We start from the raw sequence: 107,599 nt of genomic DNA on the forward strand, positions 1-107,599 counted from the left end.
ATCAGGCGGTCGGTCTGTTGCAAGACCTCGCGCGCCTTGCCAATAGACACACCGGGATAGAGCGATGGCATATAGAGAAAATCGCCCTCGTTGAGTTCGGGCATGAATTCGGTTCCGATGCGCTGAAGCGGCCACATCATCGAGGCGACCAACAGCCCAGCCAGCAGCGTTGTGGCCCATGGCCACGCCACGGCGGCATCCAGAAACGGGCGGTAGATCCAGATCACCAGCCGGTTCAAAGGGTTCTTTCTTTCGGGAATGATACGGCCCCGAATGAAGTACCCAATCAGCACGGGAACCAATGTGATCGAAAGGATAGCCGCTGCTGCCATTGCGTAGGTCTTGGTAAAGGCAAGCGGCTTGAAGAGCCGCCCCTCCTGACTTTCGAGAACGAACACCAGCAGAAAGCTGACCGTGATGATCGCCAGCGAGTAGAATAGTGCGGGCCCGACCTCTGAGGCGCATTCACTGACGATGCGCCAACGGTTTTCGTTGGTCAGTTTCTCCTTTTCGATCCGCCGGTGCATCGCTTCGATCATGACGATCGCGGCGTCCGCCATTGCCCCGATGGCAATGGCGATGCCGCTCAGCGACATGATATTGGCGTTCACGCCTTGCAGCTTCATGATGATGAAGGCCGCGAAGATGCCAAGCGGAAGCGATAGCAGGATCACCACGCCGCCGACGGCGTCACCCTCGCCGTTGAACTCGCCCACACCCCGTCGCATCTCGGGGCCAAGGCGGATGTCGGCCACATCGGCCAAGGTGATCGCGGCCCCTCGGTCGTTGACCATCAGCGGTGCTTTGGCCAGGTCCGCCAGTTCATCGACGTAGCCCGTGGAGCGGACCATGAATTCAGCCTCGCCCGTCTCGATCACGCTACCGCCTGTCTCGCGGTTCGCGCCCTGAATGGCGTTGCGGATCTGGGCAAGCGTTACACCATAAGCGCGCAACTTGTTGGGATCGACGACGACTTGGTATTGTTTGACCATGCCACCGATGGTGGCGACCTCGGACACACCATCGACGGTCTGCAACTCATACTTCAGGAACCAGTCCTGAAGCGTGCGCAATTCGGCCAGATCATGGCCGCCGGTGCGGTCGATGAGCGCATACTGATAGATCCAGCCCACGCCAGTTGCGTCTGGTCCAAGCTGTCTGTTGGGCCAAAACCTCAATGTTGCGCGCAAGCACACCTTCGGCCTCGATCCGGGCGATTTGATCGTCCGACATGCCGTGGCTGCGCAGCTTGCTGCGCGCGGCGTCAACGATGCGGCGGTCCCCTGCTTCGATAGCGCGTAGCAGGTCACTTGTTGACGCGCCAATGATCGGCGAGAACATTTCGAACAGGACGTCCCCCTTGCGTACCAGGTCACCAACAGCGCGGACATTCAACGCCTCGATCCAGCGATCAACACGGGTATGGACGTGGCTGGTCAGGTGCTCGTCATAACCGACAAAACCCACCGTCTCGATCCGGTGTGAGATCTCGGACATCTGCGCCACTGCGGTGCGCACACCGATGGCATTGATTTCGGCTGCTGACAGCGTCACTTCGGCTGGATCACCCGATGGTTCGTCCCCTGCATAGACCGGTACCAAATCCATTCCCATGGGGGATTTACCCGGACCCGGTTGCCGGAAATTGGCATCCATCGGAGCAACCCAATACAGGATTTCCGGCCCTGTCGATCCGGCCATGTCAGATGGGTTTAGATACAGTCTTTCCAAATAGATGCCGCCAGCGACCCCGGCGGCAAGCGCCAGAATGCTCAGGGCCGAATATCGTCCACGCATTGTTGCCTCGACCCCAGTTCCGAAGTCGGAACCGTTTCCAATCAATTGCTGTCACGCAGTCGCAAATTGCGACCACAGTTTGGAAATCAATCAGACGTGTTTTGGGGGACGTTCTTGCGTAGAGCCAACGCCAGAGGGCGTGAGTTTGCCGAGGTCCAAAAGTTGCCCAATCGGCAAAAGCGCACCGACACCCACAAGCGCAGTGAACTGAAGGGTAAGATGCGCGCAGCACAATGAAAGCACGCAGTGTGCGCAATTTTCTGGCATCGCGTCAGACCCAGAAGCAGTTTCTGGTGATGTCCGCAGACTTGGCAAAGTGCACCGGACAATCACTTGCCATGTGTGACATATCTTTGTGGTGTGCATGACCACCCAACGAAAAAATCGCTGCATTTGCAGCAGGCGCCATCAGTTGGAAAACAAACACCAGGATTAGGACCAAAAGCCCAATAGGTCGCAAAAGCGATCCAGTCCTGAAGGTGTTGTTCTTGGTTGGCATACAGATGTCTTCCAGCCTTAACCCCAAAAATGCAAGTCAGATCAGCGTGATCTTTTTGCTTTTGCTTCGGGGCCGCGCTGTTATTTTCGCTGCTGGCATGCATGGCGGGTCGCATCACATGGCCATGACTTCGCCAACTGCCTGAAGTGAATAGGCGCATTGCTCAATGCAATGCGGCCATGTCACCAAGATAATGGCGCAATTGGTGATCCGGTTTTTCTGCATTGCCATTGGCAAATCGGCGATGGTTGTGCGGACAAGATGTTCGGTCGACTTGGACACGTCCACACACACATCAACAGGGCTTTGGGCCGGCAGGCCTTTGTCCATAAGCTGTTTTGAGATGCGGCCGGCATGGCGCGCAGACATGTAGAATGCCGTCGTTGTTCCGGGGCCGGTCAAACGCGTGCACTCCGGTTCGGGGTTGTCTGCGCATCCTGATCCGGTTGCGATGACAAATGTATCGGCGACACCACGTTCGGTCAGGCTTTGACCAAGTGCCGCGCCCGCGGCGGATGCAGAGGTCACACCAGGAACGAGTTCGACTGGAATGCCGGCCTCTTGGGCGGCGGTCAGCTCTTCGCTGGCACGGCCAAAAATGCCGGGGTCGCCTGATTTCAAGCGGACAACCGATCTGCCCTTCAATGCCTCTGCCACGATAGCCTGTGTGATCTTGTGCTGCGGCCAGGCATGTGCGCCAACCTCCTTGCCCACATAGACGCGCTCTGCCTCGCGGTGCGCCAGGTCCAAGACGTCGGGATCGACGAGCCTGTCATAGAAAACCACGTCTGCCGCTTGCAATCGCTCCACGGCACGCAGGGTCAACAGGTCACGTGCGCCGGGGCCTGCTCCCACCAAGACAATTTTTCCCTTTTTGGATCTTGGCAGTGGACTGCTTGCAGGAATCGCTGGTGTGATTGCGCGGTGCAAACGGCGCGGGGCGCTTGGGCCCGCACCGCCTGCGCGCGCAACAATCGCACCGGGCGCCATCGGCAGCACCTCTGTTAGCCAGGTTGCGAGGGTTCGGATCAGAACTTGGACCGCGCCTACGAGACCGGTGTCCGCGCCGGTCGGTTCACGATCGCGCATGACAGGGGTGATCCTGTCAGACAGGTCTGACGGGGTGTCCTCCCGCAGCGAATATCCTGACGGTGCCGCGCCGTCGAATGCGGGGCAGACTGTGCGGGGGAAGCGCATCGATATGGCTTTCATGGAGTGTCCCTTTCTCAGGCAGCGGTTTGCGGGGCGTGCTCAGGCGCAGAACCCGCACCCAAGCTGTCAAAAGCGGCGGCTGCCGTGCCCGCAATCACCGCGCATTCAAAGGCGTCCGGGGTCTGTGCGGCCCATCTTGGGCAGGGTGTGTCGCCCATAGGTTCTGACAGGCGCCGTATGTCGGGCAACAGCGCCGGAAAGCTGTTTTCCCAAGAACAACTGCCCCGCAGGCCAAAGGCCACGATGGCTTTGGCGGGGTGACGCTCAAACTCGCCACCGCCACCCTTGATCACGGTCAGAGCCTTCCAGCCTAACAGCGCTGCTGCATCCGCCTGCAACAACCGGTAAGAGGGATGAAACACGCCTTGCACACTGGTGTTTGCCCCGGCGGGGTTGAGCATCCTGCACACCGTGTTGATGCAGGATCGCAGCCCCAAAACATCGCGCAACGTCAACAAACGAAACAATGCCGGATGAAACGCTTCCAGCGGCAAATAGGCAATCCTGTCCCGGTCCAACAAAACTGCGGCCTGATCAGGATTGGTTGCGATGCGGATACCGGCGTCCCCCAGACCTGCGCGTACTTTTGGGTCTGTCCCGTTCCAGCCATGCAACAGGACGCGATGACCCGCGTGTGCCACCTGCTTGGCGGCACAGAGGAACCACGGCGCCCCGCGGGTGCGGCCCGCTGCGTAACTTGGCCAGTCAAGATCGGCCTTTGGCAAATCCGGCAGCGCCCCCTGCGCGGCATGGGCGAAGCCAGCGATTTCTTCGGCGGTTTCGCCCTTCATGCGCAGCAACATCAACAAGGCCCCTACCGCCTCTGGAGCCGCATCGCCGCGCAACATCAGACGCATTGCGTCTGATGCCTCGTCTTGGGTCAAAGAACGCGACCGGCCCGGCCCCCGACCCAGTATCTGGACATGCGAGGACAAACTCATTCGGCCGCCTCAGGCACACATACGCGGGCCAACAGGTCCGACAGTTCCGGGCGGCACGAGCCGCAATTCGTCCCTGCGTTCAGAACTGCACCAATCTGGTCAACCGACATCAGACCTTGTGTTTCAATAGCGGTCACGATGGTGTTGACGCCGATTTCGAAACACGCGCAGAGCACAGGCCCCGGATCAGTCACATCCGAGGGCGTCCGCCCCGAGATCGCGCCCGCGCCGGTGGTTCCCGGAAGGGTTGCAAGATAGTCGCGCATGACCGCAACCGGCGTCGCTGCCACAAAAAGCGCCCCGATAAGTATGCCCGCGTGGTGCAAAACAATCCGCGCGTTGCCCCCCTTGGTGTCAATCATGCTGACCAGAGTGGCGTCGGGCGCTGCAAACATGCGGCGGGCTTCGACCTCCCAATCGTGGATCGCTGTGAGGCCTGCCAATTCGGCCCGGAACCCCGTAGACGTGCGCGCCACGGCCCAGTAATCGCTGGCCAGCGCCATCGGGTCGCGCGCCACGGCAAAGCCATACCACGCAGCGTCAAACCGAGTGAGCGCGACCACACTCGCCTTGCTTTCCGGCTGACCCGACACCGGGTCGCAGGCGGCTTTGACCAGCGCATCAATGCGTGCAGACGGTGCGGTTTCACCGGTCCAGTGCATCGGTGCAAAGATCTGACCGCTCTGGACCGCATCGGTTATCCGGGCGCGCAAGATCGCACAGCCATGGGGGCTATTCAGGCGGACCAGATCCGAAGGTGCAATGCCCAACCTGTCTGCATCTTGCGGATGGATGTCCACGAACGGTTCAGCCAGATGTGCAGACAGGCGCGGGCTGAGGGCGGTGCGTGTCATGGTGTGCCACTGATCCCGCAGCCGTCCCGTGTTCAGGCGAAAGGGATAGCGTGGCTCTGTCTTGGAGGCAGGGGGCCGCCATGACAGTGGCAACAACCGCGCTTTGCCATCGGGCGTAAAGAACTGTCCATCGGCAAAGAAACGCCCTCCGCTGCGCGCCGGGGTCACGGGCCAACGCGTTGGCGCAAGATCGTCATAGTCAGCATCCGTCAATGCCGAAAGCCCCGAGATATCAAAATCGCGCCCCATTTGACCGGCAAGCCCCGATAAGGCAGCGTATTGGCGGAAGATCTCGGCTTCGTTGGCGAAATCAAAGGCCTTTTCAAAACCCATTCGGCGGCCCACCTCGGCCAGAATGTCCCAATCAGGTCGCGCCTGCCCCGGCGCAGGCAAAACGCGGCGCTGGCGGCTGATGGTGCGATCCGAATTCGTGACGGTGCCGTCTTTTTCGGCCCACGCGGTTGCAGGCAACAGCACATCGGCCAGCCGCGCCGTATCGGTTTGGTCGGTGATGTCGCTGACCACCGTAAAGGGACATGCGGCAATAGCATCACGCACGGCATCCGCTTCGGGCATCGACACCGCCGGGTTGGTGTGAATGATCCAAAGAGCCTTGATCTGTCCCGCGCCCACCGCCCGGAACAAGTCAACGGCCTTCAGGCCCGGTGCCTCGGGCAACGGTCCTGACCCCCAGAAACCGCGCACCACGGACCGATGATCAGCATTTTCTAGATCCAGGTGACAGGCCAGCATATTGGCCAGCCCACCAACTTCGCGTCCGCCCATGGCATTTGGCTGACCAGTTACGGATAGCGGGCCGCAACCGGGTTTGCCGATGCGACCTGTGGCCAGATGGCAATTGAGAATGGCGTTCACCTTGTCCGAGCCGGAGGTCGATTGATTGACCCCCTGAGAAAAGACGGTGACCACCTTTTCAGTGCGCATCCACAGATCGCAAAAGGCAGCGATGTCTGCTTCGGGCAGTCCAATGGGCGCTGTCGAGTCGTTCTGCGCGGCATGTAGCGCGGCATCAAAGCCGGTTGTATGTGCGAGGAACGCCTTGTCCAGCGCGCCACCTTCGTAAAGCGTGGTGAACAAACGGTTGAACAGCGCCACATCGGACCCGGGCTGGAGCGCGAGGTGCAAATCGGCTTTGTCACAGCTTGCCGTGCGGCGTGGATCGATCACGACGATTTTGGTGCCGCGCTGTTTGCGGGCCGCAATAAGGCGCTGGTACAGCACCGGGTGGCACCAAGCGAGGTTTGATCCCACCAGGACCACAAGGTCCGCCTCGTCCAGGTCCGCGTAGGTTCCGGGAACCGTATCGCTGCCAAAGGCACGTTTGTGTCCGGCAACCGACGACGCCATGCACAGCCGCGAATTTGTGTCGATATTGGCCGAGCCGATGAAGCCTTTCATCAGCTTGTTGGCGATGTAGTAATCTTCGGTCAGAAGCTGCCCGGAGACGTAAAACGCCGTGCTGTTCGGCCCATGTTCAGCGATGGTCTGCGCGAACGTGTCGGCGACCAATTGCAGCGCGCTGTCCCAATCCACGTCTACCCCGGACACGCGAGGGGCCAGCAGCCGGTGATCCAAGCCCACCGTCTCGCCCAGAGCCGACCCTTTGGAGCAAAGCCGCCCATAGTTTGCAGGGTGCGCGGGATCGCCGCGCACATCCAACCCACCGTGCCCGTCAGGACGCAAAAGCACGCCGCATCCCACCCCGCAATAGGGGCAGGTCGACCGGGTTTCTGGCAAACTGCTGCCGTCCATCACGCGGCGCTCCGCGCAGCAAGGCTGGCGCCGTCGATCCAAACCCGGCCATCGCGGACCTGGGCGGGGAAAGTGCTGATCGCACCGTCTTCGCCTTTGGCCTGACCAGTGTTGAGATCAAAGACCCAGTTGTGCAACGGACAGGTCACCGATTGGCCATGAACGATCCCTTCGGACAGCGGCCCACCCTTATGCGGGCAGCTGTCGGTGGCGGCAAAGACTTCGTCGGTCCCGGTGCGAAAAACCGCAACGCAGCCCAGCGCTGTTTTGATCTTGCGCGCCCCGCGCAGCGGGATATCGCTGACGGCCCCAATATCGATCCAGCTCATTCCGCGGCCTCCAATGTCAGGTCCGCAAGCGGTTGATAGGCCGCGGTTTCTTTGGCGTGTTCGGCCCAAGGGTCCTTGCGATAGATCGTCTGCGACAGCTCAAAGGCTGCGATGAGGCGCGCGCGTTCGTCCAGATCGTCAACGACGCGCCCCTTGACCCAGTCGAGCCCAACCTTGGCTACCCATTTATATGGACGGTCCAGATATTTGGCGTTCTCACGATACAGCTGAACAAACGCGACCGTAACATCTATGGCTTCGGCTTCTGTCGGCACGTCACACAGACGTTCGGTTTCCTTGAGATCCATACCAGCCGCGCCAGCCACCCCGACCTGATAGCCGCTGTCGACGCAGATGATGCCCACGTCCTTGCAGGTCGCCTCTGCGCAATTGCGCGGGCAGCCCGAGACTGCCAGCTTGACCTTGTGGGGCGTCCACGATCCCCAGAGGGTCTGCTCCAGCTTGATACCCAGCCCGGTGCTGTCTTGCGTGCCAAAGCGGCAATGATCGGTGCCGACACAGGTTTTGACCGTCCGCAGACCCTTTGAATAAGCGTGGCCGGATACCAGACCGGCCCTGTTCAGATCGGCCCACACAAACGGGAGGTCTTCGCCCTTGACGCCCAGCAGGTCGATCCGCTGCCCGCCTGTTACCTTGACAGTGGGCACATTGTATTTGTCTGCCACATCGGCAATTGCGCGCAACTCAGCAGCGTTGGTGATTCCACCCCACATCCGCGGCACGACGGAAAACGTACCATCTTTTTGGATATTGGCGTGCTTGCGTTCGTTCACGAACCGGCTTTGCGGATCGTCCCGATATTCGAGCGGCCAATCTGCCAAAAGATAGAAGTTCACCGCCGGGCGGCACACATGACACCCGTTGCGGGTCTTCCAGCCAAGCTCTTGCCAGACCGCTTCTTGCGATTTCAGTTCTTGGGATTTGATAAGACGCCGCACGTCCTCATGCGTCAGATCACAGCAGCCACAGATGGGCTGCGAGGCGGGCATTTGAAAGTCATCCCCAAGCGTGACCAGCAAAAGCTGTTCCACCAGTCCGGTGCAAGTCCCGCACGAGGCGCTGGCTTTGGTTGTGGCGCGGACTGCGCCCAGATCAGTTGCACCGCCTTCGATGGCCTCTACGATGGTGCCTTTGCAAATGCCGTTGCAGCCGCAAATCTCCGCGTCACGCGGCAATGCTGCAACGGCTGAGAGAGGGTCCACAGAGGCCCCCCCTTGATAGGCCGGACCAAAGATCAGCGTCTCGCGCATCTCCGAGATGTCTTCGCCCGACTGGATCAGGCCAAAGAACCATGTGCTGTCTGCGGTGTCGCCATACATGACAGATCCGACAAGCCGGGTGCCCTCAATCACCAGGCGCTTGTAGACGCCGCGCGCAGGGTCACGGAAAACGATGTCTTCGCGCCCCTCCCCGTCAGCGAAATCTCCGGCGGAAAACAGATCGCAGCCTGTGACCTTGAGTTTCGTGGACAGTGTCTTCTGCTTGAAAACTGCCGTCTCGCCCAACAGCGTCCGGGCGGCAACCTTGGCCTGATCATAAAGCGGTGCAACCAGCCCAAAAAGGGCGCCGCCATGCTCTACACATTCGCCAACAGCGAGAACATCTTCGTCCGAGGTGATCATCTGGTCATCGACATGGATGCCCTTGCCCACCGCAAGCCCTGCGTTTTGCGCGAGGACCACGTTGGGACGGATGCCCACAGCCATGACCAAAAGATCACAGGCGAGTTCCGTGCCATCGTCCAGCAACAGGGCGCGCACCTTGCCATTCTCACCAAGGATAGCCTTTGAATTGGCCTGTAGCCTGACGGTGATGCCTTTGACTTCGAGTGAAGATTTCAACAGGTAGCCCGCCGCTTCGTCGAGCTGCCGTTCCATCAGGTGCCCCATGATATGCACCACCGTGACATCGACGCCGCGCGCGGCCATTCCAGCGGCGGCCTCCAACCCCAACAAGCCGCCACCGATCACAACCACCTTGTTACCGGACCCCATGGCCATCATGGCCTCGGTGTCCTCAAGATCGCGGTAGGCGATGACGCCCTGCAAATCATGCCCCGGCAGCGGGATCATGAACGGGTTTGACCCGGTGCCAAACACCAGTTTGTCATAGCTCAGCACGTCGCCATTTGCCGCAGTCACTGTCTTGGCAGCCCGGTCAATCCCCCTCACCGCCTCACCAAAGCGACAGGTGATACCGCGTGCGGCATACCACGCATCATCATGCGTGATGATTTCTTCATAGGTCTTGTCGCCGGCAAGCACCGGGCTGAGCATGATCCGGTTGTAATTTCCCCGCGGTTCGGCATTGAACAGCGTGATCTCAAAGGTATCCGGTGCGGCATCGGTCAGATGCTCCAGCATCCGGCCTGTCGCCATGCCTGCGCCCACCACGATTAGCTTTTGTCTGGTCATGATCCTACTCCGCCGCAACGGCCTTGGGGGCCGTGCGTTTTGTCTTTGGTTTTGCGCCGTGTTCGTATTCTTCGAGAAAATCCAACACCTCCTGGCGGTAGGTGTAATAGTCAGGATGTTCGAGCAGGGCCTTGCGGGTGCGTGGTCGGGGCAGATCGACATGTGTGATCCGGCCGATGGTGGCCTGCGGACCATTGGTCATCATGACCACCCGGTCGGCCAGCAAGATCGCTTCGTCCACGTCATGGGTCACGCAAATCGCTGTCACCTTGGTCCTGCTCCAGACCTCCATCAGCACTTCTTGCAATTCCCAGCGGGTGAGGCTGTCCAGCATGCCAAAGGGTTCATCCAAGAGCAGCAGCTTTGGTGACAGGGCAAAAGCGCGTGCGATCCCCACCCGTTGCTGCATGCCGTTCGACATATCGCTGGCTGGCTTGTCCATGTCATCAGCCAGACCTACACGTTCGAGGTAGTATTCCACCACGTCCTGCCGCTCGGCCTGAGACGCTTTCGGGTACACTTTGTCGACCCCAATGGCGCAGTTCTCGCGGGCGGACAGCCAGGGAAACAGGTTTGGCGACTGGAACACGACAGCGCGTTCCGGGTCTGCCCCTTCGACGTGACGGCCATCAAGCTTGATCGCTCCTTGCGAGATCGGGTTAAGACCTGCGGCCATGGTCAGCACCGTGGATTTGCCGCAACCGGAATGGCCGATCAGCGAAATAAACTCGCCCTTGTCGATCTTCAGATCGAAATCCTCCACCACCGTCAGTGGTCCCTTGGGTGTCGGATAAACCTTGTGCAACTGCGAGAAGTCCAGAAACCGGCTTTCGATCAGACCCAGCTGGGCCTCTTTGACCGCCGCTGGCACACCGTGGATCGGAGTCACATTGGGCAGTTGCCGTGTGCCTTCGACCTTGGCCTCGATCCCGACATCCATAAGGTACTTGGTCACATCAGCGCGCAGGCGCTTGAAGATGTCGTTGGTGTTCATGCGGACCCGGTCGCGGGGGCGCGGGATGCTGACCGAGAATTCCTTGCCCAGCGTGCCATCCGGGTTCAAAGCGATAATCCGGTCGGCCAGGATGATCGCCTCATCCACATCATTGGTGATCAGAATGCAGGTCTTTTTGTCGGCCTCCCAGATGCGCTCGATTTCGTCTGCAAGATTGGCGCGGGTCAACGCATCCAAGGCGCTCAGAGGTTCGTCCAGCAGCAGCATTTCCGGATTCATCGCCAGCGCGCGCGCGACGTTCACCCGCTGGCGCATCCCACCCGATAACTCTGCCGGACGGCGTGTGGCGGCGTGGCTTAATCCTACCATCTGCACATAATGCGCAACCTTATTAGCCTTTTCAGCCTTCGAAAGGTCTGGGAACACCGTGTCCACCGCCAGCCCAACATTGCCGTTCACCGTCAGCCACGGAATGAGCGAATAGCTTTGAAAGATCACGCCGCGTTCAGGGCTAGGTTCCGTGATCGGCGCACCCTTGAAGGTGACGCTTCCTTTCGTTGGCTGCTCCAGCCCCGCCATCAGATTGATCAGCGTGGTCTTGCCGGTCCCGGAGAAGCCCAAAAGAACAAGAAACTCCCCTTCGTGCACATCCAGATTGATGTCCTTGAGCACATGGGTGGCATGGGTGCCCGAGCCAAAGCTCTGGCTGACGTTTTCGAGTGACAGAATTCCCATGACGCTCACCGGTTGTTCGTGAAGGTAAAGAGCGATTGCAGCGCGTACATCACCCGGTCCAGCAGGAAGCCGATGATGCCGATGGTCAGTACCGCGACCATGATCTTTGCAAGGCTTGAGCTTGAGCCGTTCTGGAATTCGTCCCAGACGAATTTCCCAAGGCCCGGGTTCTGCGCAAGCATTTCCGCCGCGATCAGTACCATCCAACCGACGCCAAGCGACAGACGCAATCCGGTGAAGATCAACGGCAGCGCCGAGGGCAAGACAAGCTTGGTTATCTTGGTCCAGGTGTTCATTTTGAGCACCTTGGAGACATTAACCAGGTCCTTGTCGATGCTGGCCACGCCAAGGGCCGTGTTGATCAAGGTCGGCCAGAGCGAACACAGGGTCACCGTCACTGCCGAAATAACAAAGCTTTTCGGAAAAAGCCCGTCGTTGGATGCGGCGAGAGCCGAGACAATCATCGTCACGATGGGAAGCCATGCCAGTGGCGAGACTGGTTTGAAAATCTGGATCAGCGGGTTGAGCGCTGCATTGGCAATCGGCGACAGGCCGGATGCAATGCCCAAAGGAACAGCGACAACTGTGGCGATCAGGAAGCCAAAAAACACCGTCTGGATCGAGGTCCAGATTTGCTGGTAATAGGTCGGTGCCCCAGTATAGGCGCGGGCAACCGGGTCTTTGCCCTGTTCGATACGGCGATCGTTCAGCTGTGCGACCTGCGCGTCGAACTTGGCCTTGCTTTCTGCCTTGGCCTTTGCGTCCGCGTGCAAGTTGACGGCCTCGGTCCAGACTTGTGCAGGTCCGGGCACCGCACCAAGCGAGGTCTGGACTTTGGGTGCCAGCGCCCCCCAGAGCATCAGGAACGCGATGATAGCAATGAGCGGGACGGCCAGAAGACGCCAGATTTCTTTCATCTGCGCTGCCGGGTTGTCGCCAGCACCGGCCCGCAGAACAGGGGTCAGCCAGGACAAGCCCAGAATCTGGAACCATTTATCAGCCGCATTGATGCGTGTGAAAAGCCTTGCGCGGCGCGCTTCGCGGTCAGCTGTTTCAGCGAAATTGGGATCGACAGTTGTCATGTCTCGGATGTCCTCATCGGCCGGAAGGAAAGACCCCCGGGTCAAACCCGGGGTGTTGAAAATGCGGCACCGGACCGGAGCCCGGACCGCTGTGGGTCAGCCCTTGACCTCGTTGCCGACGATCATCTGTTCACCCTTCAGACCAATGGGCAGGCTTTCGAGATAGGCATTGGGCGCACGGCCGTCATATGGGATGCCGTCGATGATATCGGCCGCCGGTGTCGGTGCTTTGTAGCCATCGCTGTCCCAGGGGAAGTCCGCCTCGTTGGCAAGGCCTTCGTCGACCAAAAGGCGGGCTGCCTCTAGGTAGATTTCCGGCTTGTAGACCGATTTGGCGACCTCGTCGTACCAGCTGTCAGGCTTGGCCTCGTCAATCTGACCCCAGCGGCGCATTTGTGTGAGGTACCATATGGCGTCCGAGTAAAATGGATAGGTCGCGTTATACCGGAAGAAGACGTTGAAATCGGGGATGTCGCGCTTGTCGCCTTTCTCGAATTCAAAAAAGCCGGTCATCGAGTTGGCGATAACTTCATAATCAGCGCCGACATATTCAGGCCGGCTTAGGATCTCGACCGCTTCGGGACGGTTGGCGTTGTCGTTCTCGTCGAGCCACATCGCCGCGCGGATCAACGCCTTGGTGATGGCCAGGGTCGTGTTCGGATTTTCCTCGGTGAAGCCCTTGGTCAAGCCAAAGACTTTTTCCGGGTTGTTCTTCCAGAGCTGGTAATCGGTGATGACCGGCACGCCGATGCCTTTGAACACCGCCTGCTGGTTCCACGGCTCGCCCACGCTGTAGCCGTGGATCGTGCCCGCTTCGAGCGTTGCTGGCATCTGAGGCGGCGGTGTCACCGACAGGAACACATCCGCCACAATCTGGCCCGAGATGTTTTCCGGGCTGTAAAAGCCGGGGGTGATGCCGCCCGCGCCAACCAGTAACGCAGTTCATAATTGTGCGTCGAGACCGGGAACACCATGCCCATGTTGAATGGTTCGCCCTTGGCGTTGAAATGCTCGATCACGGGCACCAGCGCTTCGGCGGAAATCGGGTGCTGGGGGCGGCCATCTTCCATCGACGGAATATGCGGGCGCATCAAATCCCACACCTCGTTCGACACGGTGATACCGTTGCCATTCAAATCCATGGAAAAGGGCGTAACGATATGCGCCTCGGTGCCATAGCCGATTGTGGCCGCAAGCGGCTGACCGGCCAACATATGCGCACCGTCCAACTGGCCGCCAATCACGCCATCCAAAAGCACCTTCCAATTGGCCTGCGCTTCCAGAGTGACGAACAAACCTTCGTCAAGGAAATAGCCTTGCTCATAGGCGATCGCGAGCGGCGCCATGTCTGTCAGCTTGATAAAGCCAAACGTCAGTTCGTCTTTTTCAAGGTCAAGCAATTCAGCGAACGTGGGGCTGGCCAAGGCCGTTGTTGCGGCAAGGCTCAGGAGAAGCTTTCTCATGGTGTTTCCTTTCGAAGCGCCCGTTCCGACAAGGAGAAAAAAGACCGGGCAGAAATAGAAAAAGGGCCGACACTAACCACCGGACGAAACCGGCGGAGAGTGAGCGACCCTGCTCATGTTCCCAATGGTGGGAGGAATTCGTTCTGCTCACCCCGTTGTGAGCACGAGACGACCATGCCGCGATGCAGCGAGACATTCCAACATATTGTTCACGGGACATTCAGGTTTAGTGCCGATTTATCACGGCGCACAAAAAACGTGCTTTCAATCCGGTGGAAAGTCGAAAACCTGTGCGTTGAAAAAGTGATTTGGCAGAAGTGTCAACGTGCCAGCAGCCGATGCCACCGGTGTTGCATGCAGAATCGCCCCTTCGACTTTCTCGGATGCTCCGGGCATGTCGCACCCGGTTGCCCCCATATGCATCCGGTACAGCTCCGCGCGGTACACTTTGGAAATGGCATCCATATCAGTCGCGCTGCCAATGCCGTGGTATTGGGCAAGATGCTGACCGATCCATTTCGCCTGGCTGCGCCAAGGAAAATTCGCGGCCCCCTCGTGAAACAACAAAAATCCATCGACTTTTCGCTGCTCGCCGCGGTCCGATACCAAGAGATGACCCGAAAGCGCGCGATCAATCAGCTCGGGCGGCACATCGAGGTAGGACTTGCGCGACAGCAAGGTCGCCGCTGCCAATCGGGCATCAGGATCGGCGAGCCAACGCCCCGCCCGCCACAGCGCGCGCATCAGCCGCCCCGTCAGGTCCGGCTCAGTCTCGGCCCATTCGGTGCGTACGGCCAGCACCTTTTCGGGCGCAAAGCTCCAGATCGAAGTGCCGGGCAACAGCAGCGCGCCAGAGCCCTGTTCAACTGCAACAGAGCCCCAAGGTTCACCAACGCAAAACGCATCGATATCCCCAACAGCCAAGGCGCTTGCCATAAGCGGCGGGGGCACCGTGCGGATCACGATGCCATTGGGCCCAAGATCAGTTGCGGCGCTCCAATACCGCAGAAGTTCCACATGCATCGAAAACGGGAACGGAACGCCAAAGATGATGGGTCCACCCCGAACCTTGGCCAACGCGCGGGCGGCCTTCACCGGGTCAACGAAGTCAAACTCGAAGCCAATGGCACGCAGTTTCTCTTCAAGCGGTTTACCGACGCCGATCACGTTGCCGTTGACCGACAATACCGACACCGCGCTCATTGCTGTTGCGACGCCGCCAAGACCCATGGCCATGGCCACCGGCACAGGTGATAGCATATGCGCTGCATCGACCCGTCCAAAGGCCAACATATCGCGGACCGAGGACCAGGACGGCGCGGCAATGAGATCAAGCGCAATGCCTTCGGCATCCGCAAACCCCATTTCCTGTGCAACAATCAAAGGGGCCGCATCGACAAGTGGCATATAGGCGACCGGAATTGTGACCCGCTTCATCCCAACAGCCCCGCCGCCGTCACAAGCGCTTCTGCGACATCTGCGACGCGACGCCCCTGATCCATCGCAGTCTTGCGCAAGAGCGCATAGGCGGCGTCTTCGTCAATGCCTTTCGCCTTCATCAGCAGACCCTTGGCGCGATCGATAACCTTGCGCTCTTCCAACGCGCGGCGTGTCTCGGCCAGTTCATTGCGCATCTGGCGCACCATGGCAAAGCGGGCAATCGCAGTATCCATGACGGGTTTGATGCGTTCAGGTGCAAGACCGTCAACCACATAAGCTGACACGCCCGCGACAATCGCCGCTTCCGCCAACCCATCGGAATTGCCCGACACAAACATGGCTACGGGCCGGTCCAGCGGCCCTGACGCAAGGGTCAATTCCTCCAGCATGTCGCGGGTCGGATTGTCGATATCAATCAGAACGATATCTGGGCCGTACCCAGCAATCTTGCGCTCCAGTCCGCTGGAATCGCCAACAACCAGGACGTCGCACGCACAAGCGTCCTTGAGAGCATCGACGATGGATATGGCTCTGTCGCGGTCCTGTTCGACGACGACAATTCGGATCGGGCTTCGCATACAGCGCAGATGCAATCTTTCGTTTGAAACTTGCAATTGCAGACCATCGGTACGCCATCTTTGCGCTGCATATTTTGCGCACAGGGATCAAGTCTGCTCACAAAATGGGCGAACATCCTTCTTTTGCCGCCTCTCAGCGGGTGCGCGTAGCCGCTTATCTTCACATTTGTTCTTTCAATGCACAGGCCCCGTGATTACTGACGCAGCCGCCGCCACATACCCGACCCCAAGCGCAAGCACACGAACAACGGCATGCTGTCGCCCGGTGCCTTCGAAATCAGACAGCAGAAACTGAGCGAGGCAGGCGTCTAGCAAATTAAGGGCACCTCACCGAACCTTTGTCGCACCGCCGTTTGGGCGCTTGGAAGGCTGAGGCTGGTTTTTGGCGGAACCCTCTGTCAAGGGGCCTTGGTGCATCGTGTTAACCGGGAAATCGGTCATGAACTTGCGTTTCACAACGTGAGCGCGCGGTGTGGGGCTGCGTTTGAACGCACGATAAGTCTTCCGCGCAACCTGAGTAGGCTAACGCGGACGCGGGTCCGATTGGCCACCTTGTCCCGCACCAAAATAAAAAAAGTGTCAAACCCAAGAGACTGATTTAGATATGATTTATAGGAATTATCTCAGCCCACAGTCTAAAGTTGTTTACCTCAAGTCCCGCTACCGTTCTTCGTGATATTTAGCCGGGTCAAGGCACCAGAACAAGGCACAGCACCATGGACAACACACCAGCGCTGTTTTTCGACGCTGTCGGCCTGGCAGGCGTCGTGTTCTACATCACCGCATATGGCGCGCTTCAGGGTGGGTTCCTGCGGGGCAACGGCTATGTCTACACAACCATGAACCTGATTGCTGCGGTGCTGGTTCTTGTGTCCCTGACCAACAATTTCAACCTGTCATCGGCGCTCATCCAGATCATGTGGATCGCGATCAGCGTGTTTGGCCTCGCACGCTATTTCATCCTGCACCATTCAACCAGATTGACCCCAGAAGAAGCCGCCTTTGCGCGCTCAAAGCTTCCCGATATTGCAAAGCCGCTGGTGCGAACGTTCTTTCTGGCGGGGCGTTGGTCAAACCTGCCTCCGGGCACGGTGATCGCCACCGAAGGCGAAGAGCTGAGCGCGCTGGTCTATCTGCTGTTGGGCGAGGCCGAGGTCAGGCATAGGGGCAAAAACGTGGGCCAACTCAAATCCGACATGTTTGTCGGAGAATTGACCTGCTTTGATGGTGGACGTGCGACCGCCACCGTTGCCTTGACCAGCCCTGCCCGTGTCTTTCGGATCGCGTCCAAGGACCTTGTCAAACTGGGTCAGCGCACGCCCGAATTGCGCGCGGCCATCGAACAAGCCATTCGGCGCGACACCGGGTTGAAACTCGTCGCCGCGAACACGAAATTGAGCAGCCCAACATCATGGGTTGAAGCATAACCCAACAACCGCCGTGGCGGGGAGACAGACCAGTCGATGTCGGATACATTCACAGACCTGTCTGATTTTCTGGCACGGATCGACCTGCTCCAGCTGCGGGATCGGCTGGTGGCTGAAGATATAGATTTGACCGTGTTGCCACTGTTGGATGACGCCGACCTGCGGGAACTGGGCCTCAGCCTTGGACAGCGCAAAAAGCTTCTCAAGGGCCTTAAGGCGTCTGACAGCACCACTGCCGCCCGCCCCCCCGAGGCGGACCAAGACAAGCAGACTCCCGTGCAGCTGCGCAGGCTCAGCGTTCTGTTCTGTGACATGGTCGGATCAACCGAATTGGGGGAACAGCTTAGAATAGACGAGATGCAGGTGGTCTTTCAGCACTACCGCGACATCGCCACGATCGTTGCAGAGCGCCACCACGGTCACATGGCGGCATCCCAAGGCGATGGTCTGGTGATCCTGTTCGGCTATCCGCGGGTTCTTGACGGGTTTGCAGAACGCTGCCTTCTTGCAGCGCAGGATTTGCAAAACACCCTGTCCCAAAGGCCGGTTGTCCTTGATGGGCATGCCCCGATCCACATTGCCACGCGCGTCGGAATCGCGTCCGGGCAAGCCGCAGTTGGACACGCACGCAGCGACGTATCAGGCGATCACATGCACCTTGTCGGCCCCGTCGTGAACCGCGCCGCGCGGTTGCAAACCGTTGCCCACCCAAGCGCCTGCGCCGTGGACCGCAAGACACGCGATCTGACCAAAGCGGCCGTGCTTTATGCAGAGCCCGAGGCGCATGTGCTTAAAGGGCTGGCAGATCCAGTCGAGGTCTTTCATGTGCAGGGCTTGCGGCGCAGCGCCGACACACCGTGTAGTCCGATCACGTTGGTCGGACGCGCATTCGAGATCGCTTTCCTTTCCGATCTTTGGGGCAAAGCGCAGGTGGGCCAAACCCGCACCGCGACCATTTCGGGCAATGCGGGCATCGGCAAGTCGGCATTGGTCCAGAGCTTTCTTGCCACACATGCCGCCCCCCCGGTGCGCGTGCTTCACATGCGGTGCTTGGCGATGGCCGCGCAATCTCCGTTACACCCCGTGGCGCACGCGATGACCGCGCTGATCGGGGCACAAGATACCCCGAACGCGATCACGCAGCTTTTGAACCCACCCACGCCCGAGATGGCACAAAGAGCGGCACAGCTTCTTGATATGGTCGATACGCCGATGCGGGACACTGCAATTTCGGCAGACGACCGGACGGCCATTCTTGAGCTGCTGACCAGTTGGATGATCGGCAGCCATGAGCACCCAACAATTGTTGTGCTGGAAAATGCACAATGGGCGGATGACACGACCCGCGACCTGATGCTGCGCACCGCAGCCCACGCGCGGGATACTGGCGCGCCGTTGTTGATGCTGGCTGTCACCCGCGACACCAGCCACGGTTTCTGGGATGTGCAGACCGGGGATAGCACGCTTGCCTTGCCCCCGCTGGACAGAGCTGCGGCCAAGACACTTTTACACCGTTCTCTGCGCGGCAATCCAGTGCCACATTCGGTCAAGGACAACGTCCTGTATCACGCCGATGGCAACCCATTGATGCTTGAAACGCTGGGTCATGCGCAGGCGCAGCAACATCTGCCCGAAGTGACTGACACGGTCGAAGTGCCGCACACGATCTACGAATCCGTATCGCAACGTCTGGACAGTATTCGATCCGGGCGCGGCGTGATCGAAGCGCTTGCCGTGCTGGGCACAGCCGCCAGTTCCGATCTTTTGCGCGCCGTGGCACACACCGACACGCGCGACCTTGACCAAGCGCTTGAGGCGCTTCACCGCGACGGGCTGATCGACCAAGACACAGACCCTGACGGCATTCGAATCCGTCACAAGGTCTACCGGGATGTCATTTACGAACAGATCGACGGGCAATCGCGCCGCCAGTTGCACCTTGCCGTCTATCACGCCCTGCGCGACAGTTTAACCGTCCAGCCCGAGATCCTCGCTTCCCATGCGCAGGCGGCGCAGGACTGGCCCAACGCGTCAGCACACGCGCTTGAGGCAGGGGACGCGTTCCTGAAACGCTCGGCACTAGTCGAGGCGGGGCATTTCTTTGACATGGCCGATGGGGCCCTCGCCCGCCTGCCCGACAGCGCCGCCATCAACCGCAACCGTTTGCGCGCGATCACCGGGATGGCCTCGGTGGAGCGGTCGCGGTTCGGCATTTCAACGGACAAAAGCGCTGCTCTTGGTCAGCGTGCCGTGCAGCTTTCGCGCGAGATAGGTGACGTGAAATCCGAGTTGTTGGCGCTCAATGGGCTGTATTCGCATGCGCTTGTGCGGGCAGATTATCCCAAAGCACAGGACTACGCGCAGGCGCTTTTGACCGCTGCCGGAGAAAGCCAAAACAAGACATTCGTGATGATTGCCACCCGCGCCATCGGAGCTGTCGCCTTGCACCGGGGCGATCAGGTCACGGCCAAGCGCAATTTGCGCCTTGCCTTGGATCAATATGACACGGATGCGCATTTTCCTTTGGCGCACGCCCATGGCTATGACCATGCCGAGATCTGCGCAGCCCTGTTGTCCATGTCGCTGTGGATCAGCGGCGATCTGGCCGCGTCCCGGCACTTCAGCACGTTTTCCATCGAGCATTCTCGCAGTATTGGCCACGCGCATTCGCTGGCGCAGGCGATCTCGTTTCGGGTGATGCTGGGCGCGATCGCGCGGCACGGGTCCGAAATGACCGAGATCGGCAACGAAGGCATCGAAGTGGCCGAGGCCCATGGCATCCGCGTCATGCGGGCAGCGTCGCAGTTTTATCCGTTCGCCACACACTTGTGCCTGCGGTCCAACCCGCCAACCGAGGCCGAGCTGGTTGAACTGGGCGGGCGCACAGATGAGTGGTTGGCTGTAAACCCCTACAATTATGGACCGGCGATGGCCTCGATTCTGGCAGACGTGTATTTGCGTGCGGGCGATCTGTCCGCAGCAGACCGCATTATGGACCAAGGCACCAAGACAGAAACCGCCACCGGAGAGACCTGGACCTCGTCGGAGATGCTGCGCATGCGGGCGCGGATTGCCGAAGCGCGTGGAGATGCGGACGCGGCCTATCGATTGCGGGCTGATGCCTTGGAAACGGCCCACCGCACACAGGCCGCCACCATCGCCCTTCGCATCACCTGCGATATTGCCGAGGCCGATCCAAACCCGGCCACGATCCGGGTGGTGGCAGAGGCGATGTCAAAGATGATCTCGCATGATGACGGCTGGGACGTCCGGCGTGCAGAGGCTCTGCTTTAGCGCGCGGCCGCGACCTGAGCAAACGCACCGCCCAATACCAGGTGCTCCAGCACGTTGAACACATGAGGCATTGCGTGTTGACGCCCCAATCGGGTTGCCACCTCTTGCACTGGCGCGGGCGGACGGCAGGCCGCTGCGATATCAAGGGCTGTGACCGGGCCAAAGCCGGTGAACACGTCACCGCTGGCTGGAAGATCAATGGCCGGGGTCCAACGGATGCAATCACGGTCCAGCACCGGCGCGCGAGTTAGCGGATGGGCCAGCGTCACCGGTCCGGGCCCAAGCTGGGGAAGAACAATGCCAGTCTCAATTGGGTCAGGCTGCTGAAACCAGAATGCGCCATGGAACCGGCGTTGATCTTGGTACGCCCGCGCGGTGGCGGTGCGGGCGGCGGCAACGGCTTGAGTGTGTTTGTGGCGCACAAAGGCCATAGCCGCTTTGGTGTCACCTGTCGGATCAAGGATCGTGCGCACCGCCACTGCTGCCTGCACTGCGCTGCGCACGGCATGCACCAGCCCATGCGATGCGATGGGATCCCGGGCAAGCGCGGCATCACCAACAAGGATATGGCGCTGGCTGACGACCGGATCGTTGACCGCAGAAAGGCCCGCCGCCGCCGGTGTGCCAACGGTCAGCGATATGGCATGTGCGAAACTCGGGCTGTCGGACAGGCACGCCTGCGCGTAGGCCAAGCGCTGATCAGCAGTCTGACCCGACACACATCGCGCAGATTGAAACAGTGCGCCATGCACCATGCCCACATCGAGGCTGGACGCCCACAACCAGCCGTCCGGCATCGCCTCGAGCCACATGGTATGATTGGGTGCGTCGATCTGTGCGGTAAACGGCAATGCCACCAGATCGGACGCGGGCCGCTTCGTCGCATGTCGCCCGCGCGCATCAATGACCATCTGGCACGTCACCGTGCCTGCATCTGTTGTCACCTCTGCGCCAGTGTCACCTGTGATGATCTTGCGCACCCGCGCAGGTAAGAACCGCACATGCCGCAGAGCGTCGGACCTGAGCGCGGTGTGCAAGGCCATACGCGGCAACAGCAGCGGGCCATCCCCCTCGAACACACGGGTTTCAGGAGTGTCACGCCAGTGCATGACCATCTGTGCGGCGGGGCCTTCGCTGGCAGCGCAAAGCGCATCCAAAAGCCCAATATCTTCGGCCAAAGGCGCCCCGGATGCAGGGAAGCTTTCAATGGTGTGGCTGACACCGGACGTCACGGCATCAACCAGCAGCACATCCACCCCTGCCAGGCCAAGTTGGCGCGCGACGATGGCACCGGCCGGGCCTGCACCCAGAACCGCCACCTCGGCCTTATGACTGGGCATCGAACCAATCGGGGCGAAGGGCGGTTAACCGTGCATAGCTGCGCAGACCGTAGTCCAGCCATCCACGCACAAAATCACAGGCGGGGCGACCGGCGTGCAGCACCTCTTGATGACAGCCCCCACCGCAAAGTTTGCGCGCCCAACAGGTTTGACACGGGCTTTGCCGCTCGACCGTGCGGGCGTCCAGAAATGCAGTCCGCGCGGTGTCGTCTGGCCCTGTATCAAGGCTTCCCATCGCGCCAAGGGGGTCTTTTACAAAGCGGTGACAGGCCGAATAGTCCCCGGCTGCATCCACCGCTAGGTAGTCGCGCGCGGCCCCACAGCCGTGGCTGCGGGGTTGACCGCGATGCAATTCGCCCAGCACGGTGGCCAGATTGGCGAACGGGTGGTCCCGCCCGGACGCGACCGCATCCATCCAGACCTCTCCACACGCCGTCATGGCGTCCAGCAGGCGCGCGAAGTCCTGTCCAGCCAAGGCACCCTTTCCCGTTGGTGACGTAATCATCGGCGCCACACCCACGGACGCAAAGCCAAGCGCGCCAATGTCTTCAACCACTTGCAAAATATCGAGGTTAAGCGGGGTCACGGTGACGCGCGCGCCCAATTGGATACGGTTGCCGCGGTCCAAAAGCGGCGCGATCCGTTGCGCCACGCGGTCAAAGCTGCCCTTGCCCGCGCGATCGGGACGCAATCGGTCGTTCACGTCGCGCCCACCATCAAGGCTGACCGTGACAGCAAAGCGGTGCTGCGCAAAGAACTCTGCATCCTCGGGGGATATCAACGTCCCATTGGTGGTGAGCGAATACCCCACCTGCACCGCGCGCGCCGCGCCACGGGTGTTGGCATATTCCACCGATTTGCGGATGAGATCGCGCGCCACCATCGGCTCACCGCCCATGAACGCGATCTTGACGCCGCCTCCGGGCACCGTTGCGGTGATCAGCTGGTCAATGGCGCGCTTGGCCACCTCCCAGCCCATTCGTGTGTCCGCCCCGCCAAAGCTACCGCCTGCCGCATAGCAGTACCCGCAGGCAAGGTTGCAGGTCTGCGACACGGTCAGCGCGAGCGCGCGCACCGGGTGCACATCAACACTTGGCGGGCCTGCCTGCATTGGCGCGTCCAGGCCCAATCGCGCCAATTCGGCATGCGCGGTGTCGTCCCCGGCCAGCAACGCCGCGCGCATCCGGGCTGCTTCTGGCGTGGACAGACCAAAAATCGCGGCCGTGTCGGCCATCAGCAATATATCCCCCGCGACATGGGCCAGTGCACTTGAGCGCGTCTCTTGATCGGGCAAAACCAGCGTCATTCGAATGCCGCAAAGAAAGGCACGCCGATATTGTCGCGTGCCAGTGTCAGGGCAATGTCGTTGAGATCGTGCATCGCGTCACGGGCCTCTGTGATCTTGGCGTTCGCCGCTTGCATATCGCCCAGCGCCGCCTCGATGGCATACGCATCGGCAAGCGCCGCAAGTGCGTTCTTGATCTGCTGGACCGCAGGTTTGACCGCATCACAGCTTGGATCGCCTTGCGTGATCGGGCGCAGATACAGCGGTTCTTGGGCCGCGTATGGCGCTAAAAGCCGTTTGACATCACGGAACTTTTGATAGTGCTGCATGCCGTCGCTGTCGATCCGCACTGCGAGTTGATACAGCCCTTCGGGATAGGGATCCTTGGAGTCCCGCAAGAGGCCCACCAACTTGACATATTCGGTGTCAAGATGCCCGCCCGGACGTTCCACATCGACAAAGTTCTGCAACACGTCCTGCGTCGCGGGCCGCAATTGGCGCGGGCGCCGGACCTCAGTCTTCGTGTCGCTGGCGTCGGGTTCCCCGATGGTTTCAGCGGCCATCAGACAGGGCGTGTAGGGCCCAAGTTTCGGATAGGCCTTATGAACCAGCCAAAGCGTCTGGTTGACCCAACGCAGGTGGGTCATCTCACTTAGGGCGACCGACAGGATCAATTGCCGGGCGGCCCGCAGATCGTCGCGCAGACCCGGCCACGACGCCTCTTGTTCAGCGGTGACCTCACCCGGTTCGCGCAGGCTGAAATAGGCGTAAAGATATTCCATCGCCAGCGTCAGCTCCATCCCGGCAAGCTGTTCGCTCAGGTCGGCCACCATCTCTTCCAGGGTCTCGTAAGGGATCAGTTTGAGCAATGTCGGCACCTCGGGCGTGCCTTTGGTTTCCTGCCCCTGCAACACAAAGTCGAGCTGTTCCCAATGCAGGTTGATCTCGTAGGGGTCGTAGCGTTCCGAGCGGGCTTTGGGCAATGTCGTCAGGGCAGAGACATCCCGAAGCGGCTCGTGCCGTCGCCGCATCCAGTCAATGAAGGTCACAGCCTGTGCCGCGTCATCCGCGTCGGTGCGGTTTTCAAGCTGCTGCTGCGGGTCGTCCACCTCGCCCAACACCACATCGGGGTGGTTCGAGGCCCAGTAGTGGCAGGCACAATCGCGGAAATCATGGGTCCACGGACTGCACATCGACGATGTCAGTTCACCCGGATGATAGACCGGATCAATCATGCCCTCGTCATTCACAAAGATGCGCCTCCGCCCTGTCAGCAACACAGGAACACCCGAAGGCGACCCGTTTGGCCCGCGTTGCGTGAGGCCGATGGTCAGCGGTTTGTCGGGCTCGATCAGCCGGATGATCCACCACGCGGTTTCGCCTTCGTAGGGGATCAGGCCAACCCCGTTCTGGTAGAGCGAATAGTCGTAGAGCATGATCCGCTTGCCGTCCTGTTCGACGAAATGCAGATACCATGTGCCATCGCCCAGCGCCGCCCCTTCCGGCCCCGCGAATTGCCGTTTCAGATCTGTGATCCAGGACGGGCCATCAGCGGTAAAGTGATCGGCGATGATCGGATCGCCCGCCGGATCGGAATAGACCAACCGTGCGCCTTGTGTGCCGTCGGGACCAGCGGGTGTGATGCCAAGAAATTCAAACACCAGCCCCGGAAAGAACCGTACATCCAACTGGCGGACATCAAATTCCAGCCCCGGAAAGCAATTTCCGACACCGGACTCCATCAGGGTCGAGATCGGATTGCCCAGCACCGGTTCCGCATAGACAGGATTGCCATGCGGGTCTGGCCTGGGCGCATTGTTGAGCTGCCTTGGGCTCTGCGATTTCGGGCTCATGACTTGGCCTCCGTCTTGTGTCCATCAAGGTCCGGCTGGACAGTGTGTTTCCAGTCGTCTTCGAGTTTTTCAAGATAGGCCATCAGCAGATCATATTGCCGACGCGTGACTGACAGGGGCACCCCCATCGAATGGCGCATATAAGGCGGCATACGCATGTCGTACACCTGCCCGGTGATCGCGCGCGGATCGCGGTAGGTGATGTCATCGAGACCCGTCCTGTCGCCGAAATCGACTTTGGCATCCGGTTGAACACCGGGGATCTTGGGCAGCTCGGCCACATGGGCAAAAGGCGGGCGCACGATACGGCGCACGCGGTCAGGATCGCGCACAAGAAAGGCGCGCAGGATGGGGCTGTCACACATGCGGGCATGCACCTGTTGCACCACTTGCGTATAGGGCAGCCGGTCATTCGCACCCGAACGCGGTTCAATCGTGTCGCCCTGCCCCGGCGTATATTCCGGCGTCAGGCTCGCATAGGGCGCGTCGGCGTCGCGCATGGATTTCGGCCCCAGCCTTGGGGTCATTCCGGCGTCCCAATCGGGATCGTTCTCGTCGGGTTCGCTGAGCATTTGCGCGTTGCCGTCCAGCGCCCATGACCGTCTTTGGTCAAGATTCACAAGGCTTGCCGTCTCAAAAATCCGACGGAAAAGATCGAGAATTTCAACCGGAGTGCCATCAATATCCAACGCGGCAGGCGGCAGATCACGGTCGTCCAATTCATCCTTGATCGAATACATCGGCCGTTTATCCGGCGCAAAGTCGGGCGGGCCGGCCATCGACCGCGCCTGTGCCTTATGCGCGATCCCGTCCACGGCCAGTTCGGCGGTCAGCACCAGGTCACAGGTGTCGTCGATCACCCCCCAACTGTTGCCAGACCCGACCCGCGCCCCATCGTAGCTGTCCATGGGCGTGGGCCATTTCGGGGCATTGTCGGTGCGGAAATTATAGCCAGACCACGGCGTGTCCGAGCTTAGGATGCGGTTTTGCTTGCGTGTTATCTTGTGGATATTGCCGTATTCCGTAACCGCAGGCGCAAAGGCACCGGGCGGCAAGGGTGACGAAGGGGCCTTGGCCGCTTCGGGGGGGCCATAGGCATCGCCCTTTCCGGGGGTAAAACGAATGCGGACCTGATCCAGCCGTGTCTGACAATTCAGACCGTCCAAGTTTTCCACAAACGTCCGGATCGTGCCAAGCGGCAGCGGCGCGTCTTCGCGCACTAGCGGCACCTGATCTTCGGTATGCGGACTGATCGCATCCAGATGATGGGTCTTGTAGCTGTCGGCGGAAAACACTTTGCGCGCGATAGCCGCACAGGAGGCCAGCTTCGTGCGCGCTTCGGCCTTGCGGTTGGCCGCGACCACGGTAAAGCGCAGGTGCTCGAGTGTGGTGCCCCGCGCCTTTAGAAACGCCTTAGTGACGGGGACGTTCACAACCGCTCCATCCAAGTCCTGCACACGCGCCCAAAGTTCAAAAAAGGGGGCGACGGGTTTGATCCGCCCATGCCGGTCTTTGAAGCGGATTTCGGTTGGTGTCTCCACCCTCAGCGTGAACGGATGATGCCCGTTCCCCTTGGTCGAGGTCTCGATCAGGCTGGGCGCGGGTTCGATCATCGTCTGCACCCCGCGCGCCGGATTTTCATCTAGTTTCCAACGGTAGGCGGGCATCGGCTCTTTTGATCCACCAACACGGGCGATGGCCATGGGTGGGTCAAAGAATATGCCCAACAGGCGCCCTTGTTGCGGGTCACGCCCACACCACGGGGCGCAGGTGTCGGGATCGGCATGGGTGCAGCTGGGTTTGATTGAGGTAGTCATCCTGCGTGCTCCACTTGGTCAATGCCAGGGCCTGTCACGGGCACAGGTTTTGGCCCAATGCTTTGTTCAAACCAGAACATGTTATGCGGATCGACCTTGGCCTTGATCGCTTGCAGACGGGGCAGGTTTTGCCCGAAATAGGCAGTCAGGAAATCCTTGGTGCCCCGGCGCGGATAGTTCTGATACCGCCTTCCGCTGCCCATGCCGCTTGCGATCTCTCCAAGACCGTCAAGCCAATCGACCGATGCCTGCTTGTGGCTGTCAAAGGTCCAGAAGGCCCAACTGAACATATCCACGGACGGATCCCTGTGAACAAACGCCATATCGGTGGGCTTTGGCTCCGCAATCTTGCCACCGTAAAATTCGACGGCAACGAAACAGGTCTTGTCGGGCGCGTTCAGGAAGTGATCGACCACATCGTGCCAGCGGGTTGCCGAATGGTGATCATTGATCAACCAGCCCTCGACCAGCGGCTTGGTGTTCATCGACACGTTCGGCATGTCCAGCCCCGGCGGGGTTACGGTCTGCAACAGCATCTCGTTCAGGCGGGTATAGTGGTGCTTGTCGGTCCAGATCTCGACATCCGCTTTGGGGTCTTCGAGCGTGGCAAGCAAGGGTCCAAGTGCCGCCTGCGCCTCTTGGCGGGTGCCATCGTAAAGCCCGCGTAGCGACAGACAGGGAATTTGGCCGTCAGGATGATCTGCGTCCGGCAGGTACATCATCAGCGCCTGATGCCCCATCTTGGGCGGGCCGGTGTTGGAATACTCGGCCTGCAACAGCTCCAGCACACGGCACACCCTGTCGATATCGGCCTGATGCGCGTGTCGCATGTTCCAACGCAAGCCAAAGCCAAAGAACTTTCGATCCAGTGGCACAGGAGTGTAGAGCACCTCAAGCAGCACGCCGAACTGGTTGCCCGTCCCGCCACGCACCGCCCAGAACAAGTCTTCGTTCTGATCGGCATTGGCGGTCACAATTGTACCATCAGCCAGCGCTATGCGCACACCGATGACCCGGTCGCAATTCATGCCGAACAGCCGCGACGTAAAGCCGTAGCCGCCCCCCATCATGTAGCCCGCGACGTTCACCGTCTCGCATCCGCCACCGGGCAAGTGCAGCTTGTGATACTCCAACATCCGGTTCAGTTTGCGAAAGGTCACACCGGGTCCACAGCGCACCGTTGCAGTGTCCGGGTCTACACCCACATGGTTGAGCCCAGAGGTGTCGATCACAACCTGATCGTTGACCGAATATCCGGCAGTGCAATGTCCCCCGGACCGGGCTGTGACCTGAAGCTTGGATTTGCGCGCGAATTTGAGCGCGGCCACGACATCCGTGTCGCATTCGCAATACACGATCACCTGCGGATATTGCTGGTAAGTGTGCATAAAGATCATCCGGTCGTCGTTGTACCCCGGAGCCCCGGCAAGTTGGACACGGCCACTTAGCTTTTGTTGCAGCTTGGCAAGATCATCGGACTTGTAAGATGGAAGACCGGTTTCTTTCTCTTTGAATGTTTTCCAACGGGCTTCATGACCGTGATGATGGCTGCGATGATCTTTTTGCGTCAATGCTAAATTCCTTGTAAAAACGTTAGCGTAGTCGCAAAGCTCCAAGCTGTCGCATGATTTCTATGTCATGTTTTGAAACACGGCCCAGCGCGCTGAGGCTTGCCATTTCTTGTGGCGCAGTCAGTTCAGCTGCGATGGAAGCCGTCTTTGTGGCGGCGGGCCATCGGGAGGACAAGCGTGGCCGCGAACCCGGCATCGGTGTCGGCCAGCGTCAGCGCACCACCGGCTGCTTGTGCAATTTCAGACGCAATAGACAGGCCAAGCCCGGTGCCAGAGACATCTGCCCGCGCGTGGCGACCGATCAGCGCCGCGCGTTTTTCTGGGGGAATACCGGGGCCGTCATCTGTCACACTCAGGTAGAGATGAGGGTCTTGTTTTTGTGCCGTCAGGGCCACGCGGGACCTTGCATAGCGGGTCGCGTTTTCAGCCAAGGCCCCAAGCGCCTCGGCCAGATCAGATGGGTCCAGTGCCACGGCAAAACCGGGAGGGATGCTTTGCTGCCACCCAAGCCGCGCGCCATCAGGGGTGCGCCGCAGCACGGCAATCACTTGCTCGGCCACCTGAGCCAAGTCTGCATGGGCGGCGTCTGTCCGCGCCGCTGCACTGCGGGCGCGGGCCAGTTCGCGGTCCACCGTGCGCCGCATGGCAAGGGCGGTGTCCTCAATTGCTTCGGCCTCTGCCACGCCTCCTGAAGCGCGCAAACGGCTGGCTTCGCCCATCAGGGCTTGCAGCGGGGTCTTGAGGCCATGCGCCAGGTCGGCAGCACGGGTCCGCGCGCGCGCGACCTCAATTTCGCGGGCCGAGAGCAGAGCGTCGATCTCGGAGGCGACGGGTTGCAATTCAACCGGCCAATCAGTGCCCATGCGCTCAGCCTGTCCAGCGCGCAGCGCAGCCACGCGATCCCCAATCCGCGAAGGGGGCGCAGGCCGACAAACAGTTGCGCCCAGCCCGCTCCTGTCAGTACCAACGCGAGCAACCCAAGATAGGGCGCAAGATCAACCATAAAATCGCGCTGCGCTTGCACCAACTCTGCGGCGGCCATCCCGACAGCGGCCCGGGCGGACTCTCCGCCCAGACGTGCGGGCAACATAACCGAGCGTTCCAGAACCAAAAGCGCATCGCCCTGTGGCCCGGCAAGGTGATGCACGTGCACACCGCCATCGCCCAGCGTATCTGCTGGCAGGGCAAGCGCCGTATCCCAAAGCGACCGGGACCGTTCGATCCCGCCACCCCATTCGATCTGCCAATAAAGCCCACCGTATGGCGTGGCAAAGCGTGGATCGGCCAAAGGGCGTTGTAGGGTCAGCCCGTCTGCGCCGACGTCCAGTCCGGCCAAGACCTGATCAAGCTGCACGCCCAGTTCAGCCACCGCGCGGCGTTCGACATGCGCGCCGAACAACTGCGACAGGCCAATCGCGGTGATCACCAGTGCGACAAGGATCGCCATGGCCCCCGCCAGCGCCAGTCGCAGACGCAAGCTCATGCCGTCTCCAGAAAGTAACCGAACCCGCGTCGCGTGCCGATCACCCCTGCCCCAAGCTTGCGGCGCAGACGGGCGATCACGGCCTCCAGCGCGTTGGCCTCGCGGGCATCATCGTCCCCGTAAAGATGTTCAAGTAATTCGGTCGGTGGGACAGGCCAGTCCCGATGTTGCATCAGGTAGGCCAAAAGCCGGTATTCCAGTGCCGTGACCTGAACCGGCACGCCGCGTAGGGTCACTCCCATCCGGTTGGTATCGAGCGCAAGATCACCTGCCTCTTGGAGCGCGGCGGCGTGCCCCCCCGAGCGCCGAACCAAGGCGCGCGCGCGGGCAACCAGTTCTTCCATCCGAAAGGGTTTGGGCAGGTAGTCATCGGCCCCCGCTTCGATCCCTTCGACCCGTTCCTGCCATGTGCCACGCGCGGTCAGCACGAGCACCGGCATCCTGCGCCCATTGGCACGCCACCGTTTGAGCACCGCCAAGCCATCCAGACCGGGAAGGCCAAGATCCAGAACCACCAGGTCATAATCCTCGGTGTCGCCCAGAAACCACGCATCTTCGCCATCGGCAGTGCGTTCTACCCGGAAACCCGCACCGGCAAGGGCCGCTTCGAGGTCAGATGCAATGCGGGGATCGTCCTCGACGGCAAGCGCGCGCATCATTCGTCCTCGTGTTCGATCTCAAGGATCACGCCGGTCGCGGCGTTGATCTCGATCTCGTACAGCTGACCATTCGTGCCCACCAGCTCAAGCTCGTAGATCCAAATCCCGTCATCTCGATCAAGCTCGACCTCGATCACCCGCCCCGGACGCGCGGTTTGCGCTGCTTGCAAGATATCAGACAGCGGCAGGATCTCTCCGGCCTCCAGCGCATAGCGGGCGCGGTCATGCGCGCTGTCCTTCGCCCAGGCAGGCGCAGCAAGACAGATGAGGAAAAGCGCAAGGGGTTTCATACCGTCAGTCTCTATCGGCAGGAACCTGACAGCAAGCTGACAAACGCCATCAGCTCCGTGTCAGGCGAGTCGGCGCACAACGGTGTCATCGCAGCCATGAGGGCTGCTGGCACATGAAGGACCACCCGAATGAAACGCACCATCCTGTTCACAACATCGCTTGCAACCGCTGTTGGCCTCTTTGCCCTTGGCGCACAGGCACAAGACCAAAGCACACCGGCGCAAACACAAGCCGACCAGCGAATGAGCATCGCGCAGATTGCCGGGATGCTGGAAGGGCAAGGCTACACGGTTCGGGAAATCGAACTTGAGCGGGGCCGCTATGAAGTTGAAATGACTGACGCCAATGGCATGCGGGTCGAAGCCTATCTGAACCCGGTGACCGGCGCAGTCCTGCCCTACCGCGACGATGACAGTACGCGTGGATACGCGCGGGACAATGATCGGTATGATGATGACGATTGACGGTCGGTTGCTCTGACACACCATCGATGCGGGTTCGGGATGCCGAGCCCGCATTTTTCGATGCGCCACGCGCGTAAACGAGACAGGGCTGTGCTTGCTCGGATTATCGCAGGCTGTTTTCAGGCGGGATCATGCAGTGATCCGACCATTTCCCAATGTTCGCCCATCGCAACAATACATGATGTTCCGTTTGCGTAGCTTTGAACCAGCGTCCAGTCTCCGCTGGACGGCGAAATCCAGACTTCCAAAAGCGCATCGGGCCCGCGCATGCCACCGCCAAGTTTTTGCGCACCATGGATGGTCAAAAGCTGCCTTTCCAGACGCGCGCTGTCATCGCAGAACACATCCGCGATCGTCGCCGATCCAGCCTGCGGGACCAACCCCGCTGCACATAAGGTAAAAGCCAAAGTAGAACGCATGATCCAACCGTAACTGCAGAATTACGAGTGTAACAGTTTCATGACGTCTTGTGGATAATTTTAGGTAAAAGGCCGTGGCGCTGCGGCCATAGCATTGCGCGTACGACCCCAGCGCCACGGCCTTTTACAAAACCGTTTCTTTTTCTTCGCAAACCCGAGTCAAAACTGTCGTGATGGCGTCGCAGTCAGCCCGTATCCGCCCCTCAGCACAGGGGGATACAATGCTCGAACTCAAGGCACTGACCAAACGGTTTGGCGACAAGATCGCTGTTGATTCAGCGACATTTCACGTCGACAAGCCCATGATGATCGGCATCATCGGGCGATCAGGTGCAGGCAAGTCAACGCTGTTGCGCATGCTCAACCGGCTAAGCGATGCCAGCGATGGGCACATTCTGTTTGACGGGGCCGAGATCACGACCCTCAAGGGAGCGGCCCGACGCCAATGGCAGTCGCGCTGCGCGATGATCTTCCAACAGTTCAACCTCGTGCCGCGCATGGATGTGGTTTCAAACGTGCTGCATGGCACATTGAACCGCCGGTCCACGCTTGCGACCATGTTCAACCTCTATCCACAGGACGACATCCACAAGGCGATCGAGATCCTCGACCGTTTGGGTATCGCAGAACAAGCGCCAAAGCGCGCCGAGGCGCTTTCAGGCGGACAGCAGCAGCGCGTGGCGATTGCGCGGGCGTTGATGCAGGATCCCAGTATTATCCTTGCCGACGAACCGATTGCGTCGCTTGATCCGATGAATGCCCAGATCGTGATGGATGCGCTGCGCCGTATTCACGAAGAAGACGGGCGGATGGTCATTGCAAACCTGCACACGCTGGACACGGCACGGCGCTATTGCGACCGGGTGATCGGCATGCGTGACGGGCGCATCGTGTTCGACGGGCGGCCCGATCAACTGACAACGGGTGTCGCCCGCGACATCTATGGCGCGGGGGCCGATTTCTCGGAAGCCGCAACCTCGACTGCCATCGAAACACTGGACAGGGCCACCGCAGAGCCTGTTCCGGCCTGAGCCAGTTTCCACCCCGCCCCGGCGGGACCAATCCCGTATCGTATCCTATGGAGAGACAGATGAAAAAGACCATCGCACTTGCCCTTGCCGCATCCACAGCCCTCAGCACCGGGGCGTTCGCCCAAGAGATCAGCGAATTCCGCATCGGCCTTCTGGGCGGCGAGAACGCTCAGGACCGTTTGAACAACAACGAATGCCTGCGCGCCTATACCGAAGAGCTGCTTGGCGTCCCGACCCGCCTGTTCGCCCCTGCCGACTATAACGGCGTGATCCAGGGCCTGCTGGGTGGTTCGCTTGACATGGCATGGCTGGGCGCATCCTCTTATGCCGCGATCTATCTTGAAGACGCCGACGCAGTCGAGCCTGTTTTGGTGAAAACCAACCTCGATGGATCGTTCTCGTATCATTCCATCGGCTTTGCCCGCGCTGACAGCGGTATAACGTCGCTTGAAGACATGCAGGGCAAGGTGTTTGGCTTTGGCGATCCGAACTCCACCTCGGGTTACCTGATCCCGTCCGTCGAAATCCCGCAGGCGACCGGCGCAACCATGGAAGCTGGCGACTACTTTGGCGATGTGACCTTTACCGGTGGTCACGAGCAGACCATCGTTGCCGTGTTCAACGGCGACATCGACGGTGGCGTGACCTGGGCTGACGGCCTGGGCAATTGGGAAGACGGCTACAATTCCGGCGCCCTGCGTCGTGCCGTGGATGCGGGCCTCGTCGACATGAACGAGCTTGTCGAAATCTGGAAGTCCAAGCCGATCCCGGAAGGCCCGGTGGTTCTGCGCAAGGCGATGCCGGACGACGTCAAAGCCAAGATGGTCGACATGGTGTCCAAGCTGCACGAGACCGACGAAACCTGCGCTTACGGTGTCGCGGCTGGTGAAACCGCTGGCTTTGCGCCGATCGGCCACGACGCATACGAAACCATCATCGCGGTCCGTCAGGCGCAGGTCAACAACTGAGCCTAGACACAGATGACCGGACCGGGTGATAGCACACGGTCCGGTCAAACCTGCCCGCCTCCGGTCTAACTTGGGGGCGGGTAAACGCGCCAGAAAAGGCTCCTGCATGACCGACGCCATTCTTCAAAACCCACAATCTGCTGTGGGCGACATCCAGTCCCATTACATGGTTCTGACACGCCAGAAGCGCTTGTATAGCGGTATTGCCATCGCCGTGTTCATCCTGCTGATGGTTTCAGGCTTTTACGTCGCCGACGCGCGCAATGCGGGCGGGTTCTGGGACGGATGGCATCAAATGTTGGATTTTCCGGCCGGTGTGCTGTCAGAGGCATGGGAAAAACGCGCCAATCTACCGGGCTTGATGGTCAAGTATCTTCCAGCGCTTATCGAGACACTCAACATCGCCGCCGTCGCCACCCTGATTGGTGTCTTGGCCGGGTTGGCGCTGTCGCTGATGTCCACACGCGGCCTTGCAAAATGGCCTTTGCTCATCCCGGTGTTCCGGCGCCTGTCTGACGTGCTGCGCGCTGTCCCCGAGATCGTGATCGCGCTGGTGCTTATCTTCATGATGGGCGGCGGACCGGTGCCTGCAATGATCGCTATTGCCCTGCATACTGCCGGAGCAATGGGCAAGCTCTATTCCGAGGTCAACGAGAACGCAGACCTCAAACCAATCGAAGGCTTGGCCTCGGTGGGCGCGAACTGGATGCAGCGCATGACACTGGGCGTGGTACCGCAGGTCGCACCGAATTACCTGTCCTATGCGCTGCTGCGGCTTGAGGTCAACATTCGCGCCTCGGCCATCCTTGGCTTCGTGGGTGCGGGCGGAATCGGCTACGAGCTGCGCAACTCGATGACGTGGGGCCAAGGCCGGTTTGACGAAGCGGCAGCAATCTTCATCCTGCTCTTTGCGACCATTGTGGTGGTTGATCAGGTCTCGTCCCATTTTCGCAATCGCTTGATCGGCACCGGAGGCCACTGACATGAGCACTGCAACCGCTGCCCTGCCCCTCTCCACACTCAAAGATGAGGCCGACCGAATCTTTGCGCGCAAACGGCTTAAGAATTTCAGCATCCCCGGAGCAATCCTTGTTTATCTGGTTTATGTGTTCTTCGCCTTTGACGTACCGGGCCTTGCAGACCGGGTACGGCTCGATAATGCGGCGACGCTGGTATCGGACAGCTACAGCTACAAAACACAGGTCACCCGTGACAACCGATCGGATAAGATCACCGTCGCCAAGGAAGGCGAACGCAAAGGGGCCTATCCCGACGGCACAACGCCCGATTGGGTCGAAATGACCAGTGGCGGGGCCGTGATCGATCTGCCCGACGGACACCGGGTTCTTTTTGGCCCGGACAACAGTGCCGTCTACCTGCATCCCACCTTCGGCGAAATCACCGCACAAGTGACGGCTGCGGATGGCGTGACACTGTCGCTGCCCCAAGCCGATCTGCCCGAATGGATCAGCTATTCCAAGGCGCGGCTGGATATCCGCACCGAAGCAGGCCGCGTGACGATGACACGGTCAAAGACCGAAGTGTTCCGCTATTTCTTTGGTTGGGAGCTGTTCTGGTTCACACTCGACAGTCCCTACCACAACACATCCGCCTTCCAGATCGTGTTCGGTCCGCAACTGGATGCAACACGAGGCAATATCGAAGGGGCGGTTCAGGATTTCTGGAACAATGCCATGTGGCGTCACAAGGACGTGGTGTGGGCGCTTGGTGAAACCATCCTCATGGCTTTTCTTGGCACAATGGGCGCCGCGATGATCGCCCTGCCCTTGGCCTTTGTCGCCGCCAAGAACTTTACCCCGTTTCGGGTGGCCCGTCAGATCACGCGACGTTTGTTCGACTTCGTGCGCGGTGTGGATGCGCTGATCTGGACCATCGTGTTGTCCCGCGCATTTGGTCCCGGTCCTCTGACAGGGGCGCTGGCCATTCTGATCACCGACAGCGGCGGTTTCGGCAAGCTTTTCTCTGAAGCGCTGGAAAACGTGGACGACAAACAGATCGAAGGTGTTGCCTCGACCGGGGCCAAGCCGCTGCAACGGTATCGCTTTGGGGTGATCCCACAGATTATGCCGATCTTGCTCAGTCAGATACTCTACTTTCTTGAATCCAACACACGCTCTGCCACAATTATCGGGGCCATCACTGGTGGCGGCATCGGTCTATTGATCACCCAGGCCATCCAGACCCAGAAAGACTGGGAAGAGGTGTCCTACTACATCGTGCTTGTGATCCTGATGGTCATTGCGATGGACTGGTTTTCAGGCTGGCTGCGCGGCAAGCTGATCGGGCGCAAGGACTGATATGGCGCGCCTGATCCATGATGCACCGTTTGTTCACGAGGGGTGCACCCTGACCGACAGCAGTTTCGGGGCCTATACCGAGATCGGCATGGGCAGTCGGGTGAGCAATAGCCATATCGGCGATTACAGCTATTGCGACCGCTACGGCGACATCGCCAATGCGGATGTGGGCAAGTTCGCCAATATCGCCAGCTTTGTGCGGATTGGTGCCACGGACCATCCGCTGGGCACGGCAGCCTGCCACCACTTCCTGTATCGGTCGCAGGACTATTGGGACGATGCCCGCCCGGACGCCGAGTTCCTAAACCATCGCAAGTCCCGCCGCACGGTGATCGGCCATGATACCTGGATCGGCCACGGCGCGATGATCAAGCCCGAGGTCACACTGGGCCACGGGGCTGTGGTGGCCAGCGGGTCTGTCGTCACCAAGGACGTGGCCCCCTACACTATCGTCGCCGGCACGCCCGCCCGCCCCTTGCGCGACCGTCAACCGCCCGAGATCGCCACGCGCCTGATTGCACTGGCGTGGTGGGACTGGCCACACGACGCGCTGCGTATGGCGCTTGACGATTTCCGGTCGCTGAGTGCCGAAGCGTTTCTGGAGCGGTTCGGGGGTTAGTGCTCGAGCGTCAGTGTAACCCGGTCCCCGGCAAACCACGTGCGCCCGTATTCAACTGGCTGGCCTGCCGCGTCGACATTGACACTGGTCGCGCGCAACAACGGATCACCCTCGCGCAGATGCAGGTGCAGCGCTTGCGTGACATCGGCCAGAACAGCCGTCAGCCGCGTTGAAGCGCGCGTGTAGTCGGCTACCCCGGATCGGGCCAAGGCTTCGGTGACGCTGCTGGTCTCAGCCAGATGTTGGTCGATCCCGGCAGTCCGGTCCAACGGAAACACGCTCTCAAAGAGCGCAATCGGTGCGTCATCGGCCAGCGACAGCCCGTGGTAGACGCACACCGATGCGCCCAAATCGATCCAGAGTGCACGAGCCTCTGCGGTTGTGGCTGCGCGACATTCGACGCCAAGGATCTGCTTGTCCGGCCTGCGCCCTGCCGCAAGCAGGTTTTCGTGAAACCGGACACGTTCTCCGATGGGATACTCGGTTGGTGTGGCAGCAACAAACGCCCCAGCCCCGCGCCGGGTGCGCACCAGCCCCCCTTCCACCAGGTGCGACAGCGCATGGCGCACGGTGTGACGGTTGACCCCGAACCGGGCGGCCAGTTGGGCCTCGGTCGGCAACTTGTCTCCGGGGCTGTACCGCCCTTCGGATATGTCTGACCGGAGGGTTGTGGCGATCGCTTGCCAAACCGGCGTGCGGGACCGCGGGGGGGCTGCATTGTTACTCAAATTTCACAAATCTCCACTGTCCCAAACCAAGCAATCTGATATGATATGTCTAGTTGTATAGAAAGTGGCAAAGTTGTCGAGATGAAAGACGCAATCGATCCAAATAACGACCGCAAGGCCTTGATGGGCTTGATGGCCAAGGCCCCCGAGGGCCGCATCGCCAGTTTGCTGGATGCAGCACTGCCCCGACCGGGCTTTACATGGCTGCGCGCACCCGAAATTGGCAGCGTCATGGTGCGTGGGCGCGCAGGCGGAACTGGCGCGCCGTTCAACCTTGGCGAAATGACCGTAACACGCTGTGCGCTGACCCTGTCTGATGGCGCAGTGGGGCATGCCTATATCAAAGGCCGCAGCAAGACCGACGCCGAAGCGGCGGCGCTGGTGGATGCATTGATGCAGACCGATGCAGCTGATGATCTGCGCGCCAAGGTGCTGGGCCCGCTGGCGCAGGACCAAGACAGCCGCCGAACGCAAAGAGCGGAAAAAGCAGCCGCAACTAAGGTCGATTTTTTCACGATGGTGCGGGGGGAAGACTGATGCAGGCGCAAATGCTTGAAGGTGGGTTTGCCGATCCGGCGACCGCGTCTGCCCATGTTTTTCGCGCGATCATGGAGGCGATGGCCCGGCCCGGAACGCTTTGGTCCTTGGCCGGGGCTGCCCCCCCAGCCCCGCTGTCACCTGCTGCGGGGGCCGCGCTTTTGACGCTGTGTGACACCGAAACGCCACTTTACCTAGCCGGAGATGCCGATTGCGATGCTGTGCGCGCGTGGGTGGCATTTCACACCGGCGCACCGTTGGTGGGACCAAAGGATTGTATGTTCGCGTTGGGGACTTGGGAAGCTCTTGGCCCGTTGTCGGTCTACCCTGTTGGCACATCGGAATACCCGGACAGATCTGCGACGCTGATTGTCGAATGTTCGTATCTTCGCACAGAGGGCGCAACTCTGACCGGCCCCGGCATCCGCGACACCGCGGCACTCTCCCTTCCCGAGACACAGGCATTTCAGGACAACGCAGCACTTTTCCCGCTGGGTCTGGATTTCTTTTTCACCAGCGGCGTCCGCATCGCGGCGCTGCCACGCTCGACCAAGGTGCGCTGATATGTATGTCGCAGTCAAAGGCGGTGAACGCGCCATTCAGAACGCCCATGCCTGGATGGCCGAAGAACGGCGCGGCGACACCGCAGTGCCCGAACTGTCGGTCGCGCAAATCCGCGAACAACTGGCCCTTGCCGTAAACCGGGTGATGGCCGAAGGGTCGCTTTATGACCCCGATTTGGCGGCGCTTGCGATCAAGCAGGCGCGCGGCGATCTGATCGAAGCGATATTTCTGATCCGCGCCTACCGCACCACGCTGCCGCGGTTCGGCGCATCGCGTCCGGTGGACACGGGCATCATGGCCTGCGACCGCCGTATCTCGGCAACGTTCAAGGATTTGCCGGGCGGGCAGGTTCTTGGACCCACATTTGACTACACCCACCGGCTTTTGGATTTCAAACTGGCCGCAGAGGGCGACACCGCGATCGCGCCAAGCAAAAAGGCCGACCCCGGCCCTGTGCCGCATGTGACCGGGTTTCTGAACCGCGAGGGGCTGATCGAAGACGCGCCACATGATGATACGCCCCCGCCGGATCTGACGCGAGAGCCATTGGAAATGCCCGCTGATCGCGCCCTGCGTCTGCAAGCCCTGACCCGCGCGGATGAAGGCTTCACTCTCTCGATGGCTTATTCGACCCAACGCGGCTATGCGCGCAACCACGCGTTTGTCGGCGAGTTGCGCATTGGAACCGTTCCGGTCGAAATGGACATCCCCGAGCTAGGGTTCGCCATCGAGATCGGCGAGGTCACCCTGACCGAATGCGAAACCGTAAACCAGTTCAAAGGGTCAAAAACCGAGCCCCCACAATTCACGCGCGGCTATGGGCTGGTGTTTGGCCAGACCGAACGCAAGGCCATCTCCATGGCCTTGGTCGACCGCGCATTGCGCTGGGAAGAGCTGGGAGAGGACAATGTCGGTGCTCCGGCGCAGGACGCGGAATTCGTGCTGTATCATGCTGACAACATTCAGGCGACGGGGTTCCTCGAACATATCAAACTGCCGCATTACGTCGACTTCCAGTCCGAGCTTGAACTGGTGCGCAAGCTGCGCCGCGAGGCCGAGGTCTCGCAACATCAGGAGGCCGCAGAATGATACAAAGACACGTCGTCTTCGACATCGGTGGGGTGCTGATCGACTGGCAGCCGCACTTGGCGTGGCAAGACCAGCTTGGTTCTGTCGAGGCGGCCCATGCCTTTATCGACCGCACAGGGTTCAAAGCCCTGAACGCGCGGGCTGATGGTGGCGAGCGATTTGCCGATCTTGCGCGCGAGATCGCCGATCCAGAAGACCGCGCACGGTTCAGCGATTATGTTGCGCTTTATACCCGCACGGTTGTTGATCCGATCTCGGGCACATGGGACATTCTTGACCGGCTCAAGGCGCAAGGCACACCTGTCCATGCGATCACCAATTGGTCTGCGGAAACATGGCCCGAGGGCCTCAAGGTACATCCCCGGCTTGGCGATGTGTTCGAAACGCTGGTTGTGTCAGGCCGTGAAGGCGTGATGAAACCGGACCCGCGTATCTTTCACCTGTTGTGCGATCGTGCCGGGGTGTCCCCGCAAGACTGCATCTTTATCGATGACGGGTTGCACAATATCGACGGCGCAAGGGCAGTCGGAATGGACGGTATCCACTTCACCTCTCCCGCAGCGTTGGCCGCTGCGCTGATCGACAGAGCTGTGCTATGATCCGCCCCAACGCTGCCCCCGCGCGCGGTGCCGTTTCAGCCCTGCCGGCGTTTGAGCGGCAAATCAAAGATACCGCTTTGGTTGGACGTGTCTGCAAACCAGCCATCTGGCCCGATCACATCGCTTGGCAGCACCCGTTCAAGCCGCGGCAAGACACGGAACAGAACAGGTTCCAGCAGCAACCACGCGGCAAGGGCAAGGCCAAGTCCGGCCAGCACTTCAATCATCAACGCACCCATAAGACCCCCGGAGTTGCGACCATCGACTCTGTGACCCGGATTAACCACAGCAGTGAGACAGTCTTGTGACACCCACTTCCGACTACAACTTTGCGTATCTCGACGAACAGACCAAACGGATGATCCGACGGGCCATCCTCAAGGGGCTGGCGATCCCCGGCTATCAGGTGCCTTTTGCCAGCCGCGAAATGCCGATGCCCTATGGCTGGGGCACGGGGGGCGTTCAGGTATCTGCCGCTGTGCTGACGCCCGAGGACCGGTTCAAGGTCATTGACCAAGGCGCGGATGATACCACCAATGCCGTTTCGATCCGTACGTTTTTCGAACGCACGGCAGGCGTTGCCACCACCACGGCGACCACCGACGCGACCGTGATCCAGACCCGGCACCGCATCCCCGAGGTGCCGTTGTCCGAAGGCCAGATCCTTGTCTACCAGGTGCCGATCCCCGAACCGCTGCGGTTTCTGGAACCGCGCGAAAGCGAGACCCGCAAGATGCACAGCCTCGAAGAATACGGGCTGATGCATGTGAGGCTTTACGAGGATATCGCGCGCCACGGGCATATCGCCACGTCCTATGCCTACCCGGTCAAGGTCGAAGCACGATACGTTATGGATCCGTCCCCGATCCCGAAATTCGACAATCCAAAGCTGGGCGATTGCCCCGCGATCCAGCTCTTTGGTGCAGGCCGCGAACAGCGCATCTATGCGCTGCCGCCCTATACGCAGGTTGTCAGCCTCGATTTCGAAGATCACCCGTTCGAAGCGTCCAAGGCGGATCACCCTTGCGGCATGTGCGGGGCTGCGGACAGCTATCTGGACGAGGTGATCGTCGATGACGCGGGCGGACGGATGTTCGTCTGTTCGGACACCGATTACTGCGAAGGGCGGCAATTGGCCGGACATCGTGGAAAGGACGCGGCATGACCCCTCTTCTCTCTGTCCAGAACATCACCAAACGCTACGGCGCGCATATCGGCTGTGCCGACGTGACTTTCGACCTCTATCCCGGGGAAGTCATGGGCATTGTCGGGGAAAGCGGGTCGGGCAAGTCCACGTTGCTCAATTGTATGGCTGGGCATCTTGCGCCCGACGCAGGCGCGGTTGTGTTCGACACCCGCGGCCACGGACCCCGCGACACGCTCACAATGAGCGAACCCGAGCGCCGAATGCTGTCGCGCACCGATTGGGCCTTTGTCCACCAGCATGCCCGCGACGGGTTGCGGATGGGCGTCAGTGCAGGCGGCAATGTCGGCGAGCGGCTTATGGCTGTCGGCGCGCGGAACTATGGCGACATACGCGAGACTGCGGTGGATTGGCTTGGCCGGGTCGAGATTGACGCAAGCCGCGTGGACGACCGACCCACCACGTTCTCTGGCGGCATGCAGCAGCGCTTGCAGATCGCCCGCAATCTTGTCACCGACCCGCGCCTTGTGTTCATGGACGAACCCACCGGCGGGCTGGATGTCAGCGTACAGGCGCGGTTGCTTGACCTCTTGCGCGGATTGGTGCGCGACATGGGGTTGTCGGCCATCATCGTCACCCACGACCTTGCCGTGGTGCGCCTTTTGGCCGACCGCCTGATGGTGATGAAGGACGGGCATGTGGTCGAAGCGGGTTTGACCGACCAGGTGCTCGACGACCCGCAGCATGCCTATACCCAACTTCTTGTCAGCTCTGTTTTGCAGGTGTGAGACCATGATCGACCTTTCCAACGTATCCAAGACCTTCACCCTGCACAATCAGGGCAGCGCGGTGATCGAAGTGCTGAACGATGTCAGCTTGCATGTCGCCGCTGGCGAATGTGTGGCGCTGACCGGCGCGTCGGGTGCCGGAAAATCAACGCTGATGCGCATGATCTACGGCAATTACCGCGCGCAATCCGGGGCGATCCGGGTCGGCGGCGTGGACCTTGTGCAATCCGAACCCCGCCAGATCATTCAGATCCGCCGCGAGGTGCTGGGATATGTCAGTCAATTCCTGCGGGTCGTGCCACGCGTGCCGACACTCGACGTGGTGGCTGACCCTTTGCGCGCTGTTGGCGTCAACGGCGACGCGGCGCGCGCGCGGGCGTCAGAGCTTTTGGCGCGGCTCAACATCCCCGAGCGGCTTTGGTCTTTGTCCCCCACCACGTTCTCGGGCGGCGAACAGCAACGCGTGAACATCGCACGCGGATTTGCCCACCCTTACCCTGCAATGCTGCTGGATGAACCAACAGCCAGCCTAGACGCAGTAAACCGCGACGTTGTGCTGTCCCTGATCGAAGAGGCCAAGGCGCGCGGGGCGGCGATCATCGGTATCTTCCATGACGAGGCAGCACGCGCCCGTGTATGCACCCGCGAAATCGATGTCAGCCACTTTACCCCGGCACGCGCGGCATGACGGGGGGCCGCCTTATCGCAGTGGTTGGGCCGTCCGGCGTTGGCAAGGACAGCGTGATGGACGGCATGATCGCCGCACGCCCGGATATGCGCCTTGTGCGCCGCACTATCACCCGCGCGCCCGGATTGGGCGGCGAGGATTACACCGCCGTGACGCAAGACGCTTTCGACGCCGCCGCACAGAAGCGTGCGTTCTGTGTGTATTGGTCGGCGCATGGACTGTCATATGGCATCCCGGCGGATGTCCTTACAGACGTGAAAGGCGGCAAAGACTGCCTTGCCAACTTCTCGCGCAGCGCGTTGATACAGGCCAGATCACTTTTCCCAGACCTCATTGTCCTCAACATCACCGCCTCACCCGCCACGCTGGCCCACCGACTTGCCGGACGCGGCCGCGAAACCGAGGCCGAGATCGCCGCCCGCCTGGCGCAGGCGGATAAGGCGCTGCCCTCAGGCCTGAACGTCGTGACCGTCACCAATGACGGCGCTCTCGAAGACACCGTCACGCAGGCACTTGCCGCGCTTCAGCCCGTGAGGGCGTAACGGTGGATCAGTTCAAACCGTCCATCTGGCCGTTCTCCAACCAATGCGACCGCATCCAGAGCAAAGGGCGCTGGAAGGGACGGCATGTGCGCTTGCACGGTTTGGAGCCAGTGGTCAGTGTCTTCGACAAGCACGCGCCCTGTCAGCGTCAGATGAAACCGGAATTCGTCCATCACATACGGATATCCCCAACGAAGCAACAGCGCGTCCTGCTTCGCAGACAGGCGCGATTTGCGGCGGCGGGCCAGCTCGGCCATGTCTGGCGGGGCGCGGAAGACGTCCAACGTCTCGACGCACGTTGCGGCAACCCGCGAAATGCCGGACGTGTCGCCCACAGGGGTCAGCGCAAGAAAGCGCCCCAGCGCGGTCAGCGCGAGCCCCTCGCTCTGAGCGGGCGCACAGCGCTGCGCCATGTCCGCCACGGCGGTGTTCAGACTGTCGAGGGTACTGCCCTCTGCCAAACGGAAGGGCGGTTTCAACGTCCCGTGAAATCCATATTTTCGCGGTGTCATCGTCACGTCATCAAGACCGGGCACATCAGGCTGACGGGAAGGCCGAGCAGCCGACAGATCCCATCCCAGCCACGTGGCCCCGAAATCGGCCAAAGCCCCTTCGGCGGGCACGTAATAGATCGCAAAACGAGTGAATGACATGAACTCTCCTTTCATTTCGACCCATTTGGCAGAGGCACATGACGGTTCCATGTCAGAGGTGCTGCATCTTGCCAATGCCCGCCTTGTCCTGTCCGACCGCGTCATGACTGGCCATATCATGATCATCGACGGTCGGATTGTCGCCATTGTCGAAGGTGACCGGGTGCCCAGCGGCGCGGTGGACTGCAAGGGTGACTATGTCATGCCCGGTCTGGTGGAACTGCATACCGACAATCTGGAGCGGCATATCGAACCGCGCCCAAAGGTGGATTGGCCGCATCTTCCGGCGTTGCTGGCCCATGATGCAGAGCTGGCATCTACGGGCATCACCACGGTGTTTGACGCGCTGCGCGTGGGGTCGATCCACAGTGCAAAATCTGGTTATGGCGAATACGCCCGTAAACTGGCTGATGAATTGCTGGACGCCCGCGCGGCAGGGCATTTCAAGATCAGCCATTTCCTGCACCTGCGGGCCGAGATCTGCTCGGAGACATTGCTTGAGGAAATGGCTGCGTTTGGCCCCAAGGATCGGGTTGGCATTGTCAGCTTGATGGACCACACGCCCGGACAGCGACAGTTCCGCGATTTGACGGCGCTCAAGAATTACGTAGCGAAAAAACGCGGTATGAACGACGCGGATTTCGTCGAGCATGTCGAAAACCTTAAGCAGTTGCAGACGAAATACGGGGCCGTTCACGAAAAAGGCGCGGTGCGTGAGGCACAGCGCTACGGGGCCGTTATTGCCAGCCACGACGACACCACAGCCGATCAGGTCGCGGCATCGGCTGCGAACGGTGTGGACTTTGCCGAATTCCCGACAACCCGCGAAGCCGCTGCCGCATGCCGCGCGCACGGGATCGCGGTAATGATGGGCGCACCCAACCTCATTCGCGGAGGGTCGCATTCCGGCAACGTGGCCGCGTGGGAACTGGCCCATGCCCAGATGCTCAACATCCTGTCATCTGACTATGTCCCGGCCGCATTGCTGATGTCCGCGTTCCAGCTGGCCGAAATTTGGGATAACCTGCCCGCAGCCATTGCCTGCGTGACCCAAACCCCGGCCAAGGCAGTCGGTTTGTCGGATCGCGGTCGGCTGGAAGAAGGGCTGCGCGGCGATGTGATCCGGGTCAGGACCGTTGGGCAGACACCATTGCTGCGCGGTGTCTGGAGCCGGGGTGCGCGTGTCGCCTGACCTTTGGCAACGTCCCATGCCCAGCCGTGCACCGGAGATCGACATTTCCCCAGCCCGATGCACGCACTGTATAACCACGAGGAACCTATGACCGCCACCACCTTCCAAGGCGCGTCCGTTTTTATACCTGACGGAATAGACGACACGACCATGACATTTGCGGACGACCATGTTGCGCTCTTTGGGCGTGCCCGGGAACGGCGCCGGGGTGTGCCCGCTGCCATCGAACAAGTCGCAGAAACGGCCAGTGCCATAAACCCGACAGATCGTGCCGACATCGCGCTGGGCAAACGCGCCGATCTTGTTTTGCTGGACTGTCCCGCCGCCCGGCCCCCGGCGGTTCAAGGCACGTGGGTGTTGGGCCGTCCAGCCGATAGCGGGTGGCCTGCCGGATGATCACCCGCGACCACCTGCCAGCCATCGGGCTTGGGATGAGCCAGGTCATCGGCTACGGCACCTTGATGTACGCGTATGCAATCCTGCTGCCGCATATGGCACAAGATCTCGGACTAAGCCTCTCTGGCGCGTTTGGCATCCTGTCGCTGGGATTGTTCTTTGGCGGCATGCTGGCCCCCGTTGCCGGAAAACTGGTCGATCGGTACGGGGGGCGCTGGGTCATGACCTTGGGGTCGGTCGTCGCGGCGCTGGCCGTCCTTTCGTTGAGCACAGTCCAGAGCACATTCGGGTTGTTCATTGCCATTCTGGTTGCCGAAGGCGCAGGCATGTTCGTTTTGTACAATGTCGCGTTTGCGTCTGTGGCGCGGCTTGATCTGGACATACCGGCGCAAAAGTCGATTTCGATCATCACCCTGTTCGGAGGTGTGGCCTCTACGATCTTCTGGCCCCTGACACTGGCGCTTTATACCGCGCTTGGCTGGCAGACCACATGGATCGTGCTCGGCATTGTGTTGCTGATATCCTGCACCCCGATCCATTTCTTTGCTTTGCGCCGCGCCGCGACATCCCCAAACCGCACACCCCGCCGCGCGCCCCCTAACTGGCCGGCACTGACCGGCCCGCAACGGCAAAGCGGCATGATCTGGATGGTGATCTCGTTCGTGTTCTCGGGATACCTGATGGGCGCGGTGATGACGCTTTGGGTGACCAATGTGCAGGATCTGGGCCACTCGGCGGCGATGGCGGCTCTGGCGGGTGCGGTGATCGGACCGTTCAAAACCGTGGGCCGGTTTCTTGAGATGCTGGTCAGCCGCAACCTCTACCCACTAATGACCTACGCGCTGAGCCTCGGGTTGATGCTGGCGGGGTTCAGCGTGTTGCTGGTGCTTGGGTTCACCTTGCCGGGGCTGATGCTGGCAGCGGCGCTTTACGGCATGGGTGACGGGATCAAAACCATCGCCCGCGGCACGCTGCCCTTGGCCCTGTTCGGACCGGACGGCTATGGCGCGCGGCTGGGCTGGATCGCATTCATCCAATTGGGTCTGAACGCCTCTGCGCCCTTTGTCTTTGCATGGATCACGCAGACATTTGGTGGCTGGTGGTCCTTTTCTGTAATGGCCGTTTGTCTTTGCTGCGCGATTGCAACCTACAGTCTGATCCCAGACCCAAGGAGACACCCGAAAGGCTCCGCTCAAGATCGGCGCATGCCTGAAGATCAATGACATCTCACAACAAAGCGCGAAAACACGATCACGGCCGCAAAGTCCGCCCTCGTCGGACATGTTTGTAGGAACTGCATCCACAGCCCGTCCAAGTGTCTTGATGTTGCCAACAAGAACGCCGAAATCCTGCGGTGCGTGAACAGTCATCTTGGTCGTCGGGCACCGCGACCGTCAGGCGCGGCTGGCTTGTGCGCTGAAAAATCAAGATCAGCCAGCTTACCAAGGAAGACGCGATCCACCTGCCCCAGATCAACCAGACGCGCACCTGAGTGGGCGAGCCATGCATAGCATCCTCAGGCGTCAAAGCGCCGGGACGAACACTCCGCCGACAGTGCGGGTTTCAGGGCCAGCAAATCCGTCATTCCGCAGTTTCCACGTACGAGGTCATCCAGTGTGACAAGATCAAGTTCATGATAAAACGCCTCGAGCGCGCGGATGATGAACGATCGCAAACGGCAGGTTGCGGCCAAGGGACAGGTGTTGCGCACCTCGTCAAAACATTCCGCAAAGGGAATTTCTGTCTCGAAGACGCGAAACACCGCTCCGATTGAAATCCGGTCAGATGGCCGGGCCAGACGGATTCCGCCGGACCGTCCCCTGAGCGTTTCAAGATAGCCTTCGACCTGAAGCCGCTGCACGACGCGGGCAACATGATTGATCGACGCATTGCACCGCTCTGCGATGTCAGACGTCCGCACCAAGCGCCCTTCGTTCACCGCGCAAAACATCAAGGTGCGCGCGGCTAGGTTTGTTCGTGTTGTCAATCGCATCTGCGTTCCTTTGGCTTTTGCCGTATATTTCACATCAGAGATGCCGAATTCCTTGATCCAGATCACGTTCAAGCCTTCGATTTTGCCGTAGCAGGCGTCATGGCCACCACGAGCACAGGCATGACCCACCTAAGTATTTCTGACACCGTTGCCCCTGCCGCTCAGCATTTTGGAGCAATGCTGTCGGTTGCCGCCAGTCTGGTCTGGCTGTTGCAAGCATGGGGTATCGCGTGGGGTTTGGCCGCGCTCTTGAACGGGGTGATCTTTTCGGCTTGGGGGTTGGCACTGGGTTTGCTGGCCCTTGGCACCGCGCGCAGCCTCTTGAACAAAGCGGCACACGCGGCACTTGGTGCAGAAGCCGAAGCACGTATACAAACCCTGCGCGCCCAAATCGTTTCGTGCGAGACAACCACAGCAGATCCGTCACACTTTGGCGGGGCTGGGTCAGTGGCGGCTCTGATCACCGAAAAGCTCGACTTATTGCGCCCTTATCTCTTGCGCTACAAACCCGCCCGGATGCGGGTCATGGTGCTGCCTTTGATCATCCTTGCCCTTACGGCGTGGTTCAGTTGGGCCGCGGCGGTGGTTCTTCTGGCAGCAGGCCCGCTGATCCCGGTCTTCATGGCACTGGTGGGATGGGCCGCAAAAGAGGCCAGCAGCCGCCAAATGGCCGAGATCGGATCGCTGAATGATCTGTTGGCCGACCGGCTGGCGGCCTTGTCCGATCTGAAACTGATCGGGGCTGGTGCCCCGGTGATCGAAGGGTTCGCAGACGCGTCAGAACAACTTCGGCATCGCACGATGGCGGTTCTTCGGATCGCCTTTCTGTCCTCAACCGTGTTGGAGTTTTTCTCGGCTTTGGGCGTGGCGATGATCGCTGTTTGGGTTGGGTTTTCCCTGCTGGGGGATATCACTTGGGGGGTTTGGGGCACCCCACTGACCCCCGCCGCCGGGATTTACATCTTGCTACTTGCCCCTGATTTCTTCGCCCCGTTGCGCGATCTGGCCGCTGCTTGGCACGATAAATCCTCTGCCGATGCGGTGATGGAGGATGTCGAAAAGTGGCGCCAAGACCCGCGTCCACCTTTGCTGGGATTGGGGGAAAATGCGACGCCGCTGGTGTTCAAAGGCCTAAGCGCGCGTGGGCTGACGGTCGAAAGGGACATGCGCGTTCTGGGCTTACCCGATCTGGACATCCCGCCCGGCAGCAGCGTTGCAGTGACCGGCCCAAGCGGCGCCGGAAAGACAACGCTGCTGCGCCTGCTTGCGGGGCTGGCAGAGCCAACAACCGGCACGATCCGCACAGGAGACGCCCGTTTGTCGGAAGACACCGCCGATGCATGGCGCGCGATGGTTGGATGGATGCCACAGGCGCCTCGGTTTATGGGGCGGTCGCTGCGCCACAACATCGGATTTGGCGCACCTCTTGATCAGCGGGGTCTTGACAGAGCCTGTGTCACCGCGATCCTGCCCACCCTTCCGGCCCGCGATCTGACGCCGCTTGGTGAAGCTGGTGCTGGCCTGTCTGGTGGTGAGGCGCGGCGGGTGATGCTGGCACGGGCGATGCAGCGGCACCCGGCGATGATCCTCGCAGATGAACCTACGGCTGATCTGGACACCGACACCGCGCAGACAATTATAGACGGGTTGATGGCCTATGTTGCAGATGGCGGAACCGTGATCGTCGCAACGCATGACCCACGCCTGATTGCGCGCATGCACCATCACATCACGCTAAAGGCAACACCATGAAATCCATTGGAAAAATAATGATTTTTCTGATGCGGGGCGAAAAACAAGGCTTTGCGCAGGGATTGGCCCTGTCCTCTACAGTGCTTGTCATGGGTGTGGCCCTATTGGCGCTTTCGGGCTGGTTCATAACCGCAGCCGCCGCAGCGGGCATGGTTGGACTGGGCGCAGTTTTCAACGTCTTTGCACCGTCGGCCCTTGTGAGGTTTCTGGCCCTGGGTCGTACGGTTGCGCGCTACGGCGAGCGGTTGACCACACATGACGCAACCTTGCGCGCCTTGTCGCGTCTGCGTGTCCAGCTTTTGGGCGGCGTTCTGACATCGCCCTACCGACAGCTTGAACGCCTCCGTGCGAGTGTCTTTCTCAACCGCGTCACAGCAGATGTCGACGCGCTTGATGGAATGGCGTTGCGACTTGTGCTCCCTGCTCTTACTGGGGCGGGTGTTATCGGGGTGTCCGCAATGGTCGTCGGACTGCTGGTTCATCCATCGCTCGCAATGGTGATCCTTGTCGGATACGGGATCGGCCCAACCGCCATCTTTTTGGTCGGCCAAAGGCAGGCCAAGCGCCCCGCGCGTCGGGCCGAGGCCGGGATGCAATCCTTGCGCAGCCGGGTGATCGACCTGATCGCGGTCCGCGAAGACCTGATTGCCTTTGGGCAGATGCGCAACACTGCGGACAGCATCACCAAGGCTGTGGGCTACCAATCGCGTGGACAGGCCGAGGTCGAACAGATCGAGCGTCAGACCGGCTTTTGGCTTGAGGTCATGGGATGGCTGGTCGTGTCTGCCTGTTTTGGGCTTGGCGCAACGCTCGCTCAATCAGGAAGCATCACCGCCGCGCAAGCTGCGATCGGTGTCTTTGCGGGGCTGGCCCTGTCTGAAGCGGTTTCGCCAGTGCGCCGCGCCTTGTCCGAAATTGGCCGGATGAGGTCAGCCGCCACACGGGTAAGCCCATTGTTGGCCCAGACCGATCCGATGCAGGACGCGGACCCGCCGCAAACGACAAAGGCGGCGCTTGCGGCCACCACCCTTGAAGCCACCCGTGGTACGGGGGGGGCATCGTTGTTTGAACCCCTGAGCTTTTCTGTGTCAGCGGGCGAAACCGTGGCGCTCACCGGGCGCAGCGGGTGCGGGAAATCAACGGTGTTGCTGATGGCAGCAGGACAGATCGCCCCACATAGCGGGGATATTGCCTTTGGCGGAACAGCACCACGGGACATCGCGCCCGACAGGCTGATGCAACTGGTTGCGATGGTCCCGCAACGCCATGCCTTGGTCGCAGGAACGATTGCAGAGAACCTCCGTCTTGCCGCGCCAACGGCATCCGATTCAGAGCTTTGGTCCGTCCTTGACGCCGCTCAGCTTGGCGAAACTGTTGATGCCAAAGGCGGGTTGGACCTGCGTCTTGGCTTCCGTGGCGCGGGACTGTCAGGGGGTGAAGCACGCCGCTTGGTGATCGCGCGCGCGCTGTTGCGCAAACCACGTTTGCTGCTGCTGGACGAACCAACCGAAGGATTGGACGCGGGGCTGGCGATACGGGTTCTGAATGGGATACGAGGTGTCTTGCCGGATGCAGCAATTCTGATGGCAGCCCACCGCGCTGAAGAAACGGCGTTTGCCGACCGGCTTGTCCCGGTCAGAGCCCCTGCCCTACAACCGGCAAAATAAACCGCACCCAAGCTCGCAATTTTTGACACAGATCAAATAACACATATCTAAATTAGCATATGACTCCGTTAATTCGCATCATGGATGCTAATTTAACGCATTAAGGAGTCCCCCAATGGAGATCGGACTGGTCGAGCTGTCACGCATGCAATTCGCGCTGACAGCCATGTATCACTTTCTCTTCGTGCCGCTGACACTGGGTCTGTCGATCCTCGTGGCGATCATGGAAACCGTATATGTCATGACCAACCGCCCGATCTGGCGGCAGATGACAAAGTTCTGGGGCACGCTGTTCGGCATCAACTTTGTGCTGGGCGTCGCCACAGGGATCACGATGGAATTCCAGTTCGGCATGAACTGGAGCTATTACAGCCACTACGTTGGCGACATCTTCGGTGCGCCGCTGGCCATTGAGGGCCTGATGGCCTTCTTCCTTGAAGCGACGTTTGTTGGCCTCTTCTTCTTCGGTTGGGACAAGCTGAGCAAGGTACAGCACATGGTGGTGGCCTGGCTCGTTGCCATCGGGTCGAATTTCTCGGCGCTGTGGATTCTGATCGCCAATGGCTGGATGCAGAACCCGGTTGGCGCCGAATTCAACCCCGACACGATGCGTATGGAAATGACATCGTTCTTTGATGTTCTGTTTAACGAGGTGGCGCAGGCCAAATTCGTGCACACCGTCTCGGCAGGCTATGTGACCGCCTCGGTCTTCGTACTCGGTGTGTCCGCGCTCTACCTGATCCAGAACAAGCACAAGGATCTGGCCCGCCGGTCGATTGCCGTCGCATCTGCCTTTGGCCTTGCCGCTGCGCTATCCGTTGTCGTTCTGGGCGACGAGTCAGGGTATTCCGCCAGCCACACGCAAAAGATGAAGCTCGCTGCGATCGAGGCAATGTGGGAAACCCATGACGCACCTGCCCCCTTCACCGCAATCGGCTTTCCCGACCAAGCGGCGCGCGAGACCCACTATGCAGTGGAAATCCCGTGGGCCATGGGGCTGATCGGCACCCGCAGCCTGACCACGGAAATCCCCGGCATCAATGATCTCGTAGCTGAATCCGAGGTCAAAATCCGCGACGGTCTCATTGCTTATGATGCGCTGATGTCGATCCGTGAACAGCGTGATGCGACCCCGCAAACTGTGCGTGACACCTTTGAGGCGCACTCTGAGAACCTTGGCTATGCGCTTCTGCTTAAACGGTATGTGGATGATCCCCGCGATGCGACCGAGGCGCAGATCAAGATGGCGGCTGACGACACGGTGCCCGGTGTGGCGCCCCTGTTCTGGGCCTTCCGCATCATGGTGGCGCTTGGCTTTAGCTTTATCGCGGTGATGGCGTATTTCTTCTATCGCGCCTCGTTTCGGAACATGCAGTTCCCACGCTGGTCGCTTTATGCCGCTGTTGCCATCATCCCAACGCCATGGATCGCGGCTGAACTGGGCTGGTTCGTAGCCGAGTTTGGCCGCCAGCCCTGGACCGTGGACGGCGTGTTGCCCACAGCGCTCAGCGCCTCGCACCTGAGCATTGCCGATCTGCTGATTACGCTTGCCGGGTTCCTGATCTTCTACTCCGTACTTTTCGTGATCGAGGTGAGCCTGATGGTGAAATACATCCGCAAGGGCCCGTTTCAGGACGTTGACGAAACCAACGAATGGCAAGCCCGGCACGAGGCGCGCCTGCGCGGACAAGCCGACACCCCGTCCCTTGTTGCCACCCCTGCGGAGTAAGATTGATGATCCTTTTTGAACTGATCGAATACGACATCCTGCGCGTGATCTGGTGGGCGCTTCTGGGCGTGCTTCTGATCGGATTTGCCCTGACCGACGGTTTCGATATGGGGGTTGGCGCATTGCTGCCCTTCGTCGCCAAGACCGATGTCGAACGCCGCGTGGCGATCAACACGGTCGGCCCGGTCTGGGAAGGCAACCAAGTGTGGTTCATCCTTGGCGGCGGCGCGATCTTTGCCGCATGGCCGCCGCTTTATGCGGTAAGCTTTTCGGGCTTCTACCTTGCGATGTTTGTAATTCTAGCGGCCTTCATCGTGCGCCCGGTTGCTTTCAAGTACAGGTCCAAGCGAGAAAACACCACATGGCGCACACGTTGGGACTGGGCCTTGTTTACGGGCGGTGCCGTTCCCGCGCTTTTGTTCGGTGTGGCTGTGGGCAACGTCCTTCTAGGTGTGCCGTTCTACCTGACCGAAGACCTGATGCCGATGTATCCGGGCAACTTTGCCATCAAGTTCATCGGCTTGCTGCGCCCCTTCGCTTTGCTTGCCGGTGTCGTGTCGCTGTCGATGTTGCTGATGCACGGGGCAGCTTGGTTGTCGCTCAAGGCCGAAGGCGTGGTCGCTGAACGCGCCCGGTCCATCGGGATCAAGGCCGGGATCGTCGCCGCGGTGGGTTACGCGCTGGCGGGTCTTTGGCTGGCGGTTGGCATCGACGGTTTTGCCTTGGGTGAAGTTGTCGCCAACGGTCCGTCCAACCCACTCTACTCGGACGTCACCCGCAGTGGATCATGGCTATCTGCTTATGCTCTGCGCCCGTGGATCGTGATCGCGCCGCTTATGGGCTTTGCCGGAATCGCACTGGCCGTGTTAGGACTGCGCGCCGGCCGTGAAGTGTCGACCCTGCTATGGTCGAAAATGGGCATACTCGGGATCATCTCGTCCGTCGGCCTGACCATGTTCCCGTTCATCCTGCCCTCGACCCTTGATCCCAAAAGCTCTTTGACTGTGTGGGACGCCTCGTCCTCGCACCAGACGCTGTTCATCATGCTGGTGGTCACGGCAATCTTCATGCCGCTGATCCTGATGTACACGGCGTGGGTCTACAAAGTGCTCTGGGGCAAGGTCACCGAGGCGCAAGTCACCGAAAACCCCGAAACCGTTTACTGAAGGAGACCTGACCGATGTGGTATTTCGCATGGCTTCTCGGACTGCCGCTTGCCGCGCTGTTCGCTGTTCTGAACGCAATCTGGCTGGAGATGCGCACCGACGCGTGTTTCTCAGAAGAGGGCGACTGTCCGATGGGGGATCACACCCGCCAAAAGTCTGCACACTGAATGACTGGGGGGGTGTCCCTTCCTCCCCCTGTCCGGCGTGGACCCCGTTAAGACGAGGGGTCCGCGCCAAAAGACATAGTTAAACCACCGTCTCAAAAAGGATACCCAACATGAAAAACCTGATCCTCGCAGCATGTGCCGCACTGACCTTGACAGGACCGGCGCTGGCGCAAGACGCGCCTGATACCTTGATCACCATCCTGACCGCGCCCGAACCACAGACCCAGCTTATGGCAATGGTTCTGGCCATGCAGGCGGCGCAGCAAGGTGCGACCCCGCATATCCTGCTTTGCGGCCCGGCGGGTGATATCGCCCTCAAGGACGCGCCGGACTCGGCCACCGCGCCGCAACCGCCGCGTGACATGAGCCCAAAAGCTCTCTTGACCCAGATTGCGGCCCTTCCGGGAGCCAAGGTCGAGGTTTGCGCCATTTACCTGCCCGGCAAAGGCGCGCAGCCCGATGTGCTGATGGACGGCGTCACCGTCGCCCAGCCCCCCGCAATGGCGGCGGCGATGATCGCGCCAAATGCCCGGATCGCAAGTTATTAAACCAGTTCAGCCAAAACCGCGCCTGCCTCAGCCCTTTGGTTGAGGCAGGCGATTTTCGACTGGCTTGACATATATCAAAACACGAATGCGTGGATGTCATATTCTGCATTGAGAATGTCTTTTGTGAGGAGGAGGATATGACCAAGCTGACCGCAACGCGGCGTCAGTTCTTCGGGCTTGCCGCTGGTGGCGCTGTTGCCGCTGCATGGGCGACACCGGACCGGGCGCAAGCCCAGACTGCCACCAAAGCCCGTATCGTGATCATTGGTGCGGGGGCCGGTGGAACCGCGCTTGCGAACCGGTTGGTGACACGGCTGGACGGGGCAGAGATCACACTGATCGACCCGCGCGCGACACATCTGTACCAGCCCGGTTTGTCGCTGGTTGCAGCCGGGTTGAAACCTGCAAGCTATGTCATGTCCAAAACAACGGATTGGTTGCCGCAGGGTATCACGCTGATCACCGAGGCCGCCACCGCGATTGATCCCGAGGCCAAGACAGTCGATACCGCAAGCGGTCAGACCATCGCTTATGATTTCCTAGTTGTGGCCCCTGGCCTGATCCTGGATCACGATGCGATCGAAGGCTTTTCGCTTGATATGGTGGGACAGAACGGCATCGGTGCGCTCTATGCCGGGCCGGACTATGCCGCCGCAACATGGCAGGCGGCTCGGGCCTATACCGAAACTGGCGGTGTGGGCCTGTTCACCCGTCCAGCAACCGAAATGAAATGCGCCGGTGCGCCGCTCAAGCATACGTTCCTGATCGAGGATATCGCCCGCACCGCTGGCACGCGCGGCAAGCTTGATGTGCATTACATGGCCAACAACAACAGCCTGTTCGGTGTGCCCATCGTATCGGAAAAAGTGCGGATGCTGTTCGGCGACCGGGGGATCACGCCCGCCTATTCCCATGTTCTCAGCGGTATCGACGCAGGGGCAAAAACCGCCACCTTCGACACGCCAGATGGCCCCGTCACCCGCGACTACGATTATATCCATGTCATCCCGCCACAGCGCGCGCCCGATGTAATCCGCCAATCCGGGCTAAGCTGGGCCGATAAATGGACGGATCAGGGCTGGGTCGAGTGTGACATGGCCACGCTGCGCCACTTGCGCTACGACACGATCTGGGCGCTTGGCGATGTGGCCGGTGTGCCCAAGGGCAAGACTGCCGCGTCCGTAAAGTGGCAAGTGCCTGTCATCGAAGACGGATTGATCTCTGCCATCGAAGGGCGCGAACCGACCGAGACCTATAATGGCTATACCTCGTGCCCGATGATCACCCGGGTCGGTCGCGCCATGTTGGTGGAATTCGACTACAACAACAATCTTACCCCATCTTTCCCCGGCATCATTGCCCCACTTGAAGAGCTTTGGATCAGTTGGCTGATGAAGGAAGTGGCGCTGAAAGCCACCTACAATGCCATGCTGCGCGGTCGCGCTTAAGGAGATAGATCATGAAAGATTTGACATTTGGAACCATCCTCGCCGTGTTCGAAGAGATCTTTGGGACAGGGCTGTTTTGGGCAATGGTGGGCGTGGCGGTTTTGGTGACGGTTGCGTATATTTACGTCCTTGTCCGTGATCGCAGTATATCGTGGCGCAAGTTCTTGCTGGCACAGGTTTCCATGCCCGTTGGTGCCATAGCGGCAGTGTGGTTCGTTCTCGTGATGACGAATTCCGAGCTGCGTAATCTGGGTGGTCCGGTAGACGTGATCGTCTTTCTTGCAATTGGTGTCGCGGGTGCGATCGGCACGGCAGTCCTTGTCTATACCGTGCAATCGCTTCTGCTGCGCCGGACATCCTGAACGCCATCAACGGCGCGTCGGAATGAACGCGCACGGCTCAGACCGCCTCAATGGCCACCGCGACGCCCTGCCCGACCCCGACACACATGGTCGACAGGGCGCGCCTGCCGCCAGAGATTTGCAATTCGAGCGCGGCCGTGCCCACGATCCGCGCGCCAGACATCCCCAATGGATGGCCCAGCGCAATTGCGCCACCGTTCGGGTTGACCCGTGGGTCATCATCCGCAATCCCAAGGTCTCGCAGCGTGGCAAGCGCCTGACTGGCAAACGCCTCGTTCAATTCAATCACGTCGAAATCGGACACGGACAGGCCAAGCCGCGCCATCAGTTTCTTAGACGCCGGGGCTGGCCCGATCCCCATGATCCGGGGCGGCACGCCAATCGCTGCCCCGCCCAGAACGCGGGCGATGGGGGTCAGACCGTGGGCGCGCGCGGCGTCTGCGGATGCAAGGATCAGCGCCGCCGCGCCATCATTGACACCCGACGCATTGCCCGCCGTCACCGACCCACCCTCGCGGAAAGGCGCCCGCAGGTTGCCCAATGCCTCAAGCGTGGTCTCAGGGCGCGGATGTTCGTCTGTTTCGACACCCTGTGCATCGCCTTTGCGCTGCGCCAGGGTGACTGCCGTGATCTCGGACGCCAGCCGCCCGTTGGCCTGCGCCATGCCTGCTTTGTTCTGGGACCGGATGGCAAAGCGGTCCTGGTCCTCGCGGCTGATATTGAACGCTTCAGCCACGTTTTCGGCAGTCTCGGGCATGGAGTCGACGCCGTATTGTCCCTTGATCAGTGGGTTGACAAAGCGCCAGCCGATGGTTGTGTCCTCGATCTTGGCTTCGCGGGAAAAGGCGGTTTGGGCTTTCGGCATGACAAAAGGTGCGCGCGACATGCTTTCCACCCCGCCAGCAATCACCAACTCGGCCTCACCTGCCCGGATGGCACGCGCCGCCGCGATTACCGCATCCATCCCAGACCCGCACAACCGGTTGGTCGTTGTGCCCGGCACCGTGGCCGGCAGACCCGCCAACAAAAGCGCCATACGCGCAACATTTCGGTTGTCTTCGCCCGCTTGATTGGCACAGCCAAGGATCACCTCATCCACTGCTGTCCAGTCGACACCAGCATTGCGCGCCATGAGAGCCCGCAAGGGCACAGCAGCGAGATCGTCAGCCCGGACCGAGGAAAGCGCACCCCCATAGCGCCCAATAGGCGTTCGGATGTAGTCGCAAATAAACGCGTCACGCATGTCCTGATTTCCTTTTCTCGATCTCTTGGCGTTCCGCCCGCAACGGGGCCAGCATATCCGTCACGGAACCAAGCGCGCCTTCAGCGCCGCTGGCCTGTGCGGCGGCATCACACATCCGCGCGATCCGGTCGGGTGGTTCGCCCGATGCCCTCCAAAGCGGCCCCCCCCGCCAGCGGGGAAAACCGTAGCCATGCACCAGCGTCACGTCGATGTCACCGGCCCGCTGTGCCACACCATCGGCAAGAACTGCCGCGGCTTCGCTCAGGATTGCGCCAAGCAGCCGCATCTGGATATCATCCGGCGAAAAGTGGCGCGGCGTGATGGCTTTTGCCGCGCGGGCCTGCGCGATGATCGCGGCCACATCGTCTGACGGGTGCAGCTGGCCATCGATGTAATCATACCAACCGCCGCCAACTTTGCGCCCGAACCGCCCCGCCGCGCACAGGCGGTCGGGGATATCGACATAACGCGCCGCAGGATCGCGGGTCGCGGCCTGCCGTTTGCGCATCGCCCAAGCGATATCGAGGCCGGACATATCCCCCACAGCCAGCGGCCCCATGGCAAAGCCGAAATCTGTCGCGGCGTTGTCCACCTCCTCTGGGGTGGCACCGTCCTCGATCAGGAATTCGGCATGCCGACGATACGCGGCATATATGCGGTTCCCGATAAAACCGTCGGCGTTGCGTGCCACAACCGCCTGTTTGCCCAATGTCTTGGCAAAGGCCAGTGCAGTGGACAATGAACGGTCCGCGCTGTGTTCCGCACGGACCACCTCAAGCAGTTTCATCATGTCTGCCGGGCTGAAGAAGTGCAGCCCCACAACATCCGCTGCGCGGGACGTGACTGCGGCCAGTGCGTCGATATCAAGGTAGGATGTATTCGTCGCCAAAAGCGTGCCGGGTTTCAGCATTGTGTCCAGAACGCGAAACAGGTCTTGCTTGACCTTCATGTCCTCAAACACCGCTTCGATCACCAGATCGCAATCGGCCAAATCTGACAGGCTGTGGCTTGGGGCCAACGCGGCCTTTCTGGCATATGCGTCATCTGGCGAAAGATGGCCCTTGCCGACGCTGCGGTCCAACGCCCCTGTAATAGCCGCTGCCGCAGCATCGCGTGCCTGTGCATCGCGTTCAACAAGCGTGACGGGAAGACCCGCAGCCAGCACCGCACGGCAGATGCCCTGTCCCATCGTGCCGCCGCCGACAATACCAACGCGCCTGATCTCAGCAGGTTGCGCGGTCGGCCCCTCAAATCGGGTCGCCGCGCGTTCGGCAAAGAACAGGTGACGCAGCGCAAACGCCTCTTCTTGCAAACGCAGCGATTGAAACGCAGCCCGTTCCCGCGCTAGCGCAGTGTCTGTCGGCATCTCGGCAGACAGTTTGACCAGAGCCACGGCCTCTTGGACGTTCGGCCTGCCTTTGCCCCGCCGGAGCGCTTGGGCCTCGGCGGTCTTGACGGCGTCCGGGTCTGCCACGGGCACCGGCAGATCACGCAGACGCCGCTTGTGCGGTGCACCCTGAAGAGCGCGAAACGCCGTCGTCAGAAGCGCTTGCGGATCAGACGACGCCGCAAGCGCATCAATCAGGCCAAGGTCATGTGCCTCGGGTGCCGAAATGCGCCGTCCGGAACAGACAAGCGTGATCGCCTTGGCCAGCCCGGTCAGGCGCGGCAGACGTTGCGTCCCGCCCGCACCCGGCACAATGCCCAATGTCACCTCTGGCAGTCCAACAACCGCGTCCGGTGCTGCAATGCGCAAATCACAGCCCAGCGCCAGTTCGAACCCGCCGCCCAGCGCCGCACCGTGGATCGCGGCACACACGGGGTGCGGGCAGTCCTCAATCGCGGCGATCACCTGCGGCAATTCCGGCGGCGCCAAAGGAGCCCCAAATTCGCGTATGTCCGAACCTGCAACAAAGCTGCGACCAGCCCCGATGAGGACAACCCCACGCAGATCATGCTGCGCGACATCGGCAAGACACGCCAAAAGCCCGGCACGCACCGGTGTTGACCCAGCATTGACCGGCGGGTTGTCGATCGTCACGATTCCAAAACCGTCGACGATTTCAAGGCGCACGACGGCGTCATGTTGGATCATGGCCACTCTCTTTCCCAGGGTGGATCACATAAGCGATCCCGAAATAGCACGCGAATGGGCCGAAGTTCCGTTGAGGTCGTACACCGCAACAAAGTGACGTGAAGTCCTTTAACGCGGCCCACCCATAGCTTGGCCGGATCATGCCGTTCGAGGCTGCGTCCTGCAAGTGGTCCGCTTGATGCAGGTCACCCCGCCCCTGAACGCAGCAGTTTTCAAAGCACGTTGACTTTCATAGCAAATGCTATGACACAAACGGGCGATACCCCATCATACCCCGCGCAAGTTAGGACACCGCATGACACAGTCGTTCGCATCCCAAGGAGACATGGCGGAAAAGGAGATTTCGTTCACCGAAATCGGCGAGGGCCTTTTTGCTTTTACGGCGCAGGGCGATCCGAACACCGGTGTGATCATAGGCGATGACAGCGTCATGATCGTCGAAGCGCAGGCCACACCGCGACTGGCGCGCAAGGTGATCGACTGCGTACGCTCTGTCACCGACAAACCGATCAGCCATGTGGTGCTGACCCACTATCACGCCGTGCGGGTGCTGGGGGCCTCGGCCTTTAACGCGCCGCAAATCATCATGTCGGAAAAAGCCCGATCCATGGTGGTGGAGCGCGGACAAGAAGACTGGGACAGTGAATTTGCCCGGTTCCCACGGCTGTTTCAGGGCCATGAGGAAATACCCGGCCTGACCTGGCCGACCACGACGTTCAATGACCGGATGACCGTTTATCTGGGACAGCGCCGCGTGGACATCATGCAGATGGGCCGCGCCCATACGGCAGGCGATGCGGTGATCTTTGTGCCCGATCAGAACGTCATGTTCACCGGCGATATCGTTGAATACCATTCGGCCTGCTATTGTGGGGATGGTCATTTCCACGATTGGCCCGGCACCTTGGACAACATCCGCGGGTTTGAACTTGACGCCATTGCACCGGGGCGTGGCGATGCGTTGGTCGGGCGCGACATGGTCAACGCCGCTTTGGACTCGACGGCGGATTTCGTGAAGTCCACCTATGCCCCGGCGGCGAAGGTCGCGCTGAAGGGGGGTACATTGAAAGACGCATGGGACGCGGTGCGCGCGGTCTGTGACCCAAAGTTCAAAGACTATGCGATCTATGAGCATTGCCTGCCCTTCAACGTCGCCCGCGCCTATGACGAGGCCCGCGACATCGACACACCGCGCATCTGGACCGCCCAGCGCGACCTTGAGATGTGGGAGGCGCTGCAAAAATGAACGCACCGCTTCGGGATCGCTATCCGCTCGCGTTTCGCTTGTACCCCTACAGGCGCGCGGCGGATCAGGATGCCAAGCGGCCCGCGCGCCATCCGGTTGTGATTGTCGGGGCCGGGCCTGTTGGTCTGGCATTGGCGCTTGATCTAGGGACACAAGGCACACCCGTTCTGGTCCTCGACGATCATGAAGGGGTTGGCCTTGGCAGCCGCGCGATCTGTTTTTCCAAACGCACGCTTGAGATCATGCACCGTGTCGGAGCCGGGTCCGACATGGTCGACAAAGGTGTCGTCTGGCAAAAGGGCCGTGTGTTTCGAGACCGAGACGAGGTCTTTGCCTTTGACCTCCTGCCCGAAGCAGGCCATCGCTGTCCGGCCTTCATCAATCTGCAACAACCCCATTTTGAACGCTTCCAGATGGAGGCCGTTACCCGCGCACAATCGACCTACGCACCGATCGACATACGCGGCAAGAACCGGGTGGATGCGGTCACTGACAGGGGCGATCATGTCCTGATCGACATTACGACGCCAGACGGGCCCTACCAGATCACCGCCGATTACATCGTCGCCTGTGACGGCGCGAAATCCCCGATCCGCGACATGCTGGGCCTTGGTTTTGACGGGCGGGTGTTCGAGGACAATTTCCTGATTGCCGACGTCAGGATGACGGCTGATTTCCCGACCGAACGCTGGTTCTGGTTCGAACCTTGGTTCAAATCCGGCGACAGCGCGTTGCTGCACAAACAGCCTGACGACATCTGGCGGATTGATTTCCAGTTGGGATGGAACATCGACCGCGACGCAGAGCTGCGCCCGGAAAATGTGCGTGCCCGTGTCGATCAGATGCTGGGACCCGATGTGACCTATGACTTGGATTGGGTGTCTATCTACACGTTCCAATGCCGCCGCATGGACCAGTTCCGCCACGGACGGGTGATCTTTGCCGGGGACAGCGCGCATCAGGTGTCACCCTTTGGGGCGCGCGGGGCCAATTCGGGGGTTCAGGACGCGGACAACCTGGGCTGGAAACTGCGCGCTGTTCTGCAAAAGGACGCATCACACACGCTGCTCGACAGCTATGATCTGGAGCGGCAACAGGCGGCGGACGAAAACATCCTGAATTCCACCCGGTCGACCGATTTCCTGACGCCTAAATCGGCGATGTCCAAGCTGTTCCGCGATGCGGTCCTGACACTGGCGCGGGACCATGCCTTTGCGCGGCCCATGATCAATTCCGGGCGGCTCAGCACCCCCTGCACCTATGACGGATCGCCCTTGAACACCCCGGATGTCCTTGTTGGTGGACCCGCCCGCACGCGGCCCGGCGCCTGCTGCCCGGACGCGCCCGTTGACGGCGGGTTCCTGCTGGATCATCTGGGCGGACGGTTTGTGCTGTTGGCTTTGGGACTGCACCCCCCCAACGGTACGGGGATCACGGATATCACGCTCGACCCGTCTATGCTGGGAACAGAGCTGCGCGACAGGTATCTTGGAGCGGCCACACAGGCGCTTTACCTGATCCGCCCGGATCAACACGTTGCCGCACGGTGGGCATCGGCAACCGCACTGGACATCAAGACAGCGCTGCGCCGCGCCATGGGGGACGAATGAGCGACTTGATCCTGGAGCCGAACATCCCCGACCTGGACGGTTTTTATGCAGACCTTCTCGCCTGCCATGCCGGGTTATCTGACGACGACAGCGCCGCGTTGAATGCGCGGTTGATCCTTATCCTTGCCAATCACATCGGGGACCGCGCGGTTTTGCGCGCAGCCCTCATGGCCGCAAAAGGAGACGACGCATGACCGCTTTGGAACTCGGGTCTATGGTTCAGGCCACAGGCGGCACATTGACCCCCGGATACATGCCCGGCTGGGGCAATGATTTTGAAACCGAAGCCCTGCCGGGGGCATTGCCGCAAGGGATGAATTCCCCACAAAAGGTGAATTACGGACTGTACGGCGAACAATTGTCTGGCACCGCGTTCACCCAACCCGGCCCCGAGCGCACATGGTGCTATCGCATCCGTCCCTCGGTCAAACACACCTCCCGGTTCACACGGACCCACCTTCCCTATTGGAAAACCGCACCGCATATCGTTGAGGATGTGACCTCGCTTGGCCAGTATCGCTGGGATCCGATCCCGCATTCGGACACGCCACTCACTTGGCTGACGGGTATGCGCACTATGACAACGGCGGGGGATGTGAACATTCAGGTTGGCATGGCGTCGCATGTCTATCTCGTGACGCACAGCATGGAAGACGCCTATTTCTATTCCGCTGACAGCGAACTCTTGGTGGTGCCCCAGGAAGGCCGTCTGCGCTTTGCGACCGAACTAGGAATCATCGACATCGCCCCCAAGGAAATCGCGATCCTGCCGCGCGGTCTGGTGTACCGGGTTGAAGTGCTCGACGGGCCGTGCCGCGGGTTTGTCTGCGAAAACTACGGTGCGACGTTCAACCTGCCGGATCGCGGACCCATCGGGGCCAACTGCCTTGCCAATCCGCGTGACTTCAAAAACCCCGTCGCCGCGTTCGAAGACCGCGAAACCCCGTCCACTGTCACCGTGAAATGGTGCGGGCAGTTTCATGAAACCCAGATCGGCCATTCGCCCCTGGACGTCGTGGCGTGGCATGGCAATTACGCGCCCTGCAAATACGACCTGACCACCTATTGCCCGGTGGGCGCGATCCTGTTCGATCATCCCGACCCGTCGATCTTTACTGTGCTGACCGCTCCGTCAGGCCAGCCCGGTGTGGCCAATATCGACTTTGTCCTGTTCCGCGAACGCTGGCTGGTGGCCGAGGACACGTTCCGTCCTCCGTGGTACCACAAGAACGTCATGTCCGAGCTGATGGGAAATATCTACGGGCAGTACGATGCCAAACCGCAGGGCTTTGTTCCCGGCGGGGTGTCGTTGCACAACATGATGCTGCCACATGGACCGGACCGCGATGCGTTCGAACGCGCTTCGAATGCCAATCTTGGCCCGGACAAGCTTGACCGTACCATGAGCTTTATGTTCGAAACGCGCTTTCCCCAGCACCTGACCGCCTTTGCCGGGACCGAAGCCCCGATGCAGGACAATTACATCGACTGCTGGACGTCGCTTGAAAAGAAATTCGACGGCACACCGGGCAAGAAATAAAGACCCGGTAATAGCACTGCAACGGAGCCGCCGATGAGCCTGATACGCAGTTGGATCGACAGCGCAAACGCGCCGGATACGGAATTTCCGATCAACAACCTGCACTACGGCGTGTTTTCAATACCCTGCATGCCCGCACGGTGCGGTGCGATCTGTGGCGGGGACATGCAGTCGCGTGGCGCGTTGCCGGAACTGAGTTGGGCTGGCACCGAGCCAGTGACCCTGAACACTGGCGAAACCCGCAATTTCCTGAAGGCCAATCCTCACACTCCATGATCCATGCCACCTCGGCGCCGCAAAACGGCTCAGCTATCTCAGCGGACATGCCGTGACATCAAGGCAATACGCCTCGAACCCGTAAGGCGCGCCAAATGGGCGATGGCCCCATGGCACTGACACACCAACGCCGTCGCGCACATCCATTGGCTTGTCCAATTGACCGGCATCTTTTTTGAAATCTTCAATTGTCTCACATGCGTTTTGCAAAAGCCAAGTACGCGCCTTGCTGATCAATCCCAGCGCCGACAATGACGCCAGAATTAGCTATTCATGTTGAGTGAATACACTCTGGAGGACGCAATCGTTGCATCGTCCACTCTGCCCGCCAAGACATCGAAAAGCCCGGCTTTTGTTTCCACTTTGGCCACAACCCAAGGCGTCGCTTCTGGACTGTTTCCATAGGTGCGGGTCTAGGAACACTGCGCCGCCGCAGTCGTTCAAAACTATCGCCGTATTCTCGAACTAACCTCCGTTTCAACGGGTCATCCCCTGCGCCGTCTGGTCCGGCGAAGGATTGATACTGCCACTGAATTTTTGTTCGCGACCAGGAGTACATGACTTGTCGATAATCCACATGATCCCGCCGCCCCTGCTCCCAGAAGCGCGGCGATCATTCACAGGTCATGACTTCACGGCGGTATGGACCCCATTGCGCGCACCTTTGACAAAGGAAAACTGATCATGGCAACAGCTGCTGAACTGACGATCAACACGACCGCGACGGCCGACGATCTGTTCAACGAGATTTTTGGCGATGGCGTGACGCTTGTTGCCGGAACCGCCACCTATAGCGGGGACGTGATTCAAGCCGGGATCTATTCCGATGCGATTGCCACCTTGCAAGGGATTTCCCCAACCGACACGGGTGTGATCCTGTCAACCGGCAACGTTGCGGATTTCACCAACGCCACCGGCGCGACCAACACCACCGGAAGCACGTCAACCGATACGACAGGTGGGATTGACGGCGATACGGACATGGATTCCGTTGCCGGCCAAAGCACCTTTGACGCCGCGATCATGACTGCGGATTTCATCCCAACTGGAAACACCATCACCATTCAGATGGTGTTTTCCTCCGAAGAATACCTCGAATTCGTCAGCAGCGGGGTGAATGACAGCCTCGGATTGTTCGTCAACAATGTCAAAATCGATTTCGTTCTTGGGACCGGCAACATTTCGATTGACGAGATCACCAACACAAGCAACTCGAACCTTTATCTCGACAACCCGTCGGGCTCCGACGCCTTTAACACCGAAATGGACGGCCTGACGCGGGTTTTGACCTTCAAGGCGGATGTGAATCCGGGCGTGACGAACTCTATCAAGATCGGTGTCGCTGACGGCGGAGACTCCGCCTAAGATTCCAATGTTCTGATCATGGCCGACAGCGTTCAGTCCGTCGCAATCGCTGAAGATGACGTCTGACAAATACCGCTGAACACCAGTGCCGTTTTTGATCCGCTTGCCAATGACATCGACGCCATCGGAAATGGCCTGATTATCACGCAGATCAATGGCATTGATGTGACGCCCGGCTCTACCGTGACGCTCGGCAGCGGTCAGCAGGTGACGCTTAACGCTGACAACACGGTCACCGTGGTGACAAACGGAACCACTGGCACAGAGGCTTTCAGCTATACCGTCGACAATGGTTTTGGCACGACCGACATCGGTATCGTTCAACTCGAGACCCTTGCGGTTCTCACTCCGGACGGCGTTGTCGAAGGCACGGCAGGCGCTGATGTGATCACGACTGGCTATACCGGCGATCCCGATGGCGATTTCGTTGACAACAATGATGCCATCCTACCCGGCACAACCGGAGACGACGACAGCATTCTCAGCTTCGGAGGAGATGACAACGTTCTGGCCGGGGATGGAAACGACACGGTTTTTGGGGGCGCTGGCAATGACACGCTGTCGGGCGACGGCGACAACGATAGCCTGTACGGCGAAGCTGGAGATGACAGCCTTCTCGGCGGATCGGGGGACGACGCAGCGTTAGGCGGCGATGGCGCGGACTACCTCTTTGGTGGCAGCGGCAACGACACGCTGGATGGTGACGACAACCTTGCAACGGGCGGCGCGGACACGATCCTTGGTGGGTTCGGCGACGACCTGATCTTGGGCGACTACGGCGACGATGTGTTGGACGGCGGCGGTGGCGTCGATACGATCTTTGGCGGCGCTGGCGCAGATTTGATCTGGGGTCAGGGCGGTGCGGATCTTATTGATGCTGGCGCAGATGCCGATGTCATCAACATTCAGAACGGCTTTGGCAACGACACGATTATCGGCGGCGAGGACACAGCGACCGGCGTTGATTTTGACTCGGTAGATGCAAGCGGCGTGACGTCTGACCTGACGCTCGACCTGATCGGGGGAGAACAAGGCACGATCACGGACGGGACCAGCACGGCCGGTTTCACCGAGATCGAGCAGGTCACATTGGGCTCCGGCAATGACAGCGTCAATGGATCGACCGACAATGACGTTTTTGCCACGGGCGCAGGTGCCGATACGATCAATGCGGGCAGCGGCAACGACACATATGATATTGGCACCGATACTGATGTTGACATCATCATCTTTTCGGACGGCTCTGGCGATGACACCGTTTCCAGTTTCACCGCCCCGACAGACAATGGCAATGGCACCTTCAGCGGCAATGACCAGTTGGATGTCAGCGGCCTGACCGATGGTAACGGGGCGACTGTTAACACCAGCGATGTGACCGTGTCGGACACCAATGGTGATGGCAGCGGTGATGCCATACTGTCCTTCCCGAATGGCGAGACGCTCACACTGGTCGGGGTGACTGTGGCACAGGTCTCATCCCCGAATGCGCTTGCCGCGATGGGTATTCCTCAACCGAACTACATTGTCGAAGGCACAGCTGACGCAGACCTGATTGATGCAGGCTATGTCGGCGATCCAGAGGGTGATCTGGTTGACGCCAATGACAACCTCGCAGGCACCAATGACGACAGCATCGTTGCGGGTGCCGGGAATGACACCGTACTTGCGGGTTCCGGCAACGACACAGTGTTCGGCTGGACCGGTAACGATTCTGTCGATGCAGGCAGCGGTGACGATACTGTCTTTGGCGAGGACGGCAATGACACCCTCATTGGCGGCGCGGGCAACGATTTACTGGACGGGGACAACGCCAGCGCCGGCGCGGATTCGATCTCGGGTGACGGCGGCAACGACACCCTTATCGGTGATGGCGGGAACGACACGCTGTCGGGCGGCACAGGTGACGATCAAATCTTCGCGGGTGCGGATGATGACATCGTCTTTGGCGGCACCGGCAATGACGAGATCTACGGCGCTGCGGGCAATGACAGCATCGAGGCCGACGAAGGCGACGATACGGTGTTTGGCGGTGACGGCAACGACACGATCATCGGCTTTGAGGGCAATGACAGCGTGTTGGGCGGCGCGGGCGATGACGTCATCAACACGCGCACGTCACCCGGTACGGGATTGCCGGACCAGGGCTATGGCACACCGGGAAACCCGCTTTTCTATCCTGCCGATCCTGCTGCCAACAATGACTGTGACACGGTCGATGGCGGCACGGGCGATGACATCATTCTGACAGGCGACGACAATGACCTGGTTCTTGGCGGCGATGGTGCAGACACGATTGATGCCGGGTTCGACGACGACTCGGTCAGCGGTGGCGCGGGCGCGGATTCCATCCAAGGCAACGAAGGCAACGACACGATCAGCGGCGGCGCGGATAACGATATCATCTACGGCGACGTTGCCACCGGAAGTGCAGATTTTGCGTTCTATTCGCAGTATGAACTAGACAATGACGGCTCCGATCTTGCGCCGGACAACAACGCAGATTCGCTGATCGGTGACGGCGGCAATGACACGATCTTTGGTCAGGACGACAATGACACCCTTGAGGGCGGCAGTGGCTACGACCGGCTTGATGGCGGCGTCGATGACGACCGTCTGGACGGCGGCACTGGTGCGGATACTCTGATCGGTGGCACCGGCAACGATTCCCTCATCGGCGGTGATGGCGACGATGTGTTCATCTATGTAACAGGTGACGGGCTTGACACGATCAGCGATTTCAACACTGGCAACACCGGGACGCTGACCGATGGGGATGCCACCAACAATGACCGGATCGACCTTTCGGCCTTCTATGACGACATCTGGGAACTGACTGCGGACCAAGCGGATGATGGCATCCTAAACCAGTCAAACGACGGTGTTGGCGGCGTGGACTATTCCGACAACGCCAGCTTTGGCAGCGGCGGTATCGTCTTTTCCGGGGCAGCGGCGAACACCAATTTCTACAATTTCGAAAACACCGGCGTCGTGTGCTTTGCACAGGGCACCCGTATCCTGACCAACACAGGTGAACGCACTGTCGAGTCTCTGCAACCCGGCGACCGGATCGTCACGCGCGACAATGGGGTTCAAACCATCCAGTGGATTGGCCAACGGCATCTGGACGCCCCTGCCCTTGCCCAACGGTCGACTTTGCGCCCAGTACTGTTGTCCCCCGAACTGACCGGCGGGGACGCGCCGCTGATCGTGTCTCCGCAGCACGGCGTTCTGGTCCATCTGGACGGAGAGGAAACGCTGGTGCGGGCCATCCACCTTGCCAAGATCGAAGGCGGTGCCGCGCGGGTGATGAACGGTTGTCGCCAAGTGACCTATTTCCACATCCTGTTCGAGGATCACCAAATTGTCTTTGCCAATGGCGCACCATCCGAAAGCTTCTTCCCCGGCGGATTTGCCTTGGCGGCGATGACCGATGCGGTCCGACATGAAATCTTCACACTGTTCCCAGAACTGCAATACGCCCCAGCGGACAAGGCCTACGGGCCCAAAGCGCGGGCCTTTGCGCCCTTCAAGCATTTGCCAAACCACCTCAAGGCGCTGACAGCGCGGTCACGGTCCAGATCGTCGATTGCGGTCATGCCACGCCGGTCTCTGATGCCAGATCGTTTACGAATGAAAGACGCCGGATGACCCGATCAGCCGATGTGATATCAGAGAGGTAATTGGCCGAGCGGGTCGTGGCATGAATGCGCCCGCCCGCATCACACCCGCGCAACAACGACGCTGGTGTCGACGTTGCGCGGGCAATCGCCTGAGCCGCGCTGTCGCCCACCACATTGACCATGTTTGAGATTGCGCACGACAGGCTGAGATGTGCACCCGCCAAAGTTCCGCCCACAAGCGTCAATCGATTGTCTTGGCGGAACACATCCCGTCCGTTCAACAGAAAGTGGTCGCTGTCCGTCCCTGCGGTTGCCATCGCGTCTGTCACCAGAAACACACGATCTGCGTTGGGTTTGGCCGCAAGTGCGGCACGGATGGACGCGGGGTGCACATGGATGCCATCCGCGATCAGCCCGGCATAGACGTCGGCGCGGTCCAGCGTTGCCCCCACCAGCCCCGGTTCCCGGTTGCCCAATTGGCTCATCGCGTTGAACAGATGCGTGACACAGCGCGCGCCCGCGTCAAAGGCGGCGGTGCAGGTCGCATAATCGGCATCCGTATGACCCAAAGACACAAGGATGCCTGCCTCCGCCATCGCACTGATCTGGTCAAGGCGCGTTGTCTCGGGGGCGATGGTCACCATCAGGTTCGGCACTCTGCGTGCCGCATCCAGCAACAGCGCCAGATCGGCATCGGTCATGGGGCGGATCAGGTGCGCGTCATGCGCTCCCTTGCGCACCACGGACAAATGCGGCCCTTCAAGGTGCAACCCGACAATGCCATCAACCCCATCCGCAACAGCGGCCTCTACAGCATCAATGGCCGCACGCGTGGCTTCTGGCGTGTCGGTAATCAGCGTCGGCAGGAACGCTGTTGTTCCCAGCGCAGCATGAGCCTTGGCCATGACCCGCAAAGTTGTGACACTGGGGGCATCGTTGAACATGACGCCGCCGCCGCCATTGACCTGAAGGTCCACGAACCCCGGCAGGATCATCCCACCGTCAAGGCATTCGACCTGACAGCCCGCAGGCAATGCGGCTTCGGGCAGGATACGGACGCCTTTTGTCGCCGAGGCCACAATCGCGTGGTCCCTGTACACCGCGATGCCGTCATGAATCTGCGCGCCAATATAGGCTTTGGTGCGGGCGTCCATCGGGTCTGTGCCTTTTCCTTCACATCGCGCGGAGCGTGTGCGGCGACCGAATACGCGGCACGCCCAATGGCATGTCAGACAGGTCGCGCCCGGCGCTGCACTATCAGTATGCCAGCGCGCCCTGATGATCTAGACCTATTGCCGAAACCCCTGCTGCCCGGACCTACAACGTCAACGCGCATCTCAGGCCACTTTATCGCTCGTGATGCCCGAGATAGCCTGAATGAGGCTGTCTTCAGTCACTTCGTCAGAGGAGAATTCGCACATGACCTGCCCCGCATACATGGCAACGATCCGGTCCGAGACATGCAACACTTCGGGCATTTCCGAACTGATGACGATCACCGCGAATCCTTGGGCGGCCAGATCGCGGATCAGGTTGTGGATTTCCGCTTTTGAGCCCACGTCGATCCCGCGTGTCGGTTCATCCACGATCAACACCTCGGGACGCATCGACAGCCATTTGCCAATCACAATCTTCTGCTGGTTGCCACCGGACAGGTTCCCAACCGTTTGCCGCCAACTGGGGGTGCGGATGTCCAACTTGTCACGGTACTGGTCAAAGATCGCGATCTCTGCGCCGTTGCTGACGAATGGCCCTGCTGTCAGATCATCAATCTGTGGCAGGGTCATATTGTCCCGGCAATTCATGCCAAGAACAAGCCCCTGCCCCTTGCGGTCTTCGGGAACCAGCGAAATGCCACGGCCAATGGCATCAATCGGTGATTTGATCTGAACAACCTGCCCGTTGAGCAGGATTTGCCCCGAGGTGGGTTCCCGCAGACCAAAGATCGTTTCAGCGATCTCGGTTCTGCCCGCCCCGACAAGGCCATAAAAGCCCAGAACCTCGCCTTTGCGGACGGCAAAGTTCACATCCTGATAGAGCTTGCCGCAGCTTAAGCCCCGCACCTCAAGTGCCACATCACCCAGCGCGTGATGCGTCTCGTTGCGCAACAAATCAAGGCTGCGGCCAATCATCAACTGGGTGACTTCATCCTCGTTCGTGTCGCGGGTGATCAAAGTGCCTCGGTACTGACCGTCGCGCAGCACGCTGATGCGGTCGGTCATCTTGAAGATCTCCTCCATGCGGTGCGAAATGTAGATGATCCCGACGCCTTTGGTTTGAAGGTCCGAAATCACATCGAACAGCACCACCTTTTCGGCATCGGTCAGCGATGCCGTCGGCTCATCAAAGATCACGGCCTTGGGGTCAACGGTAAGCGCGCGGGCAATTTCGACCATCTGTTGGTTGGCGATGGACAGGTCCCCGACGCGGGTTTTCGCATCAAACCCAACGTTGAGCGTCTTCAGGATCGCGTTGGTGTCCGCATAAAGCTTGGGCCAATCGACCCGCCCAAATGACTTGAGGGGCAATTCCCCAAGCCAGATGTTTTCTGCGACGGTCAGTTCATCGGCAAGGCTGAGTTCCTGATGGATGAATACCACGCCTTTGGCCTTGGCCTGTACTGGTGTGGTCATCACCGTGGGTTCTTCTTCGATAAAGATGCGGCCTTCGTTCGGTTGCAGGATACCTCCCAAAACCTTCATCAGCGTGGATTTTCCCGCGCCGTTTTCGCCCATAAGCGCATGCACCTCGCCGGGCAGGACAGCAAAGGACACGCCATCCAGAGCACGCACGCCAGGAAAGGTCTTGACGATATCTTCAAGGCGCAGAACCGGGGTGAGATCGGTCATGTCTTCAACTCCTCTTTGCCCTTGCGGTTCAACTGCCGGTCCAGAAACAGAACCGCAATCAGGATCAAGCCGATAACAAGGTTCACCGTTTCAGTGTCGGCCCCGATATGGCCAAGCCCCTTGCGCAACAGCTGGATCGCAATCACGCCGCCAAGCGTGGAAATAATCGATCCATAGCCCCCTGTAAGCTTGGTGCCCCCGAGCACCACGGCGGTGATGGCCCACAGCTCGAACAGCATCCCGTCATTGGGGTTCACTGACCCCGATTCCGAATAGAACACGACCGCGGACAAGGCCGCGAGAAACCCGATCAACATGAAATTCCAAATGAAGTGCGGACCGACACGGATGCCTGCGTTGACCGCAGCTTCGCGGTTGTTGCCAATAGCATAGGCGTTGCGCCCATGAACGGTTTTGGCCATCAACAGCCACAACAGGCCAGCCACCCCCAACAAGAACCATGTGGCCGTATGCAGGCCCAGAAACTGCGCTTCGGCAAAATCCACAAGCGTCCAATTCAAGTGGCTGGTCGGTTGTTCACCATTATACATGAACACCAAGCCACGATAGCCAAGCATTGACCCCAACGTTACAATGAACGCATCAACGCCGGTTTTCCAGACGATCAAGCCATTGATCGCGCCCAAAACGATCCCGGTCAAAAGCGCGAACACCCATGCCAGCGGGATCGCCCAATCGCCCATAGTTTGCATGAAGGGCCAGGTCATGCTGTCCAGCAAAACAATGGCCGACAGTGCATATGTGGCGCCGACCGACAGGTCGATATTGCCATTGATCATGATAATCGTCATGCCCAGCGCAATGATCCCGATCGGGGCGGATTGCTTGAGCAAAAGCAACATGTTGTCGTAATCCATGAAGGCCTTGTCAGAGACCGACAGGTATTCCCCGGCCACCGAGAAGAAGATCAATTCGACCACGATAAAGGCCCAGATGGCGCCTTGTTTGATAAAGCTGTCCTTGGTCATCTGATGCGATCCTCAAGCAATCTGGGACCAAAGGCGGCCCCGTTTCGCTGCAATATCCAACCAGACCGCAAGGATGATGATCCCCCATGTGACAACGTATTGGACATAGAACTCCAAACCGACCAACAGCAGTCCGTTTTGAATAAAGCCCAGGATCAGCACTCCGATCACGGTCTTGAAAATGGTGCCCGATCCGCCCAAAAGCGATGCGCCCCCAAGAATGACAGCGGCGAGTACTTCAAGCTCAAGCCCCTGTCCGACGGTATTCTGGCTGCCAAGACTGCGGCTTGCCTGCAAAAGCCCGGCACACGCCACACAGAACGCGGACACCAGATAAGTCAGGAATACGATCCGGGCGCGCGGGATACCCGAGAAGGTCGCGGCTTTGCCATTGCCACCAACCGCATAGACCTTGCGACCGAAGGGCGTTTTGGACAGGACAACGCTTAGGACAATCGCAAGCCCAGCAAAGATCAGAATTGGAACCGGCACACCTGCAACGGTACCTTGGCCAAATACTGCGAACCACGTGCCTTCCTTGTCCGCGATGTCCATGTTCTTGCCACCCGACCAGGTGAGTGTCAGGCCGTGAATCGCCGACAGCATACCCAATGTGACGATCAGCGAGTTGAGTTTGAGATACCCCACCAGAAACCCGATGAATGCGCCCAACGCCATCGTCAGACCGAACATCGCTGGGATGGCAAGGGCCGGACCCAGCTTGTCGTGCAAGTCCAGCACCACGATGGTGGAGAATGACATCATCGACCCCACCGACAGATCAAGGTTGCCACCGATCACCACGAACGTGACACCAAGCGCCATCACGCCCAGAATGGCCGAAGACCGGATAACGCCAGAAATATTGTCAATTGCGATAAAGCGCTGATTTGCCAGCGCAAACCCAATCATAAAGACTGCAAAGGCGATCAAGATGCCCTGTCGGGCAAGGAAACGTCCAATGCCCTGTTTCGTCAACTCTGCCATTTTTTCCTCCCCAGGGTGCTGTCGGTTGCCGTCACACCAAAGTCATTCCCCCGTCGATCATCACGATTTGCCCGGTCATATAGTCACTGGCGGATGACGCCAGGAATGTCGTGGTTCCGGTGATGTCTTCGGGGCGGGCAACGCGCCCGCGCAAAATCTCGGACGAAAACTCTTCCATCGCCTGGCCCGGGCGCTCTGCCGCCCCGATAGCCATCAAATCCTGATCCACCTGGTCCCACATTTCGGTGGCAACGACCCCGGGCGCAAAACCAGTGACTGTGATGTCGTGTTTCGCAAGGTCGCGCGCACCCGATTGTGTCAGCGACACCACCGCAAATTTGCTTGCGCAATATGGGGCCACGTTATCAAAGCCCTGCCTGCTGGCAATGCTGGCTGTGTTGATAATCTTGCCGCCGCCGCCTTGCGCGATCATCTGACGCGCGGCTTCCTGCATGCCTATCATGCAACCTAGACCGTTGATTCCCATTATGAAATTCCAGTTTTCCTCGGTCACATCAAGGAAGTTCATCGGCTTGTTCACACCGGCATTGTTGAATTTTACATCCAGCCGACCAAAAGTTTCGACCGCGTGCGCAACCATCGCTTTGACCTGTGCCCTGTCCGTCACATCAACCGCAGCATGGGTAACTTTTGCCCCTGCGTCAGATGCCCGCGCAGCGTTGAGCCCTGCCACCTCTGCCACCTTGTCTGCATTGATATCTGCAAAGCAGACATTGGCACCTTCGGTCAAAAGCGCTTCACCGATTGCGCGCCCGATGCCTTGTGCAGCGCCAGTCACAATACATGACCGCCCCGAGACTCCTGCCATCCCGTCCATCCGTTTCTTGTTATTGATAAAGGAATAAACGCGCGAGGCAGACAAGCTGCCCCACGCGTCCAGGGAGGAACTTAAAAGACGGGCTTTGTGAAATCGCCCATATTGTCCTGCGTGATCTTCGGCGTGTCGAAATAGTTGAGGAACGGAAGGTCTTCACCATTCAGAACGTCAATCGCCGTCTTGAGCGCCGCTTCGGCATCATCCACCGGAGACTGGTAAATTGATCCCCAATATTCGCCCGCCGCCATCGCCTCATAGCCGACGGCAAAATTTGTGGCACCGACGAAGATGATACCTTCGCGGCCTGCAGCCTTGGCTGCGTTCAAAGCGCCAACGCCCATGTTGTCATCACCGGCATAAACGCCGTCAATGTCATCATATTTGACAAGGAATGCTTCCATCACCTGTTGCGACTTTTCGCGATTCCAATCGCCGGGCTGCGTTTCAACAAGCGTCACGTTCGGGCACACTTCGGGCAGACGGTCATCAAAACCCTTTTGGCGTTCAATAGCAGTCGTATAGCCCGGCTGGCCGGAAATCTGCACAACGCGGGCCTCATTTTCGATGCCCATGTCCTTGAACTTGTCACACATGATCTCAGCAGAGCGCGACCCTTGCGTGATATTGTCGGGCCCAGAGAAGCTTGAGACGAAATCAAAGCCCTGCTCGGCGATGTTGGAGTTGGTCACGATGACCGGAATACCGGCACTGTGCGCCTTACGGACCGCAGGAATGACTGCTTCACCATTGGTTGGCCAGATGATGATCGCATCGACCTCTTGCTGGATCATGTCTTCCATCTGCGCGATCTGACGGGCGACATCCCCACCGGCGTCCAGTACGATGGTTTCGACCATGTCGTTGGCCTCAGCGGCGGCGATAAAGGCGTTCTCGTACGTGGTCTGATAGCTGTCAACGCCGACATTGTTCTGCGTGATGCCGATGGTCATCTTGCCACCATGTGACTCGGCCATCGCGGCGCCAGCCAGTGCTGTTGATGCAACCAATGCTGCCGTGAATGTCATTTTCATTTTTATGTCCTCCCTAGGGGTGTTGTTCGCACGATTGCCGCTGTCCTCCCAGCCCGGTTCAAGCCCGGTGCAATCTGACACCCATCCAGCGACATTTCGCCAAACAACGAACGCACCGTTTTGTTCGATTTGAATTTTTAATTATTCATTTTGGATTTTTATGCAGTACCTCGAATGGGCCAGATTGAACAATTTCAGGAGACGCAGTCATGACCGACTCGCGCAAGCGCCAGACGCCCTCACCCGAAACTGAGAAAATGAACGCAACACCATCAAATAATATCCAATTTGGACAGACTTCGACGCAACGCCCCTCAGCGCCGCGCGTTTCGATGACTGGGCCGGACTTGGAGCGCGTTGTGGGATTTCTCAAATCGCTGTCAGTCGAGATTGACAGCTCTATCGAACCAAACACGCCCAACCCACACCTGAATATGATCCTGCACCTTTTGCAGAGCCATTCCGACGGCAGGCTGGTGTCGCCTTCTTCCATGGTCGCTGCGGCAGGCGTTCCTTATGCCACAGCCACCCGCAAACTCGCCGAGCTCAAGGACGCAGGGTTATTGGAACACCGCCCACGCACAAAAAGTGGCAAAAGCTTTTCATTGCACCCAAGCTCTTCCTTGCTCGACACGTTCAACCAGGTGGCAGACCGGATCGAACGTATGGCGCGTGCCTCTTTTGGCAGCGCACATGACAGCGCAGACACCCATAGCTATTACTATGGCGGATCCTATCAGGCGGCACGCGCCGCGATTGCGCCTCCCAGTGCCCTGTCACAGCCCTTGAAGTTGCCGGGTGGTCTGCGGATTCTGGTTCATGGTGACCCGACCTTCATGGTCATGGACAACCTGAAGCGGCAGTTTGAACAGCTTGTCGGTACCAACATTCACCAACGGGCCTTTTCAATCGACCGGCTGCGCGAAGAAGCGCTGCGCAACAGTGATCGTAGCAAAAGCCGCTATGACCTGATTGCAGTTGATCTTCCGTGGCTCGGTGAATTTGTCCAGAAAGGCGTCATCCGGCCTTTGACGGATGTGATGGATGTTGCGCGTCTTGATCCGGCAGATTTCCATACAGCCGGATGGCGTGCGGCGCATTGGGATGAATGCCCTTACGGTGTACCAAGCCAGACCACGCCGGAGCTGATGTTCTACCGCAAGGATTGGTTTGCCGCCGAAGGGCTGGAACCGCCGGTGACAACCGAAGCCGTGATCGAGGCTGCACGTCATTTTCATGACCCGAGACGCGGCCGGTATGGCGTTGCGTGGAATGCAGCGCGCGGGACCGCTTTGGGACACACCTTCATGATGACCTGTGCCGCCTTCGGGCAGCCGATCATCGACTTGCCCAAGATCGCAGGCGGGTTTGATTCCGATCATCTGGGCCAGCGCAGCTACCGCCCCATGCTCAACACCGACCAGGCATTAGAGGCGGCCGAATACCTGATGCAGTTGCTGGAATTCTCACCTCCAGACATCCTGTCAATGTCGTGGTTCGAACGGGTGCGTCCCTACGCGTCAGGCAAAGTGGCAATGGCCTATGGCTATACCTTGCTGGCCCCGTATTTCGAACTGGACGAAAGCTGTTCGGCACATGGAAACACCGGCTACCTACCACATCCACACGGCCCGAAAGGCGCGCCCATTGCCCCTGTCGGCGGATATGTTCTGTGCATTCCGTCCAACCTGGCCCCAGAACGGGTCGAGGACACGGTAGAGGCGCTTGTCGCCTTCACGTCCCCTGGCGCGCAAAAGCTTTACGCTCAAAGCGGCAGCCGCACGGCACCGCGTTACTCGGTTGGTGCCGACCCGGAGGTGCGCCGCCTGTCGCCGATTTTCGAACTCGTTGACCAGATGTCCTGGCGCGACGAGCTGCAATTCTGGCCGCGCCCGCCGATCCCCGAGATCTCGGACATCATTCGCATTTGCGGCCACGAGCTTCACGACATGCTGCGCGGAATCGTGTCCCCGCGCGACGCTCTCGACCGCGTTCAGGCGCGGGCCGAAGACATCATGAGACAACAGGTCACTTAGGGAGGAAACCATGGACCCCAATCGCCTCAAGGGTAAGAACATTCTGATCACCGGAGCCGCGCGCGGCATGGGTGCAGCCAATGCCGCCAACTTTGCAGCACAGGGTGCCAACGTGTGCATCGGCGATCTGGACGAAGCCGAAGCCAAGGCAACCGCCGATGCGATCAATGCCGCAGGACATGGCAGAGCGATTGCAATCATGATGGATGTGACCAAACGCGCGGACAACGCGGCCGCCGTTGCCGCCACGGTTGAGGCGTTCGGGTCGATCAATGTCGGTCTGTTCAACGCAGGTCTGAACAAGCCCAGGTTCTTCATGGATATCGATGAAGACAACTGGGACATGATCATGAACGTCAATACAAAGGCGATGTGGTTGGGCATGCAGGAAACCGCACGCCAGATGATCGCGCAGGGCCCGATGGAAGACCACCCCTACAAACTCATCAATGTAGGCTCTATCGCATCGCGCAAACCGCTGGTCGATGTGACCGTTTACTGTACCTCAAAATACGGGTGTCTCGCGCTTACCCATTGCGGTGCAATTGGACTGGCCGAGCATAACATCACCGTCAACGGCTATGCACCCGGTGTGGTGGTGACGCCGCTTTGGGAGCAGCTCGACAAAGACCTGGTCGATATCGGTTTCAAAGAACGCGAAGGCCAAGCCTATGAGGACATCGTCCGCGATGCGCTTCAGATCAAGCGCGTGTCCTACCCCAAGGACATCACCGGCACAGCGTCGTTCCTGGCATCGGATGACAGCGATTACATGACCGGTCAGATGATCCACATCGATGGCGGCTGGTGCATCCAGTAAGCCCCTAAATCCCTGATTTTTATATACAAAAGGGAGCGATCCATCGCACCCGGAGGAGCACTTCATGTCGCGCGCACTTATGCCCAACCTTCTCACCCCACAGGATCTTGAACCCAATTGGGAATGGCGGGAACGCATTCCTGCCTGGGGTCACACCTCGGTCGATTTTGAACGCCGCGTTGATCACGACCGACTGCGCCGCTACCGGCTGGCCCGCACGCGGCAGGCCTTGCAGGCGTCGAACGCGGGAACGCTGCTTTTGTTCGACGTGAACAATATCCGTTATGTGTCGTCCACCAAGATCGGCGAATGGGAACGCGACAAGATGTGCCGCTTCTGCCTGCTGACAGGCGATGACAGCCCGTATGTCTGGGATTTCGGGTCCGCCGCAATGCACCACAAGCGCCATTCCGACTGGCTTGAGCCCGATCACTGTCTGGCGGGTGTTGTCGGCATGCGCGGCACCATCCCGCCTGAATTCGGCCTGATGCAGAAATATGCCAAGCAGATCGCGGGCCTGATCCGCGATGCGGGCATGGCGGATATGCCGGTCGGTGTGGATTACGCCGAAACCGCGATGTTCCACGCGCTGCGCGAAGAGGGCATCAATGTCGTGGACGGTCAGCAAATCATGCTGGCCGCACGCGAGATCAAGAATTGGGACGAAATCCAGCTTTTGACTCAGGCCGCTGCCATGGTCGATGGCGTCTACCACATGATCTACGAAGAGCTTAAACCCGGTGTGCGCGAGAATGACATCGTCGCCCTGTCGAACAAGATGTTGTACGAGATGGGATCAGACGACGTCGAGGCGATCAACGCCATTTCAGGTGAACGCTGCAACCCGCATCCGCACAACTTTACCGACCGGTTGATCCGGCCCGGTGATCAGGCGTTCTTTGACATCCTGCAAAGCTATCAGGGCTACCGCACCTGTTACTACCGCACATTCAACGTGGGCCGCGCGACACCGTCGCAGACCGATGCCTATACAAAGGCGCGCGAATGGATCGACGCCTCGATTGCCATGATCAAGCCGGGTGTCACCACCGACAAGGTGGCCGAGGTTTGGCCAACCGCGCAATCGCTTGGGTTCGACAACGAAGATCAGGCATTCGGTCTGCAATTCGGTCACGGTCTGGGCCTTGCCCTGCATGAACGGCCCATCATCAGCCGTGCAATCAGCCTTGATCACCCGATGGAGATCAAGACCGGCATGGTCTTTGCGCTCGAAACCTACTGCCCCGCCACCGACGGCTATTCCGCCGCACGGATCGAGGAAGAAGTGGTTGTGACAGAAACGGGCTGCGAGGTGATCAGCCTCTTCCCCGCCGAAGAGCTGCCCATCGCCAACCGGTATTGATCATCCCCGCCGGGGATGCCTCCGGCGGGAGTTTTTCGGGCAAGATGAAGCAGGGGCTGCGCGCCCTTGCCCCCTTTGGGAGGGAACCAATGGCCAAGGCCAAGACAAACACAGAAGACTACCTGCGCATGTACCGCCAGATGATGCGCATCCGCACGTTCGAAGACACCGCGAACCAGCTTTACCTGTCGGCCAAGATGCCCGGCCTCACCCATATGTATTCCGGAGAAGAGGCCGTGGCTGTGGGCATCTGCGAAGCCCTGACCGATGACGATCGCATCACCTCGACCCACCGGGGTCATGGGCATTGCGTCGCCAAAGGCGCTGATTTCAAACAAATGTTCTGCGAATTGCTGGGCAAGGAAGAGGGCTATTGTCGCGGCAAGGGCGGATCAATGCACATCGCCGATCAAAGCCACGGCAACCTCGGGGCCAACGCCATTGTCGGCGGGTCGATGGGAATTGCCACCGGCTCTGCGCTCCGGGCGAAATTGCAGGGTTCGGACGATGTCACTGTTTGTTTCTTCGGTGACGGGGCCACAGCGCAAGGGTTGCTTTACGAGGTCATGAACATGGCCGCACTTTGGAACCTGCCTGTGATCTATGCTTGCGAAAACAACGGCTATTCCGAATACACCAAGACCGAAGAAATCGCTGCCGGGTCCATTACGGCACGGGCCGAGGCATTTGGCATCGAAGCGTTCCAAGTGGACGGGCAAGATGTGCTTGCCGTGAATGCGTTGACCCAAAAGCTGGTCGCGCGTTGCCGCAAAGGCGAAGGGCCGTTCTTTGTGGAACTGATGACCTATCGCTACCACGGCCACCACGTGGGCGACATCAACCGCGCATACTACCGCTCCAAGGATGAAGAGAAGGACTGGAAGGAAAACCGCGATCCGATCATCCGTTTCCGGTCCCATCTTGTCAGCGAAGGCATCGCCACCGAGGCCGAGATCGATGCGATGAATGCCGAGATCGAAAACGATGCCGCCGAAGCCGTCGCCTATGCCGAGGCTGCAAAATACCCCGATGTGTCCGAAGTGGACATGCATGTTTACGCAGACTGAGGAGAGACTGACATGAGAGAGATCACCCTGTCCCAGGCCGTGAACGAGGCCATCGCCGAAGAAATGCGCCGCGATCCCACCGTCTTTCTGCTGGGCGAAGACGTGGCCGAGGCTGGAACACCGTTCAAGGTGTTGTCCGGTCTGGTCGAGGAATTCGGCACCGAGCGCGTCATCGACACCCCCATTGCTGAGCCCGGTTTCATGGGCATCGCCGTCGGTGCTGCCATGACCGGCGCTCGGCCTATCGTCGATCTGATGTTTGGCGACTTCATCTTCCTGATCATGGACCAGCTCTGCAATCAGGCGGCCAAGATCCATTACATGTCTGGCGGTAAGTTGAACGTACCCCTGGTGCTGCGCACCAATATGGGTGCGACCCGCAGATCTGCCGCGCAGCACAGCCAATCTTTGCAAGCGCTTGTGGCACATATTCCGGGGCTTAAGGTTGCAATGCCCTCCTCTGCCTACGAGGCGAAGGGTTTGATTAAGACCGCGATCCGCGACAACAACCCGGTTGTGATCTTCGAAGACAAGCTGATGTATCAGGACAAGGCCCCCGTGCCGGAAGAGGAATACCTGATCCCCTTCGGCGAGGCGCATGTGAAGCGCGAAGGCAGCGACATCACCCTGATTGCCACGTCCTCAATGGTGCAGGTGGCTGAAAAAGCCGCAGACATCTTGTCTAAGGAAGGGATCGAAGCCGAGGTCATCGACCCGCGCACCATCGTGCCGCTGGACGAGGCCACCCTGATCCAGAGCGTCAAGAAAACCAGCCGCGCCATCGTGATTGACGAGGGCCACCAAAGCTATGGTATCACGTCGGAAATCGCGTCACGCCTGAACGAAAAGGCGTTCTACCACCTCGACACGCCCGTGGTGCGTATGGGCGCGATGGATGTCCCAATCCCGTTCAGCCCCGCGCTTGAAGATATCACCGTCCCAACGCCAGAGCGCGTGGTCGACATGGCGCGCAAGCTTTGTTCGGGGGAGATGATCCATGCCGCATGATGTGACAATGCCACAGCTTGGCATGACACAGGACGCGGGCAAAATCGTGTCATGGCTCAAGGCCCCCGGCGATGCGGTGACCAAGGGTGACGCCCTGTTCGAGGTCGAAACCGACAAAGCCACGATGGAGGTTGAGGCGCAAGCCAGCGGTTTTCTCACCAGCGTGTCGGCGTCCGAGGGCGAAGACATTGCAGTCGGTGCCGTGATCGCTCGCATCTCGGACAGCGCCGACGACGATGGCCCTGCCGCGGCTGCACCCGCTCCAACCGCGTCGGACGACCTGGCCGATGCCTTGCCCGACGGCACGTCGGTGACCATGCCACAGCTTGGCATGGCGCAGGATAGTGGTCTTCTGGTCAGTTGGCACAAATCGCCCGGTGACGCGGTCAAGGCTGACGACGTGCTGTTCGAGGTGGAAACCGACAAAAGCACGATGGAGGTCGAAGCTGGAACTGATGGCTATCTGGCTGCGACCTTGGCCGAGGCTGGGGACAGCGTGCCTGTCGGCCAAACCGTGGCGATCATCAGCACAACCAAGCCTGCCGCCCGTGTCACGCGGTCAGTGGCAGACGGGGCGGTTGCACCCAAACCTGTGGCCACGCCAAAGCCAACACGGGAACCAACCTTACCCAAAGCTGCTCAAGCCGCACCACCGATGCAAAAGACCCATGGGCGCATTCTTGCGTCCCCCAAAACCCGCAGACTGGCAATGGAACAAGGCCTCGACTTGTCCCGCCTTGTTAAGGCCGGTCACCCGCAACCGTTCCATGTGCGCGATTTGGAGCTGCTCAAGGCCCTGCCGCAACAGTCCGTGCAAACACCTGCAACAGGCGCCGCCGCCGCACGCCACCTTGTGGCAAAAGTCTCGGGCGATGCACTTCCCGGTTTCACCAAATGGGCGGCCGAGGCGCACGGCCTTACAGATACCGATGCGATCCTTGCGGGGCTGGCAGGCGCTGCCCTGCCCAAAGCAGGCGCAGTTGCGGTCGAACGGTTTGGGGCCTCGACGACCTATGCGATGCCCGCATCCCGACTACTTTCGAAGATTGCAGAAACCGACGCAGCACCTGATCTGATCCTGCGCGACCTGCGCAACACCACGATCCGCAGCGCGGATATGGGGGCGGAAACCGCGCCAGTCCTCACGATCACCACGCGACGCAAAGGGGTGCGCGTCACGCTCGACTGCGCCGCCAACCAGTTGGACGCACAAACCGCAATCCAGCTTTTGACCAATTTCGCAGGCCGGTTGGACCAACCGCTTCGCCACCTGCTTTGACTTACCGGGGGACCGACATGGACTATACCGATCTTTACATCAACGGCACGTGGCACAAGACAGCCGACCGCTTTGACGTCATCAACCCGGCCACCGAAGAGGTGATCGCCTCGGTCGCATCCGCCGATATCGCGGATGCCGACGCCGCGCTGGACGCCGCCGAAAAAGCGATGGCCGACTGGGCTGTACGCACCCCGCGCGCCCGGTCCGAAGTGTTGCGCAAAGCGTGGGAACTGATGACAGCCCAGCTCGATCACTTCGCCCACCTGATCACGTTGGAAAACGGCAAGGCGGGCGCAGACGCCAAGGGCGAAGCCACCTATGCCGCCGAATTCTTCCGCTGGTTTGCCGAAGAAGCGGTGCGCGCGGACGGCATGATCACCCACGCACCTGCCTCTCGCGCACGGATCATCGTGCAACACAAACCGGCAGGATTGGCCGTGTTGATCACACCTTGGAATTACCCCGCCGCCATGGGCACCCGCAAGATCGCGCCAGCGCTGGCTGCCGGTTGCGGCGTCATCATCAAACCCGCGTCGGAAACGCCGCTGACGATGCTGGCGCTGATGCCGCTGCTCGAAGAGGCAGGCGTGCCACCCGGATTGGTCAACGTGCTGCCCTCGCGCAAGACGGGCGCGTTGGTCGATCACATGCTGCACGATCCCCGCGTTCGTGTGGTCAGCTTTACCGGGTCTACAGGTGTGGGTCGCAAGCTGTTGAAATCAGCGGCTGATCAGGTTTTGAAACCCGCGATGGAACTGGGCGGCAATGCCCCGGTGGTGGTGCTGGAAGACGCCGATATGGACACCGCAATCGACGGGACAATGCTTGCCAAGATGCGCAATCTCGGCGAGGCCTGTACGGCGGCCAACCGCATCTATGTGCATGAAAGCATTGCAGATGAATTTACCAAACGCCTGACCGACCGCATGTCCGCGCTCAAGATGGGCGATGGCACCGATCCAAGCGTCGATGTTGGCCCGCTGGTCAACGCCGACACCCGCAACAAGGTGGCAGAATTCGTCACCGATGCTGTCGCCAAGGGTGCCAAGATCGAATGTGGTGGTACGGTGCCCGAGGGCAAGGGCTACTATTACCCGCCAACTGTCCTGTCGAGCGTGCCGGAACATGCCGATTGCGTGCAGGACGAAATCTTTGGCCCTGTCGCCGCGATCCAGACCTTCACCGATCAGGAAGAGGCCATTCGTCGCGCGAACAACACCGAATACGGGCTTGTCGCATATGTGTTTTCCGCCGATTTCAAACGCGCTTTGCAGGTCTGCGAACGGTTAGATTATGGCATGGTCGGGTTGAACCGTGGCCTTGTCAGCGATCCCGCGGCCCCCTTTGGTGGCACCAAACAATCGGGTCTGGGCCGCGAAGGCGGGCATGACGGCATGCTCGAATTCATGGAAACCCAGTATATTTCGGCAAGCTGGTAAAGGAGCAGACATGGCACACGTCACCGCAAGCCCCGCCACCCGCCGCTTGGCCCGTGAAAAGGGGGTCGAGATCGAAACCCTCGCCAAAAAACTTGGCCGTCAAACCATCGGCCCAGAGGATTTGAACGATAGCGCCGCCCCCCCGCCAACCGCTGCGGGCGACACGTCCTACTGGGATGTGGATCACAGCCAATATGGCCTCGTGACACCGGAGCCGATGAGCCGCTTTGCCAAGATCGCCGCGCGCAATCTTGCGGCAGCGCAATCGCTGATCCCGGCAGTGACCCATCACGACCGCGCCGATGTCAACCGCATCGAGGCGTTCCGTCACAGCCTGACGTCCGAAGCACAGGCGCGGGGCGTCAAGCTCACCGCGCTGGCGTTTCACGTCACCGCCCTCGCCCGCTGCCTGCACGCATTCCCGCGCTTCAACGCGTCTCTGTCGGCGGATGGCGACACGCTATACCTTAAAAACTATGTCCATATCGGCATCGCAGTTGATACCGCGCACGGCCTGATGGTGCCGGTGCTTCGTGATGCGGATCGCAAGGGCCTTTGGCAGATCGGGGCTGAGATTGCGGACCTGGCGTCCCGTGCACAAGCGCGCAAGGTGGGACCGGATGAAATGGGCGGTGCATCGATGACGATTACCAATCTGGGCGGCATAGGCGGCACGGCCTTTACGCCCATCGTCAACCCGCCCGAGGTGGCAATCCTTGGCATAACCCGCACCGAAACCGTCACCGTCTGGGACGGCGACACACCGCGCCCCGCCCCAATGGTGCCGCTTGATCTGTCCTACGATCACCGTGTGATCAACGGGGCTGATGCCGCACGGTTCCTGTCGCACTATGCTGCGCTGATCGCTGATCCACGCAACATGCTGGTCTAGTACGCCACCCCGTGTTGGGCGTGTCGGTTGCAGTCTGCGCCTATGCGCCGCCTCTGGGTGCGCCGATGTGCTCAACTGCATCAACCAATGCCAGCGCCGCGGTCAATGACCGGCCTGTTGCCTGAGCCATCTGTGGCAACAGCATCCATTCCAGTGACCATGCCGCGCCAGAACGTTCCTGTTCATGCACCACCGCATGATGCATCCCCGAGACCTGAACCGCGTTGAACCGCGCGAGCGTGACCAACAGTTCGGCATGCACCGGGTTCTGTTTGTGCGGCATGGCCGATGACGCACCGCCCCCCGCAAGCGTGATGTCGTCAATACCCTGCTGCGCCATGAGGCACATATCTTGGCCCATCTTGCCCAGTGTTCCGGTGATCAGCGACAAAACCGACGCCGCCTCGGCAAGACCGTCGCGCATCGCGTGCCAACTTTTTTCGGTGGGGTTAAGCCCCAAGTCCTGAGCCATTGCCGCGCAGAACGCCGAAGCCCCCGCGCCCAATGCGGCGCGATCCCCGGCTGCCCCGCCGATTTGAACACAAGCCACACGTGGGCGCAGCTGCGCCACCCGTTCCCGATGCGCAAAGAGCGGCAGCAACCATGTCTGTATCCGGTCTGCCACGGTGATCGGCAAAGCCGCCTGCATCCGGGTCCGGCCCATCAACGACATTGCCCCAAACCGCGCTTCAAGTGCTTCAAGAGCCAAGGTCAGACGCTCAAGCCGCTGATCGATCAGATCAAGACTGCGGATTAAAGACAGAACCGTGGCCGTGTCGATCACATCCTGCGACGTCGCCCCTGTGTGCAGCGCTATCGACCCTGTCCGTTCTGTCAACAGCCGCACCAAGGCAGGCACACAGACCCCGTCCCGCGCCGTACCATCGCGCAGGGCATCCGGGCTCAGATCTGCCCCTTCAATCGCCTGTGCCGCTGTCACGCCCTCCTCTTTGGTCCACAATGCTGCCAAGTGCCCGTGCCGCGACCACGCCGCCTCGAACGCGATCATATGGGCAAGCTGCGCATCGGCAGACCACAGCGCAGCGACCTCATCGTCCGCGAAAAGGCCCGACAGCCACGGGTGATCGAAGACACCCGCCATCACAGATCCAGAAAGACAGTTTCGCCCGCGCCCTGAAGGCGGATGTCAAAGCGGTACTTTCCGTCACCTACCGTTTTGGCGATCAAGGTATCGACGCGCGGGCGCTGTTCGATCCGGGCCAAAAGCGGATCACTGCTGTTGTCTTCGTCGTCGAAATAGATGCGCGTGTTGAGACCGATATTAATCCCCCGTGCCACGATCCAGACCGAGATATGTGGCGCAAAGACCTGCCCATTGCGCCCAGTGACCGCACCGGGCTTGATCGTGCGGAGGGTGAATTCGGCACTGTCCGTATGAAGGGCGAAGCGGCAAAATCCGCTGACCTTGGGGTCTGCGCCGTCCTGACCTGGATAGACCCCCGCAGCATCGGCCTGCCAACTTTCGAACATCGCATCGCGCATTGGCCAGCCGGTGCCATCATAGATCGATCCGACGATTGTGATGACCTCGCCCTTGGCACCGTCGTCAAACGGGCTGCGGCCAATGTCCTCGGAATAGATCCCTTCGATCCCGGCAAAGGCTGGGATGCAGCCGATATGCACATAGGGCCCGGCGGTCTGGCTTGGCGTTTCCACCAGAGTGTCAAGCGGTTGCACCATGCATCACATCCCTTCGGGTTTGTTCTCGAACATCGTCTGACGGCGCCCGCGCAAAACGATGTCGAACTTGTAGGCAAGGTAATCCATGCCCCGCGCATTCTGCATGTCCAGCGGCGCGACGAGGCGGTCAAGCTGACTGCGGTCGCGCACGGTGGCGGCAATCGGGCACAGGTCAATCAACGGATCACCCTGAAAATACATCTGGCTGATCAGACGTTGCCCAAAGGCATGGCCGAAAATCGAAAAATGAATATGCATTGGCCGCCAATCATTGGCCCGGTTCGGCCAGGGGTAGGCACCGGGGCGAATGGTCATGAACTCGTAAAATCCGTTGGCATCCGTGATTGTGCGCCCGCAGCCGCCGAAATTGGGATCAAGCGGCGCGAAATATGTGTCTTTGACATGGCGGTAACGCCCACCAGCATTGGCCTGCCAAATCTCGACCAACGTCTGCGGCACCGGGCGACCCGTCTCGTCCAGAACGCGACCGTGCACGCGGATGCGTTCCCCGATGGCCAGCGCTTTGCCCTGCGTATAGTTGCGAATGAGGTCGTTATCGAGCGCGCCCAAAAGGCTGTGCCCAAAGCGTGGCCCGGTTTCTTCGCTAGGGGTCGACTCCATCGACAAAAGCGGCAGCGCCGGGGACCGCGTGATCGAGGTTTTGTAGTCCGGGTGATACGGGTCTGGATGCATCTCTCGGCGGCGCGGCATCAGGGCTGCGGTGTCAGTCATCCGAGTTCTCCATCTCCGCATAGGTCTGTTTGGCCAGCTTGATCGCGTGGTTCGCGCAGGGCACGCCAGCATAGATCGCCACATGCTGGAACGCTTCCATCACGTCTTGCTTGCTGGCCCCGGTGCGAGCCGTGGCGCGAATATGCATCGGTATTTCGTCAAAATTGCCCGTCGCCGCCAAAAGTGCCAGTGTCAGCATCGACCGTTCCCGACGGCTGATCGCGTCCGAGGACCAGACTGTCCCCCACGCGCCTTCGGTGATAAGGGTTTGGAACGGCTCGTCAAACGCAGTCTTGGCCGCCTCGGCCCGGTCCACATGGGAGTCGCCCAGAACCTCGCGCCGGGTCTTTACCCCCTTGGTGATACGGTCAGACATTGTGTTCCCCCTCTTGGCCTTGTTTCGCATGTCTGATCCGTGCTGCAAATTGTAAACTTGCGCAGCACTCTTGCCGAGGCGCTACGGCCCACAGTCCCAGACACCTAGAACGGCAATCCGATATAGTTTTCCGCCAGATCGCGCCGCGCCGTCTCGGACTGGGACAAATGCCGCAATGTGGCCTTGCGCATCTGCGCGGCAAAGCTGTCTTCGCCGTCAAACTGGTGCAGCATTGTGGTCATCTGCCAGCTGAACCGCATCGCCTTCCAAATCCGCAGCAGCGCGCGTTCGGAATAGGCGTCAATGCCAGTTGCGTCGCCCTTTTTCAGGACATCGATCAGGGCTTGGTGCAGGTAATGCACATCCGACACTGCCAGATTAAGCCCCTTTGCCCCGGTCGGCGGCACGATATGCGCCGCATCCCCGACAAGAAACAGCCGCCCCCAGCGCAACGGCTCGCTCACAAAGGACCGCAGCGGGGCGATGGACTTCTCAATCGAGGGCCCGGTTTCCATGCTGTCCGCCACATCAGATGGCAGGCACGATCTCAGCTTGTTCCAAAAGCGCGCATCGCTCCAATCCGCGACCTTGTCGGTCAGCGGCACCTGCACGTAATACCGGCTTAGGGTTTGGTTGCGCATCGAAGCCAGTGCAAAACCGTTCGCGGAATTGGCATAGATCAGTTCCTCATGCGCCGGACGAGTACGCGACAGAACGCCCAGCCATCCAAAGGGATACACCCGTTCGAATTCGCGGCGTATATGCGCAGGGATGGTCTTGCGGCTGATCCCGTGAAAGCCATCACACCCCGCCACATACATACAGTCAAGACGCATGCGCGTGCCGTCCAGCGTGTATTCGACATAGGGCGCATCGCTGTAGGCATCCTGGATCACCACGTCTTCGACACCGTGCACAATGGTCGCGCCAAGCGCGTCCTGCGCTGTGTACAGATCGCGGGTGACTTCGGTCTGGCCGTACACCATGACCGAAGCGCCGGTCAGGTCTTTGAAATTGATCCGGACCATCAAGTCATCATCGGTCAGAAAACAGCCCTCATGCGGGTGGCCTTCGCGGTCCATGCGGTCGCCGATCCCCGCCTCGCGCAGCATCGTAACTGTTCCCGCCTCAAGCACCCCTGCCCGGATACGCGACAGAACATGTTCGCGCGAAGATCGCTCAAGCACCACCGTCGCAACACCTGCACGGTTCAAGATCTGCGACAACAGCAGACCCGACGGCCCACCACCGATGATGGCAACTTCCGTTTTCATGACAGCGTTCCTCCCCAAGACCAGCAACAGGGATAGGCCGAAAACCTGCATCCGAGAATGGCCACACAGATCCATCAATGGTATTTATCGAGCATGAGTGTGCAAAACATCATTCCCGCATTCGCATTATATGGCGAACATGACCAATTCCCGGACGTGATCCATATTGAGGATTTTTCCGTTCGTGCGCCGATCCATGATTGGCGCATCCTGCCGCATCGCCACAGCCAGATGTCGCAATTGTTTATGGTAAAGACCGGCAGGATAGAGGCGCGGACAGATGATGAAAATCACGTGATAGGGAAGAAAAATTTTCTTTATATACCAGAGCATTGCGTGCATGAATTTGTCTTTAAACCCGGCTCTCAGGGCAAGATCTTTTCATATCCGGTCAGTGTCGTGCGCACCGTGTCGCCCAGCACAGATCAAGTCGCATCCGCTCTGTCGCGCCCCTTTGCGGGATCTGTAGACGCCTCGCTTAAGCAGATGACGCAAATGCTGGACGATATCGCTGGCGGCAGCGGTCCCTTTCGCGCACAACAAATCATGGGTATGGCACATTCCGTGCTCGCGCATCTTGCCGATATATCTATATCGGATGTCGCACCAGACCAGATGCCAAAACACAGCCGGTTGTTCGCACTGGATGAGTTGATCGCGCAAAACCTGTCAACGGGGTGGTCCGCGTCCGATTTTGCCAAGGCTTTGTCGCTGAGCACCGGCCATCTGAGCCGTATGTGCCGCACCGCAACCGGGCATGGAGCAGCGACTTATATTGAGCAACGAAGGATGCAGGAGGCCTGCCGCCTGCTTGCTTTCACTCAGTTGCCGGTGTCTGAAATAGGGTACCGCTTGGGGTTCATTAACCCGTCACATTTTTCCAAACGCTTCCGCGCAGCACGGGGACAGACGCCGACAAACTACAGAGCACTGTTCACGGCGTAAGCGCTTTACACAGTCTTCTTCACTCTGACCGTCAGGCTAACGCAGGCACCGGCTTATGCGCAAATTCTTCGCGCATAACATCGTCCAGCATTTGTCGCCATTGGGCAGCAAACGCATCTTCATAGGCCTCACGCGATAGGGTTTTTATCTTTGCCGGTCGCCGCCGGGTGATCAGGCGGCCAAGCGCCTTTTGCCAGGTCGTCGGCTGGGCATCCCAGACAACGCGTGCGCCGTGGGGAACATGGTCGGTCAATCCATCAACATTGTTGACAAGCAAAGCACGCCCCGCAGCCAAAGTTTCGATGGCAACAAGCCCATATGCTTCCCAGACCGAGGGCATCGCAACGGCATCCACACCAGCCATGGCGGCCACCGGATCCTTGCTGAACCCCATAAAACGAATACGCGGATCATTGCCCGCAAGGTTTCGCAGCGTGTCCATTTCGTCTCCTTCTCCAAAAATGTGCAGTTCAATGCAGGCATCTGTGATGCCCCGAAATGCGGTGATTAGCGTGTCAAAGCCTTTTTGGCGGTCCAGCCGTCCAATCGCGCCGATAACGCGCACCTGCGGCCGCGCAGGCCTCAAAGCGCGAAAGGCAGAAAGCTCTACGCAAGACTGGATTACCTTCAGTGCAGATGGCCGGACGGCACCGCTTTGGACAAGCCACCTGCCCTGCGCCTTGCTGACGGCGACAACCCGATTGAACAGGCGGTAGGCTGTCTTCAACAACACGCCAAAGCGCCGGACATTGGCAACATTGGCGCGCACGAACCCTTCGGTGTAGCTGTGTTCCACATGGACAATCGGCGTCGTTGGGTGCCGCACCCGAAGCGCAACGAGCATCGGCAAAGCGCGCCAGCTGATCGCAAGATGCGACACGACCACATCCGCATGTACCCTTTGCAAAGACACCCGACCCCGCGCGACACAGACACGGCTGTGCAGGCCAGTTTGCGCCATTGCGGGGGCGGTCAGAATATGATCCAGAACCCGCATCACCCCACCTGCGGTGGTGTCATCCACCAGATGCACGATGCGCGGCTGGGTCATACCGGGGCTCCGACCCGACGGCCACGGGACACAAAAGACACCGCTTTTCGCAACGTCGCACGACCGACCATCGATAAGGCCATGGTCGCCGCAAGGGTCACAACCGATTTGACAGGTTCCTCGATCAGCGGGGTGCGGGATTCCGCTAGCCACGCCCGCGTGAAGGCCAATGCGCGCGGCGCGTCCAGACTACTGATCGCCCGACGGCTCAGATAGCGCAGCTGGTAGGCCCGCGCATCCGGCGTGTTCACAACAAAGAACGCCGGGTTGATCATTTCAAGCTTGGTGATCATGCGTTCCCACGCCGCCAGCTGCCGATCTGTTGCCGCGGACAGCCCACCAGCGCTGATCCTGTAATGTGTCAAAAGCCCCGCAACCCCTTCAAAAACCCACTCGGTGGACAAAGCAATCCGCAACCAGCACTCGATGTCTTCGGATTGCCGGAAGGTTTCATCAAAATACCAATCGCGCTGGGTCTCGTGCTGTGGACGGTAGGCGATTGCATCAAACACCGCGCGGCGCAGAACGACCGCAGAACCATTGCCAATTGGATTGCGCTTGAAGATCAGCGCGGCATCCACGTTCTTCAAACGCGGACGTTGCGCCGCTCCCAAAAGGTCGCCTCGGTTGTTAATCAGGGCCGAGCCTGAATAACTGATGCCAACATGCGGGTTCGCATCAAAATGCGCGATATGCGATGCCAGTTTTGCTGGCACCCATAGGTCATCAGCGTCGCAGAACCCGATCACATCGCCCCGCGCCGCTGCAATGCCACTGTTGCGGGCCCCGGCCAGACCACGATTGACCTGTCGGATCACCCGCACCTTTTTACCGTCTTCGAACGACCGGGCGATATGCGCTGTTTCATCCGTCGATCCGTCATCGACAATGATGATCTCAAAATGTGGATAGGTCTGCGCGAGCAACGCAAACAAAGTCTCCTTGATCGTGCTTTGAACGTTGAAGGCGGGAACAATGATCGAGGCAAAGGTCATGACGAACTCCGGAGTGAGGGACTACGAGAAGAGAGATTGGCAAGTGGTACGTGGCAAAAACAGGGCTCCAAGTGACCCCAAAAGGGTCAGAGCACCGCGGCGGAGAGGAGAGAAGAAACCAGATGGGCTGTGGGCCAGTCCCGCGATGGCATGGCGCAGCGCCAACGTGCGTGTTTCACCAAGGCGCAACGCGCGGCGCGCCAGATAGCGATGATGGATGGCGTGGCTCCGCGCACTGGGGGACATCCCGAACCGCGCTGCGGTTTCAATGGCACGAATGCGCCCCGCGCTCATTGCGCTCAGATCGGTCGAAAGCCCGCCGACACTTGTGCGGTACATCGTATGAAGCGACGCGACACCGATAACCCGCGCGCTACCGCCCACCAGCCGGATCAGCCATTCGAGATCTTCGTTATGAACCATCGATGTGTCGAACCCGCCCGTGGCCTTGAACGCACCGCGCCGCAGCGCAAGATTGGACATGGTGCAAACCGGGTTTTCCCCCAACAGCAGGTCAATCGACAAATCGCCTGACGGCACAGTCGAGAAAACTGTCGCATCCGACGGCGTGTGTTTGAAAAAGCCGATTTGGCCATAGGCACCGTCAACGGCTGGGTCGACAAAGGTCTTGACCAGTTCAGCCAGCTTTGTGGGCATCCAGATGTCATCTGCATCGCAAAACGCAATGATGGCGCCAGTGCTGGAAAATGCACCGAAATTCCGCGCCGCACTTGGCCCTTTGCCGGGGTTGCGGACCAATCGAATACGGGCATCAACGATGGAGGCGGCCTGAATCAGCTTACGGGTACCGTCGGTTGACCCGTCATCCACACAGATGGCTTCCCAGTTCGAAAACGTCTGTCCCCGGAGACTTTCCAAGGTTTGGAGCAGTGTGGTCTCGGCATTGTAGCACGGCAGCACGATTGAAAACGTCGTCATGGGTCAAATCCTTGCAAGCGGTCGGCCGAAGGCGAAGATCAGCGCGGGAAGTGAAGCGCCAACCATGACCACGGTGGCAATGACGGCATAGCCGGTTGCGATAGCTGTCAGGCCGTATGGGCTTAGCAGCGCGGTGTTTGCCATCAGGGCAATCGTCATCACGGCGGTGACCCAGAATTCCCGGTGCGCCCGGTCGGTGGCCCGCAGCCAGCCCGCAGTGGCAGACCAAAGCGTTGTGGGAATAGCAACAAGGCACAGGATCGACACGATCTGATCCAACCCGTCCCAGCCATCGCCCAACAAAATGGGTACGTAGTACGGAGCAAGGATCGCTTGCAGGACCACGGCAGGTGTGATCAGCGACATCGCAAGAACAAGGCTCTGACGGAGCGCAAACGACTTATCATCTTGTGCGCACAGATGCGGGAACAGAACGGTCGAGAAGGCAACGGAAAAGGAATTGGCAAGGCTCAGACCCGCGTTGAATGCCATGAAGTAAAGACCAAGCGCTTCGGCCCCCAACAACGTGCCAACAATGATCTTATCGGCCTGCATGCGCATCGCCTTGATCAGTTCGACACCCAGAACCGCCCAACCAAACTTGACAAATGGGCGCAATGGGGCGCGACCCTTACTCAGGTCAATTGTCCAGGGATGCAGCCTGCGCATCGCAATCAGCCAGAACGGGGCCGTAAGCAACCGCGGCAAAACCAGCGCAAGCGCAGAGGGCCAGAACAGCGCCAGACCAGCGGACATCAAGTTCGCGCCGACGCTTTGCGCGCCGGTGATCGTGGCAGTTTGGCGCAACTTGCCGGCACGCATTGCCAAAGCCGTCTGAACAAGACCCGCGGGCATGAACAAATATTCACCGGCAAGAATTAAGATCAGCAGCAACAGCTCAAGGCTGGCTCCAGCGGCAAAAAGCGCAAACCCGACCCCCGCCTGTGCAAGAAAAAGTCCGACGCACCACACCCAGAAAATGCGGTGTGCTGCAGCACAGGTCTGAGGAAGATCTTCCTCGCGTGCGGCAATGATCTTTTGCCCCACCCCGTTCTCGGTCAATGACTTGAGAATATCCGCAGCCGCCAAAGCAGCCGCCGCAACGCCGATCTGCGCCAGATCAAGGGACCGCGCAACGACAACCACCACAAGCAGGCGCGACAGCTTTGCAGCGACCTCGGATGCCCCGTAGGCAAAGAGGTTCTGCGCAATCCGCGAGGTCTTGAAGGAGGCAAACATTGAAACGATCCGATCCGGGCAGATAGACAATTTCTAGCGGACCAGCCTCGGCCCCGTCTCGGTCCCCCCCGGAGAGGACCATGTCGCAAAGGGATGACACCATATCCGAAAGGATAGGTCGTTCAGGGCAACATCCCCTCGACCCGCAGGGATTGTTTGAATATCAAAGCAACAATCGCAGGTGACAGGGCATGTCCATCCATGGGTCTTAGGTTGAAATTCGGGGCCGTGCTGATCGCCACTCTTGCGCTAGGGAACTGCGCGGGGTTTGAAACGCCAGGCAACCTTGAACCCGTTGCAACAGGTGCCGGATACCAGGCTCAATACCGCGCCCCGGATGTCACCCGAAATGCTGCCAATCTACTGCGCTCGGCCCAGATCAATGCAAGCAAGTGCAGACCCCCGCGCGGTGGTGTCGCTGGCAAAACCGACGGCCTTGCAGCACAAGCCCTGCGCGGTGAGCGGCTGTCGCGCAACGACTTGGTGAATATCCGCGTCGGAGATGACGAAACTTTCAATGGGGATTATGTCGTGTCTCGGGACGGGACACTCAAGCTGCCATTCCTGTCACCAATCCGGGCGCAGGGACGCAGCACGGACGCCATCGAAGCGGACATCGCCAATCAACTTGTATCGCTGGACTTTTTTGCTGACCAACCACGCGTGTCTGTGCGCGTTGCAGATTATGCATCGGTGAGTATCGGTGTATCCGGCGCAGTCTTTGAACCGCGTGCTTCCGAAATTGGCGGGGTGCCCGGCGATCAAGTGGATAGCCGTAGGCAAGAGGCCCTTGGCGCGGCCGGAGAAGGCCGCAACCTGTCCGTCGCCCTGCGATCTGCGGGCGGTGTTCGACCCGATGCCGATATTTCGGCCATAGAAGTGCGCCGCAATGGAAGACTCTATACATTGGATATGCGCGGCGTGTTCGAAGGTCGAAATGCCTCAGACATCATGCTCCTGACAGGTGACGAGGTGACAGTGCCAAGCCGAGACTGTTTCCAGGAAGAGCTGATGCGTCCCAGCCCGATCAGCCCTCCGGGCATCTCCCTGTTTTTGTCAAACCTCACTCAGCCCGCAGGTGGCAACGCGCCCGCAGGCATTGGCCGCGACGTCCGTGAAGTGCCGTACGGAACGCGGTATCTGCAAGCGGTTATCTCGGCCAATTGCGTCGGCGGCGCACGGGCTAGCAGCGGTGATAGATCTGCCGTGCTGTTTTCGCGCAACCCGGTAACGGGCATTTCGGTTGTGGTCGAACGGAGTATAGAAGACCTGATACGCCGCGCTGACCGCGATGATTATGATCCATTTCTGCTGCCCGGTGACGCGCTTGCCTGTTACGACAGCACTGTCACCAATGTCGGAGAAGTCGGCAGGGTTCTTGGTATCCTTGGATTTACCTTGGCCACCACGCTTTAGTCGTTGGACGCCATGCTTTCGCACTTTTGACGCTCCGCCAGCATCAGCGGGCGTGTAACAGACCAGACATGTGGCAAGGCACCCAATGCGGTTCGTGTTGCCTCAAGATCGCCCTGCTTGGCGGCATTTTCAACCCGGATCAGCGCAGACCGAAGCTCCACCGCGCCCATCGTAGCAGCGCTTCCAGAAATTTTATGCGCACAGGCAGCCGTTTCGGCAAGGCCAAGGGCTTCAAAGTCGCGCAAGGCGTCCAGCGTTTCATCAACCTCATTAACAAAGCGTTCCAGAAAGACCTGGAGCGCCGTCACGCCCAAGCCGTCACGAAGTTCTTCTATATAGCTCAGGGCTACCACATTCTTGATTTCCGGCACTCCCGGCTTGGCTTTGGTTGGAAGGCCAACCTGGTCGGATACAATTTGCAAAAGAGCCTCACGAGTTAATGGTTTTGTCAGGATGTCATTCATCCCGTCTACTAGATACGCCTGCTGTTCGTCGGCCATTGCGTTCGCTGTCAGGGCGACAATCGGGGTCGTTGCCGACGCGCCCTTGCCGGACCGGATTTCCCGTGTTGCCCCGCGACCGTCCAAAACAGGCATGCTGATATCCATAAGGATCAACGCAAATTCCTGTTCATGCGCCAGATCCACGGCGATCCGGCCATTATGCGCTTCGGTCACGCGATGACCTGCCGCGATAAGCATTTCGCGGGCCACGACGCGGTTGATTTCGTTGTCTTCTACCAAAAGGATATGGCTGGTTTTCCCTGTAACGGCATCTGTTTGCTGTTTCTCGATCACCAAGGGTGCCGCCACCGGAACAATGGGCAGATGAATATCGAACGTGCTGCCTTTGCCCGGCTCGCTTGCAACTTCGATCGTGCCGCCCAGAGCTTTGACAAACCGCTGCGCGATGCCCAGCCCAAGCCCCGTTCCACCAACATCACGGTCATATGAACTGTCACCGGTCATAAAATCATCAAATATCTGCGCCATAATCTGCGGATCGATGCCAACGCCTGTGTCGCTGACCGAGATCTTTAGTCTTGGTGCTTCCCTCTGGGCGTCATTGGTCGTGGCGACAACCTTGACGTTGCCACCCCTCGTAAATTTAACGGCATTGCCGATGATATTCATCAACACGTGTTGCAACCTGTCCCGGTCTGCCATGACCCAGTCCGTAGATGGCCCCTCCCACCCCCATTGCAGACTGGTGTCATTGGCAGATGCAGCGCCGCTTTGATTGTCGATAATATCTTGCAAGAGCGTGCTGATATTCATGGCAACAGGCCGAATCCGCAGCATTCCCGCATCATATTTGGTGATATCCAGAACATCCGAAATGTGACTCATCAAAAGCTTTCCTGACGTGTCCATGTTCTTGATATACCGCGCCTGTTTCGCGGTCAGTTTGGTGTCACGCAGTAGCGACAGGTTGCCAAGCAAGCCATTCAAAGGCGTTCGAATTTCATGGCTCATCGTCGCCAGAAAATCAGTCTTTGCCTTTTCTCCAGCCAACGCGCGATCACGCGCCGCAACCAGATCCTGCTCGGCCTGAACGCGGTGCGAAATGTCCCGCAAGAAGGCGATGAACACATTGCCCTCGTCCGTCTCTGCCGTCTGGATCGCCAGCTCAACGGGAAACACCTTGCCCGACGCGCGCTTGGCGTCAAGCTTCACGCGCCCCTTGCCCACCACACGTTTCTCGCCGCCGTGGCGCATGCGATCCATGCCGGCGTTGTGGGCATCAAAATGATGGTCCGGGATAATCAGATCAGCAAGGTTGCGCCCAATGGCAAAGGCAGCAGAATATCCAAAAATATGCTCTGCTGCTGCATTAAAGTCGAGAATACGTCCCTCTGAGTCGCTGACGATCACAGCATCAAGCGCAGTTCCCGTCACGATCTTCATCCGCTTGCCGGCTTCGATGGCCTCGGTCCGACGGCGCAGGTTCACACCGTTCAAATAGTTGAGATAGATCGACAAACACAGCAGCGCCAAAAGCAGCAACGTCACCACGGCCGCCATTTGTGTCAGGGTTATTGCGACATTGCTGCGACGCATGTCCGAATTTTCGGCGAAATAGTTCAAACCAGAGTTTGACAATGCCCGAACATTCGCCCGGATACGGTCCGCACTTTCCAAAAGCTGCGGCAAAGCTTCGGTCAGGTCGGCATCTTGTGAGTCGATGTCCGCGATTGAGCGCAAGAGAAACGCATGAATCAGCCCTAGGTTTGACGCGAATTCATCCTGACCACGTAGGCCCTCGTAAATCGCAGAGTCCCGCAGCGTGTCGATCCGGCTGTAGAAGATATCGAACCTACGTCGCAGATCGCGCAGGCGGGGACGATCTTCTTGAACCGCCTGAAAAAGGTGCAGTTCGTATTCAAGAAACTCGACCTCGGCCTGCGACAGAGACCACTGGACATTGTCCGAATTGGCTGAATTCAACAGGCGCAAATCTCGCGCCACATTCACCGACATGAAGACGATTGCAACAAAGCCAACCATTGCAAGCACAAGCCAGATCATGATCTGTGCCCGCATCGGCGATTTCTGCAACTTCAGCATGTGGCCCCTCTTTGGCGAAGCAACCTATGCATTATTTGCAAAGGCAATGTCGCCGAAAGGTCTACTCGACAGCCTCAATGCGGTCGAGTTGCCAGATGCTCCGAGAGTAAATTACTTCGGTGCGATAGCTGGAATTGCTATCAAAGGGGTAGATGATCCAGAGCGGTCCTTTATCACGGACGGACATCGTATCGCCGTCCAAGAGATAGGCCACGATCGGCCCATCCTGGACCGCGTCCGACACTGGGATTTCAACGGCATAATCGTTGATCGCAGTGGCGCGCAACGTTGTTCCCTTAACCCCCAAAAGCGCCACGAGATCGGCAAGCGTCACGCCCTGAAAGGTCTTTGTGCCTTCGGTCCAGATCGTTGCGGTTTCGATTGTGGTACTTTCCAAGGCTTGAAGCATCTCAAGATCGAACTGCGCTGTCTCATCCACGTTGGTGGTGTCAATCGACCCGTTGACAGTAAGGATCACGTCCCCCTGCGGCGCATTAAGGCTTTGCGCCCACGCCGGTGCCAACGACATAGATACAAAAATGGCAGCAGTGTAAAAAACTCGGTACATCGTTGGGATTCCTCAAATCACAGAATTGAAAGATGCCACAAAAATCGGCTTCGACACACTGGGTTAAACGGATAGCACCCTATCCTTTCGGATAGGGTGCCGCGCCAGTTGGATAGGTTTTGTGGTTAAGCAACGTTGCGCAGGGGCGCGGTCCGGTCTGCCATGAACATGCAGAACGCGTCCCGCAGTTCGGGGCGATCCATGACGAACGCTACGGTCGCTTGGACGAAGCCCTGCACCGAACCACAATCAAAACGCTCGCCTTCAAAACGGTAGCCGTTGACCCCTACATCCGGGAGATCGGCATTGATCGCATCGGTAAGCTGCAATTCCCCGCCTGCGCCCGGACCAAGATTTGCCAACCGACCAAAAATCGACGGCTCAAGAATGTAACGTCCAACGATGGCTTGGGTTGAGGGCGCGATATCGGGGCGGGGCTTTTCAACCAGACCTCGCGCATGTGCCAACCTGCCCTTTTCGGACGCAACATCTAGGATGCCATAGGACGAGGTTTGTTCACGCGGCACATCCATCGTCGCCACCATGTGGCCACGTGTTTCACGATGTGCGGCAACCATCTGCGCCAAGGCCCCGTGCGGCGCACGGATAACATCATCGGGCAACAGCACTGCAAAGGGTTCATTCCCGACAAGCCGTTTTGCCAAACCCACAGCATGGCCAAGGCCGCGTGGGGTGTTTTGCCGAACAAACGAAAGCGTCCCTTCGGGCATCCGTGTGCGTTCAAGCGCGGCCAACGCGGCAGTCTTGCCATTTTGCTGCAACCGCTGTTCCAGCGCAGCGGCTGTATCGAAATAATCTTCCAATGCGCCTTTGCCTGCGGCAGTGACAAAAATGAATTCCTCAATTCCTGCCGCGCGGGCTTCGTCCACGGCATATTGGATCAACGGGCGGTCAATCAAAGGCAGCATCTCTTTCGGGATGGACTTGGTTGCAGGTAAAAACCGGGTGCCCATGCCTGCAACTGGAAAAACAGCTTTGCGGATATGTGTCATGGTCTTGTTCCTTTTCTAAAGGCGTATCATTGAGACAAGATGAGCGGACGAGAGAGAGACTGTGGAGAGAGAGAGAGAGAGAATTCAGTAGGCGCCACGCCCCGAGAAGACGGCACCAAACGTTTTGATGATCAAAACAAGATCAAGAAGCAGGTTGCGCGAGGAGGCATAGGAGATGTCCATTTCCACCATCTGGTCGAACCCGATATTCGCACGGCCCGAAACCTGCCAAACACCGGTGATCCCCGGCTTGACCACCAGCCGGCCCAAAGCACGCTTGGGATAGGCAGCAACTTCGCTGGGAAGTGCCGGGCGTGGTCCAACGATGGCCATGTCCCCCCGCAACACGTTGATGATCTGCGGCAGTTCGTCGATCGAAAAGCGGCGAATAAAGCGCCCTACCCGCGTCACACGCGGATCGTTGCGCGACTTGAAACAAACACCGTCCCTGTCAGAGTTTTTCAAAAGGTCTGCACGCCGCGCCTCCGCATCAGAACTCATTGAGCGGAATTTCAGCATGGTAAAAGGTGTGCCATCGCGTCCAATCCGGGTTTGACGAAACAACACTGGCCCGCGACTATCGCATTTGATCATAACCGCCGTAAGCACGAGAACGGGCGACAGAACCAGCAGCGCACTTGCTGACACCGTGACATCCAGAAACCGGCGCTGCATGTCGGCAAAAGAGCGCTGAGACAACTGCGTCATCGCCGCGTGTGCAAGGAAAGACACGTTCCCGGCAAGATAGCGTTTGGCCAATCGGCCCGGCTCCTGGGCAAGCCGCCACACCCATTCCATACGTGCCCGGCGTACAATCTTGGGGGCACGCAAAACAGTTCCGGCAAGAAAGTCGAACAATGCGCCGACAGCCAATGTCAGGGATGCGTCCAGACGATCTGCGTTGCGATGCAGCCAGATTTCCTGCGCTGGAACACCCAGCGCCACAAGGACAATGTCTGCACCGCTTTCGTTGATGTCCGAAATGACCGCATCGGTATCAAGCGCCCCCTCATAGCCATCACGCGTTCCCGCAATACGCAGGTTGGGAATGTTAGTGATGAGCGTGTTTGCCGCCGCATTTGCGGTTCCGGGCGTGCCACCAAACAGGTAAACGGATTTGCCCATGCGGGCCGCCCGTTCCAGAAGCGCAGGCACCAAATCGGTGCCATTCAGGTTCTCGGTCAGGCGGGCACCGCTCATCTTTGCGGCCAGCTCCACACCAATGCCATCCGGCAGCAGAACGTCGGCGTCAGACACGGCCTGAGCGTAAGCCACGTCGCGGCGGCGCATGTTGCAACAATGGGCGTTCATGAAAAAGGCACGGCGGCGGCCCGGTGCCAGAAGCGCCTGAATGGCAAGGCCGGACGTGGCATCGACCAGATCAAGACCCAGAGCAGGAATGAATTTGGTCGTAAGCCGGGGTGCCCCGATACGTTCGGCAAGGTCGAAATCAGTTGTAAACGTTGCATGTTTCATGGCTTAAGTCCTAAGGTATCGAAAGTTGCCCCGAACGTGACTGAGGCCATGACTGCGCTCAATGGAGCGGACGGACACGTTGGAGGGACTTTGGGAAAGGCGTCGCTCCAGTTGGTTAACCCACCTACCCAGAAGCCTAGGGAATTACCCCAAAGCATGGGAACGCTGCCACTTTTGTGCTCGATTTCTGACGTTTAACTGTCCAGATCCCATTGTAGCCGTCGGACTATATTAGGAGACTGCCATGCGTGTTTTGATTGCCGACGACCACGATTTGCTACGCGACACTCTTGTCATGTTCCTGAATGCTCAGGGAGACATGGACACCGGCTCGGCGGCCAATTTCACCGAGGCAACCCAGATGATCCAAAAAAACGAACGCTACGATCTCGTTTTGCTAGATCTGAACATGCCGGGCATGAACGGGTTGGACGGCCTCACGCGGGCCATGTCCATGAATGGCGGACAGCGCGTAGCTTTGCTGTCTGGCTCTGCAAAACGCGATATCGTGGAAAAGGCGCTCGAAGCTGGCGCAGCCGGGTTTGTTCCCAAAACATTGCCGGCAAAATCCATGATCAACGCGGTCAAGTTCATGGCGATGGGCGAACAATATGCGCCGATTGACTTCATGACCTCGGTTGAGGAAGTGACGTCGCACCCACTGGCGGACCGCCTGACCCCCCGCGAGCTTCAGGTTCTGGAAGGGCTGACCGAAGGCAAGTCAAACAAGGAAATTGCCCGCGATCTTGATATCACCGAACCAACCGTCAAACTGCATATGAAAACGCTCTACCGAAAGCTGGAAGCGTCGAACCGAACGCAGGCCGCATTGATCGCGCGCGAAGCCGGTCTGTTCTGACCTATCCCAACGGGTAGGCACGTCTCCAAAAATCCCTTTTTGTCATCCATACGCGTGCAAGCTTTTGTGGATGTGTCGCGGTAGTCATGGTGCCAAGGAGGCGTCTCATGACACTGCAACAGACCGCTCAATCTGGACTTCTAGCACCCCCCAGGCAGCAGCGCCGTCAGCTTTCGCTACGGCGAATCCTTATGGGTGGTCGGATCAGTGACATGGGGCGCTTTCCCCGGTACCTAGCTTTTGCCCTCCTCGGAGGCACGCTCATTTGGGCCCCGATCACGGGCTATTTGCGCACGGCACCACTCACGTTCAAGTCAAGTTCCTCTCTCATACTGCCCGGTTCCGGCGCTTCTGCATCCATGAACCTGAACGGGATCGGGCAGGCTTCTTCCTACGCAAGTTCGGCTTTCGCAAGCAATTCCGTCAGCCCCACCGAAACCTACAAACGACTTATCGGTGCCGACCGTATCCTCGCGGCTGCGGCGGCATCCATGAACCTCAGCCGAGGTGAATTTGAGCAGCCAAGGATCAGGCTGGTTGATCAAACCAGCCTGATCCACCTCGAAATCACAGGTGGCACCGCCGAAGAGGCGCAGGCCCGTGGCGATGCCCTTCTCGCAGCATTTTTTGCAGAACTGGACGCGTTGCGCGCCGACGAACAAGCCACCCGCGAAGACAGCGGCCTTGCAGCCATCGGCGATTATAAATCCTCAGTCGCAACCACACGCGCAGACATTGCAAAACTGCAAAACGACAGCGGCCTTGTGTCGGTTGATCAATACAATGCCATCGTCGAGGCTACACGTATGTTGGAAAGCCGCGTTCAGGACCTGGCCGCAACCCTTCAGGACAAAACGCACAGTGTCGCGTCGCTTGAGACGACACTTGGTATTCCAGCCAAGGCCGCAGCCGCGACGCTGAAACTTTATGCCGATGCCCAATTCATCGCCCTGACAGACGAGGTCGGCGTGCATGCCGCCCGTCTTGCCGAGGCGCAATCGCGCTTTGGTGACGGTCATCCAAAGGTGCAAGACGCTCGCGCCGCCCACGCCGCCGCAAAGGCGGCCACCCTACAGCAGGCCAAACAGGTCACCGGATTGACTATGGCAGATCTTGGCACGCTCGATCTTGCCCCTGCCGGGGCCCGTGCCGATCTTCTGGCAGAGCTTGTGCGCATGGATGCCGAACGCGCCGGGATCGCGCAGCACCATGAAACTTTGTCACGGCGGCTCGAACGAGAACTTGCCCGCCAGCATGCCCTGGCAGCCCCGGCCGCCCGCTTGCAGGATCTGCAACGAGATTTCCGCGTGGCAGAGGCAGTTTTCGCCACCGCCATCGCTCGGTCACAATCAACCAAGTCGGATGTCTATGCCTCTTACCCGCTGGTGCAGGTTCTTGAAAACCCGTCGCTGCCATACAACCCGTCATCTCCGAACCGCACATTGGCCTATGCCGCAGGCATCGCCGCGACCTTCATGCTGTTGGTCGGCCTTGCACTCGGGTGGATGCGCTCGGCTGTCATCAACCGCCTGCTGAATAAACCGGGCGACCCTGCGTGACGCCAAACAATCCCGCGGAACGCATCGTCTACAAGACGCTCATCCTGACTTGGCCGTTCTATGCTGTTGGCGCTCTCTATGTGGTTGGTCCCGTTCTGGCGTGGATACTTGGCGCGCTCGCGTTTCTGTCGCTCTATCTTGGCCAAGCCATCCGCAGTGACCTGCGCGCTACAGGAAGCATTCCTCCGCTGATCTGGGCGTGGATCGTTGGCATGCTTGTCATGCTAGTGGCCCTTTGGGTAGGGCACCTTGACTGGGCTCTCGGGACAAAACAGACGATCAAATCATCCATCGGCTGGGCCAAGGGCTGGGCCTTGCTGGTTTTGTTTCCCCTCGCCGGCGCAGTCCTGCCGATCCGTCGAGAAGTCCTAATCCGGTCGCAATGCGTGATCGGCGCCTGGACACTGGCTCTCGCTCCGATCCTGATCATCGCGCCCTATATCGGGCTGCCCGAGCGGATTTTCGTGTCCCCCTTCAAAGCGGTTGGCGGTCCGGGCCCCGAATACTTTACCGTCTATTTCTTCACATACGACCCTGCCAGCATGACACCGCGCTGGCAATTTTATGCGCCTTGGTCACCTTTTGCAGCCCTGCTGGGCGTTCTCATGGTGCTGTTTGCGCTTGAAGAAAAAGACCGCAAATGGATGCTCGCGGGACTGGCAGCGGGGCTTTTGATGATCCTAGCCTCCAAATCCCGCATGGGTCTCGTGGGGCTGGTCGCCTGCACCATCGCGCCGCGCATGATGCCATTGATTTTGCGCGGATGGGCGTGGCATGCAACGGCTGCTTTGACAGCGTCAATGGCGGTTCTGGGCACTGCCATCGTCGCCATGGCACAAGATGCGGTCGCCATCTTCAAGGGGGCACGCGCCGACAGCACCCGTGTGCGCGAAACCCTACAACGCATCGCTAAGGAACGCTGGGAAAACGACGCCGTCTGGTTTGGTCACGGAACCGTCCATCCCGGCGCACATATCGTCGAATACATGCCCATAGGCAGCCATCACACTTGGTTCGGCCTGTTGTTCGTTAAAGGACTGGTTGGATTTCTGGCATTCCTCATTCCCTTGGTCTGGCACACACTTTTTGCGATGTATGACGCCGCACGCCATCCAAGGGGCAGGTTGCCCATGGGCATCTTGATGACGATGGTGCTTTTGTCCTTTGGCGAAAACATCGAGATCCAGGCCTATATGCTCTGGCCGGCGCTGATTTTGTTGGGGGTCCATCTGCGCGAAGTGGCTGACGATCCGGCGCCCTGATCCGCGCACTGTCGACGTGGCTCAGGATATCGAGGTGGCGCGCATCCTCTTCGGCATCATGCCATGTCTGGTGCGGGTCGGTCACCGCGCCCGATCCATCAGGTCCAACAACTGCACTTCGGTCAGGGCAACCCGGTTCGCCTTCATCGACGACGAGCTGACCGCGTCCCGCGCCGCCTTGGCGCGTGCCGCACCTGTGATCCCTTGCGCATCCAGCCCCGGCAGACCCGCAGCACGCGACCACGCGTGCAGTGTGACGAACGCATCGTCAGGTGTGCCGCCAAAGGCCTGCGCAATCCAGCCCTGCACCTCGGCCATGCGGATCATCAAAGTCGCGTCGCCCCCCGCGTCGGCATTGGCCCTCAGACCATGCGGCAACAACGCGCCGCAAATCGCCCCGTGCGCCGCGTTGGACAACCCACCCAAAGGCCCCGCCAAACCGTGCACCACGCCAAGCCCCGAATTGGCCAAAGCCAAGCCACCGCACAGGCTCACCCATGCCAGCGCATCGCGCGCGTCGGGGTTTTCGTCCACCATGATCTGTTGGATCGCCACCAACCCTTTGGGGATCGCATCGCGGCAGATCATATCCGTCATCGGATTGGCCTTGGACGACAGATAAGGTTCGATCACCTGCGTGACCGCATCCAACCCCGAGGCCAAAGTCACCCCGCGCGGGCAATTGTCGGTCAATGCAGGGTCCACAATCGCCAGTGTCGGCAACATGCGCGGGTCACGCAGGCTAACCTTGCGCTGCGCATCGGGCACAGAAATCACCGCGTTGCGCGTGACTTCGGCCCCTGTCCCGGATGTCGTTGGCAGGGCCGCAAAGGGCAGCGGCGCCACGTCCAGCGGCAGGCCTTTGCCCACCACCTCCAGATGGTCCATCATCGGGCGCGTGGCCGGGGCAAGCGCTGCAATGGCCTTGCCTGCATCGATCACCGCACCGCCGCCAATGGCGATGACGGCCTGCACCTGCGCGTCGCGCGCCCTCGCAACCCCGGCTTCGATCAGCGCGACATCGGGTTCTTTCGCCGCTGAATACACGGCGACGGCTACGCCTTCGGCCTCTAGTTCCGCTTTCAACCACTCCGCCCGTGCCGGGTTCGCCCCTGTCACCAGCAACACCGACCCGCCCAGACCAGCAAGCGCCGAAACGGCCCGCGCCGCCTCGCCGCGTCCAAACCGGATCATGTCTGCGGTCGCAAATGCAAAAGCTGTGGCGGTCATGGGTGATCCTCTGGTTCTAATTTGGCCCAGATGTGCCCGTGTTGTCTAATCGCGGACTGTGGGTCAAGCACTTCTTCTCTTGAACGTCGCCATAAGGGCGGCGTTTTTTGTTTTCTA

Annotated in this window: 94 protein-coding genes and 1 pseudogene; 47 read left to right on the forward strand and 48 right to left on the reverse strand. The window is 59.6% G+C overall.

Going from position 1 to position 107,599, the window contains the following annotated elements; genetic code table 11:
• From ACSHXH_RS13305 to ACSHXH_RS13360, 12 genes and pseudogenes are all read right to left on the reverse strand, one after another.
• The coding region (locus ACSHXH_RS13305) for an efflux RND transporter permease subunit (RefSeq protein WP_435672294.1) at nucleotides 1–1,133 on the reverse strand (1,133 nt) is incomplete at its 3' end.
• Nucleotides 1,084–1,797 (reverse strand): efflux RND transporter periplasmic adaptor subunit, encoded by a 714-nt coding sequence (locus ACSHXH_RS13310; RefSeq protein ID WP_435672295.1) that lies wholly within the window; start codon nucleotides 1,795–1,797, stop codon nucleotides 1,084–1,086. The genes ACSHXH_RS13305 and ACSHXH_RS13310, both read right to left, overlap by 50 nt.
• 613 nt (nucleotides 1,798–2,410) lie before the next feature.
• Nucleotides 2,411–3,508, reverse strand: a complete 1,098-nt coding sequence (cobA, locus tag ACSHXH_RS13315) for a uroporphyrinogen-III C-methyltransferase (protein ID WP_435672296.1) — start codon at nucleotides 3,506–3,508, stop codon at nucleotides 2,411–2,413.
• Nucleotides 3,509–3,522: 14 nt separating this feature from the next.
• Entirely contained in the window at nucleotides 3,523–4,449 is a 927-nt protein-coding gene (locus tag ACSHXH_RS13320) for a glycosyl transferase family protein (protein WP_435672297.1), read from the reverse strand.
• Nucleotides 4,446–7,076, reverse strand: coding sequence for a molybdopterin-dependent oxidoreductase (locus ACSHXH_RS13325; RefSeq protein ID WP_435672298.1), 2,631 nt, complete (start codon nucleotides 7,074–7,076; stop codon nucleotides 4,446–4,448). The genes ACSHXH_RS13320 and ACSHXH_RS13325 overlap by 4 nt, the downstream gene beginning before the upstream one ends.
• On the reverse strand, nucleotides 7,076–7,405 hold the full coding sequence (gene nirD, locus ACSHXH_RS13330) for a nitrite reductase small subunit NirD (RefSeq protein WP_435672299.1): 330 nt from the start codon (nucleotides 7,403–7,405) through the stop codon (nucleotides 7,076–7,078). Before nirD ends, ACSHXH_RS13325 begins: the two co-directional genes overlap by 1 nt.
• Nucleotides 7,402–9,840 (reverse strand): nitrite reductase large subunit NirB, encoded by a 2,439-nt coding sequence (gene nirB / locus ACSHXH_RS13335; protein ID WP_435672300.1) that lies wholly within the window; start codon nucleotides 9,838–9,840, stop codon nucleotides 7,402–7,404. The genes nirD and nirB overlap by 4 nt, the downstream gene beginning before the upstream one ends.
• A 4-nt stretch (nucleotides 9,841–9,844) precedes the next feature.
• Complete coding sequence (locus ACSHXH_RS13340) at nucleotides 9,845–11,530, reverse strand: ABC transporter ATP-binding protein (RefSeq protein WP_435672301.1); 1,686 nt, start codon at nucleotides 11,528–11,530, stop codon at nucleotides 9,845–9,847.
• A 5-nt stretch (nucleotides 11,531–11,535) separates the two neighbouring features.
• Nucleotides 11,536–12,612 carry an ABC transporter permease gene (locus ACSHXH_RS13345; protein WP_435672302.1) on the reverse strand — a complete coding sequence of 359 codons (1,077 nt, stop codon included), beginning with the start codon at nucleotides 12,610–12,612 and terminating at the stop codon, nucleotides 11,536–11,538.
• Between the two features lie 96 nt (nucleotides 12,613–12,708).
• Nucleotides 12,709–14,075: pseudogene (locus tag ACSHXH_RS13350) on the reverse strand (CmpA/NrtA family ABC transporter substrate-binding protein).
• A gap of 264 nt (nucleotides 14,076–14,339) precedes the next feature.
• Nucleotides 14,340–15,512, reverse strand: a complete 1,173-nt coding sequence (locus ACSHXH_RS13355) for a CmpA/NrtA family ABC transporter substrate-binding protein (RefSeq protein ID WP_435672303.1) — start codon at nucleotides 15,510–15,512, stop codon at nucleotides 14,340–14,342.
• Nucleotides 15,509–16,093, reverse strand: coding sequence for an ANTAR domain-containing response regulator (locus ACSHXH_RS13360; RefSeq protein ID WP_435672304.1), 585 nt, complete (start codon nucleotides 16,091–16,093; stop codon nucleotides 15,509–15,511). Before ACSHXH_RS13360 ends, ACSHXH_RS13355 begins: the two co-directional genes overlap by 4 nt.
• A 716-nt stretch (nucleotides 16,094–16,809) precedes the next feature.
• On the opposite strand from ACSHXH_RS13360, the gene ACSHXH_RS13365 reads away from it, so the two are divergent.
• Together ACSHXH_RS13365 and ACSHXH_RS13370 are read left to right on the forward strand one after the other, a co-directional pair.
• Nucleotides 16,810–17,520, forward strand: coding sequence for a cyclic nucleotide-binding domain-containing protein (locus ACSHXH_RS13365; protein ID WP_435672305.1), 711 nt, complete (start codon nucleotides 16,810–16,812; stop codon nucleotides 17,518–17,520).
• Nucleotides 17,521–17,556: 36 nt separating this feature from the next.
• Entirely contained in the window at nucleotides 17,557–20,814 is a 3,258-nt protein-coding gene (locus ACSHXH_RS13370) for an ATP-binding protein (RefSeq protein ID WP_435672306.1), read from the forward strand.
• Here the strand turns inward: ACSHXH_RS13370 and ACSHXH_RS13375 are convergent.
• From ACSHXH_RS13375 to ACSHXH_RS13415, 9 genes are all read right to left on the reverse strand, one after another.
• Nucleotides 20,811–22,154, reverse strand: a complete 1,344-nt coding sequence (locus tag ACSHXH_RS13375; protein ID WP_435672307.1) for an NAD(P)/FAD-dependent oxidoreductase — start codon at nucleotides 22,152–22,154, stop codon at nucleotides 20,811–20,813. The genes ACSHXH_RS13370 and ACSHXH_RS13375 overlap by 4 nt on opposite strands.
• Entirely contained in the window at nucleotides 22,141–23,460 is a 1,320-nt protein-coding gene (locus tag ACSHXH_RS13380) for a radical SAM protein (protein ID WP_435672308.1), read from the reverse strand. Before ACSHXH_RS13380 ends, ACSHXH_RS13375 begins: the two co-directional genes overlap by 14 nt.
• Nucleotides 23,457–25,292: a ferritin-like domain-containing protein gene (locus tag ACSHXH_RS13385; RefSeq protein WP_435672309.1), complete on the reverse strand. Its 1,836-nt coding sequence runs from the start codon at nucleotides 25,290–25,292 to the stop codon at nucleotides 23,457–23,459. Before ACSHXH_RS13385 ends, ACSHXH_RS13380 begins: the two co-directional genes overlap by 4 nt.
• A complete protein-coding gene (locus ACSHXH_RS13390; protein WP_435672310.1) occupies nucleotides 25,289–27,109 on the reverse strand; it encodes a hypothetical protein in 1,821 nt (606 codons plus the stop codon). The genes ACSHXH_RS13385 and ACSHXH_RS13390 overlap by 4 nt, the downstream gene beginning before the upstream one ends.
• The gene (locus ACSHXH_RS13395) at nucleotides 27,106–28,680 is read right to left on the reverse strand and encodes an FAD-binding oxidoreductase (protein ID WP_435672311.1); all 1,575 of its coding nucleotides are present in this window, start codon (nucleotides 28,678–28,680) and stop codon (nucleotides 27,106–27,108) included. Before ACSHXH_RS13395 ends, ACSHXH_RS13390 begins: the two co-directional genes overlap by 4 nt.
• Before the next feature lie 125 nt (nucleotides 28,681–28,805).
• Complete coding sequence (locus ACSHXH_RS13400) at nucleotides 28,806–29,399, reverse strand: ATP-binding protein (protein WP_435672384.1); 594 nt, start codon at nucleotides 29,397–29,399, stop codon at nucleotides 28,806–28,808.
• Nucleotides 29,399–30,163 (reverse strand): hypothetical protein, encoded by a 765-nt coding sequence (locus ACSHXH_RS13405; protein WP_435672312.1) that lies wholly within the window; start codon nucleotides 30,161–30,163, stop codon nucleotides 29,399–29,401. Before ACSHXH_RS13405 ends, ACSHXH_RS13400 begins: the two co-directional genes overlap by 1 nt.
• On the reverse strand, nucleotides 30,160–30,819 hold the full coding sequence (locus ACSHXH_RS13410) for a response regulator transcription factor (RefSeq protein WP_435672313.1): 660 nt from the start codon (nucleotides 30,817–30,819) through the stop codon (nucleotides 30,160–30,162). Before ACSHXH_RS13410 ends, ACSHXH_RS13405 begins: the two co-directional genes overlap by 4 nt.
• Entirely contained in the window at nucleotides 30,819–31,112 is a 294-nt protein-coding gene (locus ACSHXH_RS13415; RefSeq protein WP_435672314.1) for a PepSY domain-containing protein, read from the reverse strand. The genes ACSHXH_RS13410 and ACSHXH_RS13415 overlap by 1 nt, the downstream gene beginning before the upstream one ends.
• 129 nt (nucleotides 31,113–31,241) lie before the next feature.
• Here ACSHXH_RS13415 and ACSHXH_RS13420 point away from each other — a divergent pair, with 129 nt between their 5' ends.
• The gene (locus ACSHXH_RS13420; RefSeq protein ID WP_435672315.1) at nucleotides 31,242–31,577 is read left to right on the forward strand and encodes a PepSY domain-containing protein; all 336 of its coding nucleotides are present in this window, start codon (nucleotides 31,242–31,244) and stop codon (nucleotides 31,575–31,577) included.
• Between the two features lie 119 nt (nucleotides 31,578–31,696).
• Here the strand turns inward: ACSHXH_RS13420 and ACSHXH_RS13425 are convergent, their stop codons facing one another.
• Nucleotides 31,697–31,996: a hypothetical protein gene (locus tag ACSHXH_RS13425; RefSeq protein WP_435672316.1), complete on the reverse strand. Its 300-nt coding sequence runs from the start codon at nucleotides 31,994–31,996 to the stop codon at nucleotides 31,697–31,699.
• Between the two features lie 221 nt (nucleotides 31,997–32,217).
• Between ACSHXH_RS13425 and phnC the strand changes: the two genes are divergently transcribed.
• From phnC to ACSHXH_RS13450, 5 genes are all read left to right on the forward strand, one after another.
• Nucleotides 32,218–33,027, forward strand: a complete 810-nt coding sequence (gene phnC / locus ACSHXH_RS13430; protein ID WP_435672385.1) for a phosphonate ABC transporter ATP-binding protein — start codon at nucleotides 32,218–32,220, stop codon at nucleotides 33,025–33,027.
• A 59-nt stretch (nucleotides 33,028–33,086) separates the two neighbouring features.
• On the forward strand, nucleotides 33,087–33,995 hold the full coding sequence (gene phnD, locus ACSHXH_RS13435) for a phosphonate ABC transporter substrate-binding protein (protein ID WP_435672317.1): 909 nt from the start codon (nucleotides 33,087–33,089) through the stop codon (nucleotides 33,993–33,995).
• A gap of 106 nt (nucleotides 33,996–34,101) precedes the next feature.
• On the forward strand, nucleotides 34,102–34,977 hold the full coding sequence (gene phnE / locus ACSHXH_RS13440; protein WP_435672318.1) for a phosphonate ABC transporter, permease protein PhnE: 876 nt from the start codon (nucleotides 34,102–34,104) through the stop codon (nucleotides 34,975–34,977).
• A gap of 1 nt (nucleotide 34,978) precedes the next feature.
• Entirely contained in the window at nucleotides 34,979–36,313 is a 1,335-nt protein-coding gene (gene phnE / locus ACSHXH_RS13445) for a phosphonate ABC transporter, permease protein PhnE (protein ID WP_435672319.1), read from the forward strand.
• Nucleotide 36,314: 1 nt separating this feature from the next.
• Nucleotides 36,315–36,932 carry a chloramphenicol acetyltransferase gene (locus tag ACSHXH_RS13450; RefSeq protein WP_435672320.1) on the forward strand — a complete coding sequence of 206 codons (618 nt, stop codon included), beginning with the start codon at nucleotides 36,315–36,317 and terminating at the stop codon, nucleotides 36,930–36,932.
• Here ACSHXH_RS13450 and phnF read toward each other — a convergent pair.
• Entirely contained in the window at nucleotides 36,929–37,660 is a 732-nt protein-coding gene (gene phnF / locus ACSHXH_RS13455) for a phosphonate metabolism transcriptional regulator PhnF (RefSeq protein ID WP_435672321.1), read from the reverse strand. The genes ACSHXH_RS13450 and phnF overlap by 4 nt on opposite strands.
• An 81-nt stretch (nucleotides 37,661–37,741) precedes the next feature.
• Here phnF and phnG point away from each other — a divergent pair, with 81 nt between their 5' ends.
• The 4 genes from phnG to ACSHXH_RS13475 are packed head-to-tail and all read left to right on the forward strand — an operon-like array spanning nucleotide 37,742 to nucleotide 40,449.
• Nucleotides 37,742–38,197, forward strand: a complete 456-nt coding sequence (gene phnG, locus ACSHXH_RS13460) for a phosphonate C-P lyase system protein PhnG (RefSeq protein ID WP_435672322.1) — start codon at nucleotides 37,742–37,744, stop codon at nucleotides 38,195–38,197.
• Nucleotides 38,197–38,760, forward strand: coding sequence for a phosphonate C-P lyase system protein PhnH (phnH, locus tag ACSHXH_RS13465; RefSeq protein ID WP_435672323.1), 564 nt, complete (start codon nucleotides 38,197–38,199; stop codon nucleotides 38,758–38,760). The genes phnG and phnH overlap by 1 nt, the downstream gene beginning before the upstream one ends.
• A 1-nt stretch (nucleotide 38,761) precedes the next feature.
• A complete protein-coding gene (locus ACSHXH_RS13470) occupies nucleotides 38,762–39,850 on the forward strand; it encodes a carbon-phosphorus lyase complex subunit PhnI (RefSeq protein WP_435672324.1) in 1,089 nt (362 codons plus the stop codon).
• Nucleotides 39,847–40,449, forward strand: coding sequence for an HAD family hydrolase (locus ACSHXH_RS13475; RefSeq protein WP_435672325.1), 603 nt, complete (start codon nucleotides 39,847–39,849; stop codon nucleotides 40,447–40,449). The genes ACSHXH_RS13470 and ACSHXH_RS13475 overlap by 4 nt, the downstream gene beginning before the upstream one ends.
• A 35-nt stretch (nucleotides 40,450–40,484) precedes the next feature.
• Here the strand turns inward: ACSHXH_RS13475 and ACSHXH_RS13480 are convergent, their stop codons facing one another.
• Nucleotides 40,485–40,676, reverse strand: a complete 192-nt coding sequence (locus ACSHXH_RS13480) for a hypothetical protein (RefSeq protein WP_435672326.1) — start codon at nucleotides 40,674–40,676, stop codon at nucleotides 40,485–40,487.
• A gap of 77 nt (nucleotides 40,677–40,753) precedes the next feature.
• Between ACSHXH_RS13480 and ACSHXH_RS13485 the strand changes: the two genes are divergently transcribed.
• From ACSHXH_RS13485 to phnN, 4 genes are read left to right on the forward strand one after another with little or no spacing between them, the layout of a single operon-like run.
• Complete coding sequence (locus ACSHXH_RS13485) at nucleotides 40,754–41,614, forward strand: alpha-D-ribose 1-methylphosphonate 5-phosphate C-P-lyase PhnJ (RefSeq protein ID WP_435672327.1); 861 nt, start codon at nucleotides 40,754–40,756, stop codon at nucleotides 41,612–41,614.
• The gene (gene phnK, locus ACSHXH_RS13490; protein WP_435672328.1) at nucleotides 41,611–42,381 is read left to right on the forward strand and encodes a phosphonate C-P lyase system protein PhnK; all 771 of its coding nucleotides are present in this window, start codon (nucleotides 41,611–41,613) and stop codon (nucleotides 42,379–42,381) included. The genes ACSHXH_RS13485 and phnK overlap by 4 nt, the downstream gene beginning before the upstream one ends.
• A 4-nt stretch (nucleotides 42,382–42,385) precedes the next feature.
• The gene (gene phnL, locus ACSHXH_RS13495) at nucleotides 42,386–43,069 is read left to right on the forward strand and encodes a phosphonate C-P lyase system protein PhnL (protein ID WP_435672329.1); all 684 of its coding nucleotides are present in this window, start codon (nucleotides 42,386–42,388) and stop codon (nucleotides 43,067–43,069) included.
• Nucleotides 43,066–43,611: a phosphonate metabolism protein/1,5-bisphosphokinase (PRPP-forming) PhnN gene (gene phnN / locus ACSHXH_RS13500; RefSeq protein ID WP_435672330.1), complete on the forward strand. Its 546-nt coding sequence runs from the start codon at nucleotides 43,066–43,068 to the stop codon at nucleotides 43,609–43,611. The genes phnL and phnN overlap by 4 nt, the downstream gene beginning before the upstream one ends.
• On the opposite strand, the gene ACSHXH_RS13505 is transcribed toward phnN, so the two are convergent.
• Entirely contained in the window at nucleotides 43,593–44,264 is a 672-nt protein-coding gene (locus ACSHXH_RS13505; RefSeq protein WP_435672331.1) for a DUF1045 domain-containing protein, read from the reverse strand. The genes phnN and ACSHXH_RS13505 overlap by 19 nt on opposite strands.
• A gap of 49 nt (nucleotides 44,265–44,313) precedes the next feature.
• Between ACSHXH_RS13505 and ACSHXH_RS13510 the strand changes: the two genes are divergently transcribed.
• The 3 genes from ACSHXH_RS13510 to ACSHXH_RS13520 all read left to right on the forward strand — a co-directional run bounded on the left by ACSHXH_RS13510 (nucleotide 44,314) and on the right by ACSHXH_RS13520 (nucleotide 47,075).
• Entirely contained in the window at nucleotides 44,314–45,456 is a 1,143-nt protein-coding gene (locus tag ACSHXH_RS13510; protein ID WP_435672386.1) for an alpha-D-ribose 1-methylphosphonate 5-triphosphate diphosphatase, read from the forward strand.
• Between the two features lie 87 nt (nucleotides 45,457–45,543).
• Nucleotides 45,544–45,852 (forward strand): hypothetical protein, encoded by a 309-nt coding sequence (locus ACSHXH_RS13515; RefSeq protein WP_435672332.1) that lies wholly within the window; start codon nucleotides 45,544–45,546, stop codon nucleotides 45,850–45,852.
• On the forward strand, nucleotides 45,849–47,075 hold the full coding sequence (locus ACSHXH_RS13520) for an MFS transporter (RefSeq protein ID WP_435672333.1): 1,227 nt from the start codon (nucleotides 45,849–45,851) through the stop codon (nucleotides 47,073–47,075). Before ACSHXH_RS13515 ends, ACSHXH_RS13520 begins: the two co-directional genes overlap by 4 nt.
• A gap of 293 nt (nucleotides 47,076–47,368) precedes the next feature.
• Here the strand turns inward: ACSHXH_RS13520 and ACSHXH_RS13525 are convergent, their stop codons facing one another.
• Entirely contained in the window at nucleotides 47,369–47,974 is a 606-nt protein-coding gene (locus ACSHXH_RS13525) for an RrF2 family transcriptional regulator (RefSeq protein WP_435672334.1), read from the reverse strand.
• Here ACSHXH_RS13525 and ACSHXH_RS13530 point away from each other — a divergent pair.
• The 8 genes from ACSHXH_RS13530 to ACSHXH_RS13565 all read left to right on the forward strand — a co-directional run bounded on the left by ACSHXH_RS13530 (nucleotide 47,945) and on the right by ACSHXH_RS13565 (nucleotide 56,684).
• Nucleotides 47,945–49,597, forward strand: coding sequence for an ABC transporter ATP-binding protein/permease (locus ACSHXH_RS13530; RefSeq protein ID WP_435672335.1), 1,653 nt, complete (start codon nucleotides 47,945–47,947; stop codon nucleotides 49,595–49,597). The two genes, ACSHXH_RS13525 and ACSHXH_RS13530, sit on opposite strands and share 30 nt — an antisense overlap.
• A gap of 17 nt (nucleotides 49,598–49,614) precedes the next feature.
• Nucleotides 49,615–51,264 (forward strand): amino acid ABC transporter ATP-binding/permease protein, encoded by a 1,650-nt coding sequence (locus ACSHXH_RS13535; RefSeq protein WP_435672336.1) that lies wholly within the window; start codon nucleotides 49,615–49,617, stop codon nucleotides 51,262–51,264.
• Between the two features lie 115 nt (nucleotides 51,265–51,379).
• Complete coding sequence (locus tag ACSHXH_RS13540; RefSeq protein ID WP_435672337.1) at nucleotides 51,380–52,993, forward strand: cytochrome ubiquinol oxidase subunit I; 1,614 nt, start codon at nucleotides 51,380–51,382, stop codon at nucleotides 52,991–52,993.
• Nucleotides 52,994–52,998: 5 nt separating this feature from the next.
• On the forward strand, nucleotides 52,999–54,159 hold the full coding sequence (gene cydB, locus ACSHXH_RS13545; RefSeq protein WP_435672338.1) for a cytochrome d ubiquinol oxidase subunit II: 1,161 nt from the start codon (nucleotides 52,999–53,001) through the stop codon (nucleotides 54,157–54,159).
• A gap of 14 nt (nucleotides 54,160–54,173) precedes the next feature.
• Nucleotides 54,174–54,326 (forward strand): cytochrome bd-I oxidase subunit CydX, encoded by a 153-nt coding sequence (cydX, locus tag ACSHXH_RS13550; RefSeq protein ID WP_435672339.1) that lies wholly within the window; start codon nucleotides 54,174–54,176, stop codon nucleotides 54,324–54,326.
• A 110-nt stretch (nucleotides 54,327–54,436) separates the two neighbouring features.
• On the forward strand, nucleotides 54,437–54,874 hold the full coding sequence (locus tag ACSHXH_RS13555) for a hypothetical protein (RefSeq protein WP_435672340.1): 438 nt from the start codon (nucleotides 54,437–54,439) through the stop codon (nucleotides 54,872–54,874).
• A gap of 137 nt (nucleotides 54,875–55,011) precedes the next feature.
• Entirely contained in the window at nucleotides 55,012–56,322 is a 1,311-nt protein-coding gene (locus ACSHXH_RS13560; protein ID WP_435672341.1) for an NAD(P)/FAD-dependent oxidoreductase, read from the forward strand.
• 11 nt (nucleotides 56,323–56,333) lie between these two features.
• Complete coding sequence (locus ACSHXH_RS13565; RefSeq protein ID WP_435672342.1) at nucleotides 56,334–56,684, forward strand: DUF5368 domain-containing protein; 351 nt, start codon at nucleotides 56,334–56,336, stop codon at nucleotides 56,682–56,684.
• A gap of 37 nt (nucleotides 56,685–56,721) precedes the next feature.
• Here the strand turns inward: ACSHXH_RS13565 and pcaF are convergent, their stop codons facing one another.
• Both pcaF and ACSHXH_RS13575 read right to left on the reverse strand, forming a co-directional pair.
• Nucleotides 56,722–57,927: a 3-oxoadipyl-CoA thiolase gene (pcaF, locus tag ACSHXH_RS13570; RefSeq protein WP_435672343.1), complete on the reverse strand. Its 1,206-nt coding sequence runs from the start codon at nucleotides 57,925–57,927 to the stop codon at nucleotides 56,722–56,724.
• Entirely contained in the window at nucleotides 57,920–60,022 is a 2,103-nt protein-coding gene (locus ACSHXH_RS13575) for a 3-hydroxyacyl-CoA dehydrogenase NAD-binding domain-containing protein (protein ID WP_435672344.1), read from the reverse strand. Before ACSHXH_RS13575 ends, pcaF begins: the two co-directional genes overlap by 8 nt.
• Nucleotides 60,023–60,317: 295 nt before the next feature.
• On the opposite strand from ACSHXH_RS13575, the gene ACSHXH_RS13580 reads away from it, so the two are divergent.
• The 7 genes from ACSHXH_RS13580 (at nucleotide 60,318) to ACSHXH_RS13610 (ending at nucleotide 69,707) form a co-directional block, all read left to right on the forward strand.
• Entirely contained in the window at nucleotides 60,318–61,268 is a 951-nt protein-coding gene (locus tag ACSHXH_RS13580; RefSeq protein ID WP_435672345.1) for an MBL fold metallo-hydrolase, read from the forward strand.
• The gene (locus tag ACSHXH_RS13585; RefSeq protein ID WP_435672346.1) at nucleotides 61,265–62,878 is read left to right on the forward strand and encodes an FAD-dependent oxidoreductase; all 1,614 of its coding nucleotides are present in this window, start codon (nucleotides 61,265–61,267) and stop codon (nucleotides 62,876–62,878) included. The genes ACSHXH_RS13580 and ACSHXH_RS13585 overlap by 4 nt, the downstream gene beginning before the upstream one ends.
• Nucleotides 62,875–63,072, forward strand: a complete 198-nt coding sequence (locus tag ACSHXH_RS13590; protein WP_435672347.1) for a DUF2783 domain-containing protein — start codon at nucleotides 62,875–62,877, stop codon at nucleotides 63,070–63,072. The genes ACSHXH_RS13585 and ACSHXH_RS13590 overlap by 4 nt, the downstream gene beginning before the upstream one ends.
• Complete coding sequence (gene hmgA / locus ACSHXH_RS13595; RefSeq protein ID WP_435672348.1) at nucleotides 63,069–64,418, forward strand: homogentisate 1,2-dioxygenase; 1,350 nt, start codon at nucleotides 63,069–63,071, stop codon at nucleotides 64,416–64,418. The genes ACSHXH_RS13590 and hmgA overlap by 4 nt, the downstream gene beginning before the upstream one ends.
• A gap of 33 nt (nucleotides 64,419–64,451) precedes the next feature.
• Nucleotides 64,452–64,694 carry a hypothetical protein gene (locus ACSHXH_RS13600; protein ID WP_435672349.1) on the forward strand — a complete coding sequence of 81 codons (243 nt, stop codon included), beginning with the start codon at nucleotides 64,452–64,454 and terminating at the stop codon, nucleotides 64,692–64,694.
• A gap of 684 nt (nucleotides 64,695–65,378) precedes the next feature.
• Nucleotides 65,379–66,059 (forward strand): choice-of-anchor L domain-containing protein, encoded by a 681-nt coding sequence (locus ACSHXH_RS13605; protein WP_435672350.1) that lies wholly within the window; start codon nucleotides 65,379–65,381, stop codon nucleotides 66,057–66,059.
• A gap of 165 nt (nucleotides 66,060–66,224) precedes the next feature.
• Complete coding sequence (locus ACSHXH_RS13610) at nucleotides 66,225–69,707, forward strand: Hint domain-containing protein (protein WP_435672351.1); 3,483 nt, start codon at nucleotides 66,225–66,227, stop codon at nucleotides 69,705–69,707.
• On the opposite strand, the gene nagA is transcribed toward ACSHXH_RS13610, so the two are convergent.
• From nagA to ACSHXH_RS13640, 6 genes are all read right to left on the reverse strand, one after another.
• Nucleotides 69,652–70,833, reverse strand: a complete 1,182-nt coding sequence (gene nagA, locus ACSHXH_RS13615) for an N-acetylglucosamine-6-phosphate deacetylase (protein ID WP_435672352.1) — start codon at nucleotides 70,831–70,833, stop codon at nucleotides 69,652–69,654. The genes ACSHXH_RS13610 and nagA overlap by 56 nt on opposite strands.
• Nucleotides 70,834–71,016: 183 nt before the next feature.
• Nucleotides 71,017–72,528, reverse strand: coding sequence for a sugar ABC transporter ATP-binding protein (locus tag ACSHXH_RS13620; RefSeq protein ID WP_435672353.1), 1,512 nt, complete (start codon nucleotides 72,526–72,528; stop codon nucleotides 71,017–71,019).
• Entirely contained in the window at nucleotides 72,525–73,517 is a 993-nt protein-coding gene (locus ACSHXH_RS13625) for an ABC transporter permease (RefSeq protein WP_435672354.1), read from the reverse strand. Before ACSHXH_RS13625 ends, ACSHXH_RS13620 begins: the two co-directional genes overlap by 4 nt.
• Nucleotides 73,518–73,529: 12 nt before the next feature.
• Entirely contained in the window at nucleotides 73,530–74,504 is a 975-nt protein-coding gene (locus tag ACSHXH_RS13630) for an ABC transporter permease (protein WP_435672355.1), read from the reverse strand.
• A 31-nt stretch (nucleotides 74,505–74,535) separates the two neighbouring features.
• Nucleotides 74,536–75,333 (reverse strand): SDR family oxidoreductase, encoded by a 798-nt coding sequence (locus tag ACSHXH_RS13635; protein ID WP_435672356.1) that lies wholly within the window; start codon nucleotides 75,331–75,333, stop codon nucleotides 74,536–74,538.
• An 80-nt stretch (nucleotides 75,334–75,413) separates the two neighbouring features.
• Nucleotides 75,414–76,373, reverse strand: a complete 960-nt coding sequence (locus ACSHXH_RS13640; protein ID WP_435672357.1) for a sugar ABC transporter substrate-binding protein — start codon at nucleotides 76,371–76,373, stop codon at nucleotides 75,414–75,416.
• Nucleotides 76,374–76,705: 332 nt separating this feature from the next.
• Here ACSHXH_RS13640 and ACSHXH_RS13645 point away from each other — a divergent pair, with 332 nt between their 5' ends.
• The 8 genes from ACSHXH_RS13645 (at nucleotide 76,706) to ACSHXH_RS13680 (ending at nucleotide 86,280) form a co-directional block, all read left to right on the forward strand.
• The gene (locus ACSHXH_RS13645) at nucleotides 76,706–78,409 is read left to right on the forward strand and encodes an extracellular solute-binding protein (RefSeq protein WP_435672358.1); all 1,704 of its coding nucleotides are present in this window, start codon (nucleotides 76,706–76,708) and stop codon (nucleotides 78,407–78,409) included.
• 10 nt (nucleotides 78,410–78,419) lie between these two features.
• The gene (locus ACSHXH_RS13650) at nucleotides 78,420–79,229 is read left to right on the forward strand and encodes an SDR family oxidoreductase (RefSeq protein WP_435672359.1); all 810 of its coding nucleotides are present in this window, start codon (nucleotides 78,420–78,422) and stop codon (nucleotides 79,227–79,229) included.
• A gap of 64 nt (nucleotides 79,230–79,293) precedes the next feature.
• A complete protein-coding gene (locus ACSHXH_RS13655; protein WP_435672360.1) occupies nucleotides 79,294–80,592 on the forward strand; it encodes a M24 family metallopeptidase in 1,299 nt (432 codons plus the stop codon).
• Between the two features lie 89 nt (nucleotides 80,593–80,681).
• Complete coding sequence (locus ACSHXH_RS13660) at nucleotides 80,682–81,659, forward strand: thiamine pyrophosphate-dependent dehydrogenase E1 component subunit alpha (protein ID WP_435672387.1); 978 nt, start codon at nucleotides 80,682–80,684, stop codon at nucleotides 81,657–81,659.
• A gap of 12 nt (nucleotides 81,660–81,671) precedes the next feature.
• Nucleotides 81,672–82,667 carry an alpha-ketoacid dehydrogenase subunit beta gene (locus ACSHXH_RS13665; RefSeq protein WP_435672361.1) on the forward strand — a complete coding sequence of 332 codons (996 nt, stop codon included), beginning with the start codon at nucleotides 81,672–81,674 and terminating at the stop codon, nucleotides 82,665–82,667.
• Nucleotides 82,657–83,946 carry a biotin/lipoyl-containing protein gene (locus ACSHXH_RS13670; protein WP_435672362.1) on the forward strand — a complete coding sequence of 430 codons (1,290 nt, stop codon included), beginning with the start codon at nucleotides 82,657–82,659 and terminating at the stop codon, nucleotides 83,944–83,946. The genes ACSHXH_RS13665 and ACSHXH_RS13670 overlap by 11 nt, the downstream gene beginning before the upstream one ends.
• A 17-nt stretch (nucleotides 83,947–83,963) precedes the next feature.
• A complete protein-coding gene (locus ACSHXH_RS13675; protein ID WP_435672363.1) occupies nucleotides 83,964–85,388 on the forward strand; it encodes an NAD-dependent succinate-semialdehyde dehydrogenase in 1,425 nt (474 codons plus the stop codon).
• Between the two features lie 10 nt (nucleotides 85,389–85,398).
• Nucleotides 85,399–86,280 carry a 2-oxo acid dehydrogenase subunit E2 gene (locus ACSHXH_RS13680; protein ID WP_435672364.1) on the forward strand — a complete coding sequence of 294 codons (882 nt, stop codon included), beginning with the start codon at nucleotides 85,399–85,401 and terminating at the stop codon, nucleotides 86,278–86,280.
• Between the two features lie 40 nt (nucleotides 86,281–86,320).
• Here ACSHXH_RS13680 and ACSHXH_RS13685 read toward each other — a convergent pair whose 3' ends face one another.
• The 5 genes from ACSHXH_RS13685 to pobA all read right to left on the reverse strand — a co-directional run bounded on the left by ACSHXH_RS13685 (nucleotide 86,321) and on the right by pobA (nucleotide 90,363).
• Nucleotides 86,321–87,382, reverse strand: coding sequence for a 3-carboxy-cis,cis-muconate cycloisomerase (locus tag ACSHXH_RS13685; RefSeq protein ID WP_435672365.1), 1,062 nt, complete (start codon nucleotides 87,380–87,382; stop codon nucleotides 86,321–86,323).
• Nucleotides 87,382–87,981 carry a protocatechuate 3,4-dioxygenase subunit alpha gene (gene pcaG, locus ACSHXH_RS13690; RefSeq protein ID WP_435672366.1) on the reverse strand — a complete coding sequence of 200 codons (600 nt, stop codon included), beginning with the start codon at nucleotides 87,979–87,981 and terminating at the stop codon, nucleotides 87,382–87,384. The genes ACSHXH_RS13685 and pcaG overlap by 1 nt, the downstream gene beginning before the upstream one ends.
• Before the next feature lie 3 nt (nucleotides 87,982–87,984).
• Complete coding sequence (pcaH, locus tag ACSHXH_RS13695) at nucleotides 87,985–88,713, reverse strand: protocatechuate 3,4-dioxygenase subunit beta (RefSeq protein ID WP_435672367.1); 729 nt, start codon at nucleotides 88,711–88,713, stop codon at nucleotides 87,985–87,987.
• Complete coding sequence (pcaC, locus tag ACSHXH_RS13700; RefSeq protein ID WP_435672368.1) at nucleotides 88,706–89,089, reverse strand: 4-carboxymuconolactone decarboxylase; 384 nt, start codon at nucleotides 89,087–89,089, stop codon at nucleotides 88,706–88,708. Before pcaC ends, pcaH begins: the two co-directional genes overlap by 8 nt.
• A gap of 104 nt (nucleotides 89,090–89,193) precedes the next feature.
• Nucleotides 89,194–90,363, reverse strand: a complete 1,170-nt coding sequence (pobA, locus tag ACSHXH_RS13705; RefSeq protein WP_435672369.1) for a 4-hydroxybenzoate 3-monooxygenase — start codon at nucleotides 90,361–90,363, stop codon at nucleotides 89,194–89,196.
• A 57-nt stretch (nucleotides 90,364–90,420) separates the two neighbouring features.
• On the opposite strand from pobA, the gene ACSHXH_RS13710 reads away from it, so the two are divergent.
• Nucleotides 90,421–91,308: an AraC family transcriptional regulator gene (locus ACSHXH_RS13710; RefSeq protein WP_435672370.1), complete on the forward strand. Its 888-nt coding sequence runs from the start codon at nucleotides 90,421–90,423 to the stop codon at nucleotides 91,306–91,308.
• A 31-nt stretch (nucleotides 91,309–91,339) separates the two neighbouring features.
• On the opposite strand, the gene ACSHXH_RS13715 is transcribed toward ACSHXH_RS13710, so the two are convergent.
• Genes ACSHXH_RS13715 through ACSHXH_RS13730 form a run of 4 tightly spaced genes read right to left on the reverse strand, consistent with a single transcriptional unit; the run spans nucleotide 91,340 to nucleotide 95,532 of the window.
• The gene (locus ACSHXH_RS13715; RefSeq protein ID WP_435672371.1) at nucleotides 91,340–92,359 is read right to left on the reverse strand and encodes a glycosyltransferase; all 1,020 of its coding nucleotides are present in this window, start codon (nucleotides 92,357–92,359) and stop codon (nucleotides 91,340–91,342) included.
• Nucleotides 92,356–93,354: a glycosyltransferase family 2 protein gene (locus ACSHXH_RS13720; RefSeq protein WP_435672372.1), complete on the reverse strand. Its 999-nt coding sequence runs from the start codon at nucleotides 93,352–93,354 to the stop codon at nucleotides 92,356–92,358. Before ACSHXH_RS13720 ends, ACSHXH_RS13715 begins: the two co-directional genes overlap by 4 nt.
• 21 nt (nucleotides 93,355–93,375) lie before the next feature.
• Entirely contained in the window at nucleotides 93,376–94,293 is a 918-nt protein-coding gene (locus ACSHXH_RS13725; RefSeq protein ID WP_435672373.1) for a glycosyltransferase family 2 protein, read from the reverse strand.
• Between the two features lie 3 nt (nucleotides 94,294–94,296).
• Entirely contained in the window at nucleotides 94,297–95,532 is a 1,236-nt protein-coding gene (locus ACSHXH_RS13730; RefSeq protein WP_435672374.1) for an oligosaccharide flippase family protein, read from the reverse strand.
• 201 nt (nucleotides 95,533–95,733) lie between these two features.
• Here ACSHXH_RS13730 and ACSHXH_RS13735 point away from each other — a divergent pair, with 201 nt between their 5' ends.
• Nucleotides 95,734–96,948 (forward strand): polysaccharide biosynthesis/export family protein, encoded by a 1,215-nt coding sequence (locus tag ACSHXH_RS13735; RefSeq protein WP_435672375.1) that lies wholly within the window; start codon nucleotides 95,734–95,736, stop codon nucleotides 96,946–96,948.
• Here the strand turns inward: ACSHXH_RS13735 and ACSHXH_RS13740 are convergent.
• The 4 genes from ACSHXH_RS13740 to ACSHXH_RS13755 form a co-directional block, all read right to left on the reverse strand.
• Complete coding sequence (locus ACSHXH_RS13740) at nucleotides 96,945–99,515, reverse strand: ATP-binding protein (RefSeq protein WP_435672376.1); 2,571 nt, start codon at nucleotides 99,513–99,515, stop codon at nucleotides 96,945–96,947. The genes ACSHXH_RS13735 and ACSHXH_RS13740 overlap by 4 nt on opposite strands.
• A gap of 61 nt (nucleotides 99,516–99,576) precedes the next feature.
• A complete protein-coding gene (locus ACSHXH_RS13745; protein WP_435672377.1) occupies nucleotides 99,577–100,044 on the reverse strand; it encodes an oxidoreductase in 468 nt (155 codons plus the stop codon).
• 164 nt (nucleotides 100,045–100,208) lie between these two features.
• On the reverse strand, nucleotides 100,209–101,096 hold the full coding sequence (locus ACSHXH_RS13750; RefSeq protein ID WP_435672378.1) for a UTP--glucose-1-phosphate uridylyltransferase: 888 nt from the start codon (nucleotides 101,094–101,096) through the stop codon (nucleotides 100,209–100,211).
• An 84-nt stretch (nucleotides 101,097–101,180) separates the two neighbouring features.
• Nucleotides 101,181–102,572, reverse strand: coding sequence for a WecB/TagA/CpsF family glycosyltransferase (locus tag ACSHXH_RS13755; protein WP_435672379.1), 1,392 nt, complete (start codon nucleotides 102,570–102,572; stop codon nucleotides 101,181–101,183).
• Nucleotides 102,573–102,816: 244 nt separating this feature from the next.
• Between ACSHXH_RS13755 and ACSHXH_RS13760 the strand changes: the two genes are divergently transcribed.
• The 3 genes from ACSHXH_RS13760 (at nucleotide 102,817) to ACSHXH_RS13770 (ending at nucleotide 106,252) form a co-directional block, all read left to right on the forward strand.
• The gene (locus ACSHXH_RS13760; protein ID WP_435672380.1) at nucleotides 102,817–103,431 is read left to right on the forward strand and encodes a response regulator transcription factor; all 615 of its coding nucleotides are present in this window, start codon (nucleotides 102,817–102,819) and stop codon (nucleotides 103,429–103,431) included.
• Between the two features lie 359 nt (nucleotides 103,432–103,790).
• A complete protein-coding gene (locus ACSHXH_RS13765; RefSeq protein ID WP_435672381.1) occupies nucleotides 103,791–104,990 on the forward strand; it encodes a hypothetical protein in 1,200 nt (399 codons plus the stop codon).
• The gene (locus ACSHXH_RS13770; RefSeq protein ID WP_435672382.1) at nucleotides 104,987–106,252 is read left to right on the forward strand and encodes an O-antigen ligase family protein; all 1,266 of its coding nucleotides are present in this window, start codon (nucleotides 104,987–104,989) and stop codon (nucleotides 106,250–106,252) included. The genes ACSHXH_RS13765 and ACSHXH_RS13770 overlap by 4 nt, the downstream gene beginning before the upstream one ends.
• Nucleotides 106,253–106,333: 81 nt before the next feature.
• On the opposite strand, the gene ACSHXH_RS13775 is transcribed toward ACSHXH_RS13770, so the two are convergent.
• On the reverse strand, nucleotides 106,334–107,482 hold the full coding sequence (locus tag ACSHXH_RS13775; RefSeq protein ID WP_435672383.1) for an iron-containing alcohol dehydrogenase: 1,149 nt from the start codon (nucleotides 107,480–107,482) through the stop codon (nucleotides 106,334–106,336).
• Nucleotides 107,483–107,599: the final 117 nt, after the last annotated feature.

The organism is Marivita sp. (assembly GCF_051251565.1).
Taxonomy (GTDB): Bacteria; Pseudomonadota; Alphaproteobacteria; order Rhodobacterales; family Rhodobacteraceae; genus Marivita.

Coding starts and splice junctions, on each gene's coding strand:
- ACSHXH_RS13355 (WP_435672303.1), bottom strand. CDS start 15,512: ATGAAGCGGGTCACAATTCCGGTCGCCTATATGCCACTTGTCGATGCG.
- ACSHXH_RS13620 (WP_435672353.1), bottom strand. CDS start 72,528: ATGACCGATCTCACCCCGGTTCTGCGCCTTGAAGATATCGTCAAGACC.
- phnN (WP_435672330.1), top strand. CDS start 43,066: ATGACGGGGGGCCGCCTTATCGCAGTGGTTGGGCCGTCCGGCGTTGGC.
- ACSHXH_RS13685 (WP_435672365.1), bottom strand. CDS start 87,382: ATGGCGGGTGTCTTCGATCACCCGTGGCTGTCGGGCCTTTTCGCGGAC.
- ACSHXH_RS13755 (WP_435672379.1), bottom strand. CDS start 102,572: ATGAAACATGCAACGTTTACAACTGATTTCGACCTTGCCGAACGTATC.
- ACSHXH_RS13715 (WP_435672371.1), bottom strand. CDS start 92,359: ATGACCCAGCCGCGCATCGTGCATCTGGTGGATGACACCACCGCAGGT.
- ACSHXH_RS13640 (WP_435672357.1), bottom strand. CDS start 76,373: ATGAAAATGACATTCACGGCAGCATTGGTTGCATCAACAGCACTGGCT.
- ACSHXH_RS13660 (WP_435672387.1), top strand. CDS start 80,682: ATGGCCAAGGCCAAGACAAACACAGAAGACTACCTGCGCATGTACCGC.
- ACSHXH_RS13450 (WP_435672320.1), top strand. CDS start 36,315: ATGGCGCGCCTGATCCATGATGCACCGTTTGTTCACGAGGGGTGCACC.
- ACSHXH_RS13420 (WP_435672315.1), top strand. CDS start 31,242: ATGAAACGCACCATCCTGTTCACAACATCGCTTGCAACCGCTGTTGGC.
- ACSHXH_RS13425 (WP_435672316.1), bottom strand. CDS start 31,996: ATGCGTTCTACTTTGGCTTTTACCTTATGTGCAGCGGGGTTGGTCCCG.
- ACSHXH_RS13725 (WP_435672373.1), bottom strand. CDS start 94,293: ATGACGACGTTTTCAATCGTGCTGCCGTGCTACAATGCCGAGACCACA.
- ACSHXH_RS13605 (WP_435672350.1), top strand. CDS start 65,379: ATGGCAACAGCTGCTGAACTGACGATCAACACGACCGCGACGGCCGAC.
- ACSHXH_RS13470 (WP_435672324.1), top strand. CDS start 38,762: ATGTATGTCGCAGTCAAAGGCGGTGAACGCGCCATTCAGAACGCCCAT.
- ACSHXH_RS13310 (WP_435672295.1), bottom strand. CDS start 1,797: ATGCGTGGACGATATTCGGCCCTGAGCATTCTGGCGCTTGCCGCCGGG.
- phnC (WP_435672385.1), top strand. CDS start 32,218: ATGCTCGAACTCAAGGCACTGACCAAACGGTTTGGCGACAAGATCGCT.
- ACSHXH_RS13665 (WP_435672361.1), top strand. CDS start 81,672: ATGAGAGAGATCACCCTGTCCCAGGCCGTGAACGAGGCCATCGCCGAA.
- ACSHXH_RS13580 (WP_435672345.1), top strand. CDS start 60,318: ATGACACAGTCGTTCGCATCCCAAGGAGACATGGCGGAAAAGGAGATT.
- ACSHXH_RS13600 (WP_435672349.1), top strand. CDS start 64,452: ATGAGCCTGATACGCAGTTGGATCGACAGCGCAAACGCGCCGGATACG.
- cydX (WP_435672339.1), top strand. CDS start 54,174: ATGTGGTATTTCGCATGGCTTCTCGGACTGCCGCTTGCCGCGCTGTTC.
- ACSHXH_RS13750 (WP_435672378.1), bottom strand. CDS start 101,096: ATGACACATATCCGCAAAGCTGTTTTTCCAGTTGCAGGCATGGGCACC.
- ACSHXH_RS13415 (WP_435672314.1), bottom strand. CDS start 31,112: ATGAAACCCCTTGCGCTTTTCCTCATCTGTCTTGCTGCGCCTGCCTGG.
- nirD (WP_435672299.1), bottom strand. CDS start 7,405: ATGAGCTGGATCGATATTGGGGCCGTCAGCGATATCCCGCTGCGCGGG.
- ACSHXH_RS13480 (WP_435672326.1), bottom strand. CDS start 40,676: ATGATTGAAGTGCTGGCCGGACTTGGCCTTGCCCTTGCCGCGTGGTTG.
- ACSHXH_RS13625 (WP_435672354.1), bottom strand. CDS start 73,517: ATGACCAAGGACAGCTTTATCAAACAAGGCGCCATCTGGGCCTTTATC.
- phnH (WP_435672323.1), top strand. CDS start 38,197: ATGCAGGCGCAAATGCTTGAAGGTGGGTTTGCCGATCCGGCGACCGCG.
- ACSHXH_RS13365 (WP_435672305.1), top strand. CDS start 16,810: ATGGACAACACACCAGCGCTGTTTTTCGACGCTGTCGGCCTGGCAGGC.
- ACSHXH_RS13340 (WP_435672301.1), bottom strand. CDS start 11,530: ATGGGAATTCTGTCACTCGAAAACGTCAGCCAGAGCTTTGGCTCGGGC.
- cydB (WP_435672338.1), top strand. CDS start 52,999: ATGATCCTTTTTGAACTGATCGAATACGACATCCTGCGCGTGATCTGG.
- phnL (WP_435672329.1), top strand. CDS start 42,386: ATGATCGACCTTTCCAACGTATCCAAGACCTTCACCCTGCACAATCAG.
- ACSHXH_RS13730 (WP_435672374.1), bottom strand. CDS start 95,532: ATGTTTGCCTCCTTCAAGACCTCGCGGATTGCGCAGAACCTCTTTGCC.
- cobA (WP_435672296.1), bottom strand. CDS start 3,508: ATGAAAGCCATATCGATGCGCTTCCCCCGCACAGTCTGCCCCGCATTC.
- ACSHXH_RS13575 (WP_435672344.1), bottom strand. CDS start 60,022: ATGATCCAACATGACGCCGTCGTGCGCCTTGAAATCGTCGACGGTTTT.
- hmgA (WP_435672348.1), top strand. CDS start 63,069: ATGACCGCTTTGGAACTCGGGTCTATGGTTCAGGCCACAGGCGGCACA.
- ACSHXH_RS13710 (WP_435672370.1), top strand. CDS start 90,421: ATGGCCACACAGATCCATCAATGGTATTTATCGAGCATGAGTGTGCAA.
- nagA (WP_435672352.1), bottom strand. CDS start 70,833: ATGGACGCCCGCACCAAAGCCTATATTGGCGCGCAGATTCATGACGGC.
- ACSHXH_RS13400 (WP_435672384.1), bottom strand. CDS start 29,399: ATGGGCGAAGCCAGCCGTTTGCGCGCTTCAGGAGGCGTGGCAGAGGCC.
- ACSHXH_RS13475 (WP_435672325.1), top strand. CDS start 39,847: ATGATACAAAGACACGTCGTCTTCGACATCGGTGGGGTGCTGATCGAC.
- ACSHXH_RS13760 (WP_435672380.1), top strand. CDS start 102,817: ATGCGTGTTTTGATTGCCGACGACCACGATTTGCTACGCGACACTCTT.
- ACSHXH_RS13380 (WP_435672308.1), bottom strand. CDS start 23,460: ATGACGCTGGTTTTGCCCGATCAAGAGACGCGCTCAAGTGCACTGGCC.
- ACSHXH_RS13515 (WP_435672332.1), top strand. CDS start 45,544: ATGACCGCCACCACCTTCCAAGGCGCGTCCGTTTTTATACCTGACGGA.
- ACSHXH_RS13320 (WP_435672297.1), bottom strand. CDS start 4,449: ATGAGTTTGTCCTCGCATGTCCAGATACTGGGTCGGGGGCCGGGCCGG.
- phnD (WP_435672317.1), top strand. CDS start 33,087: ATGAAAAAGACCATCGCACTTGCCCTTGCCGCATCCACAGCCCTCAGC.
- ACSHXH_RS13360 (WP_435672304.1), bottom strand. CDS start 16,093: ATGCGAAGCCCGATCCGAATTGTCGTCGTCGAACAGGACCGCGACAGA.
- ACSHXH_RS13680 (WP_435672364.1), top strand. CDS start 85,399: ATGGCACACGTCACCGCAAGCCCCGCCACCCGCCGCTTGGCCCGTGAA.
- ACSHXH_RS13535 (WP_435672336.1), top strand. CDS start 49,615: ATGATTTTTCTGATGCGGGGCGAAAAACAAGGCTTTGCGCAGGGATTG.
- ACSHXH_RS13650 (WP_435672359.1), top strand. CDS start 78,420: ATGGACCCCAATCGCCTCAAGGGTAAGAACATTCTGATCACCGGAGCC.
- ACSHXH_RS13410 (WP_435672313.1), bottom strand. CDS start 30,819: ATGCGCGCGCTTGCCGTCGAGGACGATCCCCGCATTGCATCTGACCTC.
- ACSHXH_RS13505 (WP_435672331.1), bottom strand. CDS start 44,264: ATGTCATTCACTCGTTTTGCGATCTATTACGTGCCCGCCGAAGGGGCT.
- ACSHXH_RS13745 (WP_435672377.1), bottom strand. CDS start 100,044: ATGTCGTTGGCACCGGCGTGGGCGCAAAGCCTTAATGCGCCGCAGGGG.
- ACSHXH_RS13635 (WP_435672356.1), bottom strand. CDS start 75,333: ATGGCAGGAGTCTCGGGGCGGTCATGTATTGTGACTGGCGCTGCACAA.
- ACSHXH_RS13520 (WP_435672333.1), top strand. CDS start 45,849: ATGATCACCCGCGACCACCTGCCAGCCATCGGGCTTGGGATGAGCCAG.
- ACSHXH_RS13655 (WP_435672360.1), top strand. CDS start 79,294: ATGTCGCGCGCACTTATGCCCAACCTTCTCACCCCACAGGATCTTGAA.
- pcaC (WP_435672368.1), bottom strand. CDS start 89,089: ATGTCTGACCGTATCACCAAGGGGGTAAAGACCCGGCGCGAGGTTCTG.
- ACSHXH_RS13775 (WP_435672383.1), bottom strand. CDS start 107,482: ATGACCGCCACAGCTTTTGCATTTGCGACCGCAGACATGATCCGGTTT.
- pcaG (WP_435672366.1), bottom strand. CDS start 87,981: ATGGTGCAACCGCTTGACACTCTGGTGGAAACGCCAAGCCAGACCGCC.
- pcaH (WP_435672367.1), bottom strand. CDS start 88,713: ATGACTGACACCGCAGCCCTGATGCCGCGCCGCCGAGAGATGCATCCA.
- ACSHXH_RS13385 (WP_435672309.1), bottom strand. CDS start 25,292: ATGAGCCCGAAATCGCAGAGCCCAAGGCAGCTCAACAATGCGCCCAGG.
- phnG (WP_435672322.1), top strand. CDS start 37,742: ATGAAAGACGCAATCGATCCAAATAACGACCGCAAGGCCTTGATGGGC.
- ACSHXH_RS13630 (WP_435672355.1), bottom strand. CDS start 74,504: ATGGCAGAGTTGACGAAACAGGGCATTGGACGTTTCCTTGCCCGACAG.
- ACSHXH_RS13670 (WP_435672362.1), top strand. CDS start 82,657: ATGCCGCATGATGTGACAATGCCACAGCTTGGCATGACACAGGACGCG.
- ACSHXH_RS13645 (WP_435672358.1), top strand. CDS start 76,706: ATGACTGGGCCGGACTTGGAGCGCGTTGTGGGATTTCTCAAATCGCTG.
- ACSHXH_RS13325 (WP_435672298.1), bottom strand. CDS start 7,076: ATGGACGGCAGCAGTTTGCCAGAAACCCGGTCGACCTGCCCCTATTGC.
- nirB (WP_435672300.1), bottom strand. CDS start 9,840: ATGACCAGACAAAAGCTAATCGTGGTGGGCGCAGGCATGGCGACAGGC.
- ACSHXH_RS13765 (WP_435672381.1), top strand. CDS start 103,791: ATGAACCTGAACGGGATCGGGCAGGCTTCTTCCTACGCAAGTTCGGCT.
- ACSHXH_RS13530 (WP_435672335.1), top strand. CDS start 47,945: ATGGCCACCACGAGCACAGGCATGACCCACCTAAGTATTTCTGACACC.
- ACSHXH_RS13590 (WP_435672347.1), top strand. CDS start 62,875: ATGAGCGACTTGATCCTGGAGCCGAACATCCCCGACCTGGACGGTTTT.
- ACSHXH_RS13510 (WP_435672386.1), top strand. CDS start 44,314: ATGTCAGAGGTGCTGCATCTTGCCAATGCCCGCCTTGTCCTGTCCGAC.
- pcaF (WP_435672343.1), bottom strand. CDS start 57,927: ATGCGTGACGCGTTTATTTGCGACTACATCCGAACGCCTATTGGGCGC.
- ACSHXH_RS13585 (WP_435672346.1), top strand. CDS start 61,265: ATGAACGCACCGCTTCGGGATCGCTATCCGCTCGCGTTTCGCTTGTAC.
- ACSHXH_RS13720 (WP_435672372.1), bottom strand. CDS start 93,354: ATGACCTTTGCCTCGATCATTGTTCCCGCCTTCAACGTTCAAAGCACG.
- ACSHXH_RS13405 (WP_435672312.1), bottom strand. CDS start 30,163: ATGAGCTTGCGTCTGCGACTGGCGCTGGCGGGGGCCATGGCGATCCTT.
- ACSHXH_RS13675 (WP_435672363.1), top strand. CDS start 83,964: ATGGACTATACCGATCTTTACATCAACGGCACGTGGCACAAGACAGCC.
- ACSHXH_RS13375 (WP_435672307.1), bottom strand. CDS start 22,154: ATGCCCAGTCATAAGGCCGAGGTGGCGGTTCTGGGTGCAGGCCCGGCC.
- phnK (WP_435672328.1), top strand. CDS start 41,611: ATGACCCCTCTTCTCTCTGTCCAGAACATCACCAAACGCTACGGCGCG.
- ACSHXH_RS13540 (WP_435672337.1), top strand. CDS start 51,380: ATGGAGATCGGACTGGTCGAGCTGTCACGCATGCAATTCGCGCTGACA.
- ACSHXH_RS13370 (WP_435672306.1), top strand. CDS start 17,557: ATGTCGGATACATTCACAGACCTGTCTGATTTTCTGGCACGGATCGAC.
- ACSHXH_RS13560 (WP_435672341.1), top strand. CDS start 55,012: ATGACCAAGCTGACCGCAACGCGGCGTCAGTTCTTCGGGCTTGCCGCT.
- ACSHXH_RS13345 (WP_435672302.1), bottom strand. CDS start 12,612: ATGACAACTGTCGATCCCAATTTCGCTGAAACAGCTGACCGCGAAGCG.
- ACSHXH_RS13740 (WP_435672376.1), bottom strand. CDS start 99,515: ATGCTGAAGTTGCAGAAATCGCCGATGCGGGCACAGATCATGATCTGG.
- phnE (WP_435672318.1), top strand. CDS start 34,102: ATGACCGACGCCATTCTTCAAAACCCACAATCTGCTGTGGGCGACATC.
- ACSHXH_RS13735 (WP_435672375.1), top strand. CDS start 95,734: ATGGGTCTTAGGTTGAAATTCGGGGCCGTGCTGATCGCCACTCTTGCG.
- pobA (WP_435672369.1), bottom strand. CDS start 90,363: ATGAAAACGGAAGTTGCCATCATCGGTGGTGGGCCGTCGGGTCTGCTG.
- ACSHXH_RS13555 (WP_435672340.1), top strand. CDS start 54,437: ATGAAAAACCTGATCCTCGCAGCATGTGCCGCACTGACCTTGACAGGA.
- ACSHXH_RS13390 (WP_435672310.1), bottom strand. CDS start 27,109: ATGACTACCTCAATCAAACCCAGCTGCACCCATGCCGATCCCGACACC.
- phnE (WP_435672319.1), top strand. CDS start 34,979: ATGAGCACTGCAACCGCTGCCCTGCCCCTCTCCACACTCAAAGATGAG.
- ACSHXH_RS13565 (WP_435672342.1), top strand. CDS start 56,334: ATGAAAGATTTGACATTTGGAACCATCCTCGCCGTGTTCGAAGAGATC.